Origin of the sequence: Streptococcus sp. 29892 (assembly GCF_032594935.1) — a bacterium.
Taxonomy (GTDB): Bacteria; Bacillota; Bacilli; order Lactobacillales; family Streptococcaceae; genus Streptococcus; species Streptococcus hyiners.
On sequence record NZ_CP118734.1, the window covers coordinates 1,357,090 to 1,472,432 of the forward strand.

At 41.5% G+C, this 115,343-nt stretch carries 107 protein-coding genes and 2 pseudogenes (2 of these 109 only partly in view); 19 read left to right on the forward strand and 90 right to left on the reverse strand.

Annotation, left to right across the window (positions count from 1 at the left end; translation table 11 throughout):
- The 8 genes from recJ to miaA form a co-directional block, all read right to left on the reverse strand.
- Positions 1-590, reverse strand: partial view of a single-stranded-DNA-specific exonuclease RecJ gene (gene recJ, locus PW220_RS06800; RefSeq protein WP_248055049.1) — the start only. The gene continues 1,624 nt to the left of window position 1, outside the view; 590 of the gene's 2,214 nt are visible here — the first part of the coding sequence; its start codon is at positions 588-590; its stop codon lies beyond the left edge, outside the window.
- Positions 591-695: 105 nt separating this feature from the next.
- Positions 696-2,243, reverse strand: a complete 1,548-nt coding sequence (cls, locus tag PW220_RS06805) for a cardiolipin synthase (RefSeq protein ID WP_248055048.1) — start codon at positions 2,241-2,243, stop codon at positions 696-698.
- Between the two features lie 173 nt (positions 2,244-2,416).
- A complete protein-coding gene (locus PW220_RS06810; RefSeq protein WP_248049538.1) occupies positions 2,417-4,591 on the reverse strand; it encodes a copper-translocating P-type ATPase in 2,175 nt (724 codons plus the stop codon).
- 144 nt (positions 4,592-4,735) lie between these two features.
- Complete coding sequence (locus PW220_RS06815; RefSeq protein ID WP_248055047.1) at positions 4,736-5,491, reverse strand: SDR family NAD(P)-dependent oxidoreductase; 756 nt, start codon at positions 5,489-5,491, stop codon at positions 4,736-4,738.
- Positions 5,488-6,417 carry a ribonuclease Z gene (gene rnz, locus PW220_RS06820; protein WP_105110466.1) on the reverse strand — a complete coding sequence of 310 codons (930 nt, stop codon included), beginning with the start codon at positions 6,415-6,417 and terminating at the stop codon, positions 5,488-5,490. Before rnz ends, PW220_RS06815 begins: the two co-directional genes overlap by 4 nt.
- A 10-nt stretch (positions 6,418-6,427) precedes the next feature.
- The gene (locus PW220_RS06825; RefSeq protein ID WP_248049536.1) at positions 6,428-7,057 is read right to left on the reverse strand and encodes a cystathionine beta-lyase; all 630 of its coding nucleotides are present in this window, start codon (positions 7,055-7,057) and stop codon (positions 6,428-6,430) included.
- Complete coding sequence (gene hflX / locus PW220_RS06830) at positions 7,041-8,291, reverse strand: GTPase HflX (protein ID WP_015646651.1); 1,251 nt, start codon at positions 8,289-8,291, stop codon at positions 7,041-7,043. The genes PW220_RS06825 and hflX overlap by 17 nt, the downstream gene beginning before the upstream one ends.
- Positions 8,284-9,168: a tRNA (adenosine(37)-N6)-dimethylallyltransferase MiaA gene (gene miaA, locus PW220_RS06835; RefSeq protein WP_248049535.1), complete on the reverse strand. Its 885-nt coding sequence runs from the start codon at positions 9,166-9,168 to the stop codon at positions 8,284-8,286. Before miaA ends, hflX begins: the two co-directional genes overlap by 8 nt.
- 68 nt (positions 9,169-9,236) lie before the next feature.
- On the opposite strand from miaA, the gene PW220_RS06840 reads away from it, so the two are divergent.
- Complete coding sequence (locus PW220_RS06840; RefSeq protein ID WP_044688996.1) at positions 9,237-9,407, forward strand: DUF3042 family protein; 171 nt, start codon at positions 9,237-9,239, stop codon at positions 9,405-9,407.
- Positions 9,408-9,505: 98 nt separating this feature from the next.
- Here PW220_RS06840 and PW220_RS06845 read toward each other — a convergent pair whose 3' ends face one another.
- From PW220_RS06845 to folE, 7 genes are all read right to left on the reverse strand, one after another.
- Complete coding sequence (locus tag PW220_RS06845) at positions 9,506-10,672, reverse strand: MFS transporter (protein WP_248055046.1); 1,167 nt, start codon at positions 10,670-10,672, stop codon at positions 9,506-9,508.
- Positions 10,673-10,807: 135 nt separating this feature from the next.
- Positions 10,808-15,334, reverse strand: coding sequence for a pneumococcal-type histidine triad protein (locus PW220_RS06850; protein ID WP_248055045.1), 4,527 nt, complete (start codon positions 15,332-15,334; stop codon positions 10,808-10,810).
- Positions 15,335-15,477: 143 nt separating this feature from the next.
- On the reverse strand, positions 15,478-16,788 hold the full coding sequence (locus PW220_RS06855; RefSeq protein ID WP_248055044.1) for a GntP family permease: 1,311 nt from the start codon (positions 16,786-16,788) through the stop codon (positions 15,478-15,480).
- A 23-nt stretch (positions 16,789-16,811) separates the two neighbouring features.
- Positions 16,812-17,312 (reverse strand): 2-amino-4-hydroxy-6-hydroxymethyldihydropteridine diphosphokinase, encoded by a 501-nt coding sequence (gene folK / locus PW220_RS06860; protein ID WP_248055043.1) that lies wholly within the window; start codon positions 17,310-17,312, stop codon positions 16,812-16,814.
- Positions 17,309-17,671, reverse strand: coding sequence for a dihydroneopterin aldolase (gene folB / locus PW220_RS06865; RefSeq protein WP_105118113.1), 363 nt, complete (start codon positions 17,669-17,671; stop codon positions 17,309-17,311). The genes folK and folB overlap by 4 nt, the downstream gene beginning before the upstream one ends.
- Positions 17,664-18,476, reverse strand: coding sequence for a dihydropteroate synthase (gene folP, locus PW220_RS06870; RefSeq protein WP_248055042.1), 813 nt, complete (start codon positions 18,474-18,476; stop codon positions 17,664-17,666). The genes folB and folP overlap by 8 nt, the downstream gene beginning before the upstream one ends.
- A gap of 8 nt (positions 18,477-18,484) precedes the next feature.
- The gene (gene folE / locus PW220_RS06875) at positions 18,485-19,048 is read right to left on the reverse strand and encodes a GTP cyclohydrolase I FolE (RefSeq protein ID WP_014637826.1); all 564 of its coding nucleotides are present in this window, start codon (positions 19,046-19,048) and stop codon (positions 18,485-18,487) included.
- A gap of 167 nt (positions 19,049-19,215) precedes the next feature.
- Here folE and PW220_RS06880 point away from each other — a divergent pair, with 167 nt between their 5' ends.
- Positions 19,216-19,698 (forward strand): NUDIX hydrolase, encoded by a 483-nt coding sequence (locus tag PW220_RS06880; protein ID WP_074391859.1) that lies wholly within the window; start codon positions 19,216-19,218, stop codon positions 19,696-19,698.
- A 48-nt stretch (positions 19,699-19,746) separates the two neighbouring features.
- Here the strand turns inward: PW220_RS06880 and PW220_RS06885 are convergent, their stop codons facing one another.
- Complete coding sequence (locus PW220_RS06885) at positions 19,747-20,424, reverse strand: DUF4956 domain-containing protein (protein WP_248049526.1); 678 nt, start codon at positions 20,422-20,424, stop codon at positions 19,747-19,749.
- Positions 20,411-21,154, reverse strand: a complete 744-nt coding sequence (locus PW220_RS06890; RefSeq protein WP_248049524.1) for a polyphosphate polymerase domain-containing protein — start codon at positions 21,152-21,154, stop codon at positions 20,411-20,413. The genes PW220_RS06885 and PW220_RS06890 overlap by 14 nt, the downstream gene beginning before the upstream one ends.
- A gap of 187 nt (positions 21,155-21,341) precedes the next feature.
- Here PW220_RS06890 and PW220_RS06895 point away from each other — a divergent pair, with 187 nt between their 5' ends.
- Positions 21,342-21,644, forward strand: a complete 303-nt coding sequence (locus PW220_RS06895) for a hypothetical protein (RefSeq protein WP_172029316.1) — start codon at positions 21,342-21,344, stop codon at positions 21,642-21,644.
- 49 nt (positions 21,645-21,693) lie between these two features.
- On the opposite strand, the gene PW220_RS06900 is transcribed toward PW220_RS06895, so the two are convergent.
- Positions 21,694-23,088 (reverse strand): amino acid permease, encoded by a 1,395-nt coding sequence (locus PW220_RS06900; RefSeq protein WP_248049522.1) that lies wholly within the window; start codon positions 23,086-23,088, stop codon positions 21,694-21,696.
- Between the two features lie 150 nt (positions 23,089-23,238).
- The gene (locus tag PW220_RS06905) at positions 23,239-24,897 is read right to left on the reverse strand and encodes a hypothetical protein (RefSeq protein WP_248055041.1); all 1,659 of its coding nucleotides are present in this window, start codon (positions 24,895-24,897) and stop codon (positions 23,239-23,241) included.
- Between the two features lie 159 nt (positions 24,898-25,056).
- On the opposite strand from PW220_RS06905, the gene PW220_RS06910 reads away from it, so the two are divergent.
- Together PW220_RS06910 and PW220_RS06915 are read left to right on the forward strand one after the other, a co-directional pair.
- Entirely contained in the window at positions 25,057-25,884 is an 828-nt protein-coding gene (locus PW220_RS06910; protein ID WP_248055040.1) for an exodeoxyribonuclease III, read from the forward strand.
- A gap of 129 nt (positions 25,885-26,013) precedes the next feature.
- A complete protein-coding gene (locus PW220_RS06915; protein ID WP_248055039.1) occupies positions 26,014-26,910 on the forward strand; it encodes a cation efflux transmembrane domain-containing protein in 897 nt (298 codons plus the stop codon).
- A 187-nt stretch (positions 26,911-27,097) separates the two neighbouring features.
- On the opposite strand, the gene PW220_RS06920 is transcribed toward PW220_RS06915, so the two are convergent.
- From PW220_RS06920 to PW220_RS06950, 7 genes are all read right to left on the reverse strand, one after another.
- Positions 27,098-27,910, reverse strand: a complete 813-nt coding sequence (locus PW220_RS06920) for an ABC transporter permease (RefSeq protein ID WP_248055038.1) — start codon at positions 27,908-27,910, stop codon at positions 27,098-27,100.
- Positions 27,911-27,918: 8 nt separating this feature from the next.
- Entirely contained in the window at positions 27,919-28,854 is a 936-nt protein-coding gene (locus tag PW220_RS06925; RefSeq protein WP_248055037.1) for an ABC transporter permease, read from the reverse strand.
- 76 nt (positions 28,855-28,930) lie between these two features.
- Positions 28,931-29,866: a DUF2817 domain-containing protein gene (locus PW220_RS06930; RefSeq protein ID WP_248055036.1), complete on the reverse strand. Its 936-nt coding sequence runs from the start codon at positions 29,864-29,866 to the stop codon at positions 28,931-28,933.
- Between the two features lie 2 nt (positions 29,867-29,868).
- Positions 29,869-30,612 (reverse strand): ABC transporter ATP-binding protein, encoded by a 744-nt coding sequence (locus PW220_RS06935; protein ID WP_248055035.1) that lies wholly within the window; start codon positions 30,610-30,612, stop codon positions 29,869-29,871.
- A 15-nt stretch (positions 30,613-30,627) separates the two neighbouring features.
- Complete coding sequence (locus PW220_RS06940) at positions 30,628-31,395, reverse strand: ABC transporter ATP-binding protein (protein ID WP_248055034.1); 768 nt, start codon at positions 31,393-31,395, stop codon at positions 30,628-30,630.
- A 3-nt stretch (positions 31,396-31,398) separates the two neighbouring features.
- Positions 31,399-32,928 (reverse strand): ABC transporter substrate-binding protein, encoded by a 1,530-nt coding sequence (locus PW220_RS06945; RefSeq protein WP_248055033.1) that lies wholly within the window; start codon positions 32,926-32,928, stop codon positions 31,399-31,401.
- 193 nt (positions 32,929-33,121) lie between these two features.
- Positions 33,122-33,868 (reverse strand): lysophospholipid acyltransferase family protein, encoded by a 747-nt coding sequence (locus tag PW220_RS06950; protein ID WP_172091143.1) that lies wholly within the window; start codon positions 33,866-33,868, stop codon positions 33,122-33,124.
- 145 nt (positions 33,869-34,013) lie between these two features.
- Here PW220_RS06950 and PW220_RS06955 point away from each other — a divergent pair, with 145 nt between their 5' ends.
- The 5 genes from PW220_RS06955 to PW220_RS06975 all read left to right on the forward strand — a co-directional run bounded on the left by PW220_RS06955 (position 34,014) and on the right by PW220_RS06975 (position 39,349).
- Positions 34,014-35,459, forward strand: coding sequence for a UDP-N-acetylmuramoyl-L-alanyl-D-glutamate--L-lysine ligase (locus PW220_RS06955; protein WP_248055032.1), 1,446 nt, complete (start codon positions 34,014-34,016; stop codon positions 35,457-35,459).
- A 128-nt stretch (positions 35,460-35,587) separates the two neighbouring features.
- Positions 35,588-36,385 carry an ABC transporter ATP-binding protein gene (locus tag PW220_RS06960; protein ID WP_248055031.1) on the forward strand — a complete coding sequence of 266 codons (798 nt, stop codon included), beginning with the start codon at positions 35,588-35,590 and terminating at the stop codon, positions 36,383-36,385.
- A gap of 12 nt (positions 36,386-36,397) precedes the next feature.
- Positions 36,398-37,312, forward strand: a complete 915-nt coding sequence (locus tag PW220_RS06965; protein WP_248055030.1) for an ABC transporter substrate-binding protein — start codon at positions 36,398-36,400, stop codon at positions 37,310-37,312.
- 13 nt (positions 37,313-37,325) lie between these two features.
- Positions 37,326-38,375: a FecCD family ABC transporter permease gene (locus PW220_RS06970; RefSeq protein ID WP_248055029.1), complete on the forward strand. Its 1,050-nt coding sequence runs from the start codon at positions 37,326-37,328 to the stop codon at positions 38,373-38,375.
- Positions 38,372-39,349 (forward strand): FecCD family ABC transporter permease, encoded by a 978-nt coding sequence (locus tag PW220_RS06975; RefSeq protein ID WP_248055028.1) that lies wholly within the window; start codon positions 38,372-38,374, stop codon positions 39,347-39,349. Before PW220_RS06970 ends, PW220_RS06975 begins: the two co-directional genes overlap by 4 nt.
- A gap of 18 nt (positions 39,350-39,367) precedes the next feature.
- On the opposite strand, the gene PW220_RS06980 is transcribed toward PW220_RS06975, so the two are convergent.
- Positions 39,368-39,847, reverse strand: a complete 480-nt coding sequence (locus tag PW220_RS06980; RefSeq protein WP_248055224.1) for a glutathione peroxidase — start codon at positions 39,845-39,847, stop codon at positions 39,368-39,370.
- A 13-nt stretch (positions 39,848-39,860) separates the two neighbouring features.
- Positions 39,861-40,577, reverse strand: a complete 717-nt coding sequence (locus PW220_RS06985) for a pseudouridine synthase (protein ID WP_248055027.1) — start codon at positions 40,575-40,577, stop codon at positions 39,861-39,863.
- A 128-nt stretch (positions 40,578-40,705) separates the two neighbouring features.
- Between PW220_RS06985 and PW220_RS06990 the strand changes: the two genes are divergently transcribed.
- Positions 40,706-41,668 (forward strand): glutathione S-transferase family protein, encoded by a 963-nt coding sequence (locus PW220_RS06990; protein WP_248055026.1) that lies wholly within the window; start codon positions 40,706-40,708, stop codon positions 41,666-41,668.
- Between the two features lie 247 nt (positions 41,669-41,915).
- Here the strand turns inward: PW220_RS06990 and PW220_RS06995 are convergent, their stop codons facing one another.
- Entirely contained in the window at positions 41,916-42,623 is a 708-nt protein-coding gene (locus PW220_RS06995) for a glucosamine-6-phosphate deaminase (RefSeq protein WP_248055025.1), read from the reverse strand.
- A gap of 358 nt (positions 42,624-42,981) precedes the next feature.
- On the opposite strand from PW220_RS06995, the gene queA reads away from it, so the two are divergent.
- Together queA and PW220_RS07005 are read left to right on the forward strand one after the other, a co-directional pair.
- On the forward strand, positions 42,982-44,010 hold the full coding sequence (gene queA / locus PW220_RS07000; RefSeq protein WP_248055024.1) for a tRNA preQ1(34) S-adenosylmethionine ribosyltransferase-isomerase QueA: 1,029 nt from the start codon (positions 42,982-42,984) through the stop codon (positions 44,008-44,010).
- Positions 44,011-44,090: 80 nt separating this feature from the next.
- A complete protein-coding gene (locus PW220_RS07005) occupies positions 44,091-44,564 on the forward strand; it encodes an arginine repressor (RefSeq protein ID WP_105113290.1) in 474 nt (157 codons plus the stop codon).
- 62 nt (positions 44,565-44,626) lie between these two features.
- On the opposite strand, the gene PW220_RS07010 is transcribed toward PW220_RS07005, so the two are convergent.
- From PW220_RS07010 to PW220_RS07070, 13 genes are all read right to left on the reverse strand, one after another.
- Positions 44,627-45,967, reverse strand: a complete 1,341-nt coding sequence (locus tag PW220_RS07010) for a dipeptidase (protein WP_248055023.1) — start codon at positions 45,965-45,967, stop codon at positions 44,627-44,629.
- Positions 45,968-46,083: 116 nt separating this feature from the next.
- On the reverse strand, positions 46,084-47,589 hold the full coding sequence (locus PW220_RS07015; RefSeq protein WP_172049531.1) for a YfcC family protein: 1,506 nt from the start codon (positions 47,587-47,589) through the stop codon (positions 46,084-46,086).
- A 253-nt stretch (positions 47,590-47,842) separates the two neighbouring features.
- Positions 47,843-48,790 (reverse strand): carbamate kinase, encoded by a 948-nt coding sequence (gene arcC / locus PW220_RS07020; protein ID WP_248055022.1) that lies wholly within the window; start codon positions 48,788-48,790, stop codon positions 47,843-47,845.
- A 207-nt stretch (positions 48,791-48,997) separates the two neighbouring features.
- Complete coding sequence (gene argF / locus PW220_RS07025) at positions 48,998-50,011, reverse strand: ornithine carbamoyltransferase (protein WP_105125559.1); 1,014 nt, start codon at positions 50,009-50,011, stop codon at positions 48,998-49,000.
- A gap of 39 nt (positions 50,012-50,050) precedes the next feature.
- A complete protein-coding gene (gene arcA / locus PW220_RS07030; RefSeq protein WP_192873118.1) occupies positions 50,051-51,283 on the reverse strand; it encodes an arginine deiminase in 1,233 nt (410 codons plus the stop codon).
- Positions 51,284-51,537: 254 nt separating this feature from the next.
- Positions 51,538-52,233: a Crp/Fnr family transcriptional regulator gene (locus tag PW220_RS07035; protein ID WP_105118360.1), complete on the reverse strand. Its 696-nt coding sequence runs from the start codon at positions 52,231-52,233 to the stop codon at positions 51,538-51,540.
- Between the two features lie 333 nt (positions 52,234-52,566).
- Positions 52,567-53,478 (reverse strand): DNA-binding protein WhiA, encoded by a 912-nt coding sequence (gene whiA / locus PW220_RS07040; RefSeq protein ID WP_248055021.1) that lies wholly within the window; start codon positions 53,476-53,478, stop codon positions 52,567-52,569.
- On the reverse strand, positions 53,475-54,449 hold the full coding sequence (locus PW220_RS07045) for a YvcK family protein (protein ID WP_105125556.1): 975 nt from the start codon (positions 54,447-54,449) through the stop codon (positions 53,475-53,477). The genes whiA and PW220_RS07045 overlap by 4 nt, the downstream gene beginning before the upstream one ends.
- Entirely contained in the window at positions 54,446-55,333 is an 888-nt protein-coding gene (gene rapZ, locus PW220_RS07050; protein WP_248055020.1) for an RNase adapter RapZ, read from the reverse strand. The genes PW220_RS07045 and rapZ overlap by 4 nt, the downstream gene beginning before the upstream one ends.
- Positions 55,334-55,354: 21 nt before the next feature.
- Positions 55,355-55,732 (reverse strand): RidA family protein, encoded by a 378-nt coding sequence (locus PW220_RS07055; RefSeq protein WP_172049525.1) that lies wholly within the window; start codon positions 55,730-55,732, stop codon positions 55,355-55,357.
- 291 nt (positions 55,733-56,023) lie between these two features.
- The gene (gene asnS / locus PW220_RS07060; RefSeq protein WP_248055019.1) at positions 56,024-57,370 is read right to left on the reverse strand and encodes an asparagine--tRNA ligase; all 1,347 of its coding nucleotides are present in this window, start codon (positions 57,368-57,370) and stop codon (positions 56,024-56,026) included.
- 13 nt (positions 57,371-57,383) lie between these two features.
- The gene (locus tag PW220_RS07065; protein ID WP_248055018.1) at positions 57,384-58,565 is read right to left on the reverse strand and encodes a pyridoxal phosphate-dependent aminotransferase; all 1,182 of its coding nucleotides are present in this window, start codon (positions 58,563-58,565) and stop codon (positions 57,384-57,386) included.
- On the reverse strand, positions 58,562-59,059 hold the full coding sequence (locus PW220_RS07070) for a cell wall elongation regulator TseB-like domain-containing protein (RefSeq protein ID WP_248055017.1): 498 nt from the start codon (positions 59,057-59,059) through the stop codon (positions 58,562-58,564). Before PW220_RS07070 ends, PW220_RS07065 begins: the two co-directional genes overlap by 4 nt.
- Positions 59,060-59,182: 123 nt before the next feature.
- Here PW220_RS07070 and PW220_RS07075 point away from each other — a divergent pair, with 123 nt between their 5' ends.
- Positions 59,183-59,626, forward strand: coding sequence for a MarR family winged helix-turn-helix transcriptional regulator (locus PW220_RS07075; protein ID WP_248055016.1), 444 nt, complete (start codon positions 59,183-59,185; stop codon positions 59,624-59,626).
- A gap of 137 nt (positions 59,627-59,763) precedes the next feature.
- Here PW220_RS07075 and glf (PW220_RS07080) read toward each other — a convergent pair whose 3' ends face one another.
- The 7 genes from glf (PW220_RS07080) to PW220_RS07110 all read right to left on the reverse strand — a co-directional run bounded on the left by glf (PW220_RS07080) (position 59,764) and on the right by PW220_RS07110 (position 67,058).
- Entirely contained in the window at positions 59,764-60,882 is a 1,119-nt protein-coding gene (gene glf / locus PW220_RS07080; RefSeq protein ID WP_248055015.1) for a UDP-galactopyranose mutase, read from the reverse strand.
- Positions 60,883-61,243: 361 nt separating this feature from the next.
- Positions 61,244-61,675 (reverse strand): hypothetical protein, encoded by a 432-nt coding sequence (locus PW220_RS07085; RefSeq protein WP_105207710.1) that lies wholly within the window; start codon positions 61,673-61,675, stop codon positions 61,244-61,246.
- Positions 61,676-62,293 carry a Panacea domain-containing protein gene (locus PW220_RS07090; protein WP_248055014.1) on the reverse strand — a complete coding sequence of 206 codons (618 nt, stop codon included), beginning with the start codon at positions 62,291-62,293 and terminating at the stop codon, positions 61,676-61,678.
- A 1,040-nt stretch (positions 62,294-63,333) separates the two neighbouring features.
- Positions 63,334-64,443, reverse strand: coding sequence for a UDP-galactopyranose mutase (gene glf, locus PW220_RS07095; protein WP_248055013.1), 1,110 nt, complete (start codon positions 64,441-64,443; stop codon positions 63,334-63,336).
- Between the two features lie 18 nt (positions 64,444-64,461).
- The gene (locus PW220_RS07100) at positions 64,462-64,671 is read right to left on the reverse strand and encodes an Rpn/YhgA-type helix-turn-helix domain-containing protein (RefSeq protein WP_248055012.1); all 210 of its coding nucleotides are present in this window, start codon (positions 64,669-64,671) and stop codon (positions 64,462-64,464) included.
- Positions 64,672-64,706: 35 nt separating this feature from the next.
- Positions 64,707-65,114, reverse strand: coding sequence for a PD-(D/E)XK nuclease family transposase (locus tag PW220_RS07105; RefSeq protein WP_316716466.1), 408 nt, complete (start codon positions 65,112-65,114; stop codon positions 64,707-64,709).
- A 450-nt stretch (positions 65,115-65,564) separates the two neighbouring features.
- On the reverse strand, positions 65,565-67,058 hold the full coding sequence (locus tag PW220_RS07110; protein ID WP_248055011.1) for a nucleotide sugar dehydrogenase: 1,494 nt from the start codon (positions 67,056-67,058) through the stop codon (positions 65,565-65,567).
- Between the two features lie 289 nt (positions 67,059-67,347).
- On the opposite strand from PW220_RS07110, the pseudogene PW220_RS07115 reads away from it, so the two are divergent.
- Positions 67,348-67,528 (forward strand): annotated as a pseudogene (locus PW220_RS07115) (ISL3 family transposase); the annotation flags it as partial.
- A 95-nt stretch (positions 67,529-67,623) separates the two neighbouring features.
- Here the strand turns inward: PW220_RS07115 and PW220_RS07120 are convergent.
- The 18 genes from PW220_RS07120 to yaaA all read right to left on the reverse strand — a co-directional run bounded on the left by PW220_RS07120 (position 67,624) and on the right by yaaA (position 88,076).
- Positions 67,624-68,313, reverse strand: coding sequence for a sugar phosphate nucleotidyltransferase (locus tag PW220_RS07120; RefSeq protein WP_248055010.1), 690 nt, complete (start codon positions 68,311-68,313; stop codon positions 67,624-67,626).
- An 11-nt stretch (positions 68,314-68,324) separates the two neighbouring features.
- Positions 68,325-69,245, reverse strand: coding sequence for a DMT family transporter (locus tag PW220_RS07125; protein ID WP_248055009.1), 921 nt, complete (start codon positions 69,243-69,245; stop codon positions 68,325-68,327).
- On the reverse strand, positions 69,238-70,827 hold the full coding sequence (locus tag PW220_RS07130; RefSeq protein WP_248055008.1) for an NTP transferase domain-containing protein: 1,590 nt from the start codon (positions 70,825-70,827) through the stop codon (positions 69,238-69,240). The genes PW220_RS07125 and PW220_RS07130 overlap by 8 nt, the downstream gene beginning before the upstream one ends.
- A 200-nt stretch (positions 70,828-71,027) precedes the next feature.
- A complete protein-coding gene (locus tag PW220_RS07135) occupies positions 71,028-72,119 on the reverse strand; it encodes a glycosyltransferase (RefSeq protein ID WP_248055007.1) in 1,092 nt (363 codons plus the stop codon).
- Between the two features lie 230 nt (positions 72,120-72,349).
- Positions 72,350-73,399 carry a hypothetical protein gene (locus tag PW220_RS07140; protein ID WP_004194951.1) on the reverse strand — a complete coding sequence of 350 codons (1,050 nt, stop codon included), beginning with the start codon at positions 73,397-73,399 and terminating at the stop codon, positions 72,350-72,352.
- A 46-nt stretch (positions 73,400-73,445) separates the two neighbouring features.
- The gene (locus PW220_RS07145; protein ID WP_248055006.1) at positions 73,446-74,861 is read right to left on the reverse strand and encodes a lipopolysaccharide biosynthesis protein; all 1,416 of its coding nucleotides are present in this window, start codon (positions 74,859-74,861) and stop codon (positions 73,446-73,448) included.
- 44 nt (positions 74,862-74,905) lie between these two features.
- The gene (gene wzy / locus PW220_RS07150) at positions 74,906-76,339 is read right to left on the reverse strand and encodes an O-antigen polysaccharide polymerase Wzy (protein ID WP_248055005.1); all 1,434 of its coding nucleotides are present in this window, start codon (positions 76,337-76,339) and stop codon (positions 74,906-74,908) included.
- A 241-nt stretch (positions 76,340-76,580) separates the two neighbouring features.
- Complete coding sequence (locus PW220_RS07155) at positions 76,581-77,732, reverse strand: glycosyltransferase family 4 protein (protein WP_248055004.1); 1,152 nt, start codon at positions 77,730-77,732, stop codon at positions 76,581-76,583.
- A gap of 754 nt (positions 77,733-78,486) precedes the next feature.
- On the reverse strand, positions 78,487-79,299 hold the full coding sequence (locus PW220_RS07160; protein ID WP_248055003.1) for a glycosyltransferase family 2 protein: 813 nt from the start codon (positions 79,297-79,299) through the stop codon (positions 78,487-78,489).
- Positions 79,300-79,501: 202 nt separating this feature from the next.
- Positions 79,502-80,347, reverse strand: coding sequence for an NAD-dependent epimerase/dehydratase family protein (locus PW220_RS07165; protein WP_105118338.1), 846 nt, complete (start codon positions 80,345-80,347; stop codon positions 79,502-79,504).
- Positions 80,344-80,946 (reverse strand): sugar transferase, encoded by a 603-nt coding sequence (locus PW220_RS07170; protein ID WP_248055002.1) that lies wholly within the window; start codon positions 80,944-80,946, stop codon positions 80,344-80,346. The genes PW220_RS07165 and PW220_RS07170 overlap by 4 nt, the downstream gene beginning before the upstream one ends.
- Positions 80,947-81,036: 90 nt before the next feature.
- Positions 81,037-81,489: a Fic family protein gene (locus PW220_RS07175; protein ID WP_248055001.1), complete on the reverse strand. Its 453-nt coding sequence runs from the start codon at positions 81,487-81,489 to the stop codon at positions 81,037-81,039.
- 268 nt (positions 81,490-81,757) lie between these two features.
- Positions 81,758-83,584 (reverse strand): polysaccharide biosynthesis protein, encoded by a 1,827-nt coding sequence (locus PW220_RS07180; RefSeq protein ID WP_248055000.1) that lies wholly within the window; start codon positions 83,582-83,584, stop codon positions 81,758-81,760.
- A 29-nt stretch (positions 83,585-83,613) separates the two neighbouring features.
- Complete coding sequence (gene cps4B / locus PW220_RS07185) at positions 83,614-84,345, reverse strand: capsular polysaccharide biosynthesis protein Cps4B (protein ID WP_248054999.1); 732 nt, start codon at positions 84,343-84,345, stop codon at positions 83,614-83,616.
- Positions 84,346-84,386: 41 nt separating this feature from the next.
- On the reverse strand, positions 84,387-85,082 hold the full coding sequence (locus tag PW220_RS07190) for a tyrosine-protein kinase (protein WP_248054998.1): 696 nt from the start codon (positions 85,080-85,082) through the stop codon (positions 84,387-84,389).
- Positions 85,083-85,091: 9 nt separating this feature from the next.
- Entirely contained in the window at positions 85,092-85,781 is a 690-nt protein-coding gene (locus PW220_RS07195) for a Wzz/FepE/Etk N-terminal domain-containing protein (RefSeq protein WP_248054997.1), read from the reverse strand.
- Between the two features lie 17 nt (positions 85,782-85,798).
- Positions 85,799-87,238, reverse strand: a complete 1,440-nt coding sequence (gene cpsA, locus PW220_RS07200) for an LCP family glycopolymer transferase CpsA (RefSeq protein ID WP_248054996.1) — start codon at positions 87,236-87,238, stop codon at positions 85,799-85,801.
- 109 nt (positions 87,239-87,347) lie between these two features.
- A complete protein-coding gene (gene yaaA / locus PW220_RS07205; RefSeq protein WP_248054995.1) occupies positions 87,348-88,076 on the reverse strand; it encodes a peroxide stress protein YaaA in 729 nt (242 codons plus the stop codon).
- A 119-nt stretch (positions 88,077-88,195) separates the two neighbouring features.
- Between yaaA and PW220_RS07210 the strand changes: the two genes are divergently transcribed.
- Positions 88,196-89,455, forward strand: a complete 1,260-nt coding sequence (locus PW220_RS07210) for an aminotransferase-like domain-containing protein (protein WP_248054994.1) — start codon at positions 88,196-88,198, stop codon at positions 89,453-89,455.
- A gap of 113 nt (positions 89,456-89,568) precedes the next feature.
- Here the strand turns inward: PW220_RS07210 and PW220_RS07215 are convergent, their stop codons facing one another.
- The gene (locus tag PW220_RS07215) at positions 89,569-90,423 is read right to left on the reverse strand and encodes a DegV family protein (RefSeq protein WP_248054993.1); all 855 of its coding nucleotides are present in this window, start codon (positions 90,421-90,423) and stop codon (positions 89,569-89,571) included.
- A gap of 126 nt (positions 90,424-90,549) precedes the next feature.
- Here PW220_RS07215 and PW220_RS07220 point away from each other — a divergent pair, with 126 nt between their 5' ends.
- The gene (locus PW220_RS07220) at positions 90,550-90,954 is read left to right on the forward strand and encodes a TetR/AcrR family transcriptional regulator (RefSeq protein ID WP_248054992.1); all 405 of its coding nucleotides are present in this window, start codon (positions 90,550-90,552) and stop codon (positions 90,952-90,954) included.
- 285 nt (positions 90,955-91,239) lie between these two features.
- On the opposite strand, the gene proC is transcribed toward PW220_RS07220, so the two are convergent.
- The 4 genes from proC to PW220_RS07240 all read right to left on the reverse strand — a co-directional run bounded on the left by proC (position 91,240) and on the right by PW220_RS07240 (position 97,277).
- Entirely contained in the window at positions 91,240-92,025 is a 786-nt protein-coding gene (proC, locus tag PW220_RS07225) for a pyrroline-5-carboxylate reductase (RefSeq protein WP_248054991.1), read from the reverse strand.
- Between the two features lie 9 nt (positions 92,026-92,034).
- Positions 92,035-93,273, reverse strand: a complete 1,239-nt coding sequence (locus PW220_RS07230) for a glutamate-5-semialdehyde dehydrogenase (RefSeq protein WP_248054990.1) — start codon at positions 93,271-93,273, stop codon at positions 92,035-92,037.
- 285 nt (positions 93,274-93,558) lie between these two features.
- Positions 93,559-94,635: a glutamate 5-kinase gene (gene proB / locus PW220_RS07235; RefSeq protein ID WP_248054989.1), complete on the reverse strand. Its 1,077-nt coding sequence runs from the start codon at positions 94,633-94,635 to the stop codon at positions 93,559-93,561.
- A 167-nt stretch (positions 94,636-94,802) separates the two neighbouring features.
- On the reverse strand, positions 94,803-97,277 hold the full coding sequence (locus tag PW220_RS07240; RefSeq protein ID WP_398582925.1) for a bifunctional DnaQ family exonuclease/ATP-dependent helicase: 2,475 nt from the start codon (positions 97,275-97,277) through the stop codon (positions 94,803-94,805).
- 108 nt (positions 97,278-97,385) lie between these two features.
- Between PW220_RS07240 and PW220_RS07245 the strand changes: the two genes are divergently transcribed.
- A complete protein-coding gene (locus tag PW220_RS07245) occupies positions 97,386-98,021 on the forward strand; it encodes an MBL fold metallo-hydrolase (RefSeq protein WP_248054987.1) in 636 nt (211 codons plus the stop codon).
- 44 nt (positions 98,022-98,065) lie between these two features.
- On the opposite strand, the gene PW220_RS07250 is transcribed toward PW220_RS07245, so the two are convergent.
- The 14 genes from PW220_RS07250 to rplK form a co-directional block, all read right to left on the reverse strand.
- Complete coding sequence (locus tag PW220_RS07250) at positions 98,066-100,081, reverse strand: M13 family metallopeptidase (RefSeq protein ID WP_248050746.1); 2,016 nt, start codon at positions 100,079-100,081, stop codon at positions 98,066-98,068.
- Positions 100,082-100,141: 60 nt separating this feature from the next.
- Positions 100,142-101,164, reverse strand: coding sequence for a PhoH family protein (locus tag PW220_RS07255; protein WP_248054986.1), 1,023 nt, complete (start codon positions 101,162-101,164; stop codon positions 100,142-100,144).
- A gap of 393 nt (positions 101,165-101,557) precedes the next feature.
- On the reverse strand, positions 101,558-101,773 hold the full coding sequence (locus PW220_RS07260; RefSeq protein WP_105124615.1) for a YozE family protein: 216 nt from the start codon (positions 101,771-101,773) through the stop codon (positions 101,558-101,560).
- A gap of 5 nt (positions 101,774-101,778) precedes the next feature.
- Positions 101,779-102,237 carry a DUF1801 domain-containing protein gene (locus tag PW220_RS07265; protein ID WP_248054985.1) on the reverse strand — a complete coding sequence of 153 codons (459 nt, stop codon included), beginning with the start codon at positions 102,235-102,237 and terminating at the stop codon, positions 101,779-101,781.
- Positions 102,238-102,246: 9 nt separating this feature from the next.
- Entirely contained in the window at positions 102,247-103,167 is a 921-nt protein-coding gene (locus tag PW220_RS07270; RefSeq protein ID WP_248054984.1) for a 2-dehydropantoate 2-reductase, read from the reverse strand.
- Positions 103,168-103,170: 3 nt separating this feature from the next.
- The gene (locus PW220_RS07275) at positions 103,171-104,025 is read right to left on the reverse strand and encodes a CvfB family protein (protein ID WP_248043734.1); all 855 of its coding nucleotides are present in this window, start codon (positions 104,023-104,025) and stop codon (positions 103,171-103,173) included.
- Positions 104,026-104,294: 269 nt separating this feature from the next.
- Positions 104,295-104,852 (reverse strand): ribosome recycling factor, encoded by a 558-nt coding sequence (frr, locus tag PW220_RS07280; protein WP_044690115.1) that lies wholly within the window; start codon positions 104,850-104,852, stop codon positions 104,295-104,297.
- Between the two features lie 34 nt (positions 104,853-104,886).
- The gene (gene pyrH / locus PW220_RS07285) at positions 104,887-105,621 is read right to left on the reverse strand and encodes a UMP kinase (protein WP_172029101.1); all 735 of its coding nucleotides are present in this window, start codon (positions 105,619-105,621) and stop codon (positions 104,887-104,889) included.
- Between the two features lie 106 nt (positions 105,622-105,727).
- Complete coding sequence (locus PW220_RS07290; RefSeq protein WP_248054983.1) at positions 105,728-107,368, reverse strand: putative polysaccharide biosynthesis protein; 1,641 nt, start codon at positions 107,366-107,368, stop codon at positions 105,728-105,730.
- A gap of 250 nt (positions 107,369-107,618) precedes the next feature.
- The gene (gene yghU, locus PW220_RS07295) at positions 107,619-108,407 is read right to left on the reverse strand and encodes a glutathione-dependent disulfide-bond oxidoreductase (protein WP_248054982.1); all 789 of its coding nucleotides are present in this window, start codon (positions 108,405-108,407) and stop codon (positions 107,619-107,621) included.
- Positions 108,407-108,703 carry a hypothetical protein gene (locus PW220_RS07300; RefSeq protein ID WP_248054981.1) on the reverse strand — a complete coding sequence of 99 codons (297 nt, stop codon included), beginning with the start codon at positions 108,701-108,703 and terminating at the stop codon, positions 108,407-108,409. Before PW220_RS07300 ends, yghU begins: the two co-directional genes overlap by 1 nt.
- 9 nt (positions 108,704-108,712) lie before the next feature.
- Positions 108,713-109,000, reverse strand: a complete 288-nt coding sequence (locus PW220_RS07305; RefSeq protein WP_105114538.1) for a bacteriocin immunity family protein — start codon at positions 108,998-109,000, stop codon at positions 108,713-108,715.
- A 103-nt stretch (positions 109,001-109,103) separates the two neighbouring features.
- A complete protein-coding gene (rplA, locus tag PW220_RS07310; protein WP_105114539.1) occupies positions 109,104-109,793 on the reverse strand; it encodes a 50S ribosomal protein L1 in 690 nt (229 codons plus the stop codon).
- A gap of 94 nt (positions 109,794-109,887) precedes the next feature.
- A complete protein-coding gene (rplK, locus tag PW220_RS07315; protein WP_105118180.1) occupies positions 109,888-110,313 on the reverse strand; it encodes a 50S ribosomal protein L11 in 426 nt (141 codons plus the stop codon).
- A gap of 153 nt (positions 110,314-110,466) precedes the next feature.
- Here rplK and PW220_RS07320 point away from each other — a divergent pair, with 153 nt between their 5' ends.
- Complete coding sequence (locus tag PW220_RS07320) at positions 110,467-110,835, forward strand: DUF3397 domain-containing protein (protein WP_105124608.1); 369 nt, start codon at positions 110,467-110,469, stop codon at positions 110,833-110,835.
- Between the two features lie 40 nt (positions 110,836-110,875).
- Here PW220_RS07320 and gloA2 read toward each other — a convergent pair whose 3' ends face one another.
- From gloA2 to PW220_RS07340, 4 genes and pseudogenes are all read right to left on the reverse strand, one after another.
- On the reverse strand, positions 110,876-111,262 hold the full coding sequence (gene gloA2, locus PW220_RS07325; RefSeq protein WP_172091556.1) for an SMU1112c/YaeR family gloxylase I-like metalloprotein: 387 nt from the start codon (positions 111,260-111,262) through the stop codon (positions 110,876-110,878).
- Entirely contained in the window at positions 111,262-113,607 is a 2,346-nt protein-coding gene (locus tag PW220_RS07330) for a DNA translocase FtsK (RefSeq protein WP_248054980.1), read from the reverse strand. Before PW220_RS07330 ends, gloA2 begins: the two co-directional genes overlap by 1 nt.
- 120 nt (positions 113,608-113,727) lie before the next feature.
- Positions 113,728-115,086: a glycoside hydrolase family 32 protein gene (locus PW220_RS07335; RefSeq protein ID WP_248054979.1), complete on the reverse strand. Its 1,359-nt coding sequence runs from the start codon at positions 115,084-115,086 to the stop codon at positions 113,728-113,730.
- A gap of 18 nt (positions 115,087-115,104) precedes the next feature.
- Positions 115,105-115,343, reverse strand: a pseudogene (locus tag PW220_RS07340) (type 2 periplasmic-binding domain-containing protein) (its annotated part continues 304 nt past the right edge of the window); the annotation flags it as partial.

Consider the following 115,343-nt stretch of genomic DNA (forward strand, 5'->3'; position numbering starts at 1 on the left):
TTGAAGGGATAGTTTCCCTCTGGATGTTCTGGGTGAACAATGGCATAGGCGTTGGGAAGGGTTTCCTGCATGGAATGGTGGTCCGTCACGACAACATCTACACCCATTTCCTGAGCATAGGCAATGGCTTCATGACCCGCTACGCCATTGTCCACCGTCACAATCAGAGAAATGCCCTGTTGCTCGATAAAATACTTGTAAACCGATTGATTGGGACCGTATCCATCTGTAAAGCGGTTTGGAAGATAGACCTGGACTTCTGCCCCCATTTCTTCCAAGGTTTCCTTGAGGATTGATGCCGAGGTCATCCCGTCCGCATCATAATCCCCATAAATCAAGATTTGTTCATAATCTTCAATAGCCCGACGGATCCGCTCTACCGCCTTGTCCATATCGTGAAGTAGGTAAGGGTCATGAAGATCTTCAAGGCTTGGTTGTAAAAAGGCCTGTAACTCTTCAGCCGTTTGAACGCCTCGTTCGTAGAGTAACTTTGCTGCTACGGGATCCAATCCTTCTTTTTTTGCGATTTTGATAAATTGTTCATCAGAAAAACCGGTCAATAATTGCCAGTCATAGTTGGGTTTTATCACGTTTTTCACTCCTTTAAGCTGTCTTACCATTATACCATTTAAAATAAAAAATAGACTGGTAGAAAGTCAACTCTAATCTAGATTTTCTACCTGTCTATTTTGTATTTATAATAATGGAGAGATAATATTCATCAAGGCACCAGCTAAACGCTTATACCAAGGATAAGTATTTTCAAAACCGACTAGGGTAATCCGTTCAGACTGGGCAAAGGAGTCTTCGAAATCCTTTAAAATATCTGCCAGAACTTGCTTGTGATTGTAAACATACAAGCCACACTCAAAGTTGAGATAGAAAGAACGGAAATCCATATTGACCGTTCCAACAGTTGCCTTCTTATCATCCACCAAAACGACTTTTGAATGGACAAAGCCCGGTGTGTATTCATAAATCTCAATGCCCGCTTCTAAATAAGTTCTAAAATCCATCCGAGCGGCCAAATAAGCTGACTGCTTGTCATAGATATGCGGTAAGAGTAATTTAACCCGTACACCACGTTTAGCAGCATAGGTCAGGTTATCAATCATCTCGTCATCCAAGACCAGATATGGAGTCATAATGTAGATATAATCCGTTGCGGACTGGATCATATCCAGATAGACCCGCTTGGCAACCTCATCATTATCGAAGGGATTTTCACCGTAGGCCAGAAAATAACCTTGACCTGTCACTTCTTCCACTTCCGCCTCACGCGCCGCTTTCAAGTATTTCAAATCATCCGTTGGCTTTTTCTCATTGTGGTTCCACATCTGCAAAAACATGAGAGTAAAGTTGGAAACGGCCTCGCCCTTGACCATGATTGCTGCATCTTTCCAGTGACCAAAACGTTCTATCTTGTTAATGTATTCATCTGCAATGTTGACACCGCCTGTAAATGCCACCTTACCATCAATGACCGCAATTTTACGGTGATCACGGTTGTTCTGAACGGTAGAAAGGGCGGGAATAATCTGTGAGAAAACCCTAGTCTGTATGCCAAAACTCCTCAATTTTTTATAGTAAAAATATGGGAGATTGCTGAGTGAATTCATTCCGTCATACATAAATCGGACTTCTACACCTTGAGCAGCCTTTTCCTTGAGAATGTCCAAGATAGACTCCCACATAAAACCTTCATCAACAATGAAGTACTCCATAAAGATGTACTGCTCTGCTTTTTTCAACTCCTCAAGAAGAGCTTCAAACTTGGCCTCGCCTGACGAAAAATAAACCGCATCTGTATTGGTATGAAGTGGATAACCAACATACTCGCTCATGTAGTGGGCCAGTTTCAGCTGCTCTCTGTCTTCTTTAGCCAAGCCATTCATAACCTTATCAGAAGTCTTTCCATACTGTCCCAATAAATTTGCCTGATGTTGAAACGTTTTACGGTAGCGACGGGTTTCAATGTTAGATTGGAGAATATAGTAAAAGAGGGCTCCAAAAACAGGAAATCCGATGACAAAAACAATCCAGGTCAACTTGAAACTGGCGTTCATTGGGCGATTGATGATGGAAATGGCTACAATAATAGAAAAAACTTGTAATGCCGTCAAGATAGCTGGGACATAGACTGCTAGTGAGCCAACCACCCAAACTATCGCAAAGACTGTCAATAATAAAAGGGCAAGAACTATAAAAACCCGACTATAAATAATTTTCCACAATTTTTTCATACTACACTCTCACGATGTTTTTTCCCATTATACCAGATTATAGTCAAATATCCTACTAATTATCGCAGTAGATTTCTCGCAGTTCTTACTTGAAAACAGCACCCCTATCTCCTACATCATAAAACACCGACATAGACCGGTGTTTTACTTATATATATTATCTGTCAAAATTTCTACGGTTTACCGTAACGTAAACCCATAGCATTGATAGCGACAATAACCGTCGATAGACTCATGAGCACGGCCGCCAATAAAGGATCCACCATAATGCCCATGCTTGGATAAAGGATTCCAGCAGCTAAAGGAATGGCAATGATGTTGTATCCTGCCCCAAACCAGAGATTTTGCCTCATTTTGCGGATGGTTGTCTTGGCAATGCTCAACATATCCAAGACTGCTGATGGATTGGATTGAACCAAGACCACGTCTGCAGAGTGGATGGCAACAGAAGTTCCTGCGCCAATGGCAAAGCCTAAATCTGCCGTCGCTAGAGCAGGCGAATCATTGACCCCATCGCCGATGAAAAGAACTGCCCCACGCGCCTGATAGTCCTTGACCAGTTTTGCCTTATCCTCTGGTTTAAGTTCAGCTCGGTAATCCTCTATGCCCAACTGAATGGCTACTTTTTGTGCGGTAGCTGGATTGTCTCCCGTTAACATCACAGGACTAATACCCTGCGCTTTCAAGCCTGCTACAAAATCTTTAGCATCTTCTTTTATCTGGTCGCCCAAGGCTACAAATCCCAAGACCACATGATCAGTCACCAAAAAACTCAAGGTTAGACCCAAATCAAGATAGGGAGCAATCACGTCCTGATCCACTGACAAACCTATTTCCTGCAGACCTCTGTAGGACATAATTTCATAAATCCTTCCATCCAAGACGCCTCGAATCCCACTACCAGGGATATTCTCAACCCGTTCTGCTTGATAGAAAAGTGGACCTGCCGCCTCCACAATCGAAAGGGCAATTGGGTGGGTTGAAAGAACTTCTAATGCTGCCATTTTGGCCAGCGCATCCGCTCCCTCAACCAAATCTTGACTGTGGCGAACTTGAAATTTTCCGTCGGTCAAGGTTCCGGTCTTATCCATCAAGGCAAACCGAATCTGGTTAACCTGTTCAAGAGCTGTTCGGTTCTGAACCAAAAGACCATTTTTTGAAGAAATCGTGGTCAATCGCGCCACAACAAGGGGAATGGCTAGACCAAGGGCATGCGGACAGGCAATGACAAAAACAGAAACTGCCATCATCAAGGCAAAGGCAAGATTAGCCGTCATGGTCCAATAAATAAAGGCCAAAATCCCCACAATTAAAGCTGCATAGAAGAGCCAAGAGGCTACGCGGTCAGCCATATTTTCAAGCTTGGATTTCTGGTTTTGCGCTTGACGGACCATTTCGGTCACCTGCGCCAAAAAGCTGTCCTTACCAAGACTGGTCACTTCCATTTCAAAGGGCATGTTTTGATTGAGCGAACCACCGAATACCCTATCCCCCGCCTCTTTTTTGACAGCTCGAGATTCCCCAGTAATCATGGATTCATCAATATGAGCAACACTCAAAATCTTACCGTCAGCCGGAATTTTTTCATTTTCCTTGACTAGGAGGAAATCCCCAATCTGTAAGTCCTCTACAGCAACATCTGTCCCATCCTTGAGATGGGCTTTTTTCGGAATGAGAGAGGCCAAGTCTTTCAGGGCATCCCCTGCTCCCATAACCGCCTTCATTTCAATAATGTGCCCAATCAGCATAATGACAATCAGCGTAGACAACTCAAACCAAAAGTTCATGCTTTCTTGTCCCAATAGCGCTAAAATTGTTGCATAAACTGAGTAAAGATAGGAAACAATAATCCCCATGGAAATCAAGGTCATCATTGCAGGTTTTTTAGCTCGTAATTCCCCTCTCGCTCCGTTAAAGAAAGGCGTACCTGAGTAGAAGAAGATAATAGAACCTAGTATCAGCTGGACAAGTTCAACACCCGGAAAACGTAAGAGAGTGAAACCTGCAATTGGAGAAATGGCCAGTAGGGGAATCATGACTGCCACTGCCACCTTGAGCTTTGTATTCATATCCCCCATGTGCATCATGTGCCCACCATGCTCCATCATGTCATGGTCATGCCCTTGGTGATGCTGATGAGCATCATGAGTATGATGAGAATGATGACTGACGTCAGAGCTCCCTACATGATGATGGTCGTGATGGACGTGATGGTCAGAATGATGATTGGCGTGAACCCCCTCTTCATGAGGATGCTCCTGCTGATGAGAATGATGGCTGGTCTGACCAACTTCCTCAGAATGCATCATATGTTGGTGTTCCTGCTTATTTTCTTTTGAATGGTTCATAAGATAACTCCTATTTCTGTCTACATTTGTAATCGATTTACAATTATAGTTTACACTTGTAGTCAAAAAATGTCAACCGATTAGATCAAAAAAACCTAGAATGGGAGTGAACCCAACTAGGTTATACAGTTTATCAAAATCTGTTCATTTCAAATTAAAAACAGTACTAGCTAAGTAATCCGACAGGCATGGAAAAAGGGTATAAAGTTTATGAGCGAGAGCTAGTGACCAAGGCAGGTTGACCTCACGTTTCTTGGTTCCCATAGCCGCGACAATTTTCTTGGCAACGTAATCGGGTTGTAAGAGAAAGGCTTTCACACTCTCTTGATAGGATCCATCTGGGTCCGCTTGGTCAAAAAAGCCTGTCGCAATAGGACCTGGATTGACTGTCGTCACCGCAACGCCATACTTAGCTAACTCTAGCCGTATCGTATTTGAAAAACCAATAGCAGCAAACTTGGTTGCTGAATAAACGGATGATTTGGCCGTTGCTACTAGACCAGACATGGAGACAATATTGATGATCTGACCAGACTTTCTAGCCTTCATCCGCTTGCCAACCAGCCGACATAGAGTAATGAGGGCAAAGGTATTGATGTCAAACATAGCTTGGACCTGCTGGCTAGAGAAATTCTCAAAATCATCGTAAATCGCATAGCCAGCATTATTAACCAGAATATCAATCTGCCCATACTGGCTATCTAGCTCCTCAAAGAAAGCCGTCAGAGTCGCCTCGTCACGAATATCCACATCAAACACAGCCTTTTTCTCATGATAGGCGTAGAGTTGTTCGATTTTGTCCACGTCGCGACCCAGCAGAATCAGAAAATCATCTGCCAAGAGGGGAACCATTTCCTGCACCAAACCACCTGATGCGCCTGTTATCAAAATGGTTCTCATAGTTCAATTTCCTCCAAGTCCTTGACCACATGAACTTCTTCAAAAATGGTCTTAGCATCGCGTCGTAGCTGACTAACATCCTTGGCCAAGAAACGCGGACTGATATGATTGAGCAAAAGTCGCTTGGCTCCCGCCTCACGCGCCACTTCTGCCGCCTCCATATTGGTTGAATGTCCATGCCGACGCGCCATCTTTTCATCGCCCTTACCATAGGTCGCCTCATGGACCAAGACATCCGCATTGACCGCAAGTCGCACACTGGTATGGCATTTGCGTGTGTCTCCCAAGATTGTCACAACCTTACCCGGACGTGGTGGCGATAGATAATCACTGGCAATGATTTCACGACCGTCCTCTAGGGTAATATTCTCGCCATTTTTGATTTTTCCAAAGAGGGGACCAAAGGGTACACCGGCCGCACGGAGAGCATCCGCATCCAGCGTTCCCTCCAAATCTTTTTGCATGACGCGGTAGCCGACACATGGCACCGTGTGATCCAGCTTGTCTGCGAATACCGTAAATTTGTCCGTCTCAAGAACCTTGCCAACTGTCTCTACGTCAAACTCATGAAAATGAATGCGGTAAGGCAAGCGGGAACCTGACACTTTCAGACTGGCCAAGACAAAGGAACGAATGCCCGTCGGACCATAAATTTCAATATCCGTCTGCTCCTCACTAGACTGGAAAGAACGGCTGGACAAGAACCCGGGCAAACCAAAAATATGATCGCCATGCAGGTGAGTAATGAAAATCTTAGCCACCTTGCGCGGACGAATGGTTGTTTCAAGGATTTGATTTTGCGTTCCTTCGCCACAATCAAAGAGCCAGACCTCATTGATTTCGTCCAAGAGTTTCAAGGCCAAGCTGGACACGTTTCTTGCCTTGGAGGGCTGACCCGCCCCCGTACCTAAAAATTGAATTTGCATTGTTTACTTTCTAATGTTTTATATATAAAATTGCAGAGCGACCCGACCAGACATAGTAATACTGACCAGAATAACCTTCCGCCACTTCCACCACTTCTTCCTGATTAAGACCTGAAATCTTGACCAAGCCCTCTGCTGTCGCAACTTGGGTCAAAAGGTAGTCTGTTTCAACTTCCTCTAACTTGGCTTCCTCAAAGGGATTGACTTTCATGAAAATCTTGCCCTCCTCCACAAAGACGACATAGTGGGGAAAGACTTGGGCGATTTCAAAGAGCAAACTTCCTGTCACTTCCTCTACACCTTCCGAAAAAACCTGGGCCAGACCGTCAGCCGACACATAGGCAAATCCGAAAGACTTACCAGATAAATTCAGGCGGACAAAGGGCTTGTCTTCAGCAAAGCTGGGTTCTTTTGGAAAAAGGCAGAGCTGCTGAGATAGAGTGAGATAATAGTCCGTCGCCTCTTCTGCCCCTTGTTTCTGGTAGATTTCCGCAAAATAGGCATTGATAACTGAAGGCGGTGGCGTGATAAAATCTAGTTTTTGTTGGTCAGTCATACCAGCTAATTTATTCGCCAGATAGACCTTGTCAAGACTGGTAAAGCCACCGTATTTGATTGCCAAATCAAGATAATCCGTCATAAAATTCTTCCAACTTCCATTTATTGCTGGAAGCGATATAGCCTGATACCACTTCCACATCCTCTTCATAAGTCCGATTTTCAATCAGAGCCAGAGTGGCCAAATCATGCAATTTATAAGATTCAGCAAGTGGCACCCTGACCTCAAATCGTTCAAACATGGTCTTAATCTTGGCCAAGACCATCATCTGTATATGGCCTTTGGCATTTTCATCCTTAGCGGACAGCATGACATGAGGAAACTGACTTGGGGTAAAGCTGTCATCGGTCTTGTCCAGCTTGTTATACAGAGCCAGGCGAGGAATGTCCAGCATATCCAAGTCCTTGAGAATGTCTAAGACCACCTGTTCCTGCTCACTGTGATTGGGGTCAGAGGCGTCGATGACATGGAGCAAGAGGTCCACATTCATGGACTCCTCCAAGGTGGACTTGAAGGCTGAAATCAACTCAGTCGGCAGGTCCTGAATGAAACCAACCGTATCGGTCAAGGTCACGTTGAACTTGTCAGCCAAGTTTATCTGCTTGGTCGTGGCATCAAGTGTGGCAAAGAGTTCGTCGGCCTCGTACTGTCGCTTGTCGGTCATGGCATTCATGATAGTGGATTTACCAGCGTTGGTATAGCCAATCAAGCCAATCTTAAAGACGCCTGATTGCAGGCGGCGTTCACGGACAGTCGCTCGGTTTTTCTCCACCGTTTTGAGTTGGCGTTCAATGTCGTGAATCTGGTTGCGGATGCTCCGTCGGTTGAGCTCCAACTGGCTTTCACCTGGTCCACGAGAGCCGATTCCCCCTGCCTGACGGCTAAGCATAATCCCCTGACCAACCAAACGAGGTAACATATACTTGAGCTGGGCTAGGTGAACCTGCAGTTTTCCTTCGTGACTCCGTGCCCGCATGGCAAAAATATCCAAAATCAACTGCATACGGTCGATGACTTTTACTCCTAAAATCTCTTCCAGATTGACATTCTGGCGAGGTGTCAGTCGATTGTTAACAATGACGGTATCAATTTCGTCAGCTTCGACCATCTGGGCAATTTCTTCTAGTTTCCCTGAGCCGACAAAGGTCTTGCTGTCGTATTTTTCACGTTTTTGAGTGTAGACTCCCTTTACCAGAGCGCCAGCCGTCTTAGCAAGACTTGCCAACTCCTCCATGGACATGTCAAAATTATCTGTCTGCTGTAGTTCCACTCCAACCAGGAGGGCACGTTCTTGTTCTTTCTGGGTTTCAATCATTTAAAAATTCCTCCACGGCGGTGAAAATCTGCGACTTGTAATCTGGCTCGCCTACTGAATAAAAGGGAACCTGCATGCGATTTCTGAACCAAGTCAATTGGCGTTTGGCAAAGCGGCGGCTATTTTGCTTGACCTTATCAACTGCTTCTTCTAGCGAAAGCTCACCTGCAAAATAAGGGAAAAACTCCTTGTAGCCAATTCCCATAGCAGCTTGGGCTTGAGGGTGTTCTTGGTAGAGCCAGCTGACTTCATCTAGTAAGCCCGCCGCCATCATCTTATCCACGCGCTGATTGATGCGGTCGTAAAGGACCTGTCTGTCATCCGTCAGGCAGATGTAAAGTGGCTCATATCCTGACTCTGTATTTTCTAAGTTTTTGCCAAATTTTTTCAACTCTAACCCACGAATGATTCTCCGTCGGCTGTTTCCCTCGATTGTCAAACCTACCTGCTCTGCCATTGTTTCCAAATCCTCGTCAGACAAGCAGTCGAGTTCCGCCCGATAAGCAAGAACTTGCTCCTGGTCAACCAGACCGCCCAGGTGGTAGCCTTCAAGCAAGCTCTGAATGTAAAGCCCTGTCCCACCCACGATAATAGGCAACTTGCCACGACTTTTAATGTCAGCAATCAGGGCCCTGGCTTCTGCTACAAATTCATAAGCCGAATAGCCCTCGGTCACATCTCGGACATCAATCAAATGATGAACCGCAGCAGCCTGCTCTTCAGGACTAGCTTTTGCCGTACCAATATCCAGTTTGCGATAGACTTGCTGGCTATCACCGCTGATAATTTCTCCATTGTAGCGCTGGGCCAAGTCTATGCCAAGGGCAGTTTTTCCTACCGCTGTTGGTCCTATGACCACAATTACTTTAGTTTTCATCTTTTTCCTTGAAAATATTTTGTTTTTTCGCTAAAATCTATTATAACACAAGTAAAGGAGAATTCACTATGGCTAAAGGTTTTGGCAAAGGTTTCTTGACGGGTGTTCTTTCTACGGTTGCTCTCGCGGCAGGTGCTATCTTCACCGTTCATAAAACAATCATCGAACCAGAAGAAAAGAAAGAAGCTTTCATCGAAGAAAATCGCAAAAAAGCTGCACGTCGCCGTGTGGCACACTAAAAAGCTGGTAACTATCCAGCTTTTTTGTTTACCAAAAAATCCCTTAGAAGCTCTGCTATTTCCAAAAGGCAATTAACAAGCTTTCTAAGAGATTTCACTTATAATATAATATCTTCTTTTTCAATCAATACGATAGTCCACATCATGGCTAGGGTCACAAGGGCTAGTGCCATGATAAGAGGGAGCCAGCTATTAAATAGTGGATAACTGTATCCCAATAAACCTGGTCCAAAGGCAGCAATAAGGTAGCCCCCAGTCTGCACCATACCTGATAATTGAGCAGTCGCCTGGCTGTTGCTGGTTTTCAGGGTAAAGCCCAACATCATATAAGGGAAAAGAGCTGCATTCGAGAAACTCAAAATGATGTGCAGGGCTGTCCAGAGTATAAAATGCTTAGGTAGAACAGCCAGCAAAGCAAGACCTAGAAGGGTAGCTGAGGAAGTAGACAACATAATATTGCGGCGCATTTCCTTGGTCTGACGAGAAAGGATAGCTGGGATTATCATGGACATAGGGATGGCAGTCATATTAAAGAAACCTGCCATCAAGCCTGCCTCAGCCTTACTGAAGCCAACTGACTGGGAAATGGTCGGTAACCAGGTAATCTCTGTATAGTAGAGAACAGATTGTAGACCACCAAAGAGTAGGAAGACAAGGGCAGCTTTATTCTTCCAAATAGACCGGGTCTGCTGGCCCTGTTTTTGGTTTTCAAAACGATGATTATTACGAATATTGGGTAACCAGAGCAGAAAGGCTAACAAGACTATAGCTGTTATCAATAGGATAAATGTTTGCCAAGAGCTTGCGGATACGATAGGAACCGCGACCATAGCAGCCACCGTCGCAGCTACTCCCATCAAGGTAATATAGATGGTGGTATAAAAACCAATTTTCTTAGGAAAATTAGCCGTGACCAGACTGGGCAAGAGAACATTGATAAAGGCAATAGTAGCTCCAACAAGCATAGTACCTATGTATAAAGCAGGTAGATTCAGTACCCGCATCCCTGATCCAACAACCATGACCAAGAGGACCATGGCCATGAGTTTCTCCATACCAAATCTAGCAGCTAGGCGAGGAGCTAGGGAAGAACAGAGGGCAAACATAATCAAGGGAATAGAGGTCAAGATACCTAGAGAACTGACCTCTACTCCCAGACCAGCAGCTACATCTGTCAAGATAGCAGGAAGGGCTGTAAAGGGGGCGCGCATGACCACACCCAGCATGACAATACCTGCTACGATAAACGGTGATTGTTTCTTCATTATTTTCTCCCAAATAAAATCGTTCGGATTTCAGTAATTTTGATTATATCACACTTGACAAATGATAGAAAGTTATTTTTATTTTTTCAAGAAAAACCATGGTCAGACCATGGTTTTAACATTTTTTATTAGGTATTATTCATCAAAAGAGTTGAAATCGAAGCTCCCTAGCGGTTTCCAGGTCAAGCCGATGTCTTCACTTTCCTCTTCGGAAGTTGAACCTGTAAATTCACCGAAAATATCAGACAGCCATTCTAGGTCTTCATCGGATAGTTCCACTTCTTCCTCCTCTGGAGTTTCACTAGGCAAAACTTGTTCTTCTACAGCTGTGTCTGTAGGTTCTGAAACTGGTCCACTGGTTGTTTCATCCGTTACTGAAGGAATTTCTTGCACTTCTGTTGGGTTTGTTGAGCTATTTGAAACACTCTCCTCTTCTGCACCTTCGACAGTTATTGGTGCGGTAACTTCTGCCTCAACAAGCTCTGTAGGACTGATTGCTTGTTCAGAGCTTGAGCCAGTTTCTGACGAAGAGTTTTCTTCAACTGCTTGTGATAAACTGGATGGGCTTTCCTCCTTGCTGCCACTTTCATGGTCATGGATTGGACTAGATGAACTTTCCGGTCTATCCTGACTGGTTGGACTGGCTACCCCTACACCTTCTTCAATTGCTGGAACAGGACTTGTCTGCCCCGCTTTTACCAGAACTCCCTCAGGCAAACTTAACGGATTGACAAAGAAATCTCTAGTTCCTTCGACAAACATATTCATTTCTAGACGGTTCATCTGCATGATTCCATAGTCATCTGACATTTCAAGCTGCTGATTGATTTGCCTTTTTACATCATTGGCAACGGCAATACTGCTGGCAATTAAGTCTTCTGCCAAAGAAATTGGACTAGTTGCCAATTCCCTTCGCACAACCAAACCATAGATTTGATTGATGAGGCGAGCCGCTTCCTGACGAGTAGGTGCTTGAAGATAAGGGCTGTCAATATGAGTAAGCAAGTAATCCATGTATTCCATCAAACGAATTTCTGCTCGGTCTTGGAAGTGCTGAATTTCCTTCAAACTATGGGAAATACTTGCTAACTCACGCTCATCCCCCTTCAAGCTTGCCTGGTTAATCCGCTCAACCCAGGCGGTTTGTGAGGTCTGGGTGCCAGTTAGATTTGTTTGTCTAAGCAAAGTCAGTAGCTCTTGATAGGTCTGATTATCCGTCACCTGACTAGGAGAGGTTATTGAAGTTTCATGCTCTGCTTTCTCCACAATTTCAGGGAAGGTCATCTGTCTAGTAAACATCTCACGGATATCTCCCACAAATGCCTCCATGAATGCCCTGTTTTCCTGTAATTTTTCAGAGGCAGGACTGGTTTGGATAGGATAGGTCTGATTAGCTGCCTTGGCCAAATGGAGTGCAACTTTCAAGTCAACCAGTTCCTTGGACAAGTCCAATGGCTTGATGGAACTATTGCCACCCAAGGTCGCCTGGAACAAGCGATCTAAGCTACCTGCCAATCTTTCTTGCAAATCAGCTGGTAAATACGGCTGTTCCAACTGACTGAGCAAGTAATCCATGTATTCCATAGCTGTGATATCAGGGCGGTCCTGGAAATGTTTCAATTCTTGCAAGAGGTGTTCTAGGTTAAGCAAGGCCTGTCTGTCCTTATCCTGACTGGCTTGGTTGAGCTGATTGGTCAAATCATCCTTATTGACAGGTAGGTTGCTGGTATCAAGCAAACGAATCTGTTCAAGTACAGATTGATAGAGTGGGTCTACTTGTTCCTCTGTATTGCTAGTAGTTTCTTTTAAGATATGAACCTTTTCAAATTGCTCCAACATAGCTAGATAGCCCTTGGTCGAATTGGTTACCAGGTCATCTAAATTGCTGGCAAAATCGTCCAAAGCCCGCTCGATACGACGGTATTCCTTGCTACTTGTCCCATACTTTTCAGCTGCCACTTGACGCAAACTTTCAAGCTGACTATCCACACTTGCTCGGTCAAATTCCCCTTCCTGATAGCTACCTGAAATAGCTGGCAATTTATTGGCAAGATATGGCTCAATGCCCTCCACAGCCTGAATATGCAAAACATGGTCATGGCTCCCATGTGGCAGGATGAATTTCTTGTCACGAATGATGAGTTTAGACGGTGCGATACCTGTCCGCTTAGCAACCGCCAAAAGCTCCGCTTCAAAGTCCGTTTCCGGATCACCAGTCACTTCAGGGATAATCAACATGGACCGTAAAATCACATAAGGATGGACATGGGTCGGATCATAAGCATGGCTTGGGTCGTTGAAACTAAAGGTGGTATCAGAAACCCGGATAGCTTCTTTTGGCACACCATAGACCTTGGAAATATATTCAATTTTTCTTTCCAAGTCTTCTTCACTTTCAAAAGGTTTGGTCAGGTCAATATTCTTCAAGAGCACCAAATGGTCATGGTTGCCATGGGGATACATAAAGGCCTGACCTTGTGGCGTATCCAAAAGGGTAATGGAATTGACTGGCAAACCGAGGGCTTGGGCCAGGTAGTTCCGTTTGGCTGTGACCTCATCCGCCACAGTCGCCTCTGCAGGAGTGACAGGGGCTGAATTAGGCGATTCAGCCACCTCTGACAAGGATGGACTGGTTGTGGTTGATGCTTCTGGCTCACTTGTTTCTTGGCTACCAGTAGTTGAACTTGAGGGGCTGGAGCTTGTTGGCTGTTCTGAGTTAGATGAAGTCGTCTCACTAGTAGATGGAGAGCTAGGAGAATGATCACCATGCTCCTCTTCTTCACTTTCAAAAGGTTTTGTCAGGTCAATATTCTTCAAGAGTACCAGATGGTCATGGTCACCATGGGGATACATGAAGACCTGACCTTGTGGGGTATCCAAAAGGGTAATGGAATTGACTGGCAAACCGAGGGCTTGGGCCAGGTAGTTCCGTTTGGCTGTGACCTCATCCACCACAACCTCCGCTGTCGGAGCAACAGCTGCTGAATTAGGCGCTTCAGCCACCTCTGACAAGGATGGGCTGGTTGTGGTTGATGCTTCTGGCTCACTTGTTTCTTGGCTACCAGTAGTTGAACTTGTGGAGCTGGAGCTTGTTGGCTGTTCTGAGCTAGACGAAGTCGTTTCGCTAGCTGATGGCGAGCTTGGAGAATGCTCCTCTTCTTCACTTTCAAAAGGTTTTGTCAGGTCAATATTCTTTAAGAGTACCAAATGGTCATGGTCACCATGGGGATACATAAAGGCCTGACCTTGTGGCGTATCCAAAAGGGTAATGGAATTGACTGGCAAACCGAGGGCTTGGGCCAGGTAGTTCCGTTTGGCTGTGACCTCATCCGCCACAGTCGCCTCTGCAGGAGCAACAGGTGCTGGACTTGCTGCTTGTGATTGGCTGGAGGTACTTGGAACGGCTACTACTTCCGTTTTTTCCACTGGTTTTGTAACCACATCGGTGAGGACTGCTGGAAGTGGTTGAATTGGAGTAGCTTGACTAGATTGATCTTCTAGCAAATAAGCCCACTTAGAAGTTGCCACTTGCTCCCTACGCAAAACGTGGATATGCCCCTGATGTTGAATGAGCAGACCAACCGCATTCTGACCGATAAGCCCACTTCCATCAAAGAGAAAGCCATCGCTGGTCGGATAGTCAATCCCAGCAATCCCTTGACGAGAAACCACAGACGCTGCTTCATTAGCACCTGCAGTAACTACTGGAACTGGTAGGTTAGCTATTGGGGAAACAGGTAAAGTCACCAAGTGATTTTGCATAACCGGTGCTACCGCTTTCGAACTAGCAAACTGGCTAGCACCTGTATGAACAGGATTTCCCACACTTCCACCGACAGTTTGTTTCAAAATATAATGGTAATGATCTCCATGGCGAACTGTATAGCCATTAGCATCCTCAGCTACAATATCAGCAGGGTTGAATTGATAATGGTCCTGATCAGCCTGACTGGATAACTGACTAGATGTACTATTTTCCTGCTTCTTGGTCACATCAGCTCCAGCTGGGATAAGGTACTCCCACTTACTGCCTTTCAAGTCACCATAAAAGATAAAGTGACTGTGACCATTATGCTCAACGATAATGCCCGTATCCGTCTTGCTTGAAATTTGCTTGGCATCGCTCAATAAAAAACCGTCGCTGGTTGGTCTATCAATCCCAGCTACACCTACTAGATTGGTCGATGACTGTTTTTGCTCTTCATGAGCATGGTCATGGTTGTGATCGTGTCCATGGTGGTCATGTTCAGGATTATTTGCCGTTAATTTCCGCGCCTCCTCTAAAGTGACAAGACCATCTCCGGTCTTCTTAGGATAATAATAGACCTTGCCCTTCACTTGAATGATATAACCTGTCCGTACCTTGTACAAGACATCTTTTTCATTGAATTGGTAGTTCTTATCCTCTAACAAGGTTTCCTTCAAAAACTTGGCATCATAGGGAACCGAACCTTTTTCCAGGTGCTGATGGTCACCGTGAATAAGGACATAACCATCCGTTGTTAACTCAGCAACAACATAGACTATTTCCTCTTTCTGAACCTGTTCCTGCTTTACTTTTTCACTAGCAACTTGTTGAGCTTGCTTTTGCTGGCAAGCCAACAAGGTCAAACTACACAAGAGGGTAATGCCTGTCAAGGCAAGATTTCGTTTCTTCTTCACAATACTCTCCTTCTATAGATAACAAGTATTTTACCAGTAAAGTATATAATTTTTAACGCAATTAGTCAACCAGTTAATTGTAATCCGGTTAAGTTTACGCCAAAAGAATAGAACCTTCCAAAGAAAGTTCTTTCTCAATTCTTCTAGTAAAGTAGGCCTACCAAGGCTAAAACAACCATGAGTGCCAAGATATGTCCGACAGTCACCAGTACAAATGAATACTTAAGACCACGCTTCATACTTAGCTTGGACAGATTGTGGAAGGTAATCATGACACCCGATTGTGGTACAACTGTTAGGATAGCTGAAGCCACTACGACCACACGGTGAAGGATTTCCGGGTCAATCCCCATTTCCAAATAGGCAGGCAAGAAATTACTTGTGGCGATACCAACCGCACCTGATGAGGAACCAATAATACCACTGAGCAAGGCTGTTGACACAGACAAGCTAATCAAAGGCGAACCCGGAATTTGTTGGATCCACTCCTGAATAACTGCAAAACCAGCTGACAAGGTCAAGACAGTACCAAATGCCACCGTACTAGATGTGGCAAAGGCCGGAACAATGGAAGCAGTTGCCCCTGAATTCAAAAGTTCCTTCTGATTAGGCAGGTAAGGATAGAATAAGATGGCTGATAAAACAATAGATACCAACAAGCCAATGACCAAAACATTCGGAGTTTTATTCAAAAGGAAGATTGTGGCAATCAGACTAAGCAAGGGCAAGACCGAGAAGAAGAGGTTTGGTCTTTTTGTATCTAAGTCCACAACTACATCGTCAACATGCTCCGTGTAGGTTTCTCCATTTGCCAAGCTCTTCTTGAGACAGTAGCCCATGTAAAACAAGCCAAAGAGCAAGAGAACTGAACTAGCAGCCAAACTGATAAACGGAGCCGCTGTCAAACTTGTTCCCAATACCTTAGTCGGAATCACATTCTGAATAGACGGCGTACCTGGTAAGGTTGTCATGGTATAGGTACTAGCACCCATAAAGACTGGTAGTGGGAAGAGAGCCCAGTTGATATTTAACTCTTTAAAAAGAGGACGTGATAGAGGCAAAAGAGTAAATATTACAACAAAAATGCTGACACCACCATAGGTCAAAATGCTTGTAATGAGAGCCAAAGCTAGCAAGACCTTATAAGGACTATCTTTCCCCACTAATTTTAAAATGCTATTAGCAATGGTCAAGGTAGCCCCACTTGCCTCCATATAACGGGCCAAGATAGAGCCTAGCATAAAAATTGCAAAGTTATTGATTAAAAAACCTGCCAAGCCTGTCATGTAGGACTTCTCCTGTCCCAACATGACCTCTAACACATTCATCTGGTTGGTCAGCAGAATAATCAAACTAGCTACCGGCGCTGCCACAATGACATGTAAATTCTTTGACGTTAAATAAATAATGGCTACAACAGCCAATAAAACTCCTAAAATCGCTAAAATTTCCATAATTCTCCTACTATTTTTCTATATTATTGCATTTTTATCTTCAATTTTTTAATATCTTTTACATCTTTCAAGGGGAGCAATAATTCTGCAACTGTCTTTTGCAAGACAGGATGATAGTAATCGGCCGCAATATCAGTCAGCGGTAAAAGCACAAATGCCCGCTCATGAGCATAGGGATGGGGAACCTGCAAGTTCTCTTCCTCAATCACTTGATCATCCCAAAAAATAATGTCCAAATCAATGGTGCGTTGGCCCCATTTTTCAATCCGTACGCGGTCAAGGTCCTGCTCAATCTCTTGGCAGAAAGTTAAAAATTCCTGGGCAGACAAATCTGTTTCAACCTGGCAGGCAAGGTTGAGGAAATCAGCCTGATCCGTCTTGCCCCAAGCTGGTGTTTCATAAATGTTGGAAACTAAGCCAAGCTGGCAACCTGGATGACTGGCTAATTTGTCTAGGGCTGCCTGTAAATAGGCTTGCCGGTCGCCCATGTTCCCACCGATACTGAGATAGGCTAGATGCTTCATGGTCGTTCACGCTCCAATTCAATTCCGACAGAATCATAGTGTCCAGCGATGGGCGGATTTTCCTTGTAAATGGCCAAGCGAACCTTCTCCACCTTTGGAAATTGGTCAAAAATCTCTTGACAGATGACACCGGCTACCTTTTCGATCAGGCGATAGGGCTTACCTTCCACAACTGCTTTAATGGTTTCAAAGACCATACCATAGTGAACTGTGTCTTCTAAATTGTCAGTTTGGGAAGCTGCTGCCAGGTCAACAAACAAATCACAGTCAACTGTGAAAATTTGACCAAGAACCTGTTCTTCTTTGAAAGCCCCATGGTAACCGTAGAAACGGCATTTATTAAGAGAAATCTTATCCATGTTGACCTCCAGAAGTCAATTGGTCCCAAACCTTAACGACGTCACGGTTGGCAGCGACATTGTGGACACGGACCATTTTGCAGCCTTTTTGAACTGCCCAGGCAGACAAGGCTGCCGTTGCTTGATCGCGGTCAGTCGGCAGGCTATTTCCCCCGAGCAGATAATCTACCACACGCTTACGGGAAATTCCAAAAAGAACAGGATACCCAAGACCAGTAATCTGTTCCAAACCTTGTAAGAGATCAAGGTTATGTTGGACATTCTTTGAAAAGCCAAATCCTGGATCCAACCAAATCTGATCTGCAGCTATACCAGCATCCAAAGCAGCTTGAACTCGTTCAGCTAAAAAGTTTTTGACCTCCACAACAACATCTTCATAGCTTTCTTCTTTTTGGTTGTGCATGAGAATAATTGGTACCTTGTACTCCGCAGCCAGGGCTAGCATTTCCCCATCATAAAGACCCGCCCAGACATCATTTAAAATATCTGCGCCTGTTTCCAAGGCTGCACGTGCTGTGCCTGTTTTATAGGTATCGATGCTGACTAGACAGTCATAGTTTTCTTTGATAGCGCGGATAATGGGCACTACGCGAGCAATTTCATCTTCTTCCGACACAAAGCTTGCACCTAGACGAGTGGACTCACCACCAACATCAATGACGGTCGCACCGTCTGCTAATAATTTTTCAACCTGAACCAGGGCTGCTTCTACTTCATTATAGTTACCACCATCAGAAAAAGAATCTGGCGTCACATTGAGAATTCCCATAATAGTCACTTGATTTGTTAAGTCTTGAATAGACATAGGACCTCCTACTTATTGTGGATCATGGACAAGAGTTCACGGCGCAAGATGGCGTCTTCCTTGTATTTGCCAAGGGCAACAGTCGTCACCGTCTTGCTACCTGGCTTGCGAATACCACGCATACTCATACACATATGTTCTGCTTCTACCATGACAAAAACACCTTCTGGATCCAAAGCATCTTGAAGGGCGTGCGCAACCTGATGGGTCAAGCGTTCTTGTAACTGGGGACGGCGACTTGCAACCTCAACTGCTCGTGCCAGCTTACTCAGACCTGTCACACGACCCTTGCTAGGAATATAGGCTACATGGGCAATGCCATAAAAAGGCACTAAATGGTGTTCGCACATAGAGTGGAAGGGAATGTCCTTGACCAAGACCACTTCCTCATGTCCCTCTGAAAAAACAGCAGTAAATTGGTCTTTTGGATCCTCTTCTAAGCCGTTAAACATTTCTAAATACATTTTAGCGACCCGCTTAGGCGTATCTAAGAGCCCTTCACGATTCGGATCTTCACCTAGTAATTCCAATAATTGATAAATGGTTTGTTCGATTTGTTCTTGTTTTGACATAATACACCTTAAATAGTTTGATGTTCTTATTATACCCTAAATTCCCTTTTCAGAAAAGGGCTTTCAGTATTCTCATACAAAAACTGTCCCCTGTCAGATTAAAGGCTGACATACTCATACAAGGAACTTTATGGTATAATGAAGGAAAATATTTTCAAGGAGCCACCATGACTAAAAAACCTGTTCAACTCGCTACTATTTGCTACATTGATAACGGCAAGGAATTTCTCCTCCTTCATCGAAATAAAAAGGAAAACGATGTCCATCAAGGTAAATGGATTGGGGTGGGTGGCAAATTGGAACCTGGAGAAACACCGCAAGCCTGTGCTATTCGAGAAGTCTTTGAAGAAACAGGTCTGACAGTCACCAAGCATGCCCTCAAAGGTGTCATCACCTTCCCAGACTTTACCCCAAACACAGACTGGTACACCTACGTCTTCAAAATTACCGGCTTTGAAGGAAGTCTGATAGACTGCAACGAGGGCGATTTGGAGTGGGTTCCTTATGACCAAGTTCTGTCCAAGCCCACCTGGGAGGGTGACCGGCATTTTCAGGAATGGCTCTTGGAAAACCGCCCCTTTTTCTCTGCCTGCTTCCGCTATGATGGGGACAAATTGCTGGACTACAGTGTTGATTTTTATGAAGAATAGTTTCTATGAAATGGAAAAAAGCCTTGGAAATCCAGGGCTTCTTTGATTTTATAAATATTTTTTCTTAGGCATTTGCTTGTTCAGAATAACATCTAGGGGTCCAGCGGTTAAGATGGTATCAACCAGTTTTTTGTCCGTCACTGATTTTTCCAGAAGAACTTGGTATTCTAAAACAAGGGCTTCTTTTTTCTGCTTGTATTTGAGGGAAATGAGGTCTGCTTGTTTACAAGAACTACCAAATTGATTTTCAAAAAATTGATCATAGTCAAACTCAATCGGTACAGTCACTAGGAGATGGCGGCGGTTCTGATTAACCTGGGCAAAACCAATGTTTTCAAAAATCAAGATACAGGCTGACAAGACTAGGGTCATAAAAACGGCAAGTCCAAGGAAACCCATACCCGTTGCCAGACCAATGGCCATGGCCAATAGAATGGCTAGCATTTCCTTAGATGAACCTGCGGCAGAACGAAACTTAATCAAACTGAAGGTCCCAGCCACCGCCACACCTGCTCCCAAATTTCCATTGACCAAGGCGATAATAACAGCAATTAGGGCAGGCATCAGGCTGAGGCTAATAACAAATTCCTTAGTATAATTAGATTTGTATTTATAAACAGCTGCATGGAGCACACCCATAGCAAGACTGACACCAAAAATCAGGGACATCTGAGTTAGGGTAATATGGTTATTTGATGTTGAAAAGATACTATTAAACAATTGCATGTAGGGCTACTTCCTCTCTGCGCATTTGATGGGCCAGCTTGTAGGCATTTCCATATTTTGAAAATGATTGCTTCTCCAGCTGGTATTTTTCTAACAAGGCTAACAACCAGTCTGGCAACTGCTCTGGTACCTTGATTTCCATAATGACCTTGTTGGGATCTAGAAGAGCTTCTCCAAATTTCCCTTCTGTTGCTGCAACCTCGTAATGACGATAAAGCAAATTTTTATCAATGGTTAAACGAATTTTCTTGTCCTCAATACCTTTATAGGACACACGGTCATAATAGATATACATCATCGGCTTGATGGCTCCATAACGTTCACGTAACCGTTCCAACTCAGACGTCACCATTTCATCTGTGATGGTCTGATCTATCACACCTTTTTCGATATAGTTGGTTACCGACAAAGGATTAGAAGTCAAGCGATACTTATAGCCGATTTTATTCTCTTTCTTCTTGATTTCTAGAAAGGCCTGGCTACCTGCAGATGGCTGGGCATCGTAGATCCGCATTCGGATTTTTTCACGCCCATTTTTCTTGGCAATGGAGTCTTGAATCATGTCGAAATCTTCATTATCAAAATAGACATTTGTGATAGTCGAAGTCGCAAACTCATCTGAAACCATGTGTTGCTGCAAATCCTTTTCGAGTAGTACAAATGTTTCTTTATCAACGATGTATTTTGTTTCAATGCGTTTAAATTGTTTTTGTACAATTCTAGTTTTCATCTTTTTCCCTCTTTATTTCAAGTGCTTGGCAGTTACCTGCCTCGTTTATAGTCCTTAGTTTAACGGTCAACCTTTAAACGAAACTAAAAATAATGTTAAACAAAACTTAAACAGCAATAGAATTGAAATCCTTTTGTCACACTCCAAACTATGCTACAATAGTCCTAACAATGATAAGGAGAACCCTATGTACGAATTTGTCCTAGAATACGGCTCTTTCCCCGTAAAACTCATCGACGGCTTTGTCAACAATCGCTCAGAAATTCCAGATTTTCTGAAAGAAGATGAAGAGATGATTGCCCGCCTGAACCAGATCAACGAACTCTTCCATCAACTCTTTTTAACCATTGAGTGTAAATTTGACTACGTTGGCAAGCAGTTCCCAGACAAGATTGAACAATTACGAACTCTCTATCATCCTCTTGCAGACGATTTGCAGGCTAAGTACGGAGATAAGATAGAGTTAAAAATCGAACCCTTTATTTTGTAAAGCAAAAGAGATGGCACAGAACCATCTCTTTTTACTATATTTAATTTGCTTATTTGGAATGAACTTCCGAATGTTTATATCCATAGAAAAGATAAATCAAACTTCCTACGATGAGCGCCACTCCAAAGGCAATCCAAGTATCCAAACTGTACTGGAACATAAAGGACAGACAGATGATGATAGAGAGGATTGGCAAAGCTGGTACAAATGGCGTTTTGAATTGATCTTCTTTTGGTAAACCTTCAACCTGACGCAAGCGGATAAGGCCAAGGGCCAGCATAATCAGATAGGCTAGGGTACAAATATTGAGGAAGCTGGCAATACTAGCCAGAGGGAAAATTCCTGCACAGATTGCCGCAAAGATACCCACTAAAATAGTCGCATTTTTAGGAACCTTGCTAGTCGCTGTCAATTGGCTGAGCGATTTAGGCAAGAGCCCATCACGGCTGATGGAGTAAACCATACGAGATAGGGCGTAGGTCATGGAAATACATACCGTAATCAGGGTCAAGATAGCTACGACAGATACATAACTTGCTGCCCAGCCCAAGCCCACTTCACGAAGAGCAAAGGCAACCGCATCCGCTACATTAAGCTTGCTATAGTGCACCATTCCGGTCAAGACCAAGGTCACGACTATGTAAAGAATGGTTACGATAGACAAGGACAATACAATTCCCTTTGGTACATTCTTCTCAGGGCTTTTGACTTCATCAATCGCCAAGGAAATAGACTCAAAACCAAGGAAGGCAAAGAACATCAGAGAAGCCCCTGCCATAATACCAGCCTGACCACCATAGACTGCCCCAAAACCAAATGGAGCAAAATTGGACCAGTTCTCAGGCTTAATGAAGAAGAGCCCAGCAAGGATGAAAAGAGCTAATGCTGAAAATTTCAATACAACTAGAGCCGAGTTAAATCGAAGGGCAGCCTTGGAATTGAGTAGAACCACACCAACCACGAAAATCAGCACCAAGACTGGTAAAAGGTCGATATAGGTTCCTTGAGCTGGATTGAAAGTGCCATTCAAGGCCGTTGGCAGAGCAAGACCAAAATTAGCTAACAAACCTTTCAAATAAGAACCCCAGCCCGATGCCACACTGGACACTGCTGTCAAAAATTCCATAATGGTCAACCAACCTGCAAGCCAGGCAGGAAATTCACCAAATACCGCATAGAGATAGCCGTAGGCCCCACCGTTTGTCGGGATTCGAGAGGCAAATTCAGCGTAAAATAAGGCCGTTAAACCAACAGAAACTGCGGCAATTACAATCGATATAATCAAAGCTGGACCTGCATATTGCGCCGCCGCTAGGCCAGTGACCGTAAAAATTCCCGTTCCCACCATGGAACCAATCCCTAATAAAATCAAATCCACCAAGCCCAAGTGGCGCCGCATATAACTGCTCCGTCCACTTGCTTGTTTTTTTCTAAATAAATTCACAAGTTACTCCTTAAAATAGAATAGCCTATTTGTTCTACAGATGAACAAATACAAGCCTGCCATATTATACCACAAAAACGCGTATTTAGCACCAAAATACAAAGAAAAGAGCAGGTCTGCCCTAAAGTCAATTCCCGCTCTTCTTTCAAATTATTCTTGACTAATGGTCACATTTTTCAGGTAATTGTTCTTATCCAGTTGACCGGTAAAACTATCTCCGACCTTGATAAATGGTAGCTTGTCTGTACTATCCTCAGTTGCCTTGACCTTGTAAATCTGGTCAGCTGATTGGATATAGTAAACCGTTGAACCAGCAATCATCTGGCTTGCCAAGGCTTCAACCTTACCAGAAATCACTTCCACGTCTTCGCTTTCCTCACCAGTACCAGTCGCAGTCAAGCCTGCTAAACTTGAAGCATCTGTCCCCGTTACTTGTGAAATAAGGGTCGCCACGTCATTGTTGACCGTTACTTGTTGGTAATCTTCCGCATCGACCAGGGCATAGGACTTGACCAAACCAGCATCATCTTTGAGAGAAACCAAGTAGTAGGCTGTGTCTGCTAGCTTGACCAGACTTGGTGCTGTCGCCTGATAGCCCTTTTCCTGAACTTCCCCTTCCGCTGATTCTTGGGCTGCAGTTTCAGTCGCCGAAGCTAGTTTGTAGTTTGTGATTTCACGGGTCCGCATATTGACCAGAATAAAACCAAGGTTGGAAGAATCTGCTGTAGCTGAGGTAATTCCTGTATAGAGGTAAATATCAGAGCCGATGGAAATATAGTTATAGCTGTCAGTTGTATGTTTGACACCTGTTTGGCTAAAAATGGTATTCCAGAAACCATTTTGGTAGGTATAGTGGTCGTCGACACGACTGATCACATTGCTAGCAGAGTAGACACGGTCCACCCACTCAGGAATATCTGCCAGACTATACTCCTTACTCTCCCCTGTCACGGCATCCAAAACAATGGCACCTGTCGGGTCGTTAGAAGACAAACCAAATTTTGGCTGATAGGTGGTTGCGATGTAGTAAGGATTGCCCTCATCATCCACTTCAAATGACGGTTTCCCGAATATAGTGGTTGGGTATTGCATACGGAGATGTCGCATGGTGTCATTGAACAAATACTCGGAATCTGAGTAATGCATGGACTTGCTCAGCTTGGCAAGCTCTGCTTTCCCTGTCGTCTGATTGACCTTCACATAGTAGCCAATCCCGTCTTGATGGTTGCTCAGCCATTTCCAAAAAGACTTATACTCCAAGGGCGACACACGGAAAGGTTGCTGACCGATGGTAATTTGACGGTAATCATCCGAAATGCCGAACTGGGAAACCTTGTCGATGGTGCCCAGATAGGTGTCACCGATTTTCTCAGCCGAAGCACGGTCCAAAAGGGCCAACTTGGAAATATCGGTTTCTGGAAAATCCGACTTGAAATCCGCATCCGTTACCGAAATGACCGCCGCATAATCTTTAGCTCGGAAGATAGGAGAGTTGAAAATCCCCAGTCCAACCAAGGCAAGAACCACCAAGAGCCAAAGGCGACCGGTCCAACTAAGAAAGGCAGGCAGTTTAGGATTGATATTGTAGGTTGTCACCTGACGCTGTCTACCCGACACTTTGGTAGCTTGTTGAACAAGTCCTGCTGGATTACTAAAAAGCAAAATCAACCAGGCCAGGGCTGTCGATTGCAAGACGAAAACCCAGAAACTCAAACTAAACACATTGATAGCGGGTAGCTGATACCAGTAATAGACTAGCATTTCGAGAATGAGGGCTAGCCAGGCAAAGCCAATCAATTTTCTTTTCATAACAACCTCCGAAACCAAAGATTTATTTGCTACTATTGTACCATACTTTTAGTACTGTAACACAAAAATTGAAAAAATTTTTTCAAGGTCCCTTGTTCGCCTACAAGTTTGATTTTTGGTATAATGTAAAAACAGTAAGAAACTAGAAAAGGAACCTGTATGAAACTCATTTCTTGGAACATTGATTCCCTCAACGCTGCTCTGACAGCAGAATCCCCACGCGCCCTCCTATCCCGCGCCGTCATTGACACACTGGTCGCTGAAGATGCCGACATTATTGCCATTCAGGAAACCAAGCTCTCTGACAAGGGGCCAACCAAAAAACACTTGGAAATCCTTGAAAGCTACTTCCCTGGCTATGAAAATACCTGGCGTTCATCTGTCGAACCTGCACGTAAGGGCTATGCTGGCACCCTCTTCCTCTATAAAAACCACCTGACACCGACCATTACCTTCCCAGAGATTGGTGCGCCAACCACTATGGACTCTGAAGGGCGCATCATCACACTGGAATTTGATGATTTCTATGTTACCCAGGTTTATACGCCAAACGCTGGCGATGGCTTGAGACGATTGGCCGACCGCCAAATCTGGGACGTCCAGTATGCTGCATACCTATCTCAGCTTGACAGCCAAAAACCAGTCCTAGCCACAGGTGACTACAACGTTGCCCACAAGGAAATTGACCTGGCCAACCCAGCTAGCAACCGCCAGTCACCAGGATTTACAGACGAAGAGCGTGAAGGATTTACAAATCTACTTGCTAAAGGCTTCACAGATACCTTCCGCCACTTACATGGGGATGTCCTCAACGCCTATACTTGGTGGGCTCAACGCAGCCGCACCAGCAAAATCAACAACACAGGCTGGAGAATCGACTACTGGTTGGTCAGCGACCGTATCGCTGATAAAGTAACCAAGTCAGATATGATTGATTCTGGTGCCCGCCAAGACCATACACCAATTGTTATGGAAATTGATATCTAATATTAAGAAGAGCTCTAGCTCTTCTTTTTTCATTTACAGAACAGTTTTGATTGCACATTCATCACGCTTGCCGAAAAGTAAAAAGATTGATATAATAAATATATAATAAACCAGTTAAGGAGGTCATCAATGGATCCAAAGAAAATTGAAGCACATTGCTTGACCGTTTCTGCTATTATCAATGGCTTAAACGGTTTAGCAGGTCTAGCCGTCTATATCATGACTGACCTAAATGCCCTCTTGCTTGATGGCGTTTTTTCCCTCATTGCCTTTATATCTTCCCTGGTCGCATACCATATCTCCAAGCATAGTCATAGGAAAACGGCAACCTTTCCCCAAGGATTACACTTTTTAGAACCACTCTATGCCATTATGAAATCCTTGGCAACCTTACTTCTCCTGATTTTTGCTGTCTTAGAAACTGCAGCAACCGCCTTTGCCTACTTTGTCCATGGCATTGCCCACAAGATGACCACTGGACCTGTTATCCCCTACACCAGTATAATGCTCTTTGTCTGCTTTGGTCTTTTCGCCTACAATCGCTATATGAATAAAAAAATCGGCAATATTTCTACTATCATCGCCGCCGAGGCCAAGGGCAACCTGATTGATGGTCTGATTTCAGCAGCCATTGGAGTAGCCTTTCTATTCTTAGCCTTTATCCCTAACAAGAGCCCCCTAGATTTTCTGCATTATACAGGTGATTTCTTCGTAACCCTTGCTCTTGCCCTAATCTCATTCAAGGAACCTCTCACCCTACTCATTACCTCATTTAAAGAGCTAGCCCATGGTACTGTCCATCTACCTGAAATTCAAGAATGTCTTTATGAGATATTAGAACAATACTTAGAAGAAACTGAGGATGTGGATATTCATATCTATAAACAAGGCATGCAGGTTCGGATAAAGATACACCTTCAAGATGTTGAACACGACATCATGCGACAGCTTGTAGCCAAGAAGCCCCATATCCTTGATACCCTCAAACAGCACCATGAGTACATCACTGTAGAGTATTCCCTCTAGTTATCTAAGCTGGATAATAATAAACACCCGTCTATAACCTATCTAGCAGTTGGAAAAATCCAACTACTTAGAAATGGTGAATAGTGGGTGATTTTTTATGTTTTAACAAAGCAGGACTGAAAAAATAATTATAAAAGACAAATACCTCGAAGATACTTGTCTCAAACATACTGTCTTGATAAGCTTTTTAACCTGAAACCTCATTATTGTAATATTTCTTTAACTCATCCCCAAATTTCGTAAAGAGTAAAATGGTAATCATAAGCATGATACAAGGAAAAATGACAATCCACGGTGCTTCCTGAATATAAATTCTCCCGTCATTGATCATAGTTCCCCATTCTGGACTAGGCACCTGCGCACCTAAACCAATGAAGCTCAGTCCCGAAATCTCCATAATGACAATACCAATATCAAAACTCATGGTTGTCAATATTTGAGGTTTGATCATTGGAATATAATAATTGGTGATGGTTGCCCAAAAACCATTTCCATACATTTTAGCAGATTTAATGTAGGACTCTTCTTTTAGTTGTAGGGTGATGGAACGTGTCAGATAAGCGTACTTGGTCCAAGCCACCATGCACATGGCCAATACAGTCTGCTGGAGCCCAACACCTAAAATCCCAACTATGGCAATAACCAAGACAATGGCAGGAAAGGCTTGGAAAGCTGTAATGATAAGCAAAATAACCTGATCAACCTTACCACCAACTAATCCACTAGAGATACCAATCAAGGAGCCAATAGTTACGATGGTAAACAAGACCAATAGGCCTGAAAAAATACTTTCTCTACCGCCACTCATTACCCGTGCAAAAACAGAGCGACCAAGGGCATCTGTCCCAAACCACTCTGATTGACTTGGTCCTTGCAAGGCATGGCCTAAATCCACCTTGGTAATACTATCTGTAAAAAAATAGGGAAGGACATACATCAGCACTAGCCAAGCAAGAAGAATGAACCCTAAAATCAATAACCTTTTGTTTCCTTTTAGCATATCTCCACCTACTTATTCCCTAAACGAATTTTAGGATTTAGCCAAGCAATCACTACTTGTGATACCAGATTAACCGTTAAAACCCCTACCGTTACAAATAGTACTGTTCCTTGAATTATGGGATAATCCTGATTAGCTACGACTGTCACTAGGAGTTTACCCATCCCCGGCCATGAATACAAATGTTCAATAATGGTCACCCCACTGACCAAGGCCCCCATAGAAAGACTAACTAACGTAATGATAAACGGCACGGTATTTTGTAAGACATCGAAAATAATAATACGCCATTCACTGATGCCTCTTCCCCTAGCACCTTCTACAAAAGGGGTGTGTAGTTCCTCCAGAAAAGCCGTTCGTAGTTGCGGTGTATAAACAGATGACATAGCTAAGGCCAGGGTCACCACCGGTAAAACAATCCCCAAGGAATTAGCAGTTGACTGCACTGGGAACCATTTTAAGTGAACTGAGAAAATTAATATAAGGATAATCCCGAAAACAAAGGTAGGAATGGCATTCAAAATACCTAGCAAGGACATCAAGCACCTATCAAACAAACTATCCTTCTTGTAAGCCATTGCCAAGGCTGTGGGAACAGACATGAACAAGGTAGTCAATAGAATATACATTGACAGGTAGAGGGTATTTGGAAAATAAAACACTAATTGATCCCATACGGGTGCGCCAGTATTGTAGGTCACGCCAAAATCAAAGACCACAATTTTTGACAACCATCTGAAATACTGAGTTAGAAAAGGATCATTTAATCCTAACTTTTCTCTCGTTAAATCCAACAGTTCTTGAGTGACTGGAACACCTTCTTGGTTCAAAATAGCTTCAGCAGGATCTCCTGGAGCCAGATAAGAAAGCAAGAATGAGATAAAACTGACACAAAATAGGATAAGAATAAATTTTAATATTATCTTTGTAATACTCTTTAACATAATTCTCCTTCTGATTCAACAAATACAGGTTGCCAGACAAGTACTCATGCGATCTATTTCATAGTCAATAGATAAGCTAGTATGCAATGGTTATTAACGATTCTCCTATATGTGTGACCAAATTTGACTTCTGATAAAGGACTAGACCTGTTTCCAAGGCAAAAAAATCCTCCAAGACATCTCCGTGTAGGGTATGTAATTGACCAAGAATTTGGCCCTTATTAACCCTATCCCCTGGTCTTACAAAACAGGTCCAACACGCTAGATGACCACTATAAAACGAATAGGATTTCTGATAATAGACTTGGTCGGACTTTGGTGCTTCTTTTCCTTCAAAAATAGATGCTAAAAGAGCTCGTACAGATTCTCTCATTTTATGAACATCTTCAGGCAGGCAGGTTCCGCTATCTCCTTGCTCTAATAAAATACTAGGAATGCCATAATCAATAGCTGCTGCCTGATACAGACCACCAACATCGGATGACGCAAAAATAACTGGACTTCCGCTTACTTTGGCAAGTTCTTTAGATTGGTGAATAACTGATGAATCTCCTAAAATCGAATAATAAACATGAGGAGTCAGAAGCTCTTCCTTATTGCCACCATGCAAATCTATGAGATAGTCAACATTCGGTAACAATCGCTCTCTAAAAAACTGCTTGATATGATAACTCAAGGTCGGCTCTTGATAACTATTTTGAAATATCCGATTGAGGTTAACCATATCCTCTGGTACTAAACTGGTCATTTTTTGATAAAAACCCGTTGGATTAACAGTATGGAGAAGCAATACTGACCCTTTATATTGTTTGAGTTCAATATCCTCCACTAGAGATATACTTGTTTTTATACCAACGTATTCACAACCATGTACGCCTGCTGTAATCAATACCAAAGGGCGGCTCCCTCCTCCTTTTATCAATGTATAAGGGAGTGAAAAATTATCTGCAATGGCAAAATTATCCTTAACACAGGTATTACAAGGAGCCTGTTCAACAAGTTCAATTACCATATCTAACCATTTCCATAAGCTTCTAAGAGTAGCTTGGTATAGCTACTTCGTGGATGTTGGACCATGGCCAAGGTATCCGCCTGCTCAACTACTTGACCATCCTTTAAAACGATAATCTGTTCACAAAACTGACTAACCAAGGCAATGTCATGACCGATAAAAAGAAAAGCGGCATCATGCTTTTCTTTTATTTTCCCTAACAATTTCATGATTTCAGCCTGGATGGTCACATCCAAAGCACTCGTTACTTCGTCACAAATAATCAGAGAAGGATTGACCAATAAGGCTCTAGCAATACTAGCACGCTGACATTCTCCCCCGCTTAATTGATGGGGAAATTGATAGAGATGACTTTCCTTCAGACCAACTTCTGAAATAGAACGCATCAGCACATCTAGTTTGTTCTCACCTGGAAAAAGCTTAAAATTATCAATAGCCTCTTCCAAGCTCTCTTTAATCCTTCTCTTAGGATGAAAAAACTCCTGAGGATTTTGAGGGATATATTGAACAAGCCTGTAAAATTCTTTGTCTGATACTGTCTGAAAAGGTTTGTCAAACAATGTTATACTCCCCTCTTGCAACGTCAATAACCGACAAAGCAATTGAGCAATCGTACTCTTTCCACTTCCACTTTCACCAACCAGCCCTAGTGCTTGACCTGTAAATAACTCAAAGTTAATGTTTTTTATACCTACATCATTTTTATAAAAATAGGTTAAATTCTGACATTGTAAAATACTTTTCATACTCTACATCCATTTCTAGACTGTTCTTAACCTTGGGATGGCAGCTAGTAATTTTCTCGTATAGGCTTCCTTTGGATGGGATAAAACCTCGAAAGTCGTACCAGTTTCAACAATCTTACCATCCTTCATCACAACTAAGCGTTCTGAAATATCCTTTGCAACACTCATGTCATGGGTCACTATCACAAGAGTTATCCCTTCGTTTTTATGCAATTTCTTTAGTAAATGAACAAGTATTTTTTTATTTAGGGCATCTAAGGCACTGGTTGGTTCATCTGCTAAGAGTAGCTTGGGCTTCGCCACCAAGGCAAGTGCAATCCCTATTCGTTGCATCTGACCACCACTAAATTCAAAAGGGTATTTTCTAATAATTTCCTTACTATAGGGTAAATCAACTAAGGAAAAGCACTCCTCTAAGGTTCGTAAGTCGCTACTATATTTACTATAGGTTTTATACAAATCCTGATAATGTGCCCAGATAGTCCGCTTTTCATTAAAACTTGCTTTAGCATTTTGAGTAATCCAAGCAATATCAATACCAATAAAAGGCAGTTCCTGCCTTTTATTGGTTAACTGTATGGTCTGTCCCTCAAACTGAATGTGACCTGCTGTCTGTCTTAAGCTCGTTAATGGAAGGGCTAGAATACTCTTGATTAAAGTTGTTTTTCCGCTCCCACTCTCACCGACAATAGCGATACTTTCTCCACTTGTCACTTTAAGACTGACATTATCCAAAATATCACGACTTGGAGAGGAGATAGTTAAATTGCTAATATCTAGCATATATTATTCCTTCACAATCTGATTTGTCACATGGTAATAATCTGTCGCATGTGATTCAAATCCTTGAAGATTATTATCCATGACAAGCGCTACTTTAAAATGACCAATATAGGTAAAGATATAATCCTCATCAACTAATTTTTGAATTTGTTTGCTTAATTCGTTACGCTTTGCTTGATCAGGCTCGACCTGCAACTGATCGATAAGGCTATCTACTGCTGGATTTGAGTAGTGGGCAATATTTGCAGATCCGTTAGTATAAAAGACACTCTTGTAATAGGCATATGGATCCCCAATTGGGGCTGCAACTACGGTATAAGTGAGGACATCATATATATTCTCAGAGACCGCCGTAGTCGGTTTATCCACAGTGATAATTTCCGAATCAATACCAACTTCCTTCAGTTGTTGTTGGAAAGCTTGAACAGATAATGGCATCTCTGCGAGACGATTATAAGTGACCAAGTCCAATTTTATATTCTGACCATTGGCCTCTCTTAGTCCATCTCCGTTTGTATCTTTGTATCCTGCCTCATCCAACAATTGTACTGCTTTTTCTACATTGTACTCGTGAACACTTGTTCCCAAGGCAAATTCGAAGTTATTTGGAAAAGCAGTATCTGCTACTTTAGCTGCACCTTTGAACAAGGAAGCAGTGTAAGTTTCCTTATCTACCAGAGTATCTAAAGCCTGGCGGAATTGTTTATCCTGACCTTCTGCTTGCTCCAAGTTATAGCTAAATTGAACATATCTGGATCCCTCTACTTCAGAAGTTTTAAAATTGCTACTGTCTGATTTGAAGGTTTCAAGGTTGGCATAAGGCAGACCATATACCGCATCCACTTCACCTGATTTTAGAGCAGCAGCAATAGCTGTTGCATCTGTAAAGTACTTAATCTTTAAATTCTTTGTTTTTGGTGTACCTGCCCAGTAGCCTTCATAGGCTTCCAATTCGGCACCACTCTCTGCAATATATTTGGTTAATTTATAAGGCCCTGTAGCGACCGGTCCTTGTTCTGCTAGCGGCTCTGCACTAACATCAATAATGACCGAATAAGGCTCTGCTAAGAGGTTAGCCATGATGGGTTGTCGTTGCTCTGTTTTTATAATAACCGTTTGACCGTCTGCACTGATAGATGCAATTCCTAAGTCCGCTTTTGCTCGATCACTCTTCGATAGAAGATGCTCCAATGACTGCTTGACCTTTTCACCAGTCATTTTTTCACCATTTTGGAAAGTAATATTATCTTTTAAAGTAATTTTCCACTCCAAATCAGTAATTGATTCAATTTTTTCTGCCAGCCAAGGCTCTACTTGTAAATCGTTGTTCAATTTGAACAAGGTTTCTCCGACACCGTAGCGCACGGTGAACCAGCCATTATAATCTTCAGCTGGATGGATATTAGCTGGAAGTTGAGAATAACCAATGTTGATGGTATCAGTGCTTGTACCTGGACTGGTTTGTGTCGGTACACATGCTCCCAATACTAGAGCAGCCAAACCCATTGCCAACATTTTTTTATAGTTCTTCATGATGAACTCCTTATGTGTAAATATTTATATATTATACTTTTAGTATATCAAAAAAGACGAGAATGTAAAGTGCCTACAAAAGTTTTTGTTGTATTTTTCACAAAAAAACTACTGTTAGAAAAAATATGGTGCTCCAAATAAATTATCACTACAAAAAAATAGAAAAAACCCGCCATCAGCGAGTTTCATCATATTATTTTTTATCCAATTGCGTGCTTGGTTGCCAGAAAAAACTAGCGATATAGCTAAAGACATAGGTTAGACCTAGAACAAGGGCAACCAATAAGAGCACAGGAACACGATAGATATAGGTCAAGATATTTGGCTTTTTCTTGGTCTGGAAAGAAGCTGCATGGTTATCCAATCGCTTGAATTCCGCTTCGATACGGCTGGTCACTTCTGCCGTACCCGCGTCATCCATGCGCTTGATGTCTGAAATATCGATTGGATTTCCGAAGGCTACGTCAATTCGTTCACCAGCTAAAAGTCCTTTGATAGTCATTGGTCCCACATAGGTTGCTGGCATGAGTTTGACCTTGGCTGACTTTGCGATGACTGCTACTCCACCTTTTAGTTCAGAGGAATGACGGCTACCAGAAGGGAACATGACAAGTGAGCGGTCACTTTTTTTCAACATATTGACAGGATACTTGATGGCTGCCATGCCAGGATTTTCACGGTCAATGGGAAAGGCACCACACTTGCTAATCCACCAACCAAAGCCACGATCCTTGAAGAGTTCTTTTTTAGCCATAAAGATAAACTGCTTGGGTGCAGCCGCATAGCCCAGAAAAACAGGATCCCAGAAGGTCTTATGTGGGGCGATGAGGATATAATTTTCTTCCTTTGGCAAAATATTTTCTCTATCATGATAATGGATATTACCATTGATAGCCCAAAGTAAAAAAGTTAATAGCGTTCGTAGATAAGAATAAAACATAGACTTCTCCTTTTCAATCTCCCCTATTATAGCATAAATTTACTTTAGAAAGAAATATCACATTCATTCAACTTTGCTATCAAAATGCCTACTAATTACATAGCCCATACTTGTCAAATATCTTCGATAGGTTTACAATAGTAACATGATTACAATTGAACGTGTATTAGAAATCTTAAAGGCGGATGCTAACTTCCGTCAAATTAGTCATCAAGAACAGACTGATAGCTCTTGGACGGATGTCCAGTTTGACGCCCTCAGTTATGACAGCCGTAAGGTTGGTCCAACGACCCTCTTTTTTGCCAAAGGCTTGGCTTTTAAGAAGGAATTTCTGGAAAAGGCTATTGAGGCTGGACTGGCTTTTTATGTGTCTGAAATCGACTACGAAGTCAGCATTCCTGCTATCATCGTCCACGACATCAAGCAAGCTATGAGCCTGATTGCCATGGAATTTCATGGTCATCCCCAGAAACAGCTCAAACTCCTGGCTTTCACCGGTACCAAAGGTAAGACAACGGCGGCTTATTTTGCTTTTAACATTCTTAAACAGAGCAAGAAACCTGCCATGCTTTCGACCATGAACACCACGCTGGACGGCAAGAACTTCTTCAAGTCCACCTTGACCACGCCTGAAAGTCTGGACCTCTTTGCCATGATGGCGGAGGCGGTCCAAAACGGCATGACCCACTTGATTATGGAGGTGTCTAGCCAGGCCTATCTGGTCAAGCGGGTTTACGGGCTGACCTTTGATGTCGGCGTCTTTCTCAACATCAGCCCCGACCACATCGGCCCCATTGAGCACCCAACTTTTGAGGACTATTTCTACCACAAGCGACTTTTGATGGACAATAGCAGAGCGGTGATTGTCAATGCTGGAATGGACCATTTTGAGGTGGTAAAAGACCAAGTCAACTCTAAAGACCATGACTTCTATGGCCCGTCTTCTGAAAACCAGATTAGTCAGTCAGCAGGTTTTGACTTCACAGCGACCGGCAAATTAGCTGGCCATTACGACATCCAGCTGATCGGTGGCTTCAACCAAGAAAATGCCATTGCAGCTGGACTGGCCTGTCTCCGCTTGGGAGCAAGTCTGGAGGACATTCACACAGGAATTGCCCAAACCAATGTCCCTGGCCGCATGGAAGTCCTGACCCAGCCAAATGGTGCCAAGGTCTTCGTAGATTACGCCCATAACGGCGATAGTGTGAAAAAGCTAATTGATGTCGTCTTGGAACATCAGACAGGCAAGGTTATTCTGATCTTAGGGGCTCCTGGTAACAAGGGAGAAAGTCGCCGCAAGGACTTCGGTCTTTTGCTCAATGACTATCCGCAGATTGAAGTTATCTTGACAGCTGATGATCCCAACCGTGAAGATCCCGCAGCAATTGCCCAGCAAATCCGTGCCCACATGACCCGTCCAAGCGACTTTATCTTGGACCGAGAAGAAGCTATTCGCACAGCTATGAGTCAGACAAACTCCGCAAAGGATGCCGTCATCATTGCAGGCAAGGGAGCCGATGCCTATCAAATCGTCAACGATAAAAAAGCCGCCTATGACGGCGACTTGGAAGTGGCAAAACGTTATCTCTAATGGAGTATCCTTGTCCTTAGGACAGGGATTTTTATAACCATTCTTATTAAATTAAAATTGTCAGAAAACTCTTTGTTTCCCCCGATAACTATGATATAATAGACATCAATGTGAGTAAAGGAGGACTTATGGTCACCATCTCAGCCAAGGATTTAGAACTTTCTTATGGACAAAAAACTGTTCTATCCGAGCTGTCCATTGAAATTCCGAGTGGAAAGATAAGTGGTATTATCGGTCCCAATGGGTGCGGAAAATCCACGCTATTAAAGGCTCTCAGCCGTATTCTACCTGCGGATAAGGGAGCCGTCTATTTAGATGGGAAAGACTTGCAGCAAATTCCGACAAAGGAAATTGCCAAACAGTTGTCCCTACTCCCACAGGTACAGGAAAGTTTGGGTGGCATTCGGGTCTATGACCTAGTGTCCTATGGACGCTTTCCCCATCAAAATGCCTTTGGTAGATTAACAGAACTCGATAGAGAAAAAATTGACTGGGCTTTGAAAGTGACGCAAACCATGGAATTTGCTCAAGTATCTGTCCAATCCCTATCAGGCGGGCAGCGGCAACGGGTTTGGATAGCCATGGCCTTGGCACAAGATACGGATACCATCTTTTTAGATGAGCCAACCACCTATCTGGATATGCAGCACCAACTAGAAGTCTTGCAGTTACTGAGGAAACTCAATCAAGAAAACGGCAAAACCATTGTCATGGTCCTGCATGACATCAACCACGCTGCCCGCTTCTCTGATTGCCTCATTGCCATGAAAGATGGACAGGTCCTTCATAAAGGAAGCGTAGATGAGGTTATCACAGTTGAGCATCTGCGACAAATCTTTGACATTGAAGCAGAAATCCTGCCAGCCAGCCACTATGGTTACCCCATTTTAGCCACCTACACTCGCACAAAACATTCTACAAAATAATAAGGAGTTTTTATGAAAAAGTTTCTACTTTCTCTCAGTCTTATTTTGTCAGTCCTTGTCTTGACTGCCTGCTCTGCTATTTCCCAAAAGGATAGCCAAACAACTCTTTCAAGCATGCCCACTATCGAGGGAGTTGCCTACTATGGCGACATTCCTGCTCAGCCTAAAAAGGTGGTCAGCCTCAACTTTGCCAACACTGGTTATCTCTTGCAGTTGGGCTTTGATGTGGTCGGTGCGACTTCCTACGACTTGGAAAATCCAGCCTTTGCTGAACAGCTTAAAGGTGCTACTGCGGTTACCAGTGAAGATTTGGAAGCCATCGCTGCGCTGGAACCAGACCTTATCGTGACTGGCTCGACAGATGAAAAAATCGAACAGCTTGCTGAGATTGCTCCAACCATTTCCCTTGAATATGGCAAGCATAGCTATGCTGAAACCTTGATAGTCTTTGGTCAAATTTTTGGACAAGAAGCCGCTGTTGAAGAATGGCAAACCGCTTGGAAGGAGAATGTTGCAAATGCTGCCAAGGAAATAAAAGCTAAGACAGGCGACAATGCGACATTTACCATCATGGGCTATCTTGGTCAAGACCTCTACCTCTTCGGTAATAACTGGGGACGTGGTGGAGAGATTATTTACCAAGAACTAGCTTATACCGCTCCTCAAAAAGTCAAGGACAAAGTCTTTGGTCCAGGTTTCCTTGCTGTGTCACAGGAAGTTTTGCCAGACTACGCAGGGGACTACATTATCTTGGCTGTTGAAGACGAAAGTGTTGCCGCAGGTCTATTGAACAGCGATTTGTGGAAGAACCTTCCAGCTGTTCAAAACAATCGTGTCATCAAGGTAGATAGCAAGGCCTTCTACTTCAACGACCCGATTTCACTTGAGTATCAACTGAACATTCTCAAGGAAGCCATCACAAAATAAGGATTGATTCTCTATGTTTTTGAAACACTCGGAGAGAAAAAATGGGGAAGGGGTTACAGCTAGCTTCAAGGTTAGCCTATCGCCTTCCCCTCTTTTTTTCCTCCTGCTCTTTCTTCTCTTGCTGGGTTCTTACTGGGGATTTCGTTTGGGAGCTATTTCTTACTCTCATGACCAAATCCTCTCCGTCTTAAAAAATCCCTTGCGTCAGTCAGAACTTCAAGATGTTCTGATTGATTTGCGCCTACCTCGGATTTTGGCAGCGGGGCTGGTTGGGGCAAGTCTTGCGACCTCTGGAACTATCATGCAGGCCGTGACACGTAATCGCTTGGCAGACCCTGGGCTACTGGGAATTCCTGCTGGAGCTGGGCTCTTTCTGATTTTGAAAATGGTCTTCTGGCCCCACTCTTCTGAACTCTTCAGCATTCTTTCCTGCTTACTGGGAGCTGCTTGCTCGGCTAGCTTGGTTATCCTTCTCAGCCAAGAAAAAAAGCATTCTAAAGGTCCACTCCAACTTATTTTAGCAGGTATCATGGTCACTGCTCTCACGCAAGCCTTGGGACAGGGGCTTGCCCTCTTATACGACTTGTCCAACCACATTGTTGGTCTTGAAGCAGGTAGCCTGACCAACATTAGCTGGAATAGTTTGTACTGGTTAGCCCCTCTTATTTTACTGGGACTACTGTTGGCGCAAGTATTTGCCCATTCTTTGACCATTCTGAGTTTGGATGATACAGTGGCTACTGCCTTGGGACAAGACACTCATAAGATGACCAGCTTCTTCCTAGCCATCGTTGTTCTCTTGTCAGCTTCTTCTGTCGCTTTAATTGGTTCCCTATCCTTTATCGGACTTATTATCCCTAACCTCTTGACTTCCATGCTTCCAAAAGATTATCGTTATATCTTACCCTTTTCATCCTTGGCTGGAGCTGGTTTTCTAGTCTGGCTGGATTTGATTAGCCGAACCCTCCATCCACCTTATGAAACTCCCTTGAGCAGTTTGATTAGCTTTGTCGGACTTCCAATCTTTCTCTGGCTCATTCGAAAGGGGGAATTTCAGGCATGAAGAAAAAGGACATTCTGCTCTTACTTTTACTCCTTCTGACCATCCTATCCTTGCTCTCCCTTATCATTGGTTACAGCAAACTTGGGCTGAAAGATTTATTCGCAACCTTAAGCGGACAAGCAAACACAGCGACCCAGTTGATTTTTTGGAAAATCCGCCTGCCACGTCTTTTGGTTTCCATTCTATCTGGTGGGGCTCTGGCTGTCAGTGGGCATCTCTTTCAGACCCTGACTCGTAATGCCTTGGCAGATTCTGGCATTCTGGGTGTCAATGCGGGAGCAGGACTCTTGCTGACGCTTGCACTCACTTGGAATATATCCTTCCCGCTTTCACAGCCAGTTCTGGCTCTTACAGGGGGATTTCTAGCAACTGGCTTGGTCTATTTGCTGGCTTATAAAAAGGGCCGAGGGATAGAACCGACGCGACTGGTCCTAACTGGTGTTGGTCTGGCTAGCCTGTTTTCCAGCAGTATGATTAGCCTCATGGTCCGATTTGACCGCTACAAGTTGGAAAACATTATCGGTTGGTTAACGGGGAGATATGTCGGAGATGACTGGCAAACCATCAGCCTAGTAGGTCCTGCCCTGCTTGTCCTCTGCTTGCTGAGCTTCATCCGTTTCTCAAGGCTAAATATTCTGCAATTAGAACCCAGCCTGGGAACTGGGTTAGGGCTAGATCGGCAGAAAGAAAGCCTGATGGTCATTTTCTTAGCAACAAGCCTAGCCAGCCTTAGTTCTCTACTGGTTGGCAATACTGCCTTTGTCGGCCTTCTTGCTGGTCATTTGGCCAAACAAATAGTTGGTAAACAACATCAAGTCAGCCTACCCACTGCCTTTCTGATTGGAAGCATCCTAATGGTCCTGGCTGACATGCTTGCCCGTTGCTTCTTGGTTGGTACAGGTATTCCAACTGGTTTGGTGCTTACCATGATTGGCGCTCCATATTTTCTATTCTTATTAAAACAAGAAGGCTAGATTTCTCCAGCCTTCTTCTTACTTTTCCAAGAAATGCTCAATGTCCTCTTTCAGTTTTAATGGACTAGTCGTTGGTAAATAGCGTTTGACCACGCGCCCCTGTCTATCGACCAAAAACTTGGTAAAATTCCATTCAATGCGACCTCCTAATACGGTCGATTTTTCTCTCTTGAGATAGCGATAAAGCGGACTAGCTCCTGCACCATTTACAGTTACTTTAGCAAATCGTGGGAAACTTGTTCCATAGTTCAAACTACAGGTCTGATTGATTTCTTCAGCAGAACCAGGTGCCTGATTTAAAAATTGATTGCAAGGAAAATCCAGTACCACAAAACCTTTGTCTTTATAGCTATCATAGAGCTCCTGCAATTCCTTGTATTGAGGAGCTAATCCACAGCCTGTTGCCGTATTGACAATCAATAGAACCTGACCCTGAAAATCCCGCATGGACTGGTCTGTCCCATCTTGTTTTTGTACTGTAAAATCATAAATGCTCATCATTTCCCCTCCTCTAGTCAAAATAAGTGAGTAGATGGTCCATTTCATTGGGACTAAGTTGTCTGTATGCACCTCGTTCCAAATCCCCCAGCTCAAAACCTCCAAAGGAAATCCGCTTGAGATAGGTGACCTTGACACCATAGGCTAAAAACATCTTCTTGACCTGATGAAACTTGCCTTCTGCCAACTTGATGGTCGCTCTGCTATGATCCAAAGAAGCCTCCAAAACAGTCAAATCTGCGGGCTGGCAACGGGTGCCGTCCAAAAAGGTAACACCTGATGCAAAGAATGTCGGGGCATCCTGACCCAAGGGGCCGTTGACCTCCACATAGTAGATCTTGTCCACATGGTGACTGGGATGGAGCATGCGGTAGCCGAGTGGACCATTGTTGGTAATGAGGACTAGGCCCTCGGTATCCCTGTCCAGGCGACCGACAGGGTAAAGCCCGTCTGCCCTATCCTCTGGTGAAATCAGGTCGATGACAGTCTGGTGGTCCTTATCAGACACGGCAGAAACGACACCAGCAGGCTTATGGAGCAGATAATAACGACTAGCTTCCAGCTCAACCCTCTTGCCAGCTACCATGATATCTTGCAGGCCTGGGTCCACAATCTGACTGAGGCTTTGAGCAGCTTGCCCGTTAATCTTGATGTGTTGGGCCTTAAATAATTTCTTTACTTGCTTGCGGGAGCCAATTTTTGCCTTCTCTAAACACTTATCCAATCTCATAGCACTATTCTAGCATAAAACATCTGACTTGACTTTGTTTTAAAATCTTTTATAATACTAATTAGTGATATAAAGAAAGAACTCAACTAATTATCGGGTGATTTCCTAGTAAAGAAAAGGAGAACGTTATGGGACTTTTACAAGATGGCAAATGGGTAGACCAATGGTATGACACCAAGTCAACAGGCGGTAAGTTTGTCCGTACTGTCACACAATTTCGTAACTGGATTACACCAGACGGTCAGGCTGGTCCAACAGGCAAAGGTGGTTTCAAGGCAGAATCTGGTCGTTACCGTCTCTACATTTCTCTGGCTTGTCCTTGGGCCAGTCGGACCTTGATCATGCGAAAACTGAAAGGCTTGGAAGACCACATCTCGCTTTCTATCGTCCATCCACTCATGTTAGAAAATGGTTGGACCTTCGCAGACGGTCCTGGTGTGATCAAGGACCCAATTTTTAACAGCGACTATCTCTATCAAGTTTACTTGAAAGCAGATGCTAATTACACTGGTCGAGTAACGGTTCCTGTTCTCTGGGACAAAGAAACCAATACCATTGTCAGCAATGAATCTGCTGAAATCATGCGCATGTTCAACACTGCTTTCAATGACATTACTGGAAATTACGATGACTACTATCCAGAACACCTACAAGCTGAGATTGATGCCATGAATGATTTTGTCTATCCCAACATCAACAATGGTGTCTACAAGGCTGGTTTTTCAACCAACCAGAAAGTTTATGAAAAAGAAGTCAAGAACCTTTTTACAGCCTTGGATAAATTGGAAGAGCATTTGGCAGATAAGAATTATCTGGTGGGCAATCAGTTGACAGAAGCTGATATTCGTCTCTTTACTACCTTGGTGCGGTTTGACCCTGTTTACTTTGGGCATTTTAAGTGCAATATCAAGGCCTTGGTTGACTATCCAAACCTGTGGAACTACACCAAGCGACTTTTCAACCATGCTGGCATTGCAGAAACGGTGGACTTCGACCATATCAAACAACACTACTATGGTAGCCACAAGACCATTAACCCAACGGGCATCGTTCCTGTGGGACCTGACTTGGACTGGACACTTGAAAACTAAAGACAGGTGTGTCATACTTGAAGTGCTTAAAAATTCGAGAAACCAAGCATAAGAAAAACATCCGTGGTTTGCCGCCATGGCTGTTTTTTTGTGCTTGTTCAAGGCACTCAGGCTATTGTTTGTATTTGTCGCATTTGTCCGCTTATGGGATTAGCCATTCCGAAATCCCGTTTGCTCATATGCATACTAGCAAGTTGGAAGAAAATAAGAAAACCGACTACCTAAAAAGGTGGCCGGTTTTTAACTCTTATTTTGTCAATTTACTTGCCGCGGCTTCGTCAATGATGAGTACAACATCATCGTGGTTTTGAAGGACACTTGCTGGAACTTCCTCCGTCACTGGCCCTTCCACCGTCGCCTTAATGGCGTCAGCTTTTTCCTGACCATAGGCCATAAGAACAATAGTTTTGGCAGACAGGATGTTGGCAATCCCCATGGAGATGGCTTGTTTTGGCACATCTTCTGGATTGTCAAAGAAGCGGGCATTGGCTTCGATGGTTGATGGCGCCAAATCCACAACGCGGGCAACACCGTCAAAGGAAGCCCCCGGCTCATTAAAGCCGATATGACCATTGCGGCCGATACCTAAAATTTGGAAATCAACAGGATGGTCTTCCAAGATGGCATTGTAGCGCACCAACTCTTCATCAAGATCAGCAGCCAAACCGTTTGGCAAATGGTTTTCCTTGAATGGTTTTGCATTAAAAAGATGCTCTTTCATGAAATAGACATAGGATTGGTCACTGTCTTCGCCCAAACCAACATACTCATCCAGGTTCACAGATGTCACCTCAGAAAAATCCAAATCACTTTCACGAACCTGCTTGTAAAATTCGATCGGACTGGAACCTGTAGCCAAACCCAGAACCTGCGCGCCATCTGCTAATTTCTGCTTGAGAATATCAAAGGCAATAGCTGCCCCTTCCACTTGATTCTTAACGATATGAACTTTCATTCTTATTCCTCCTTTTTGGTATAGACCAATTTTATAAACCTATTATATGGTATAGACCAATTTTTGTCAAGCTTATCACATTATATTTTTCAATAAAAATTAGTATAATAAATTAGAAAATTATTTCTCATTCCTTTTCGTTCGTCAAGACTTAGGGATGCAACTATGGTATAATAAAGGTATGACAAATGTACTTATATACCTATTCTTTCTCGGTATTCTGAATTGCCTGGCAGGCTATCTCATCACCAATTCGAGAACATTAAAAATGATCTTTTTCTCAATTGGTCTGCCCTTGTTATTGCTTCCATTTGGCCTGCTCATCTATTTTTTAATACTAATTTAAACAGGAGAACACATGAATACCGCAGATTTTGATTTTGAATTACCTGAAGAACTGATTGCCCAAGTCCCACTTGAGAAGCGTGACAGCTCTCGCCTACTCATCCTCGACCACCAAAAGAAAACCATGGTCGACAGCCACTTCGACCACATCATTGACCAGCTAAACCCTGGTGATGCTCTGGTCATGAACAACACGCGCGTGCTCCCTGCTCGCCTCTACGGATACAAGCCAGAAACCAATGGCCATGTTGAGCTATTACTTTTGAAAAATACCCAAGGTGACCAGTGGGAAGTGCTTGCTAAACCAGCCAAACGCCTGAAAGTCGGTACCACGGTTGCCTTTGGTGATGGCAGATTGACAGCCACTATCATTGAAGAATTAGAACACGGTGGACGAATTGTTGAGTTCACCTATGATGGTATTTTCCTTGAAGTTTTGGAAAGCTTAGGCGAAATGCCCCTTCCGCCTTACATTCATGAGAAATTGGAAGACCGCGAACGCTATCAAACTGTCTATGCCAAAGAAAATGGCTCTGCCGCAGCCCCAACTGCTGGACTGCATTTCACCCAAGAACTACTAGAAAAAATTGAAGCCAAGGGTGTCAAGCTAGTCTATTTGACCCTTCATGTTGGTCTAGGTACCTTCCGACCAGTTTCCGTTGACAATCTTGACCAACATGAAATGCACTCCGAATTCTATAACCTATCCGCCGATGCAGCTCAAACGCTCAATCAGGTCAAAGACCAGGGCGGTCGGATTGTTGCAGTTGGTACCACATCCATTCGCACCTTGGAAACCATCGGAAATAAATTCGATGGTCGCCTAGAAGCTGATTCTGGCTGGACCAATATTTTTATCAAACCAGGTTACCAATTCCGCATCATCGATGCCTTTTCAACCAACTTCCATCTACCAAAATCAACCTTGGTTATGTTGGTATCTGCCTTTGCAGGTCGAGAATTCGTCTTAGATGCCTATAAACACGCTGTTGAAGAAGGCTACCGCTTCTTCAGTTTTGGAGATGCTATGTTTATTCAATAGCGACACTTTCCTTGTCACCGAAAATCAAGTCTAGGCTTTCTAGGCGATTTTCCGTGACTGCCATCTTGTAGGAGGTTCCTATGAACAAGATTGAAAGTCGGCACCAACTGATTTTGTCCTTGGTGATGGAGAAGAAAATCCATACCCAACAAGAATTGCAAGAACTCCTAAATCTAAACGGCGTATCCGTTACCCAGTCCACCCTCTCCCGCGACATTAAGATGCTCAATTTGGTTAAGGTCAATGAGGATGATTCTTCTCATTATGTCATCAACCCCATCGCTCCAAGTCGCTGGGAAAAACGGCTGCGGCTCTATATGGAAGATGCCTTGGTCATGCTCAAACCTGTTCAGCACCAGGTCATTTTGAAAGCATTACCTGGTCTGGCCAATTCCTTCGGCTCTATTTTGGATGCCATGGAAATCCCTGAAATCATTGCAACAGTTTGCGGTGATGATGTCTGCTTGATTATCTGCGAGGATAATGAAAGTGCCCTCTCTTGTTTTGAATACCTCAAGCAATACGCTCCACCTTTCTTCTTTAGCAAGGCATAATAGTAGCTCGCGCTTACAAGGACTTAAAAAGTTCTCAGCTCCGAAAGCTGAGAACTTTTTTGTTATTCCGCTGCTAAACGATAGATTGCTTCCGCGTAGATGTCCATTGTCTTGTACAAATCTTCCAATGGCATGCGTTCATTTTCCTGGTGCTCTGTCTGCTCTGTATCAGGGAAACAAGCTCCAAAAGCCACACAGTTTGGCATGGTACGAGCGAAGGTTGCTCCACCTGATGAGATTGGCTGGCTGTCCATATCACCAGTTTTATCCTGATAAACTGACATGAGGGTCGATACCAACTGGCTATCCAGTGGAACATACAGTGCTGCCAAGTAGTCATATTCTTCATAGGTCAGACCACATTCCTGAGCCTTGGCTTGTAAGGTTTCCACTAATTTTTCCTTGTCAGCTGTAACTGGTATGCGAATGTCCAAACGAATTTCTGATCTCTTGGCATTGATGGTCAGACCTGCAATATTGAAACTCAAGGTACCTGACGGCTCATCGGTTACATCGCCAAACAGCTTGAAACCAGTGGCATCTTCTCCGATAGCATTGACAATAAAGTTTAAAGTCGGATGGTCTTCAAATTTGTCCAAAGCCTTGGCCAAACGCACGATGGCATTGACACCCTCTGCCGCATCCTTAGCATGACGAGAAATACCGAGAACGGTCACCTGGTCATCATTGCTTTCATAATCAAAGCCCAGCTGGTCCAACTCTGCCATGACCCCAGCTAATAAGTGGCCTGAATAGCTAGCCTTGGCAGGAACCACATTATAGGCGGTACCAGCTTCGATACTCAAACAAGGATGACCCGGTCCATGTAATTTTGCCTGGAGCAAGCCTTTTTCCGCATAGGTCAAAGGGAAGGAGGAATCTGGTGCAAAGCCCATAGTTGCCACTTCTTCTAGTTGATTGTAGCGATTCATGCACCGCCAAAGCGTTTCTTCATCTGTACCAAAAATAAAGCGAATGCGTTTGGTAAAGGAAATACCTGCATCCATTAAAGCCTTGACAGCAAAGAGGGCTGCCATAGATGGTCCCTTATCGTCTTGAACACCTCGACCAATCAGGAAGCCATCTTTTACGACTGCTTCAAAAGGCGGTGTGTTCCATTGCTTGAGGTCACCAGCAGGTACGACATCCAAATGACAGAGAACAGCCAGCAAGTCTTGCCCCTGACCAATTTCTGCATAGCCGTAATAGCCTGCAGGGTCTAAATAGGTTTTAAAGCCCATTTTCTCCGTCATGGCTAGGGTATGTTCCAGTACATCCTGAATAGCTTGACCAAACGGTGTCTCAGCCTGATGTTCATGTAGGACAGACGGAAAAGCCACCAAATCTTTTATAGCCTGGACACACTCTTCCTGATGATTGGTTTGAATAAAACTTGTATTCATTGTTACTCCTTTCAACAGATTAAACTATTGTTCTTAATAATTCCATTCTATCACAAAAGGAAAAACTGAGCCAGATTTCATCTGCTTCAAAGATAGAACCTGACCCAGATTTTCGATTAGAAGAATGTCGCAATGACAAGGATAGCGATTGAGGCAAGGACAATAGCTGCAATCAATTTACCAACAAACTTGTACCAAGTACCGATTTCCACACGACCAAGAGCCAAGGCACCCATTACGATACCTGAAGTAGGAGCTACCAAGTTCAGTACACCAGAAGCTGCTTGGAAGGCTGTGATAATCAAATGAGCTGGTACATTGACAAATTCGCCTAGAGGTGCCATGATACCCATTGATGCACCTGCAAGACCAGATGTGGATGGAATCAAGAAGGACATTGGCAAGTAGAAGAGATAGGTCAAGATAATGAAGACCTGTGAAGAGAGACCTTGTAAACCAACTTCGCCCCAATGTAGAATGGTCGCAGTAATCATACCATCATTCATAATCACTTGAATACCACGCGCCACTGCACAGATAAGGGCAACGCTGAGCAAGTCCGCAGCACCATTCATAAAGGCCTTGACAAGACGCGATTCATCCATGCCATAGACCACACCGACCAAGACACCTGCTACTGCAAAGAGCATAGCTCCTTCAGGGAAGTACCACCAACCAAATGGATAGGTTGAGCTACCAATGACTTGACCGATACCTGGCAAACCAAGTAACCAAGTATTGAAATCAGCAAAGACAGAGACACCCAAGTCTTCCCAAGGAATAAAGCTACAAATCATGACAACGAAGGTCAAGACAAATACCCAAAGAACACGTTTCTGAGCAGGGGTTAAGACAGCATTAACTTCTTCATTTGATGTATTGACATTGAAGTGGGCCATATCTGCTTCACGTTGTTTGTAAACCAGAGATTTAGTTGGGTCCTTTTGCACTTTTTCAGCATAGTTAGCAACGAACCAAACGCCCAAGCCCAAAATGACGATAAAGAAGATAATCCGCCAAATCATACCATCTGCCAAAGACACACCTGCCGCATCAGAAGCAACACCTGTCGCAAATGGGTTTACAGTAGAAGCCAAACAGCCGATTTGAGAACCAAGTAAGATAATAGCCACACCAGTGATACTATCAAAACCAACCGCCATCATAACTGGAACTAGCAGTGGGAAGAAGGCCATGGTTTCCTCACCCATACCATAGGTGGAGCCACCCAAGGCAAATAAAGGCATGAGAATGTAAATCAACATTTTTTCACGGCCTTTGAAACGTTTCACAATAGAGGCAATCCCCACATCAAGCGCACCCGTTTCATTGACCACACCCAAGAAGGAACCAACCATCAGGATGAAGAAGGCAACGTCGATAGCTTTGCTGGTATCACCGTGACCCAACATAGCCCGAACAGGTGCCATCAAAATATCCCAAATCCCCTGCGGATTTTGTGCTACTGCCTGATAGGTGCCTGTGATAAATTTCCCAGCTTCGTCTTTCTCATACTGACCAGCTGGAATAATCCATGTCATAACTGCCATAAAGGCAATAATGAGCATCAAAATAGAATATGACGAAGGCATTTTAAAGCCTTTTTTCACTTTTTCGCTCATCGCAAAAACCTCCTATAATATTTTTAAGGTAATCTTGTATCCGAAATATCCTTATCAAATATCCACCTATCTTCAAGAGATTGCCATCTCTTTCAGACTATCATCTGAAATCATTGCTTATAGATAGATACTTGATAGGTTAGATGGAGAAGAGGGGAGTATATTGTAATAATCCAATCTATTTATTTGAAAGTGAGAAAATTCATTTCTGGAACATCTTCCCTACTCCCCAAATCCATCAATAAAAGAACTCTTACTCTTTCACAATAATCGTACCGCTGTCTGATTCAATCAAGGATTCTAAGTTTTCAAGCGAGGTAATGACAGCTTTTGATTGTGGTTTCTTGTTTACAAAAGCAATGGCTGCTTCCACTTTCGGAAGCATGGAACCAGGTGCGAATTGGTTTTGTTTGATGTATTCTTCCAATTCAGCCACGGTAACAGTTTCTAATTTTTCTTGGTCCGGTTTGTTGTAGTTAACAAAGACATAGTCTACGCCTGTCAAGACAATAAATAGGTCTGCATCAACCAATTCTGCCAAACATTGGGAAGCAAAGTCCTTATCGATAACTGCTTCCACGCCGGTAAGAGTACCGTCTGCTTCTTGGACTACTGGAATACCTCCACCACCAGCAGCTACGACAACTTCACCTGCATTGAGAAGGGTACGAATGGTACCTATTTCCTTAATACCTACTGGTTTTGGCGAAGCCACGACTTTACGCCAGCCACGACCAGCATCTTCTTTAAAGGTTGCGCCAGTCTTTTCAGCTTCTGCTTTGGCTTCTTCCTCTGTGTAGAATGGTCCGATAGGTTTGGTCAAATTCTCAAAGGCTGGGTCATTCTTATCAACAATAACCTGGGTAACGACGGAAGCTACATCCTTTTCAATGCCTTCCTTGATCAATTCATTTTCCAAGGCATTTTGTAACCAGAAACCAATGGAGCCCTCTGTCATAGCGACCAAGCTATCCAGTGGAAAAGCTGGGTTCTTTTCTGAATCAGCTGCCAGGTTTTGGAGCAAGAGGTTTCCGACTTGAGGACCATTACCATGCGTGATGATCAAGTCGTCACCATTTTTGATTAGTTTAACAAGGTGCTTGGCAGTTTGTACCAAGGCTTCCTTTTGGGCTTTAGCCGATGGGTCGGAAGATAAAATAGCATTGCCACCCAAGGCTACTACAATTTTACGATTGGTCATATCTTATGTTTTCGCCTCTCTTTCATATTCTAGAAATCGCTTTCATTTTTTATCTAAGAAAAGGGGCTGGGTTACAGCCCCAGGAGGTGCGATGACTAGAGAATATACTCAATGAAAATCAAAATCAGACTAGGCGACGAAGATGAAGATAGAACTGAAGTTCATCAAATCGAGGCAACAACGTATGAGTTTGATTTTCGAAGAGTATTACACACGTGGAACAAATGGATCCCCCAAGGTCGCCGCCATCACTGCTTTAATAGTGTGCATACGGTTTTCAGCCTGGTCGAAGTGACGTGCATATTTGCTACGGAAGACTTCATCAGTTACTTCCATTTCTTCTACGCCGAATTTTTCAGCAACATCTTTACCATAAACAGTATTTGTATCATGGAAGGCAGGTAAGCAGTGTAGGAAGATAAGATTGTCGTTTTCTGCTTTTTTCACTAATTCCATATTCACTTGGTATGGTTTCAAGAGGGCGACGCGTTCAGCAAATTTAGCTTCTTCACCCATGGATACCCAAACGTCTGTATAGAGAACATCTGCGCCTTTAACTGCCTCGTCAGCATTGTCAGTGATAAGAACACGCGCTCCACTTTCTTTGGCAAAGCCTTCTGCCAATGCCACAACAGTTTCATCTGGGAAGAGTTCTTTTGGTGAGAAGATATGGACGTTAACACCAAGAATGGCACCTGTCACCAAGAGAGAGTTGGCAACGTTGTTACGACCATCACCACAGTAAACCAAAGTCAATCCTTCCAACTTGCCAAAGTTTTCTTTGACAGTCAAGTAGTCAGCCAACATTTGAGTTGGGTGCCATGCATCTGTCAAACCATTCCATACTGGCACACCTGAGAATTCTGCCAATTCTTCCACCATCTTTTGGCTGAAACCACGGAATTCAATACCGTCGAACATACGTCCCAAAACCTTAGCAGTATCTTCTGTCGATTCCTTCTTACCAAGTTGGATGTCATTTGCACCAAGGTATTCTGGATGCGCTCCAAGGTCAATGGATGCTACTGTGAAGGCAGCACGAGTGCGTGTTGATGTTTTTTCAAACAAGAGGGCAATATTTTTACCTTCTAAATAACGGTGTGGAATATTGCGTTTTTTCAAATCTTTCAAATGAGCTGAGAAATCAATCAACCATTCCAATTCTGCGCGTGTGAAATCTTTCTCTGCAAGGAAGTGTCTGCCTTTAAAAATGTTTGTCATTGTTTCTTCTCCTATCAGTTTATTCTATTTCATACCGTTTTATAGGTCTTCCCGTTCAAATGGCATGGACATACAACGTGGTCCACCACGACCGCGAACCAACTCACTACCGCTGACCTTAATCAAACGAAGACCCTTGGATTCCAAAATAGCATTGGTAATGGTATTGCGTTTGTAAACAACAACGACACCTGGTGCAATGGTCAAGGTATTGGAACCATCATTCCATTGCTCACGACCTGCTGCAACGATATTATCACCACCACAACGAATGAGTTCTACTTTTTCAAGACCCAAATTACTTGCCAAAACTTCTGCCAGATCACCATGTTCTTCTTCGATATGGAGAGTTTCATTTTCATAAGTCACAGAGAAGACACGGAGGGTTCCTTCGATTTCAGGGTGAATGGTAAATTTATCGTAGTCCACCATGGTAAAGACAGTGTCCAAATGCATAAACTTCCGACTATTCGCAAACTCAAAAGCCAAGACTTTCTTGAAACCAACGCCCCGTTCAAAGATATTAACTAAGAGTTTTTCGATAGAGGCAGCATCTGTCCGTTGAGAAATACCCACCGCCAACAAATCTTTGGAAAGAATTAACTCATCTCCACCTTCGATACGGGTGGTTTCATCACGGTTATAGACCAGTGGAACCTTTCCAGCATAGTCTGGGTGATAGGTGAAGATATACTTACCGTAGAGGGTTTCACGATTACGGGTTTCAGCATACATATGGTTGAGTGATACCGCATTACCAACGGTCGCAAATGGATCCCGTGTGAAGTAAAGGTTCGGCATTGGATCAATGGCAAATGGGTAGGATGATTCGACTAAGTCTGTCAACCCTTTTTCATCAGCTGGAACCGGTGGCAGTTCTGCCTTTTGAACACCAGCCATGGTTTTTTCTACTAACTCCTTGTTATCCTCAATAGCTAGCAAGAGCTTACGAATAGCTTTCTTAGTAGCTCGCCCACGGATATTTGCTTCATCAAGATACTCATCGATAAATTGCTCACGAATTTCAGGTGTTACCAGTGATTCAGCGACCAATTGCTCCAGATAGAGCACCTCAACTCCTTCGTCACGAAGGGCTTGAGCAAAGGCATCGTGTTCCCTCTGAGCATCTTCTAGGAAGGGAATATCATCAAATAATAAACGCTCCAAGTGGTCAGGCATCAAGTTTTCAATTTCTTTACCCGGCCTATGTAGCATAACTTTTTTCAGTTTACCAATTTCTGAAAACACATGGATTGGATGATGTGACATGATCTGTCCTCCTAATATTTTTTTCTTTGATTGGAAATGTTAGTGGACCGTACGCTTTCCACCCTTTCCTTGACAACTACAGTCTATCAAATATCAGAAAGAAAAACTTGAAAACGTTCACATCTTTTTGAGAAATTCATCACATTTTTCACAGGATTTTTGGGTAAATATTAATAATATCACTTTAATTACGCATATTTCTATCTATCTATATCATTATGTGAATTTTTATTTTTTGTAAAAAAAGAACGAAAACTTCAATAAGTTTCCGTTAAATTGGCTAGAAAATATTCAATGTCTAGATAGGTCAGAATTTTTCGCCTATAGATAATCTTTTTATCCTGCTTTAATTGCTTGAGAACATGGCTAACTGTTTCCCTTGTCGTTGCGGCCAGGCGGGCAATTTCTTGGATATGTATATCAAAGGGCAGACTTACCAACTGTTCCCGTTGACACATATCCCAATAAAGAAGGGCCAGAGCCTGCACAACTCGCTCCGAAGCCTTGGACCGCATACTATTACGCAGGCGCAGTTCCTGAAAGGCTAGAATTTTCGATAATTTTTGACAAATATAGACCAGCTGACAAGGATTTGTCTTGGACATACTCTCAAATAAAGCCATAGGGATGATCAAACACTCCAAGTCTGTCATGGCAATAGCCGTATAGTGATAGGGCTTATCTTGAAACATATCCCCAAAAGGAAATGCTCCACCCTGTCGGATATAGTCCAGATAGGTAAAACTATCTGTTTCATCATACTGCTCAATTCTGGCATAGCCCTTCTGCAAGACAAATAAATAATCCCTGGGATCTTGGGCATAGAAAAATATCTGCCCTTTGGGAACCTTTCGAAAGCGGATATGCTTGGCCAGCTGGTCAAAGCTATCTCGGGTAAGGTTTTCAAAGGTTGGATGTTTCCTAAGATAGCTATACTGCTCACGGCTGATCATTTTCAAGCTCCTTTATCAATCATTCTCCTACGATTATAACATATATTAACTTATAAGACGAATGATTATGGGCAAATCTACAACAGAAAAACCAGCTCATACTCAATGAAAATCAAAATCAGACTAGCTCCAAAGGTTTGGGGAACCTTTGGAGGTTGGAGATAGGCGAACGTAGTTCGTTTCTACCTATTATACAGATAGAACCCTGTTACTATTTTAATTTCAAGGTAACAGGCTGAAAGGCTCCACTGGAGCCTTTCACTCATCAAATCAAGTCAACAACGTCTGCTTTTGATTTTCGAAGAGTATCAAAAGAACTGGTATATCTAAACTTTATAAATCATCCGCAATCTTATTGATTTTTCTCAAACGGTGATTAACCCCACTCTTAGTGATGGGTACTGTCAAACTATCAGCCAACTGCTGAATCGAATAATCAGGATGTTGGATACGGAGTTGGGCAATCTCTTGCAGGTCACCCGATAGCTGATCCAAACCAATGCTATCCATAATCTTGATGATATTGTTGATGGTCTTCATGCTGGCATTGACCGTCTTAGCAATATTAGCCGTTTCTGCATTATTGGCACGGTTGAGGTCATTACGTGCTTCACGCAGGAGCTTAATATCTTCAAAGGCTGTCTTGGCCTCTTCTGCCCCGATGACCAGCAGAAAATCCATAATATCCTCTGCCCGTTGCAGATAGGTAATGGTTCCTTTACTCCGCTCAATAACCTTGGCATCCAAGAGAAATTTTTGTAACAGATTAGCTAAGTCATGGGCATGGTCACTGTAAACAGAGGCAATTTCCAACTGATACCGTCCCTTTTCAGGATCCTTGACGGAACCTGCTGCCAAGAAAGCCCCACGCAAATAGGCTTGGCACCAGCTATCATTTTCAAGAACAAGAGGCGAAATCCCTGTTTCCAATCCAAAAAAACTATCTGCCAAATGCAAATCATTTAAGATGTCATTGACCCCCTCCTCAATGACTACTGCATAAACACGGTTCTTTTTGAGATTAGGTTTTTGATGGTGACGGATTTCTGCTTTTACCTGATAAAAATGCAGGAACAATTCGTAGATATGTCTGGCAATCTTGGCATTTTCCGTCGAGATGGACAGGGTCAGACCTGTTGAAGCCAGCCCCAGACTGCCAGACAGTTTGATAATGGCTGACAGTTCACTCTTATTTTGACTGGCTTGTATCAAAAGTTCTTCTTTGACTTTTATGGTAAAACTCATGACCGCACCTGCAAAATCTTGAGCAACTCTTCTACCACCAAATCACCATCATGAAAAGCTCCGCCATTTTCCAAACGTAAGAAATTAGATGAAATCACACGGCGAGCTTGTTCTTGCAAACCAGCAAAATCGTGCTTAACCTGGACCAAATATTCATCAAACTGGTGGGTATTCATGTAGTCTTGCGGAACGGGTTCACTATTAACCAAAACAGTATCAATGAACTTTTCGCCCAGATGACCATTCAAGACGGTCACATGGTCGGCATCTGAGAAAAACTCGGTTTCACCACGCTGGGTCATAATATTGCAGACATAGGTCACTTCAGCCTTGGTTTCCTTCAGAGCTTTCCCAAGATCTGAAATCATGAGATTGGGCAGAATGGAAGTAAAGAGTGAACCAGGTCCCAAGACCACCATGTCACTCTCCATAATGGCCTCGACCACCTGACGACTAGCCTTAGGCTCATCATCATTGTAGGAATTGGTCACATAGACATGGCCAATCATGCCCTTATGTTTGGCAATCTTGCTCTCACCTGACACCTCAGTACCATCTGTAAATACAGCATGGAGAGTTAAGGCTTGTTCACTAGAAGGGTAAATCCGACCAGTCGTATGGAAAAATCGAGTTAGCAGCCGCATAGCATTATAGGTCGAGCCCTGCATCTCCGAAATTCCAGCGATAATCAGATTACCTAGGGGGTGTCCAGCCAAAGGACCGTCCGAATCCGCAAAGCGATACTGGAAAATCTGCTCATACAATTTAGGCATATCCGACATAGCCAGAAGAACATTGCGCAAATCTCCTGGAGGTGTCACCTGCAGAGCTTGACGAATTTCACCTGACGAACCACCATCATCAGCCACGGTCACAATGGCCGTAATATCGACATCCTTATCCCGCAAACTCTTTAAAATGACCGGAATTCCCGTTCCGCCACCAATCACTGTAATCTTTGGTTTTCTCATGAGCGGTTGACCGTTTCCTTCCTTCTGTCCTTGTCGCGATGGCTACGATTGACAATCCAGTTTTTCTCCAAATCATCAGCCAAGCGTTTGGCAAAAGCAACGCTTCTATGTTGACCGCCCGTGCAACCAACAGCAATGGTCAGAACAGACTTGCCTTCCTTCTGGTAACCTGGCAGAATTGGCTCAATCAAGCCGATAAGGTGGCTGTAAAATTCTTCAGATTCCTGGTGGTCCATGACATAATCAAAGACAGGAGCATCCAGACCAGTCAGATTTCGTAATTCTTTCTGGTAATATGGATTTGGCAAGAAACGCACATCAAAGACCAAGTCTGCATCCAGAGGCAGACCATATTTGAAACCAAAAGACATGACTTCCACACGGAAGGATGGTTGATTGTCTTGACTAGCAAACTGCTCTGAGATAGCCTTACGGAGATTACGAGGTGTCAGCTCAGTCGTGTCAATGACATTCTGGCTCATATTTTTCAAGGGGGCCAAGAGTTCACGCTCTAGCTGAATCCCGTCCAAAACCCGGCCATCTGCTGCCAACGGATGTGAACGACGAGTTTCCTTATATCGTGCTACCAATTCGCTATCTGTTGCATCCAAAAATAAGACCTTGAAATCTAAATCTTCTGCGGCCTCTATCTCGTCTAAGACTTCTCGGATTTCCGAAAAGAAAGACCGGCTCCGCATATCTACCACCAAGGCAATTTTATTGTTGTCTTGGCTGTGGCGAATCAATTCTAAAAATTTTGGCAAGAGGGTCGGTGGCATATTGTCAATGGTAAAATAGCCCAAGTCCTCAAAAGACTGAATGGCTACTGTCTTACCAGCTCCCGACATCCCTGTCACAATAACTAAGTGGAGTTTGTCTGCCATGACATTCCCTCCTTTTCTTTCTTAATCAATTACCGCAATGACTTCAATTTCAACCTTAACATCACGTGGCAAGCGCGCCACTTCTACCGCTGAGCGAGCTGGGAAATCTGATGAAAAGGCTGTTTTATAAACTTCGTTAAAAGCCACGAAGTCATTCATATCCTTGAGGAAGCAAGTTGTTTTCACCACATGGTCAAAATCTGTACCAGCTGCTTCTAAAATGGCAGCAATATTTTTCAAGACCTGCTCTGTCTGTTCTTGAATGGTTACTCCCACAACTTCACCCGTTTCTGGTGACAAGGGAACCTGACCAGAAGCAAAGAGGAAATTTCCTACAACCTTACCTTGTACGTATGGTCCGATAGCTGCGGGTGCCTTATCTGTGTGAATGGTTTTCATCTGTCAATCTCCTTTATTCTTTCTAAGTCTATTATAGCATACTAGAGAGCGAAAATGAGCATGTCATCACCTCCTAGCAAAGCAAAATCTACACAACTTAGCAAACAAGCACATTGACACAAGAAAACAGACCACATTTGTAGTCTGTCAGTAAATATTTATTTCGCAGTCTTTCAGTTTACTTTTAGTACTAGCTCTAACAGTCTAGGAATAGACTGTTAGAGGTCGGAAATAGAGCGAACGAAGTTCGTACCCAAAACTGCAGACTGCTTGTTCAGTCAAAAGACTGTATTACGGATGCAAGCGGTGCAACATTCTCGGGAACGGAATGGCTTCACGGATGTGTTTTGTACCAGCTACAAAGGTCACCATACGCTCGATACCGATACCGAAACCACCGTGTGGCACTGAACCATACTTACGTAGGTCAAGGTAGAATTCGTATTCTGACTTGTCCATGCCGAGCTCGTCCATTTTAGCTACCAAGGCATCATAGTTGTCCTCACGCATCGAACCACCGATGATTTCACCGTAACCTTCTGGCGCCAAGAGATCCGCACAAAGCACGCGCTCTGGATTGCCAGGAACCGGCTTCATGTAGAAGGCCTTGAAGCTTGCTGGATAGTTGACAACGAAAGTCGGTACACCAAAGTAGTTTGAAATCCAAGTTTCATGCGGTGAGCCAAAGTCATCACCATGCTCAATGTGTTCGTAGTCCGTATCTTCATCAGCCTCATGCTCTTGAAGAAGGGTAATGGCATCGTCATAGGCCACACGTTTGAATGGTTCTGCAATGTAGCGTTTAAGGGCATCCACATCACGCTCAAGCGTTTCCAAGGCTTGTGGAGCACGGTCGATGACACCTTGAATCAAGGCTTTGACATAGGCTTCTTGCAAGTCAAGTGACTCGTCATGACTCAAGAATGAATACTCCGCATCCATCATCCAGAACTCCGTCAAGTGACGGCGAGTTTTTGATTTTTCCGCACGGAAAACAGGTCCAAAGTCAAAAACACGACCAAGTGCCATAGCACCTGCTTCAAGGTACAGCTGACCAGATTGGCTGAGATAAGCTGGTTGACCAAAGTAGTCTGTTTCGAACAATTCTGTTGAATCTTCTGCCGCATTTCCTGACAGGATTGGGCTATCAAACTTGATAAAGCCATTCTTTTCAAAGAATTCATAAGTCGAATAGATAATGGCGTTACGGATTTGCTGGATAGCAACCTGTTTACGCGAACGCAACCAGAGGTGACGATTGTCCATAAGGAAGTCCGTACCGTGTTCCTTTGGTGTGATAGGGTAATCTTGTGACTCACCGATGACCTCGAGGTCTGTCACATCCAACTCGTAGCCAAACTTAGAACGCTCATCTTCCTTGACAATCCCTGTCACATAAACCGAGGTTTCTTGGCTGAGGCGTTTTGCCACATCAAACTTTTCTGTACCAGCTTCCTCACCGAATTTTTCAATGAAGTTTGGTTTGAAAGCAACTGCTTGGAAGAAGGCTGTTCCGTCACGCAACTGCAAGAAAGCCAACTTGCCCTTACCTGACTTGTTGGCAACCCAGGCGCCAATGGTCACTTCTTGACCAACATAATCTTTTACTTGGTTAATGGTAATCAATTTTCTAGACATTATTTTTCCTCTTTTACTTTTTCATAAATGTGTGTAGTCGAGCCACCGCTTCTTTTAGTGTATCCATATCCGTCGCATAGCTGAGGCGAATATTTTCAGGAGCTCCAAAACCTGCACCTGTCACCAAGGCCACGCCGACTTCTTCCAAGATAGCAGTGGTAAATTCGGTCACATCTGTGTAGCCCTTCATTTCCATTGCTTTTTTGACATTTGGGAAGAGATAGAAGGCACCTTCTGGCTTGATGACTTCAAAACCTGGCACTTCTGCTAGTAATGGATAGATGGTGTTAAGTCGCTCTTCAAAGGCCTGACGCATGGTTTCTACCGTATCTTGCGGACCTGTAAAGGCTTCAATTGCCGCATACTGAGCAGCGGTTGTTAAGTTTGACGTCGTTTGTCCGACAATCTTACTCATGGCCGCAATAATCTCAGGATTACCAACCGCAAAACCAACCCGCCAACCTGTCATGGCATAAGCTTTTGCCACACCATTGACCACAATAGTCTGCTGGCGAATGCTTTCTGAAATACTTGAAATCGGTGTAAAGCTGTTTCCATTGTATACCAAACGACCGTAAATATCGTCTGCCAAGATAAGAATATCGTGCTCTACAGCCCAGTTGCCAATAGCTTCCAATTCCTCACGACTGTATATCATACCAGTCGGATTAGACGGGCTGTTGAGCAAGAGGACCTTGGTCTTGTCAGTCCGAGCAGCTTCCAGCTGATCAACTGTTACCTTAAAATTATGTTCTTCTGTGGCAGTGACAAAGACTGGCACGCCTTCGTTCATCTTAATCTGGTCAGCATAGGAAACCCAGTAAGGTGTTGGAATCAGAACCTCATCACCAGGATTGATAACCGCCGCAAAGAAGGCGTAGAGAACAAACTTGGCACCTGTGGCAAGGACCACCTGATTACGCTCAATGGAGTAGCCGTAGAACTTCTCAAAATAAGTATTGACCGCGTCCTTCAATTCTGGCAGACCTGAAGCCACTGTGTAAAAGCTGGCCTCGCCATTTTCAATAGAACGAACAGCCGCTTCTTGAATATTCTTCGGTGTGACAAAGTCTGGCTCACCCAAGGTCAGCTCTAAAATATCACGACCTTCTGCCTTCAAAGCTTTTGCACGCGCACCAGCTGCCAGCGTGACACTTTCTTCCATCTCTAAGACACGTTTTGATAGCTTGTTCATAAACCCTCCTTCTTGACAAAACTTCCTGTTTCAAACTCTACTAGATAATAGGCTGTTCCTGATTTGACTTCCCAAATTGGTTTATCATCTCGGATACCAAGAAGAACACGCTCTACCTGACCTGCACCATTTTCCTTGGCAATAGCTTGCGCTTCTTCTTGCGAAATTCCCTGCGCTAAAGGATAGACATACACAGTGCTAGAAGCCTCTGGAATCAAAACTGCAACGTCTTCACCCTGACTGGTAGTACCAAATACACTAAAATAGGTTTCCGTACCATTGTAGATAGAAAAATCCTTGACAGTTTGCAAGTCTGCATATTCTGTAGCTACTGCAACTGCTTGACTACGCGCCTTGTTGAAGGGGGCTGCAGCCATATCCCAAATAGTAAAAATTGAAAAAGTTACAACACTGAGGAGGATAAAAGAGCCCAACACCAACTGCCCAGTCTTAGAAGCCATCCACTCCAAAAGTTGAAATATCTTTTTTTCCATAGTAGTCCTATTATACTACAAGTCACAAGAGATTTCCATTCTTTCAGCAAGTGAATAAGAATTTTACAGACATAATTTGCCATTTGACTTGCATATTGGACTAATTATTGCTAAAATATTCTCATGAAAACTGTTGAACAATCTTTAAATGAAAACAAGAATGCACTCCATAGCCTTGTCGTCTTTCGCAGAGCTGCCAATACCATCACAAAATCCGAATTAGAAACCATCAAAAAATACGGACTGACCGTCTGTCAATTCGGAGTCATGGAAGCCCTCTACAACAAGGGCAACCTCCGTATCCAAGACTTGATTGATAAATTACTCAGTACATCTGGAAATATGACCGTCGTCATCAAAAATATGATACGAGATGGCTATGTCTATAAAACCAGTGACACAAGCGACCGTCGCGCCTCCCTGATTGCCTTGACAGACAAAGGACGACAAACCATCGAAGCTATCCTGCCAGAACACTACAATCATGTCGGACATATTTTCTCTGTATTAAGCCCAGAAGAACAAGAACAGCTGGCAAACATTTTGAAAAAATTTAAGAAAGAATGACAAATCCCAAAGCCTACACTTTGGGATTTTGATATATTTTGCTCGACACAAAACCTGATTAGAACTTGAAAATAGACAATATATGGCCATAAACTTTGCTATACAAGAAATTTGACCTACCTATGACACCATTCTAACTATCCCAAAGGTCCTACTTCTTTTCTGACACACTGCAAGGCAGCTCCAATTACCTGGTGCATATCGTAGTAACGATAGTGACCTAGACGACCACCGAAAATGACATTCTCTTGTTGCTCGGCTAGACGCTTATAGGCAGTATATAGTTTGTTATTACGGTCATTATTGACTGGATAGTATGGCTCATCTCCACGTTTCCAAGTCTTCGAATACTCGTGTGTAATAATGGTTTTTTCTTGTGTACCAAATTCGAAATGCTTGTGTTCGATAATACGAGTAAACGGTGTTTCACTATCAGTGTAGTTAACAACAGCATTACCTTGGTAATTTTCCATATCCAAGACCTCAGTTTCAAAACGAAGACTACGATATTCTAATTCACCAAGCTCATAATCAAAGAACTCATCAATCATTCCTGTAAAGACAACCTTTGGATAGTTTGCCAAGTACTCTTCCTTATTAGCAAAGAAATCAACATTTGTCTCTACATCAATATTCTCATGGTCCAATATTTTTTCAACAATCTGCGTGTAACCACCGATTGGAATACCTTGGTATGTATCATTGAAATAGTTGTTGTCATAAGTCAAACGCACTGGCAAGCGACGGATGATAAAGGCTGGCAACTCCGTACATGGTTTTTCCCATTGCTTTTCTGTGTAAGACTTGATCAATTTTTCATAGATGTCTGTACCAACAAGGGAGATCGCTTGCTCTTCCAAGTTCTCAGGCGTTTTTCCTCCCAAAACAGCGCGTTGCTCAGCAATTTTAGCCTCAGCTTCAGCAGGAGTCACCACACCCCAGAGCTTGTTAAAGGTATTCATGTTGAATGGAAGGTTATAGATTTCACCCTTGTAGTTGGCGACTGGTGTGTTGGTGTAGCGGTTGAATTCCGCAAATTGATTGACATAGTCCCAGATTTCCTTTTCAGATGTATGGAAGATATGGGCACCATATTCATGGACCTGGATGCCTTCTACCTCTTTTGTGTAGATATTTCCGGCGATGTGATCACGTTTTTCAATCACTTTCACCTTTTTGCCTTTTTTAGCTGCTTCATGGGCAAATACGGCACCAAACAAACCAGCACCGACTACTAGATAATCATATTGTTGCATATAAATTTTTTCTCCTAAACAATCTCTATGTTCACTTGCACATAACATTTAAAAAATAGCATAATAAAAACATTTCTGAAATCTTTCTAGTTGCCCTAATTAAATCATTATACCATATGAAAAATCGTTAGAAAAATAGAGGATGTTCCACATTTGCTTGAATATATCGGCGTTCAACTCATTATTTTTGAAGAAAATCTAAAGAAGGTGAATACCAATTGATAATATTTAGTTGGTTCCATGGTAATCACCCAAAAACGAAATATATAGAAATAGGTTCCAGAGTCAATTTGACTAAAGAACCTATTTTTGAAATCCTTTTAATATTAGTATAAATACTCTATTTTAAATGGCGAAACTATCAACGTGATATCTTTTTATTCCAACTAATAAAATCAATTAATGAGATTGAATAACTTGTGTGCTTACCAGCTGTTTTTAAAAAATTCACTTTGTTGATAATTTTTGTATATAATTCTGGAGTCAAAGATCGATGATTCAATCGCTCAATATCAACTGTTGCGTCCAGGGTTACAATATATCCTTTACTACAATCTACAAAAGATGGAACTTTAAATCCATTATCCGTTTGAACGCTTCCACTAATTAATGCAATTTCTTCATTTGTAGATCCATCCTCAGAAAAGACTCTTTTTTCTTTTCCGAGAACACTGGAAATTGAATAAAATTCGATGTGTGATTGCGAAACATATTTTCCTACAAACATCTGATGTGGTACTAAATTATGGCTAGGATCATTTGGAAAACGAACTCGCGCAATAAAGATATCCATTTATGAAAACACCATCTCCCCATCTATTAATTCTACAAAGATCGGATATTCATTTTGACTAATCATTTTAATTTCATTAAGAGACTCTTCAGAAGTTAAATCTATAACAGAGTCATAATAAAAATAAACATTGCCATGTATAACTTCTTTATGGAGATTTTCAAAATCAATATCCTTATAGATAGAATAGATATTAGTCAAATATCCTATTACTGACGGATCTATTTTTTTCAAATCTAAATGTTCATTTTTAGAAGCATTAAGCCAAATATTGTGTTTATGCGTTTCGGCAATCAAGTCGTTCGAAGTTTTGTTTCCATACACAAAATTAGTAACTTGAATAATCTTTTTAATATCTGGAGAAAATTCATCAAAATTACAGTCAGTTCTATAACATAAGTCATTGTATCTAAATTCTTTATATACTTCTCGAACTACTGGACCATTATCCCATCTTTCAAAATAGTCATCAATTAAATCATCATTAAAAAGTGAAAAGTACATCAGACTTGCAAAATATAATAACTTATTTACTTTTAAATTGTTATCAAAATTTCCAACTCTAAGGCTTGGATTAATTGACAAAAAACATTTAGCCAAATTGAGTGTATTTACCATTTTTTAGTCTCCTTTATTCCGTATTCTTCAGCTACTAGGAGTAAAATACAAAAACACAAGTAGCTCATCTGTCACCTGTGCTTTTATAAATTTTTTCAGTTCAGCCATCAAATATTATATAACCAACCTAAATATACCTTATTGATTCAGTTTTGTCAATTTTTTTAACAGGAAATACTCATAAATTAACTAATATTAAAAGGTACATTTTTTCCTCAGAAATATTACCTAGTATTGAACAAAAGTTTGGTTAGCTTGTATAGTCTTTAAATATGATTACATATGGGCTGTATATTTCTACTCTTACAAAACTATCAAATTTCATAAATAAACTTCAATAAAAAATGCAACATTGACAATTCAAATATTTATGAATACTTTTCATTCAAAATTTAGTTAGATTGTCGATCATTAGACAATATAACATTTTTAAACAATTCACATGATTTTTCCGTTAATACTGTTAATACAAATGTCAAATATGGAATTATCAAAGATTTATCAATCAGAGTCTGCGAAATATATAGTAGTAATGCATAGAATAGAAAAAGTACAATCCCCATCCATGATTTTTGCCTTTCAGACTTAACTGTTTGCCAAATTATCTCCAAAAAAACTCTTATTCCTGAAAGTATTACAATTGTAAATAATAACTCTGCAAAAATATTATACTGAACATGGAACGATTTTATTATAATTATCAGTATTGATGAAGTTGATAACAAAATAATAAACGGAAACGATTTGTAAACTTTTTGATTAAACAACAATTTAAAAATTTGTTTAAAATCAGACATAGACTAATTCCTCCAAAAATATAAAAAATAATTTTAAATCTATTTATTATTATGCCACAATTGAAGATGATATTAGAACTTGTGAAGCATTTTTTGAAGAAAAGTCAACAATTATTAAAATTCTAAGCACAGACTATTTTAATTTTAAATTTCAAAATCCAATCCCATTGATTTCTAAGTAAACAAGAATAATATTTTGCTTTGTAATATTTCAGTTTCAAAGATAGTGTACTCAGCTAATATTTATCTCACTTCATTTCTGACACACTGCAAGGCAGCACCGATAACTTGGTGCATATCATAATAGCGATAATGACCCAAACGTCCACCAAAAATGACATTTTCTTGCTGCTCTGCTAGGTGCTTGTAGGCAGTATAGAGCTTATTATTACGGTCATTGTTAACTGGATAGTAAGGCTCATCTCCACGTTTCCAAGTCTTCGAATACTCGCGTGTAATAATGGTTTTTTCTTGTGTACCAAACTCGAAATGTTTGTGTTCGATGATACGAGTAAAGGGTGTTTCACTATCTGTGTAGTTAACAACTGCATTACCTTGGTAGTTTTCGATATCCAAGACTTCTGTTTCAAAACGAAGGCTACGATATTCCAACTCACCAAGCTCATAATCAAAGAACTCATCAATCATACCCGTAAAGACAACCTTTGGATAGTTTGCCAAGTATTCTTCCTTATTAGCAAAGAAATCAACCTTTATCTCCACATCGATATTTTCATGTGCCAACATTTTTTCAACAATCTGCGTGTAACCACCGATTGGAATACCTTGATAAGTATCGTTGAAATAGTTGTTGTCATAAGTCAAACGCACTGGCAAGCGACGGATGATAAAGGCTGGTAATTCTGTACACGGTTTTTCCCATTGCTTTTCTGTGTAGGACTTGATCAATTTCTCATAGATGTCTGTACCAACTAGGGAGATCGCTTGCTCTTCCAAGTTCTCAGGTGTTTTTCCACCTAAAACAGCACGTTGCTCTGCAATCTTCGCTTCTGCTTCAGCAGGAGTGACCACGCCCCAAAGCTTGTTAAAAGTATTCATGTTAAATGGTAGGTTGTAGATTTCACCCTTATAGTTGGCAACTGGTGTGTTCGTGTAGCGGTTGAACTCCGCAAATTGGTTAACATAGTCCCAGATTTCCTTTTCAGAAGTATGGAAGATGTGCGCGCCGTACTCATGAACCTGAATGCCTTCTACTTCTTTGGTGTAGATATTACCAGCGATGTGATCACGCTTCTCGATAACCTTAACTTTTTTCCCTTTTTTGGCTGCTTCATGGGCAAATACTGCACCGAACAAGCCCGCACCTACAACTAGATAGTCGTAATGTTTCATATATTTTGTATTTTTCTCCTAAACCTGGTGATTTTGTGAAAGTTGTTCAATTTGTGCAGAAGATAGACCGGTTAATTTTTCAATCATTTCATTCGAAAAACCTTCACGTAACATTTGATAAGCGACATCAAGCCGACCTTCTTCCTTACCTCGCCGTCTGCCACGTATGTAGGAGCTTTCCAATTCTCCAAAGTGGTTGGAAGCATTACGTAACCATTGATCTACCATTTCGACTTCCTCCTCTGTCCATGTATTTCTATCCCTCAGATGTTCTGCCTTTTATGTGATGTAGCTTGACTAAATGCTCGGTTAGCGAAAAATTCTATCCATTGGCGTTGACTTTTCTCTAGCTGACCCTTTCGGAATTTTTTCCGTTCAATAATGACCATTTCAAATGGTTTTCTTAATTCTTCATATTCGCTAAATGGCAATTCCAAGACTTGACCCCTATCTTTTTCAGTTAATACAAAACTGTGAATCGGCTGGTCATCATCAAAATACTTACTAGCAACTAAGGCAATCGAATAAATCGGTGAAATTTTGTCATACATATCATGTGTCTGCGTGACTTTCTCACGAACATTGGGCAAGTCCTTGACCAGATGTTGACAGGAATAGGTCCATAAGCGCTTGATAAAACTATTTTGATAGGCAACCTGTATCTCAATGATGACTTGTTCCCATCATCCATACGAGCCAGAATATCCACCGTAGTGCTAAAGTGGCTAGTCCTTTCCTTTTTCACATCCGCAATGGTTCCATTCAAAATCTGAATAGACTTGGGACGAAAACCTAGAAATCTATTAATAAAATCAATGGTAATCTCATGGTCATTAAAAATCTTTTTTGCAATAACATCAGCCATGGGACTGACTGCCTAACGGCGTTTTGTCATCTACAGTCCTCCGAATAAAGTAATCGAGAAATACTCCTTATCTATTTATTCGGAAAAGTTTCTAGTTATATTATAGCACGGTAGCCAAATTTTTCAAGTCACTTTCCTATTACAGCAACTACTAAAAAGCGTCCCAAAGCCATCTTGACTATGGAACGTTTTCTACTTTACCTGAAGAAAGAATGAAAATTCGTCCTATCCACATGCAAGTTCAAATACCCTATATTTAATCCCTCCTAAAAATATCCCGCGTATAGACCTTGTCAAGAACATCATCCAAACTCAAGTCGTATCGGTTGGCGACAATAGCTTGACTCATTTCTTTAAATTTCTTAAGATTGTTGACGACTTTGGAGCCAAAAAATGTCGTCCCGTTCTCTAGGGTCGGCTCATAAATGATCACTCTTGCTCCCTTAGCCTTCAAGCGCTTCATAACTCCCTGGATAGAACTTTGACGGAAGTTATCAGAATTACTCTTCATGGTCAGACGATAAATTCCTATCGTGATATCCTTTTCTTGCTGTTGCGAATAGGAATCATGTTCTGAGTAAGCATAGTAGCCAGCCATCTTCAGTACCTGGTCAGCAATAAAATCTTTTCTAGTTCGATTGGCCTCGACAATAGCAGACATCATATTTTGAGGTACCTTATCATAATTGGCCAACAACTGCTTAGTATCTTTTGGTAAACAGTAGCCACCGTAGCCAAAGGAAGGGTTATTGTAATGTTCACCAATTCGAGGATCCAGACCAACACCTCTAATAATGGATAAGGTATCAAGTCCCTTTAACTCCGCATAGGTATCCAATTCATTGAAGTAAGAAACACGCAATGCCAAATAAGTATTAGCGAACAACTTAACTGCCTCTGCTTCTGTTGACCCCATATGAAGGATCTCAATATCTTCCTTCAAGGCACCTTCCTGTAGTAAGGCCGCAAACTTTTCTGCAGCCGCAATAACAGTTTCACTATCATTTTTCTCATAAGAAACAATGATTCGTGAAGGATAGAGATTGTCATAAAGAGCTTTGGATTCTCTTAAAAATTCCGGACTGAAAATGATATTTGGAGTACCAAATTTCTGACGAATTGCTTGGGTATATCCAACAGGAATAGTTGACTTGATGACCATCAAGGCGTCAGGATTTACTTTCAAGACAGTCTCGATCACCTTTTCAACATGGCCTGTATCAAAATAATTTTTCTCACTATCGTAGTTGGTCGGTGCAGCAATCACAACAATTTCTGCATCTTTATAGGCTGTTTCTGCATCTAGTGTTGCTACCAAATTCAGATCCTTCTCTGCTAAATACTTTTCAATATAATCGTCCTGAATAGGGGATTTTCTAGCATTGATCAAATCAACCTTTTCAGGAATCACATCCACAGCCACAACCTGATGATGCTGAGCCAAGAGAACAGCATTGGATAAACCAACATAGCCTGTACCTGCGACAGCAATTTTTGTCTTTGAAACTTTGGTCACTGAAGAGTTTTTACTACTCGAAAAGAATAAAGAAGCCAGGTCAAAATCCAAGACTTGAGCCAATCTTTCAAGCTGAGGAATGGATGGAATATAATCCCCCTTCTCAATCCTACTGATCATGGCACGATTGATACCGGTCGCGTCCGCTAGTTCCTGTTGGGAATAGCCATACTGTTTTCTATTTTCGAAGACTATTGATTTTAACTTTTCAATTGAAAATATACTGTTGCTCATCCTAACCCCTCATCAAAAAAATGATATACAGAGTATACCATTTGTTGTTTATTGTTGCAACAAATTAATCAATACTAAAGAACAAATATTTTCGTAACAGCTAACGTTGCAAATTAGTAAATTACCTATCAAATCACTTAAAATTTTTAATATTCAACAATTTTACATTAGAATCAGGAGGTAAGAAAGTATCTCACAATACTTTTACAATTTGATTCCCAATGATTGAAAAACCAAATTTCCTATAAAATGATTCCGTGATTCTTCATCTATTGGGAAATTAGAATTTGACCAAACTAAGAGATCGAACACTCTAGAGTTGCCATATTCCAACACCAAACAGGAGGCGACCAATACTCATAGAAAAGTAATAAAACGAAAAGCATTTGATTTTAGAAACTTTGATAAGAACATAGTTTTGCCTGGACATAAAGAAGGAGAAAACGAAATTCGGAGCCCACTACATTTGACAAAGAGTCAATAATTCAACACACAAATTAAAGTATACTTTTGACAGTTGAGTGTAATACCACCTTTGTAACCTTCTCACAATAAAAACGAAAAGCTATTTCTTCAGATTCAAAAATTCATTTATTTTCTCTAAATCCTCTAGATTATCAATTTCAAATACATCATCAGAACTTATTTCTTTTTTATAAACTTTTAATTTCTCTAGATTTTCTTTAACTAGATCATCCCAGTATAAAGTTCTGAAATTTTTTGATGTTATTGCCTCTTCAAAAAGATTATTCAAAACTTGACCAGATTCTTCATCCCAGTAGGAAACTCCAGAAAGAATTGTACCTTCACCACTATCAATAATAATTTCTTTAACCATACCATCTGCATCACATTGTAGCAACCATTCATCTTTAAATCCTCGTTTATAAGCTGAAAAATATGTAGAAACTGTCACCTTAGCATCTAAGAAGTTGGTGTGTAGATAATTATCCGCATCAATTACATAGGCGTCACTCAAAAATTCTCTCACAAGATACATAGTGTAAAAGTTATTATAAATATCATACTTATCGTTGTGAATTAACTTAACTCCATATTTCTTTTCTAAAAAGCCAAACTTTTCTGCCAAGTATCCTGTAACAACAATAATTTCTGAAATACCGATTTCGTTCAAAAATAAAATTTGTCGCTCTATTAATGTCTGCTCTCCAACTTTAATCAAAGATTTAGGGGTTGTTAATGTCAAGGGTCTCAGTCTAGTCCCCATTCCTGCTGCTAAAATAATCGCTCGCATAGATTCACCTCTTAGTTTTTTATAACAAATAATGTCCCAATAATGATGAGTACGCTACTAATGACTAACTTTATATCTAATTGTCCTCCAAAAAGAAATAGTGAAAAAATGACTGTCCAAATCGAGTACGTCACATTTAAGCCTGTCGCTTTTACAGGACCAATAGTATCAATAGCTGAATAATAAGATAGATAGGAAAGGGTACCAATAAGTGCTAGACCGATAGTAAAAAGAATCGATTGTGAAGCAATAATGGTTGATAGACTGTAGATAACATCACCTTCTGCAACCATAAATAACAGATAGACTACACTTGAAACCCACTGCCTAATCAATAAAGCTTGTTTCGGCGAAATATCATCCTTCATACCGTAAGCGGTAATAACACTTTCCGAAGCCCAACCCAATACACATAACCCTGCTGCCAAGAAGCCAATGAAATCTCCTCCTGCATTAGAACTCCCACTATAACCAAGAAAAATTACAGCTACCATCGTCAAAGAAAGTCCAAACCACCCCCGTTTGGTCAAATAATCTTTTAACAAAATCGCCCCCAATAAGGCTGCGATAGCAGGATACAGGGCAGATATTGTTGCAGTTAGCCCCGTCCCTAACTTTTCTACCGCATACAGATAAGCTCTCATCCCCAAAGGACCTGCAAACAATGCCGCTATCATTACAAAATAAGCACTTCTACTTTTTAGTTTTTGAATTGTCATTTTGAGCTGACCTCTGACAGCTAGGTCAGAAGTTAAAAAAGTTGCTGAAAAAAAATCATGAAAAAATGCTAACAGTAAAGTAGAGGACAACATCTTATCATCTCCAGAAATGAAGGGGCTCATCAATAAAATCAATCCATTCAAAGATGTATCTAAGCCCCAAAACATCCCAGACAACAGACCTTGTATTGTCCCTTTTACACGATTATTCATATATCCCCCGTTTTCTAAGTTCGGTAATCAGCCAAGAACTATATTCTCTTGCAAAGTCATATTGTTTCTTAGCATAATCTCCAAAGTCCACACCTAGCATATGCTTATACTCACACCAATTGCTCCACAACAAGCCACAGGATGCAATATAGCAGTAAATTTTCAAGCGAATCTCTTCTGAACAATTATAGTCAAAATAGATATCAATCAACCGATCAATCTCTTGCTGATTGTACAAAGAATAGATACAGAACATAGCAATATCAACATGAGGATCCTGCATACCTGCATACTCCCAGTCGATTAAACGAATTTCTTCCTGATCTTCTTTGGAATAAATCAAAAAATTGTCTGGAATTGCATCAATGTGTGTCAAAACCTTCTTCTCGATATGCTTTTCAATAAATTCAGAGAGATTAAAAACCTGTTTCTTTACCTGATCGTAGTCATCATATGTAGATTTATTACCATTACGCAATGACTCATAAAAATCTATTTGAGCAAATATATCAAACTCATGTTCAACTTTTAACTCTAAGCTATGAAAATCCCGTAATTTAGACATACATATTTTCAAGTCAGATAAATCATTTGGATCACAGCTCCTAGCACTATCCACAAATCTAGTAATTTTATAACCATTAACTGGATTCAGATATATGATTTCATCACATATTTCTTTTCCATTCAATCTTCCATAGACCATTGCTTCTTGTTGGCGATCGATAAGCAAGTCAGTTCCCTCACCTGGTATACGCATAATATACTTCTCACCTTTACAAGAAAATAGAAAAGATCGGTTGGTCATCCCTTTTTTCAAAGCAGTTATTCCACTGATATCTTTTGTTTCCACCTGCAAAGTTTGACAGATAATATCAACAACCTCTGACTGTAGATGTTCTGAATGACTATCTAACTCTCTTAAATCCTCAAAAGTATTGATTTGCCTAATACTATCCAAGGGGACAATTTTGGGGCGAATCCACAATGACTGACTGTCATAAAGCGCTTCTTCCCAAAATGCTGTTTTCGCCAACTCACTATCTGCTATTGCATGCAGTGATTGTCTAAGTTTTACCCCATCTTTATGATCAATATAAGCAATACCAGTCATAGCACCCCAGTATTCCTTCTTACGGCTTTCCCAATCCTCATAGATCATATAGTAAGAGTCCGTTTCATCCGATAGAAACGGATTTGTTCTACACCAAATATCGCTAGGTAGAATAAAAGTATTAGAAATTTTCTCTGAGACCAAGAAAAGAGAGTACAAATTATTACTCTCACAATAATCTGCATTTTCTACCAAAATGATATCATACTTCTCCTTTAAGTAGGTTAACTCATCCTTCATATAGCCTACAACAACTGTTATAGACTCCACCCCAGCTTCTCGTAATTGTCTGATGAGGCGTTCAATAACCCTTTCACCATTGATGGACAATAAGGCTTTTGGTCTATCAATATTTATCGGAATCATTCGTAGACCGAACCCTGCAGCAAGGATAATGGCAGAACGCGGCACCTGTCCTTCTGGTTTATTATCGATTGTCAAATCATCTATACACTTCTCTTTAATCAATATTTCGACCTCCTACTCTACAGCCCTATCACCATAATCCAATGCCCCTGTCATAAGGTGTATCAATATTCAACAACTTATATCTGCTATTTTTATGTTATAAGTTTTTAATTAAAAACTATAAAATAGATTATGAACTCCTGACCAAAATTTTATCAATAACGACCGCCAAATAAAAGAAGGGCTCTAAGCATCCATCTTTACCCATTTTTCGATATTTCCAAGACAGCAAGTAACCTAGAAATTCTCTCAGAAGCAGAAAATTTATGTTTTGTATGCACTAGCCTCTCTTTCCATTCTTCAACCTGATTTTGATGTTCAATGACGTACTTCATGCCCTCATATAGGTCGTCGTCACTCAATCCAACTAACATGCCACTTTTTGCAGCATCAATAATCTCTTTTCCGCCACTCACGGAGGTCGTCAAGACAGGAATCCCTAACATTATAGCCTCTGAACAAGCGGTGCTAAAACCTTCTGCATATGAGGAACATACAAATAAATCTGCTTTTGATGTAAATTTATGTGGGTTTTTCTGCGCTCCTATAAATACTACCACCTTCTCCAGTCCATGCTCTTGCGAATATTTCACTAATTCACCATGTTGTGGTCCATCTCCAATAAGCCATAGTTTAAATGTGTAACCTTCATTCATTAAACGTTCTACAATCTTCAACAATCGTAAGTAACCCTTTTCCTCAGAATGTCTTCCAACAGAGACAAAAAGTAATTCCTTCGGAATTGCCAAGTCTATTTTTTCTTCTCCAAGTTTACACACCACATTATTATCGATAGGATTGTAGCAATACTCCACAGGCACTGCACATTGCAATTCCTTAAAGAGTCTATCTGCATTTTGCTTTGATACACAAACTACTCTATCGGCTTTTTTATAATATTCTTTAAGATGTAGTCCCTCATCATAACCATGCATCCATACATAGTGTTTTGACTTCACACTACTTGATGATACAACCGCACATGTAGCCAAACCATATTGAAAGCCAATCTCTATTTGATACCTATCACGCCCGAAAATCCAATCATGTAATAGAAATGCGGGAGCTAGATTTAAAATTGTCGACAAGCCTCTAAAGTAAAAACCCAAAATCGGTTTTACTTTAACCTTTTTGTTTATATCTTTTAAAATACTCTTGTCAAAATTAAAAATAGGTCTCAGTGTTACTTCAACCATTCTAGTATCAGCTAAATAGTTTGCCATTGCAATAGCTGATTGAGCCACACCGTCTGAATAAGTCAAATGATTAAATGAAAAACAGATTGTTTTCATATTTATTACGTATTCCTTCTAACTTTATGGAAGGGACATTAAAAGTTATATCCCTTATTTAAATTTAGGGCACCTCTATAAACTCCCAAAATTGCGAATTTGGAGTTACGAAAACCTTGTTAAATCAACATTTTAAATTTTAGAAAATTAGTTTTTAGAGATTCCCTTTATTCTATGCAAAACCAGAAATGGCTTCTTCTAGATCTTTTAAAGACATTTAGCCATAGCTATCAGAATATTTTCCCATCTTCTTGTTTTACTCCTGGAACGGCATCACTGTTCACTTCATCAAAGGGATATAAATATTCAGCTAACCTTTCTTCAATAACTTTAATCTCTACTTCAATGTTATGTTTTTTCCAAATCTGAGTATTATTAACTGATTGTTGTGGATTAAATTTTTTGAATTGCATACTGTGTAGTGAATTATCCAGACCAGTTAGCATCTCAATCTTCGCAACTGTTTCATCATATTTATAAATCATATCTTCAAAACGCAATTTAATGACCTGATTAGTATTATAACTTTCTACTTTCCCACTTTTACGCGTGTATAGAAACCAGTCGCAGAAAGTATTTACATCATCCGTTGGACAAATATTCTCTTTCCAGTAGAAGCGGTTACTTGTGTAAACATCTCTTGGATCGCGGTCTACAATAAAAACGGTGATATCATCAGAAAAGTAACGAAGAATTCGATTGAGATTCTGAGATGGAACCAACTGATCAACCTCTAGGAATGGCAGTCCTTCTGGATTAGCCGCCTGCATTAACGAAGCAACATAGTTCTGAACAGATTCAATGAACTTTTCCTGCGAAGGGTGCGAACAAAATATTCGTTCTCGGGATAGAATACTCTTTTTCCCATTTGTTAATTTTCGTAATATCTTATCCCATTGAATCAATATATAATACAGTACTTTTCCTTTGTCATATACATCATAGAACCACCAGCCAGGATATGAAAAATCAATTATAGAATCAATGAACTTTCTAGTCAACTTCATGTATTGATTGTTGAAAAAAGGCTCGTACCTTGCATTGAAAAAGGTACCGGCATTGAATTCCGATAATCTCTTAAAGCGCTTTAGAGCATGACCTGCATTGTGCCTGTCATGGCATTCACATAAATAATGTTCTAAATCAGAAACACCATCAATATCATATAAAAAGCGAAACTCATAATTCGTCAAATCCTTCACACAGGAGTACTCCGCAACCAAGTCTGTCAATGCACTTGAGCCGCTACCATAAAAACTTGCGCAAGTTATTATTTTCATTCTACTATATCCTAACTAAAGCATAATTAAAATCTACAAATAAACATTATTTACGAGCTAATTGCCTTCTTACTGTATTGAATAGCGATAGTAACTCTATTCTTGTATTGTTAAATATCATCAAAACTCCAAAATAGACTATAATACAGGTAAGAACCCCAACAATGTTAAAGAAAATATTTTTTTCAATTATATTTTGAAAAAGTAGTCCTAAACATCCCATTATACTTGCTGCACCAACATATACATTTAATTCTTTTGGATAATCTTTGAGCCTAAAATTTGCAACTTTTGACGCTATCCAATAATGCGTAACTGTCAACTGCCATCTTATTACAAAAGAAACATAGGTTATAACCATAAAACTACTATGCTCAAAATATAACAAACCCGTTGCAAGTAGCAGAGCTTGCAATATATTAGATAAAAATACATAGCCTGGTTTCCCCTTGGAAAGAATTGCATAGGCTCCTATATCCGCAAATATGACGCTCTCGCACATGACAAATCCCCATAAGCCGACAAAGAGTGAGGCTTCCTCCCATTGTGGTCCAAGTAGTGTTAGCGTAATAAACTTACGAAAAATAAAGATACCTACCCCTAAAGGAATAGTAAATAAACCAATAGACTTTTGAAAATTATTTACTGTTCGGTTAAAAGAGTCCGAGTCATTTTGTACTTTAGATAGTGTCGCAAATAACACATTCATAGTTGAAGCAGTAATAATCGAAATGATTTGATTTACAGTCGTAATTGAAATCTTATACAAACCTAGATAATACGAGCCTAATGATTGGCTAATAATAAAAACTGCAACATTCGAAACTAACCATGATGAAAGAGTCTCCAACATTGACCCTCCGCAAAACATAAACATGCTCTTCAGTTGCTCATAATCATAGTGAAGTTTTATGCGTTGCGTGGACCATATTATTAGAATAACGGTAATCACTAACTCCCCCACCAGGTTTCCAATGACCAACGACCAGTAAGATTGGGTGTATAGTGCTAAAGGTATCGTCACAAGTACAGGGATGAGCTTGGCAATAACTCTAATAATCCCGAGCTTTTTATAGTGAAAATTCTTTCTATATACTGCATATTGAATACTAGAATAGGACATCAGAGGCAATACTAAGGAATAGACTCTAATCACCGTCTCATAACCAGATACACCACTGAGGTTAGCAAGTGTTTCTGCATTTAGAAATATTAAAAGATAAAAAAATATCGAGACACCCAGATTTGTCCAAAAGGCTACACTGATATACTCATCTTGTTCTGAGGAAGAAACAAATTGATGCTGTACAATATATTTTTGGAAACCCGCATCTGTAAACATCTCAGCAAACGTAGTAATCATCATAATTGACGCGACAAGGCCAAATATTTCTGGTGTTAGAAGTCTCGCCAGAATCATATTGGTGATTGGCGAAATAAACTTAACAATAATTTCTGTCACTAACGACCACTTAACTGCCGATGTAACTTGATTTGACTCTACACTCACTTTCTTAATTCCACCTTACTACCTGTTTTACCTAAAAATGCAGTTCTGCGACATGTGGTTTGTATATATATTCTAATAAAAATCAAAGAATAAGATATTGCCTTCCAAATATAGTATGAATCTCTACGTGGTAATGTAAACCATAAAAACAACAAGATACTTATCCTGTACAGTTCCCATGGGCTAGTATGTTCTTTCAAATTTTTGACTCGTAAAAACGAAAAAATTATAAGACAAACGATAAAAATAGCAATTAAACCAAACCAACCAAAATTGATATAGGCCTCTGCGTTAAGGGAAAAACCTAAACCGAATGAATATTGCCAAAAATATTGAGAGTGCCAAGTTTCAAATATCCTAGATTGCTGATTTATTACATTTACAATACCTGTAATATCTAAAAAAGAAGGTATCGAACCGCCAATAGCAGACAAAATATATCCTTGCCCCCATAAAAAAGCTTCTTGCCCTGGAACAATATACATCATCGTAAATAGTGGAAAAACACTAATTCCTAACTCAGATAAAAAGCCTACCAAGAAGTTTCCGCCTGATAAGGCAAATAGGATATCTTCTCCTGTTCTATATGCATATACTACTCGGATAAAGATAATCAGCAATAGACCAATGAAGCTAATCTTAGATATATCTTTCCAATTATATTTAATATTCCCACTATTTTTGTTGTATGAAACAAGAGCTAAGATAAGCAATCCTGAAATACCTGTTGTCCTATCGCCACAAAGAGCAGTGAGAACTAACCAGATAAATACACCGAAGCGTGCTACTTGTGAACTCTTATCGCTTCTGAAGATAATTGTTAAGAGGGAAAATGGCATGAACATAAACTCTAAAAAGGTTACTAGCGTTGGAATGTTCTCTTCAAAAGCCCTAACAGCATAATACCCCCCTTCTAAACTTGTAAGAAATTTCATTGCAACAAGAGGTAGAGCTAAAATTGAAGTTCCCAAAAAACCCAACCATGCTACCCTACCAACTTCTAGAGGATTGTACTGATCAATAACATAGTGTTTCTCTTTTTGTAGTATGGAAACACAAATAATCCCAGCATAGCCTGCCACTACATTGCTAAGGGACGAAAAAATAGACACATCTTTCAAAAAAATTTTTAACGTACTAATATAGAAATCATAGAATGGGATATCTAGAGCTACCAGAAGTAATTGTCCATTTTGAAAAACATAAAATGCCATTAAAAACAGAGTGATAGGATTTATAACTCCCCCATTTAATTTGTTTATATAGACGATTTCAAGAATAAAAATTATTAAACTACTGAGAATGCTAAATTTTATTGTAAAATCTTCCTCAAAAGAGGAGCTTGTAAAAAATAGGAAAAATGCATATAACATGACGACTATAGCTCCAAATGCCACAGTCATAAAGTTTTTTTTAGAAATAACTAACATTCTAATACTCTTTCTGTTGATTAATTTTCTATTGAATCCTGTCACTAGAAAATTTATTGAAATTTACAAAGTCTACATACGGTTCCCTAACTTAGGAAATAACGATTTGAGATTAGTAACATTGTTTGTTGTTAACTTTACTTTACACCTACTGAATATATCACCTGTCCTGATTCTCCAACAAGGGATTCTATAATTTTTCACGAAAACTCAAATGGTTCACTATAAAGTAGCAACCTGCCTAAAAGGAGTTGCTGTAAATTTCCTTCATTTTTACTTCAACTCGCTCTAAAGAATATTTTTCACTAGATATAAGTGAACATTGAGAAAATTGCTTATATAAAACTGCATCGTCAAGGATTCTTGTTATAGCTACAATAAACTCATCTACTGCTGAGTTTTCTACAGTATACCCATTTTTTCCATCCTCTACTAAATCTCTATTTCCACGACAATTCGATACTATTAAAGGTAGTCCAGTTGCCATTGCTTCAAGTAAATTTACAGGAAGGCCTTCACGTTTAGAACTAGATAGGGCAATATCAGAAACTCTCATCAAATCAGGAATATCTTTTCTATAACCTAACAGAAGCACTGATTCTTCTAAACCTTTATCCTTTATGAGTTGGCGATAAGTATTCAATAATACTCCTTTACCAACCAGCAATAGAACAATATCCTTTCTTGTTTTTGAAAGTTGTTCCATCATTTCAATTAAAATAGATTGATTTTTATTGGCATTCAATTCTCCGACAAAAATTAGGTACTTTTTATTCTGGTCTAAACCCAGTACTAACTTTAGTTGAGCCTTTGTATTATCTGATATTGGTGAGAACTTCTCTAAATTTACTCCTACACCATTCACCAAGTGCAACCCCTTCATTTTGAAACGCTTCTTAGCAATAGCATAGTCCTCTTCATTGATAGTAATAATAGTATCTGTAAAGTAAGATAATATTTTTTCTACAGGGTAAAAAAGAAGCCACCCTACTCTACTTCCGCCTTTATAAAAATGAAAACCATGAGCGGTATACATATTATTGTCCACTTTGTGACAGTAACCTAAGATACGCCCTATTAGCCCTCCGATTGGGGTATGACTATGAACTAAATCATAGGTATTATCAGACATCACTCTATTCAACATTCTAAATGCGAGCCAATTACCAGGGTGAAACGGATTTCTTTGAAAGGGAATATCATATACGTTGACTTTATTTGCCTCTAAAAATTGTTTTAATTCTTGTACACTCTCAATAGAAATTGTACCTGAATGAGAAAAATTGGCTGCTACATCAACCTCAAAACCAAGTAACTGTAATATTTTTATATTGGAAATATTAAATTGTCCAATCATTGAAGCAACAGAGGCTACAATAAGAGCTTTTTTCATACTAAATACTTCTTTCTTTAATCGGATGACTTTTTTTAAAATTATCTATCTGATAATTAAAATCATACATGTGTTGAGACGAGAAACAGACCCAATCAATCCTATCGGATAACTTAAGTTTTGACACCTACTAACAATTTAGATCTTATTCAATACATATCCATACTAACACTCATTTTTCTAAAACGGAAAAAAATTATCTCCCAAAGGTACACAGGAATATCACTAAATCAATACTGCGTTCTAAAATATACTTAACTACTTAATTTACTTCTATAGTTATTAAAGAAACTTATTCTCGCACTCCCTACAAAATGAAACAATAGTTCGGGTTAACTCCGAATCCATTTTGATTATTTAGTAAGTGTCGGCAGGCCTTCAACACTAAATTTCGGTACATGAAGGTTACAGCATCACAAACCATTAATTCTACCGTTATCCCTTTAAAAGATTTATTATAGCATTGTAAATAGAGACGCGGTATTACAACGAGAAATATTTAAAATCGCAAATAGAACTTAATATCTGAGTCAACAGTAGTAGATTTTTTCGCTTGCATTATAACCAATCTTAGCCACTTCTGATATGTTTTCTCTTAAAAGAGAATATTCGGGTATTTCTTATACTCTTGGGAACCAAACACTTATTAAGATATTCGTTTCTAATTTCATAGTTACTTTGAGTTTACGCCATACATTTTTTATAGAAATAAACCAGCAATAGGAACAAGTATGTTTTTTATGGTACACATTTATTATTTTTTCATTGATACAAGTACCCTTCTTAAATATTTTAATTCATCAAAAATAGTGATTGCAATATAAAAGGGTAAACTTATTTTTTTCTGCTTTAATAATTCCATGAAATTCAATCTGTTCCCTTCTTGCATACCTTTTAAGTTACCTGATAGACCTCGCTCCCCAAAACCTCGCTTTCCACGATCATAGTGAACATTCTGTTCGGGTAAATAATAATATCCATATGCATGACAAATTCTTAAAAAGTATTGTCTATCCTCAGAATAATGGCGTTTCTCATCATATCCACCAATTTCATCAAAGATTGATTTTTTAAAAAGCACTGTTGAAGTCTGTGGAAACATCTTGATACAAATTTCTTGAATATTTGCTCTATGAAGTCTATCTATCTTGCGTCCAAGAATAGTTAATGGAAAGGTGGTATGATTACCACCAATGAAATCAATACTATCATTTACTAAAATTTCATCAATTTGCCTTTCAATTTTATTCGCAAACCACTCGTCATCAGAATCTAGCAAAGCAATCCAAGTTCCTAAAGCATTTAACATTCCTACATTTCTTGCTCTAGAAACTCCTGCATTTTCTTGATTTATTAGGCGAATGTTAAGATATGGATATTTTTTTGCATAATGTTCAACCTCGAATGCTGTCGAATCTGTAGAACCATCGTTAACTACAATAATTTCGTTAATATACTCCAAACAAGTTTGTAGCCTAACTGATTCTAAAGCTCTTACTATAACATTCTCAGAATTGTAGGCTGGAATAACCACTGAGATAGATGATGTTTCTATATTTTTTCCCAAAACTCTGTCTCCTTATTGTATCTTTTTAATCAGTTCTGTGAGAATACCCGATATCATTCAATAATCTTTATAAACAGTACTTAAACCAAATTTATACTACTACAGTTAAAGTTTCTGCGTGATGCAAAACATTAAATGCAATAAAACAATTTACTTACAACTTGAGTCCGTTTAATTCTTTTATCCTTTAATTTTTGTTCTATCATAATTCTGTATTTTTTATTGATTCCTCAAAATCGATTACCTGATATTCAAAGTCATAACGACTCATCTCTTTTTCATAAACAAGATTTCCAAATACTTTCTTCACTGTATCAAAATGGAACAATAACTTTATGACTGGATTAAATATTTTTGTAAAATATATTTTCTTTCCATGTACTTCAGCTATTACTTTAACCAATTCAGAAGTATTGACATATTCTGAATTTTGTGGACAAAACAGCCCACGCAACTCTAACTCTATAACTTTCCTGATAAATTCACAGAGGTTATCAATATGCAACATACTTCTAGAATTTAAAATTTTTGGAAAAATTGGTGTTAACTGAGTTAACTTTGATAAATTCGAATAATTTCCCTTAGAAGCTTTCCCATAAACTATAGGTGGTCTCACAATAACCAATTTAAACTGGCAGTCACGTAACTTGAGTAATTCCTCCTCAGCCTGGTACTTAGATTGACCATATTTCGTCGTTGGAATTGCCAGGGTTGAACTTGCTATTTTACCAGTATTGAGACCATACACACTCATGGTACTCAAGAAAATAAATTGAGAAACTCCTGCTTTTTTTGCTTTTTTTGCAATCAAAACTGGTAAATCAGTATTTACTTTCTTATACTCCTCATATGAAATTTTTTTCTCACGCTTGTGTACAATTGCGGCAACATGAAAAATAGAGTCATAGCCTGAAAAATCAAACTCTTCCCAATTGGGATCTAATAAATCAAGGGTATCAATTTCAAAATTACTATCCTTATTTTTCACGTATTCTTCAAACGAAGTTCCAATATATGAGTTTGCTCCTGTTATCAATACTCTTTTCATGACTTCCCTTTCTGCCCCGTTCCGCCTTCGACGACACCTTCACTTTTGGCTACGCTAATAAACGTTCCAAAAAAACACTTAATATCAAGCAGTAGCCCCATATTCTCAACATAGTAACCATCTAATTTTGACTTTTCATCAATCTCTAACTCATCACGGCCATTAATTTGAGCCCAACCAGTCAGACCTGGACGAATGTCATTTGCTCTATATTTATCTCGCTCCTCAATCAAATCGTATTGATTCCATAGGGCTGGACGTGGACCAACAATAGCCATATCTCCTTTAAAAATATTGAATAGCTGTGGAAGTTCATCAAGGCTTGTCTTTCTCAAAAAACCACCAACTTTGGTAATCATAGCCGTCGGATCCTGCAAAAGATGGGTTGGCATATCGCTTGGAGCATCTACATACATAGAGCGGAATTTATAAATCATGAAATATGTCTTATTCTTTCCAACTCTTTTTTGCTTAAATAGTACTGGTCCCTTTGAATCCAGCTTGATTGCAATCGCAATAATGACTAAAATTGGGCTGAAAACAAGGATAGCCACTCCTGATAGCACAATGTCAAAAACTCGTTTTAAAATTGGATACATTTCCCTCTCCTAATACTCAATCCTAAAATAATCTAAATACTGCTTAAACCTGTCGTGTGCAGTCAGACAAATATCTAATAAAAATCCATCCTACTCTCCCCATTCAGAAAGCCCCCGATAATAGAAGTATTTCATATCATCACCAATGATGAAGGGCACATGCCCATGTTTGAGGCACTCTTTAAACATAATCAACCGACCAACTCGACCATTACCATCTTGAAAGGGATGGATACGTTCGAATCGAACATGAAAGTCCAGTATATCCTCAAAGGAAGTAGGGGATAGAGCATGATAATTTCTAAGTAATTCTTGCATGCCTGACTCCACATACTCGGGTAGAGTCGTTTCACGTCCGCCGACTTCATTTGGGTACGACTTATAGTCTCCGACTTGAAACCATGACTTCCGAGAATCAGAGGTGCCTCTCTTTAAGATAGCATGAATCTCCTTTATCCAAGTTTCATTCAAATTATCTTGAAAGCTATCTAATAAAAAATCGACAGCCGTAAAATGATTGGTCGTTTCGATAATATCATCCACCTTTATGGTTGGATTGTCTTCAAAACCAATCGTATTGGTCTCATAGATATACCGTGTCTGGTCATGCGTCAGCTGACTACTTATATATAATTGGAATTGAAAGCCAGCTCTATTTGATTCTTATGATATAGACCACTTTTCAAACCTTAATTCTTTTCATCTAATAATCTATGACCTAACATATCTTACCTTAGGAAAGTATTCCAACCTTCCTAGAATCTAAATATTATTTAAACTCTAGGAAAGTAAAAATAACTTTTACTTTCTTCTATTCTTGCTTAGCAAATTCAAGCAAGACGTTTCTTAATTCAATCTTATCTTTTGATAATAGACTATCAATAAAAGTTTGAACTACCTCATCTGCTTTATTGGTTACACGACCTACGAAAATCTTTTCATGAATCTGTTCGCTAACACGTTCTTCAGTGGATAGTAACTCTTCATAGAGTTTTTCTCCAGGACGAATCCCAGATTCCACAATTCCAATTTCATCTTCAGTATGACCGCTTAATAAGATAACTTTTCTAGCTAGTTCTATGATATGTACTGGTTCACCCATGTCTAAGACAAAAATTTCACCACCTTTAGCCAAGTGTCCTGCTTGGATAACCAAACGACTGGCTTCTGGTATTGTCATGAAATAACGAGTCATTCTAAAATCAGTAACGGTAACAGGACCGCCTTTTTTGATTTGTTCCTTAAACAGAGGCACAACACTTCCGCGACTACCTAAAACATTTCCGAACCGTACTGCAGCAAATTGTGTTTGTCCAGGTTCATTCAGGCTAGTAACAATCATTTCTGCTACCCGCTTAGTCGCCCCCATAACATTTGGTGGATTGACTGCCTTATCGGTCGAAACCATTACAAATTTTTCAACCCTAGCTGCTTTGGCTGCCTCAGCCACATTCTTTGTCCCAAAAATATTATTCTTTACTGCTTCATGTGGGTTATATTCCATCAATGGAACATGCTTATGGGCTGCAGCATGATAAACAAGATCCGGTTTATATTCAGCCATGATTTCAAATAATAAATCTCTATCTTGAATATCCGCTATAAGAGGGATGAGTTCGAGCTTGTCTTGGCATTTTCCAGATAACTCACGATGAATGAGATAAATAGAATTTTCTCCATGTCCCAGCAAAAGCAATCTCTTTGGTGAAAACTTGACAATCTGACGACACAATTCTGATCCGATAGAGCCTCCAGCTCCTGTAACAAGAATCGTTTTCCCCTCAAAGTAGTGATTCAGTTCTTCTTGGTCCAACTCAACTTCTGGACGGCCTAGAAGGTCTGCTACATCAATTTCCTGGAAAGCACTGACGGACATATTACCTGCCAGTATATCCTCAATACTTGGCATATTATTGACTTTTACACCTATGCTATTGCAGATCTCAACAATTTTTTCTCTTTCCTTACCATTTAAAGACGGAATAGCTATTGTTACTTGATCAACAGCTAATTCTTTTACTAATCGAGGTATGTCATTTCGATTTCCTAAAACCTTGACATTGCGAATAAAGGTCCCAAGTTTATTTGGATCTCGATCAACAATACCCACGATTTCAAAGTTCAACTTTCTATCTTTAACGGTATTGATAAAGATATTTCCACCGTCTCCTGCACCCACAACAAGAATTCGCAAAGGGCTATCCGCCTTATGAAGCGCGTTTTTCTTCGTGTCATGCATCACCTTCCAAATGATACGTGGAGTGATCAGCATGACAAATGATAGAACGATTGACACCAAAATAAATCGATAGCTAAAGGTTTGCCAGATGATTATTGAAAGTATCAAAAAAATAACGTGGGCTGAAAATAAACTCAGGCCAATTTTAATAAAACTTTGATAACCAGTGTATCTTGTTATTAGTGAAAATACTTTTAATCTAACGGATATTATTAGATAGAAGATAAGAATAAATAAAACCGCTAAGTAAAATCTATCGTCCGAAATATCTACAATAATATCTAAAAATAATCTACTTAAGATCATGGATAGGATGATTAAGCAGCTATCCATAAACATTAGTATTAATCTTTTACTGTTTCTCTCCAAAAGTTTGTCAGTAACAGTTCCTAAATCCATTTTCTTCTCCACAATCTAGCACAAACAGCCTACAAGACCTGATTTTTTAATAATATTAGCGGATTTTTCTTAAACAAGGCTTTTGCTTTATCTTGGCCATATTCTTCGGCAATCAGCTGATAAGCATCCTTCATAAATGGTGGACGTGTTGTAGTATTGTGCATATCACTTGCAACGCAGTGAACAAGGTCTCTTTCTAAGAAGTACTGAACACGTTTCTTAAACTCTTTAGACTTATCACCAATTAATCCTGGTTTCAAAACATGGCTACTATTAACTTGCATGTAACATCCTTTGTCGATCAGCTCCTCTACACGCTCAGCCTTGTAAGCCAGAGCATCGTAGCGTTCAATATGGGCGAGTAAGGGTGTTACTCCTAATAACATCACCTCATGAACGGCCTCTTGAATGTCCTTCCAAGGAGTTCTCATACTAAATTCTAGTAAGACGTAGCGTGAACCATTGATAGTTGGTAGTTTTTTCTTTTCTAACTTTTCTAAAACATCACGGCTATAGTAGATTTCAGCCCCATAACACAGCCGAACCTCTGGGTAAGCTGCTTTTACAGCCTCTTTCAGTTCAAGAAAATTAGCCATGATCACCTTTTCAGGTGTTTCAAACATGCCTTTGCGTCTATGGGAGGTTGCTACGATAAAGCGCGCTCCTTGACGGTGAGCATGGCCAATCAAAGCCAGGCTCTCCTCTATACTCTTTGGACCATCATCCACACCAAAGATTATATGCGAATGAATATCAATCATCTCTCAAGTCCCTCTCTTATTGATGATATATCTTTACTACCTTAGGCTTTCTTTCCATAATTACCATAGTTTCCGTAATTACCATAATCACCATATTTTTCGGTTGTCACATCATATTTGTTCAAAATGACACCAAGGAATGATGTCCCAGTTTGCTCCAACTGATCTCTTACTTTCTTAACAGATGAACGTTTGACATTTCCAGCCTCAACGACTACCGCCATAGCATCACAGCGTTGGGCAATAATAGCCGCGTCGATAACCATTCCTAAAGGTGGACAGTCTACGATAACGTAGTCGTAATAGCGACGGAGGGTCGCAACCAAGTTTTCAAAATGCTTACTCTGCAAGAGGGCAGTAGGGTTTGGAGAAATTTTTCCAGACTCAATAACAGTCAAATTTTGGATATCAGTATCACACAAGCCCTGTGATAAATCTGTCGTTCCAGCCAGATAGTCTGTCAAGCCTGTAATTTTTGTTGTTGGCTTGAAGAAACCAGACATAACTGAATTTCGAATATCTGCGTCAAGAAGAACCGTTTTATAACCTGAGCGAGCATAGGCAATTGCTAAGCTAGCAGCCGTCGTACTTTTTCCTTCATTGGATTGTACTGAAGTAATACCAACTACCTTGATGTCTGAACCGCTTAATTGGATATTGGTTCGAATGGCATTGAAATATTCTTCTGTTTTTTTAACAAGTTCTTTTTTCGTACGCGCAATTTCTAAAGTTGCCATATTGTTCTCCTATTTCAATTTCTTAGAATCTGGTACCACACCCAGGAGTGGCATACCTAATACTTCTTCAACATCTTGTGGTCTCTTCACACGATCATCTAAAATTTCTACGACAAGGACCAGGGCAATGGCAAGAAAGGCACCTGCTACCAAGCCAATCGCAATATTTCTCTCAGTAAGTGGCGTTGAGGGCTCTTCTGCTGGTACAGCTTCTTCCAAAGTTGTGACATCATTAACCTTGGTAACATCTATAATCTTCTGCGCTGCAACAGCCCGCAAACTATTAGCAATACGCGACGCTTTATTCGGATCAGCATCTCGAACAGTAATCGAAACAATACGAGTATCAACTGGGATAGAAACAGTTACTTTTTCTTTTAAATCTTCTGAAAGATTCAAATCAGATGACACAAGCGCTAAAACATCTTGCGAAAGAATAATTTCTTTATAGTCTTTTACCAGATAGGTACCTGCTTGGAGGTCTTGGTTGGTTAATCCAACACCAGCCTCCACATTTTGACTAACTACATAGATTCGTGTTGTGGAATCATATTGAGGAGTAACCAAAAATGCACTATAGACGAAGGCAGCTCCTGCCCCAATCATTGCGGTTAGGAAGATGAGGATTTTCTTTCTCCAAATTGTTTTTAACAAAAACAGCACATCAATTTCAATTGCATTTACTTCTTGATTATTCATAACTTCTCCTATTGTTATTATTGTCCATCCAAAACAGTTTGAATAGCTGATTTTACTTGGTTCAAACTATCTTGGTTAATTTCCATCATGTATAGTTGAGAACCTGGCATAGCATAGGATGGTAAATCCATGCGCCCCGAACCAGTCAAGGCTTGAGACTCGACTGTAAACTGTGTCCCAGATTCCAATTGTCTATTGACCAAATCCATAATCGTTTCTAGGCTTAGGTCTGTCTGAATAGAACCTTCCAAACCTTTCAGAATAGCCTGATAGTTACCTAAATTCTCTGGCGAACTAAGTTTCTTGATCAAAGCAGCGATAACCTTCTCCTGGTTCTTACCGCGATCGTTATCTCCATTGGCTAAAGAATAGCGTTCACGAACAAAAATTAAGGCGCGCTCGGCATCCAAATGAACCGTTCCTAGAGGAAAGTGATGTCCACCACTTGTAAATTCTTGTTCATTTTGGATATCTACCCCACCAACCAAGTCTATCAGTTGGAGGAAGGAGGTGAAGTTTAGTCGAATATAGTTGCTAATATCAATGCCATAGAGATTTTCTAAGGTGTGGACAGAAGCATTTACCCCGTAAATTCCTGCATGAGTCAACTTATCATACTGGTTTTGCCCGCCATCAGCTATGGCCACGTAAGAGTCCCTAGGGGTTGTTGTTAGAAGAATCTTATGTGTCGCACGATTGACGGTCATGATAATATTGACATCTGAACGCGATACAGAGGTTATTGGCCCATAAGTATCTATACCACTAATGTAGATATTGAAGCTATCGCCACTAGCTTGTTTTACCGCTGTTTCAACTGGTTTAGACATTTTGAAACTGTAGATTTTCTTCACTTTGGAAGAAAAATCTGGGTCTTCACTCTCCAAAATATTGGTGAAAACTCCGTTTAATACCATGGCTTGGCTTTCACCATTTATCATAGATTGATAAGCCGTCAGATAGGAACTTGTTGGACTGGTTGTCAGCTGAACTGACTTGCTAGTAGATACATCATTTAGGAGACTGGCAATATTTTCTTGATCATACTCTGATGGAGCCAGTAAACTAGATACCTGACTAACATCTGTAATATCGCTGTTAGCTGGCACCAGAATGCTCATTTCATATTCTGAAAATGAGGCGCTGGAATTCAATTTGCTAGAAAAATCAACAAGCTCTCGCAACCCATATGTTCCTGCAGCCGTAACAATAGCAGATACGATCAAAAAAACGGTCGTGAAAACATGGAGTTGTTTTCGCCAAATTAGCCAGGCCGTCACCAAAGCCAAACCGATTAAGACACTTGCTACAATATGGTTCAGATATCGAAAGTTCAACATATTGTATTTATAGATAGTTAATAAAAGGATAATGAGGACACTGACATACAAAGCCCATAAGGCCCAGTTAATCCAATTAAAATTGAATGTTTCCCTCTTCCTGCTTCTATTCTTCATAATAGTCCTTCCTTATGCTTATAACCCTTCTATTATATCATATAAAAGCTTTATTCATATAGCAGAATCTGCTCTTGAAATCGCTATTATTCAATTTTCTTAAAAAACATTAGCCATTTCTTAAGAAAACCAGTAAATTTTTCTTGGATTCGATAGGATAAAACTGAAAACCATCGACATCAAATCTTTTTATATCTTCAATATCTTGAATGGCATGTTTAGCCAGCCATGAAAGCATCCGACCACGCCCTTTTTTAGAAATGGTTGAATGGACTTTTAGCTGACCATTTTTCTCTTCCTTGAAAATAACCTTGACCAATTTTTCCTGCACTTTTGGTGAAAAGACTTGTTCAAATTCTGACGAAGCAAGTGAGAGCAGGACATCCTCATCAATCACCTCTGCATCATAATGGGAACGCCAGTATTGTTTTAAAGATTGTTTACCAATCTTTAAATTTCCCTGAAAGTCAAGACGATGGGGTGAAATGAGTTCAAATGGAGAAATGAGACCATATAAGGCTGTTGCCACCCGTACATGCTTCTTGTGATAGTTCTCCTCTTCTGCTGTCAGGTCCCTTCTAGTCATGTAACGATACATAAGACCATCATATAGTTGCCAGGCCGGGTAAGACTTGGCTTGACTTTGCCTAATCCTCTGCCATCGATCCAGTTCTAACTGGGCCTTGTCCTCGGATAATTTATATAAACTAGCCAGCTCCTCTAGGCTATATTGACCAATAGCCTCTAGGACCGATATGCTGGTATCAGACAGGGTTTGAAAGGCTTGATTATCCAGATTGGTATTTAGTTCTTTGGCGTTAGGAATAATGATTTTCATTCCCTCATTATACCATATAACTACTTGACTTCTCAAAGTAAATCATCTGGCTCGACCTTGTTTTTCCAAAAAAATTACCTTATACTAGTCTTAATTATTTCTGTAGGGGGACAGTTACAATGGATAAGTACCAGCGAATTATTCAAGATATCTTGGAGGGGATTGAAAACAATCAGTTTAAACGTGGTGAAAAACTGCCCTCTATTCGACAACTCAGTCAGAACTACCAGTGCAGTAAGGACACTGTTCAGAAGGCCATGTTGGAACTAAAATACCAAAACAAGATTTACGCAGTAGAAAAGAGCGGCTACTATATATTGGAAGACAAAGATTCTAAAAACCAAATGGTTGAACTAGACCCTGCGGATTTTCAGGAGCTGCCTTATGAGGATTTTCGAGTGTGCCTACATGAAAGTCTGATTGGGCGGGAGAACTATCTGTTTAACTACTACCATCAGCAAGAAGGGCTTGCTGAGTTAATCTCCTCTGTCCAACAACTCTTGATTAACTATCATGTCTACACAAAAAAAGACCAACTGGTTATTACAGCTGGTAGTCAACAGGCCCTCTATATCTTGACCCAGATGGATTTCGGATCTGAGAAAACTGAAATATTGCTAGAAAATCCAACTTATTCCAGGATGGTTGAGTTGATGCAACACCAAGCTATTCCCTATCAGACAATTGAACGGGATTTTGATGGTATTGACCTGGTCAAGCTGGAAAAAATCTTTCAAACTGGAAAAATTAAATTCTTCTACACCATTCCCCGTCTGCACAATCCTCTGGGAAGTACCTACGATACAGCAAGTAAGACTGCCATTCTGAAGCTAGCTAAGAAATACGGGGTCTATATTATCGAAGATGATTATCTGGCGGACTTTGATTCTAGTAAAAGCTTGCCCCTCCACTATCTAGACACCGATAATATGGTCATCTATATCAAATCCTTTACCCCTACACTCTTTCCAGCCCTTCGGATTGGTGCTATCAGTCTGCCCCAGCAGTTGAAGCCTGCTTTTATTAAACATAAGAGTTTGATTGATTACGATACCAACCTCATCATGCAGAAGGCACTTTCCCTCTATATCGACAATGGAATGTTTGCCCGCAATACCCAAAATCTCCATCAGGTTCATCATGCCCAGTGGTTAGATATACAGACCAACATGGACGAAACTAAACTAAATATTCCCTATCGCATTTCCAAAGGAAGCGTGACCTTCCAGCTGAAAAAAAGTCAGGTCAGTCCATTTATAGAGAAACAACTTGAAGGAGCCGCCTTCTTTTCTGGAGAGGACCACGATTTTCTACAAATCCAGTACACTAGTGAGTTTAAGACAAGATTGGAAACATTCTTAGAGAAAATGACAATGTGAGGACAACATTTGAAATAGATCCCCTACTAGCTATACCGTATTGCGAAACAAAGGTCCTCAAACCTATAGCTTGAGGACCTTTCTTGTACCTAAGTCATTTTCAAAATGAACTCTTATTTTGAATTTATTTCATAGCCCATCAAAAGACCGCCTTCTTCTGCATAAAAAGAGCAAAGGCCTGATGTCGGTACCTCTTCGATGATTGCACTAGCAAATTCAGCCTTGACCAAGTCTGAAAACTGTTGGAAGAACTTAGCATTGTTACGGTGAGCCATGACAATACGACCGCCCTTATAGCCAGCCTTCTTCATCTCATCAAAGGCAGCTGTGACAGATTTCTTATGACCACGCGCTTTCTGGAGCAATTCTAGCTTCCCTTCGCTACTTGCTTCCCCAACCATACGGATATTGAGAAGGCCAACGACTGTTCCAAGCAATTTGCTGAGACGACCATTTTTCACCAAATTATCAACCTTGGCAAGGACAAAGAGCAATTTACTATTTTCTTGGTAGGCGGTGATGGCTTGTACAAGCTCATCAAATTCCAAACCAGCCGAAATCAGTCGATTGATTTCATCAACAATGAGATCCATTTCTCCGCCAGCTGAAAGGCTATCAATGAGATGGATATTGACTTCAGGATGTTCCTCGACAAACATATCACGCGCCACACGAGCAGCATTGAAACTACCTGACAAACCACCTGTCAAGGTTATAACAACAACATTTTCCGCTCCCTCAAATGCTGTCTGATAGGCCTGTGGACTTGGACAGGCAGAACTAGCTGCTTCAGAAGAGGCGTACATCACCTCCATCATCTTGTCAATGTCCAAGTCAGCCTGGTCAACAAAGGTGTCTGCACCAATCTGAATGGTCAAGGGCACACTGACAAATTCTGTATCAGGGGCAAGGTTATTTAACTGACGATAGTCACAGCCTGAATCTGCAACGATTTTCCATTTTTTCATGTTCTACTCATTTCTAGTATTACTTTTTTATTTGACAATAGCAGACTATTTCCTTACAATTATATCATTAAACTAGTCCTTCTGAAAGCATTTTCTTTCAGATGTAACAGTCAGGAAAGGAAAGCTATGGCAGAACGTAAGATTTCACCAACTTCTTTAAAAAATCTCTATCAATCCAATAAAGAAACCAATCAACTGACCAAAGAATCCATCGAAACAGCTCTGCTATTTCTCCTAGAAAAAAAGGACATCAAGCAGATATCAGTATCCGAGTTGGTCAGAAAGGCTGGCGTATCACGCAATGCCTTCTACCGCAATTACAAGTCCAAAGAAGAGATTTTAGAAACCTACTACGAGCGGACTTCTAGCAACCTTAAGAAGAAATGGCAAGACTTGCAGGACAAGGTTCAAAAGGAGGGCGTCAAGCAGAGTTTTGCAGAGTTTGTCCAGGAGCAAAAACGCAAGGCAGAGCAAAGCAAAACCTTTTCCAATGTCAGTCAATGGATCAAAGAAAAAACAAAACGGGATTAAAAAGTCCTGTTTTTTTGTGCTTTCTCACCAAAAAAACTTGACCAAAATAGCCAAGTTTTTAAGGAGATTATGAAAATATTTAGGATTGACTATAGTATATCGTAACCGCCAACCGTTTCCATCGGTCTTATCGTCATTTAGTTTTTCTTTTATTACGTCGTTAACTCGCTTTGCCGTACTTCAGTACAGCCTACAGCTCGTTGCCTAGTACTAAAAGTAAACTAAAAGACTATAAGACTATAAGACTGAAAAATACGTTGCAACCAAAAATTTTCTATATCAAATCTATTTTTTACCCAATTTTCTCGTCTTTTTGAGGGCGGCGGCGACTGCCTTGATAATGGCGTAACGGAAGCCTTCTTTTTCAAGAGCTACCACGCCTGCGATAGTCGAGCCTCCTGGCGAGGTCACTTCCTGTCGGAGCTGGGCTGGGTGCTTGTCGCTGTTCAAGACCATCTGGGCAGTTCCTGCCAGAGTTTGAGCCGCCAAAACTTTAGCATCTTGGGCCGTCAGCCCATTTTGCACACCGGCATCCGTCAAAGCCTCAATCATCTGATAGACAAAGGCTGGTCCGCAGCCTGCGATAGCCGTCGCTGCGTCGATCAGGCTCTCTGGCACCTGCTGGACCTTGCCTGATTTTTCTAGGATTTGTTCCAATAGCGGAGCGAGATTTTGATTGACCAAGCTGTAGGTCGTCATGCCTTGGCCGATAGCGACCGGTGTATTGGGCATGATGCGAATGAGGTGGTCTGCCGATACATATTCTGCCAGGCTGTCAAGGGTCACACCCGCTGCCATAGAAATCCAGATAGCTGAGGAATTCTGGCTGATCTGGTCCTGTAAGCCTGACAAGACTGACTGAATCAGGTGAGGCTTGACCCCAAGGAAAATGACCTCGGCCTGCTCTGCTATTTCCCCATTAGAAAAAAGCTGACCGCCCAGCTGAGTTTGTAGAGCCTGGGCTTTTGCTGGGTTATGATTGCTGAGGAGGAGCTGGGTATCTGGCTGCTGACTGACTGCATAAGCCAATGCCGCTCCCATGTTGCCCAGTCCGATAAATCCAATCTTCATCTTGACCTCCTAACGAATGTGGCCGTCGCCTGTGATGATGTACTTGTAGGTGGTCATCTCACGCAAGCCCATAGGACCACGGGCATGCATCTTCTGAGTGGAGATGCCCAACTCGCAGCCCAGACCGAACTCTCCACCGTCTGTGAAGCGGGTCGAGGCATTGACATAGACTGCCGCCGAGTCTACGTAGAGCGTAAAGAGGTCTGCCGTCTGGCTGTTTTCCGTCACAATGGCCTCGCTGTGCCCTGTTGAATGCTGAGCGATGTGGCTGATAGCTTCTTCCACACTTGAAACGACTTTAACAGCCAAGATAAAGTCCAGAAATTCCGTGTCAAAATCTTGGTCGCCTGCTGGTGTGGATTGGTTGAGGAGAGCCTGAGCCTTCTCGTCAGCCCGCAATTCTACCTGACCAGAAAGAGCTTCTTCCAAACGAGGTAGGAATTGGCTGGCAATTGCTTCATGAACCAGTAAAACCTCTGCCGAATTGCAGACAGATGGACGACTAGTCTTGGCATTGACCACAATCTGCAAGGCCTTGTCCAAGTCTGCATCCTTATCTACATAGACATGGCAGATGCCTGTGCCTGTTTCTATAACTGGCACTGTCGCATTTTCCACAACAGCTTGAATGAGCCCTGCACCACCGCGAGGCACCAAGAGGTCAATCTTGCCTTTTGCCGTCATCAACTCTGTCGCAGAGGTTCGGCTGGTATCTTGGACTAGTTCGATGACCTTAGGTGATAGGCCAACTTCTTCCAAACCAGCTTTGAGGGCTGTGACAATAGCTTGAGCTGAATGAAAGGCTTCCTTTCCTCCACGCAAGATAACCGCATTACCACTCTTGATGGCCAAGGCTGCGGCGTCTGAAGTCACATTGGGACGGCTTTCGTAAATCATCCCCACCAAGCCAAAAGGAATAGACTTCTTACTAATCTTCAACCCGTCTGTCCGAGTGGATTCTTCCAAGACCAGCCCGACAGGATCTGGCAAGTCAATCAAGGCACGAATACCGTCTGCCATGGCTTCAATCCGCTCTATTGTCAGGAGTAATCTGTCCTGCATGACTTGGCTAATCTTGCCTTGGGCATTTTCCATGTCGACGGCATTACCTGCTAGGATTTCCTCAGTTTGGGCAACCAACTGGTCTGCCATGGCTGATAGGGCCTGGTTTTTTTGTTCGGTTGTCGCTAGATTGATAGAGGCCTTATGGACCAATAAACTGTCTAATAATGCTTGTGTTGTTGTCATATTTTTCTCCTATTTAGTCTTTCAGTTTGCTTTTAGTACTTGCTCCAACATTCTAGGAATAGACTGTTGGAGGTCAGAAATAAAGCGAATGATGTTCGCACCAAAAGCTGCAGGCTGCTTGTACAGTCGAGTGACTGTACAAGGTTGGAGATTGCACTTGCTAAGCAAGTTACTTCTACCAAGTACGGCAAAGCGAGTTCAAACAATCCGGTGGAGTGTTTGAAGTTGGAAATAAAGAAACGAAGTTTCCTCATGCGTCTAAGTAATAAAAGATAAACTGAACGACTATAAGCTAACCCAATCGTTGCGGTGAATAAACACACCTTCCGCTCTGCCATTTGCCAACTGGTCCTGCAAGTCCCGGGACGAGAGTTTAACCCGCCCTTTACCAATCAAACGGTGGTCTGCTTGACTGTAAACTTCCACGACCTGTCCTACTTCAAAGTCGCCTTCTAGGGCTTTGACACCAGCAGCTAACAAACTGCGTCCTTGGTGCAACATGGCATCAACCGCACCAGCATCCACCTCAACTGCTGCATCTGTCCGAGCATAGAAAGCCATCCACTGCTTGCGTTGGTTCATGGCGTGGTCATCAGCTAAAAAGAGGGTGCCACGATTGGCTTGGGTGACGGCTTGTAAAAGGGCCGTATCCTCCTTGGACGAGCAGATAAAGACAGGTACGCCCGATTTGGTCGCAATCTGCGCCGCCTGTAATTTGGTAGTCATGCCGCCCGTTCCGTTGGACGTTCCTGCTCCTGCTGCCATGGCAAATAAGTCTTCCGTAATTTCCTTAATCTCTGGCAAATGTTTGGCGTTGGGATCGCTGTTAGGATTGGCCGTGTAAAGTCCGTCCACATCCGTCAAGAGCACCAAGAGGTCTGCTTTCAAGAGAGAAGCCACTTGGGCAGATAAAGTATCATTGTCCCCCACCTTAATCTCCTCAATAGCAATGGTGTCATTTTCATTGATAATAGGAATAGCACGCTGTTTGAGCAAGACCTGCAAGGCCTGAGAGGCATTCTGATAGCGTCTGGCATCCGCAAAATCATCCTGGGTCAACAAAATCTGAGCTGACACAATCCCGTCTTTCATCAGGTTCTGTGTATATTCCTCAATCAGCAAGCCCTGACCAACGGCCGCAGAAGCCTGTTTCTCCGCAATCTTGGTCGGTCGTTTGTCAAATCCCAATCTCCGAAAACCAGCAGCAATGGACCCCGAAGTCACCAACACAATCTGGTAACCCTTCTGATGCAACTGAGCTAGCTGATTGGTAATCCGAGCAATCTTAATGCGGTCCAAACTGCCATTTTCTTGGGTCAGAGAGCTGGTTCCTACCTTAAATACAATCGTTTTTTCTGTCATAATCTCTTCTCACAAAAACTAATATTTGGAAAATTATACCATATTTTAATCATAAATAAAATCACTGGTATGTAGTATGGAGCAAAGGAAATCATTCCTAATGAAGAGGAGCTTGACAAAATGTAATATTTTCAAACACTAAAAGAAAAGGAAGCCTTGTTGCTCCCTTATACTTCTTCAAAAAAATCCTGAACGAGCCCTTCTATTTCCTTCTCATTCATGCTTAAAACTTGATACTCTTTCTCAAAGAAGGAAAGAACTTGTTGTCCATATCGCTTGGTATGAATGCGAGGATCCAATACTAAGACCACAGAATCTTGTTTGTCATGCCGATTGGTACGTCCGATGGCCTGTTTTAATTTGATCATCATCATGGGCAGGCTGTAATCGTAAAATGGATTCTTGCCTTCTTCACGCAGATGGTGATTGATTTTCTGGACAAAACGGTCCTTGGGATTGTCGAATGGCAGTCTTGTAATGACCTGGATCAATTGGTCCTGGCTGGCAAAGTCAACTCCCTCCCAGAATACACCTGTGCCCAGTAAAATCTGACATTCACCCCGTTCAAATTTGCGTTTTAGGGTCATTTCCTGTCCATGCTTATGTTGGGCTAGGTGAGGAATGTTATTGTCTTCTAGTAAATCCGACACTTGTAAAAGCAGGGAAATAGAGGTGAATAAGACCAAAATCGGTCTGCCCAGCTCTGCTATTTTCCCTAAGGAATGCACCAAATAGGCAGCGTGCTCTTCCTTGGAACCAGCCAGGATATCAGGGAGATTGGTCGGAAAGAGTAGCTGTTGGTTGGTCACTGCTTGTGTAGGGAGCAAGTCCATGGTGACCCGCTCAAAGCCCAGTAGATTGGCCAGACTGACCTTCTTGCTGATGGTCAAGGTGGCGCTGATACAGAAAATCTTGGTGTCTGGCAGGTAAGTAGCCACATTCAAGAGGCTGTCCTTGGAACCCCGCAAATAAGCAATCCGCTTGTCCTCAAGATACTTTTCTTCCAGCCAAAAACTGTCATAATAGTCTAGGAGTTGAGCCAGGTCCTGCAAGTCAATGTCCTGTAATTCAGCTAAATTCTGCTTGAGTTGACCTAAGTCTTCTTTTGCTATTTCCCTTTGACCATACTGGCGAAAACGATTCAAGAGGTGGTTGAGCTCAAATTGACAGGACTCATAGAGACGTTGGTCTAGAACCTTATCCGCCCTATCTTTTTTACTCTGCAATATTTGTAATAGAGCTGTAAGTTCCTGAGAGTCCATCGCCAGATTTTCGGCAGCCAAGAGGAATTTCTGAGCCTCATCAATGACCACCAAACGATTGTCCATCAGAGGATCTTGATCCTTGAGGTGACTGAGGAAATAGGCATGATTGGTAATGAGAACCCTGCTGGATAGGGCTTGCTGATTCAAACCTTGCCAAAAATCCCAACCCCAGAAAAGACTGGTAGGCTCCAAGTTTCCGTCATGAGCAATCTCGTCAAAGTAGGCTTGGTAGCGTTGTTTCTGCTTGAGCTCGTCCAAATCACCTGTTGTAGTTTCTGTCAGCCAGACAAGGACCTGCATCTTAAATTGATTGACCAAGCGGTTATCATCTTGACGCTGCAAGGTTTTCCAAAAACTATCCAATTTGATAAAATGCTTGGGCGACTTGAGGGAAGCCATGGAAATATGGAAAATCTCTCTCAGCTTACTCCCCTCTTTTTCCATAATCTGCTCTTGAAGAAGCTTGGTCGGCACCGTCACCAAGAGAGGCTTTTCTGACCTGGCAAGCAAGGGCAGCAGATAACCGTAGGTCTTGCCCAAGCCTGCCTGAGCCTGTATAAAATGCACTTGTTCCACATCAGCCAATCGTTTTTCAACCACTTGAGCAAAGGCCGTTTGTTTTTTACGTTCGTGTAGACCTAGAAGGGCAATATTGGTCGCAAAATCTTCTGACAGATGATAGGCTGGCTGGGCTTTGACTGGCTTTCTCAAAACCAAGCCGTGAACACTTTCTAAACTGGTCGAAATCGTTTCTTCTAGGTATGGCACCAGTTCATCAATGACCAGACGGGATTCAAAGAGCAGATTATCCGCCAAATCAAGAATTTTATCAACAACAGTTCGAGGCAAACTCTTGATTTTCTCTTGAATTTTGATAAGAAGTCGAGCCGTTGCCAGTGCATCTGAAATAGCCGTGTGTGCCTGGTCCAACCCCAAGTCCAAATGCTCTGCTAGATTGCCCAGACTGTATTTATCAAATGTCGGGAAAAATAATTGTGCCAATTCCACCGTATCCACGCGCGGTGTCAGCAGTTCATAGCCTTCGAAGAAAAGAGCTTCTGCCAAGAGATTGGCATCAAATTTGACATTATGGGCTACAAAAATGGCATCTCCAATCATGTCATAAATTCTTCCAGCTACCTGACCAAAATCAGGAGCCTGTTCCAACTGCTGGTCTGTGATGCCCGTCAGATTTTTAATATGGTCATCAAGTAGCTCGTAGGGATTGATGTCCGTCGCATAGCTGTCAATAATTTCTCCGTTTTCAACCAGAACAATCCCGATTTGAATAATTTTTGCATCGGCACCTGTACCTGTTGCTTCCAAATCGACAACGGCATACCGATTGCTTGTTCGCGTATCTTTCATACTGTTCATTATAGCACAATCGACCGTCAGGAAAAAGCCTCAAACAAAATCCATGAAGTCACTGGATTTTTTTGTTAGACTACTTATATAAAAACCGTTTCTGTGAGGAGAAATATGATGATTATCCACAAATCTGTCAACCCTGTTGCCTTTCAAAATACCTACTATATTGAAAATGATAGCCACCTGCTTGTCGTTGACCCAGGAAGCGACTGGGCTAAAATCCAAGCCACTATTGAAAAAATTGGTAAACCAATTGCGGCCATTCTCTTGACCCACACCCATTACGATCATATTATGAGTTTGGACATCCTGCGTGAGACCTACAATTTCCCGCCTGTCTATGTGGCTGAAAGCGAGGCTAGCTGGCTCTACACACCAGAGATGAATCTATCAGGTCTACCTCGTCATGATGATATGGAAAATGTGGTCTGCCGACCTGCTGAAAACATCTTCCAATACCAAGAAGACTATCAGTTTGACGGTTTCCATTTCAAGGTTGTGCCAACACCGGGCCACTCCATCGGTGGTGTATCCTTTATCTTTCCAGAAGCGGAAGCCGTTGTCACTGGAGATGCTCTATTCCGTGAAACGATTGGACGCACAGACCTACCAACCAGCAACTTTGATGACTTGATTGCGGGTATCCGAGAACACATCTTCACCCTGCCAAACCACTACACCGTCCATCCTGGACATGGTCAAAATACCAGCGTTGGACACGAAAAAAACTTCAATCCATTTTTTAGATGACAAGAAAACCTGCCTAGTTCAGATTAAACCAGGCAGGTTTTAATTTACCACATAACCAGTCTCTCTTCGGGTGCCCTATACATTGGGTCACCTTCTTGAATATGGTAGACTTTATAAAAATCATCCATTTGCTGTAATTGGAGATTGACCCGAAATTCCTCAGGAGAATGTGTGTCTACCTGAAGTTGATAACGGCCATAATCAACCGCAACCATTTCTCGACGGCTACGGGCATAGTGCTCAAAAAATTCTTTTAGATTAGCTGACGGTTCTTCTTCTTTGAGCGTAGCCAAGGCAATCTGTATTCCTCCCAAATCCGCAAGATTTTCAGACAAGGTTAAATGACCATCTACTCTACCACCATAAACTTCCAGACCATCAAACAAGTCTACTAGGGCTTGATTTTTTTCTTCAAACGCTAGTCTATCTCGCTCTGTCCACCAGTCTTTTAGACTACCAGTCTCATCAAAATTTGCTCCTGTGGCATCAAAGGCATGAACAAACTCATGAGCGATAATTTTGCCAATCCCACCATAATTCTCGGCTACAGATTGATTTTTGTCATAATAGGGAGCTTGTAAAATAGCCGCCGGAATATAAATAGCATTCTGACTAGGAGCGTAGGCGGCTGTTACTTCACTTGCCGATACATTGCTAGCCCAAGTTTGTCTATCTATTGGCTGACTATAACGCTCGAAAACTCCTGTTCTAGCTTGAATCGTAATAGCCAAAACATTTTCAATATAAGACAAGTCTTCACGCACCTTTAATGACTTGGTCCAGTCGCTCAACTCCCTTGGATAACCGATATGATAAGTGATATTTTCTAATTTTTTAATTGCGGCTTGCTTGGTGGTTTGACTGAGCCAATCATTGGCTAGAATCCTTTCCTGATAGGTACTAGAGATTGCCTCAGCCATTTCCTGAATGGCAAGTAAGTCCGTTTCATCGGCATAGTTATGACCATAATAAACACCCAAGCTTTCCTTGAAAATTCCAGTCACATCCAGATAAGTCATGTAATCATTTGGATAGGAGGCTGAAACTCCTTGGACTTCTGCATGAAATCTCCCTGCTGTCTGCATGATTTCCCCAGTCAAATAGGGAGCTAACTTCATTGCTTGGCTAACCAAAGCCCATGATCGATATTCTGAGAAATTTTCTTCCTTGATAAATTGGGATAATTGTTCAAAATAGCTTGGATTAGAAACATAAACTTCCTCCGGTTCCAAGCCCACCAGTCCTACTAATTGTTCTCCAATCGATAAAGCTGGAGAGTAGTTTTTGACCTCTGAGAATGATCTAAGTTCTTCTGCGTTCACAGGCCCCCAATCACTATGCACATTCTCACTAGCTGGTAGAGTGTCAACGAGTCGATTGTCAAAAGCAATGGCACCTTCAACCAAAGCAGTAGCCTCCCCGTCTGAGTAGCCACATTTTTCCAAAATATGTCTCGCAGATATACGGTAAGAATCCATGAGTTTCTCACGAACAGTCCTGTCTTCATAGTAGGACTTATCAGGTAGAATCGTCTGAGGTGGTAGCAAAATTAGCATTCTTTCAGATGTGTTTCGTGGATTGGCAATCACATCAAGACCATAGGGCAATGGATAGTCCTTACGAATCCAATCTTGGCTAAGCGATTTCAGCTCGGAAAACGAAGCAATTCCCATCATTTCATCCAGTATCATTCTAGCTACTCTGACACCATCTTCTTCCCTTTTGGTAAAATCAAGACCTTGCTGATACAACTTGATAAATTCTACTAAATCCTCCGACTGAGGCTCTAGCTGACCAGCTACCATTTTGTCAAAATCCGATTTTAATTGCTCATCTACTTCCATTTGCAATCTTGTAAACTCATTGTAGAATGGTGTGCCACTTGATAACCAGCCACCATTTAACCAGTCCCTATTTATAGCTTGATAAAAATTAGTTTGGATAGTCGGTTCTGCTTTTTCAACTTGTGTTTGGTCATCTCCTATTTTCTGACCACCGCAGGCAGCTAAGAGACAGACAAAACCAAGCAAAACCAATCTAAGTAGACCTTGTTTTATCACGCGTCACTCCTTCACTTGTTTTCCACAAACTATTTCGACAGGAAAAGATGCAGAAAATAATTACTCCTCCGCATCTTTCTCTTTCCTCAACTCCCCAATCGTCTCAAAACTTGCCCGACCATCCGCAGCCAGCACCTCCTGCTCGTAAGCGTTAATAATCTGGGCAACGACTGGATGGCGGACCACATCCTTGGCTGAAAAATGCACGAAATCAATCTGCGGAATTTTGCTCAATTTCTCCGTCGCATCAATCAAGCCCGACTTAACCTTGCGCGGCAGGTCAATCTGACTAATATCCCCATTGACAATCATCTTGGAATTAAAGCCCAGACGGGTCAGGAACATCTTCATCTGCATAATGGTAGTATTTTGCGCCTCATCCAAGATGACAAAGGCGTCTTCCAGCGTCCTACCGCGCATATAGGCCAGCGGTGCAATCTCGATAATCTCGCGCTCCATTAGGCGCGTGGTCTGCTCCTTGCCCAAAATCTGGTAGAGGGCATCATAGACAGGACGCAAATAGGGGTCTACTTTTTCTTTTAAGTCCCCTGGCAAAAAACCTAAACTTTCGCCTGCTTCTACCGCAGGACGGGTCAGGACAATCCGCTTGACCTGGCCCCGCTTGAGGGCTGTTACAGCTAGAGTAACCGCCAAAAAGGTCTTCCCTGTACCAGCTGGTCCAATTCCAAACACGATGTCATGACGCTTTACGCTGTCCACGTAGAGTTTTTGACCAAGGGTCTTTACGCGAATGGGTTTGCCGTAGTTGTCCTTGATAATCTCTTCTTCGTAGAGGGCAACGAATTTCTCAATCTCGTCATTTTTGACCATGGAAATAGCCGTGACCACATCTGGCGTATTAATGACCAAGCCCCGATTGACCAAGACAAGAAGGGACTGGATAACAAGACGGGCCTGTTCTACATGGTCTTCTTGCCCAATCACTTGGACTTTTTCTGTTCGTGCATGGATCACCACGCCCAATTCCTGTTCCATCAATCGCAAATGACGCTCATTAGAACCAAAAAGACTAAACAAATCATCTGGGTGTTTTAGGTGAATATCAATTGAATGTTCTTGCAAGAAACTTCTCCTTTGGTAGCTTTTCTATTATTATACCAAAATTTTCCAACAACTGAATTTTCGATGTAAAAGAAAAACAGTGAATATGGCGATATTCACTGTTTGAGAAAGACCAAACTTAAAATTTCTATCTGGGGTGTAGAATAATAAAGAAAGGAAGGAAAGTTTGGTTTCCAGTTATTTAGCTGCCTCTTTTGTATATAAGTAACGACATTATCCTCTACAAAATATTAGCAGCTATACCAGGACGACGTTCATCCTGAATATTTATTTTACCCCCCCCCCCCCGAAAAATGCAAGTATATGGCTTGAAAAAATATTCTTGTTCATCTTTAAGCTGTTTATCAAAAAGAGCAGTTGCACTTTTACAACTACTCTCACATATTCACATCATCAATGTCCCAAATACTCTTCCCAAATGGCATCAAAGTCTGACATGGAAAAAGCAAAGCTAGCAGATTCTTCCAAAAAACGACTGACCTCATCAAAATTATCTGATTGCTTAGGAAAATCAACTTCCTCAAAAGCATAATCTGCTAAAATTGCAACAGGCTCATTGCTCTTAGGATTGCGTTGGGTCATCAACCAAGAATAAAAACTTCTTCTCACAACTCTTACTTTCTAATATGATTTTCTTCGTAGAGGGTAATATAACGCTCCATAGACATCTTACTCACCAATTGGCCAATCAATTCAAAAGGAATATTCTTTGGATTTTTCATGCGAACGCAGGACTTACCCATATCCAATTTGGTCAGAACCTGTTCCTGATACTTTTCTACAAACCAGTCATTCAATTCCTTATCCATATAAATTCCCATATGATAGAGGGCAATATGAGCCTTTTGTGAGGCCAAGGCCAAGAAAGGTAATGGTTCTCCAGGTGTACAATGATAACCATTTGGATAGGCTGACAGAGGGACGTAATAATTGATCATTCCACCCAGCACACCAACCTCAAAACCAGCAGGCAAATGCTCAACAATCACCTGATGAAGCCTTTCAACTGCCTCTCTGCGATTGTCTGGCAGGGCGGCCATGTATTCTTCTATCGTTTCCACTTCAATCAACATGATAAGCTCCTATCTCAACCCAAGCATGGCTTCCTTGGCATGAACCATCTCTGTAATCATTTGGCAATAAGGAGTTGGAATACCTGCACGTTTGCCTTTAAAAACAACAGCGCCATTCAGGTAATCAATTTCAGTCTTACGACCATTTTGCACCAAATCCTGATGCATAGATGGATAGTGATTAGATGCTTTTTTAGAAGCATCAATGATATACTTCCAAATAGCCTCTTCATCAATTCCATCGGTTTCTGATTTGGCAACGGCGATGAATTCCTTGAAAATTCCTTGCACCAAATTTAGCCCCCCCTCTGTTCCAAAGAGTTCTCCAATGGTGCAATTCAAGATTGTACAAGTCGGATTCATGGTGCCATTGACACAGGCCTTTTGCCAAATGGCATTGATGACGTGGTCATCATAAGTTGCATTTAAACCAGCCTCATTAAACATAGCAATCATATCAGCAACTGACTGACCATCACCAACCATATTCTGCACAGAGATAGAACCAGGACCTTGCAAATGCGCGTGCCCCGGCCCCTTAAGACCAGCCAACCAAATCGTTACACCGACCATAATACTCTCATCAGGCACATAACGGCGCATGGTGGTCGCATGTCCAAGTCCATTCAAGAGGCTAAGAACCTTAGTCTTTTCACCAATGATCCCCTTAATATCCTGCAACATTTTTGGCAGCTGGTCCGCCTTGGTTAAGAGGATGATCAAGTCAGCAACTTCCGTCGCCTCAGTCGGCTTCATAATAGGGAGCTGGACGACATCATCAAAATCTCCCGTCACCTTCAGACCATTTTCACGAATCGATTCGATATGAGCATCCCAATTATCCAACAAAATCACTTCATGCTTTGTCTTTGATAACTGATAGCCAAAACGACAACCCATGGCACCACTACCAGCGATATATACTCTCATTGATTACACCAACTCCGTTCCAAACTCGTCTTGTTTGACCTTCCCAGCTTTCATCAAACCACCCAGGGCTTTTTTGAATTGTCCCTTGGAAATACCGAAGGTAGCCTTGATGTCTTCTGGAGCAGACTTGTCGTTCAAGGTCATAAAGCCCCCACTGCTCTCCAGATAAGTCAAAATCATCTGAGCATCATTTTCCAACATCTCAAATGAACGCGGTTTAAGTGATAAATTCAAGGTCCGGTCAACTGCCCGATAACCAATCACCCGTGCCTCCAAAACCTGCCCCAAGCGTGGCTCAGCAAACCGTTCACTAGGATGGATAAATCCAAGCATATTGTTATCAGGTAGATAGACAAAGGTCCCTGTCATCTTCAGACGGTAAACGATGGCACGCAGGGTTTGGTTCTGCATATTATCATAAGCAGGACCCGCCATCTTTTGGAAATCTTCTTGAAAAGCTGGTAGGGCCCAAATACGGTCTTTCTTATCCACATCCAACTTAACATAGAGTTGATCACCTTTTTTAGGCCACAACTCCTTGATTTCAGGCAAAATATCCAAGGAAACAACCACCTGCTTGTCTGGTAAACCAGTGTCCACAAAAACACCCAAGTCTTTACGAACGTCAGTCACTGTTCCCCAGCCAAAGCTAGTCCGGCTTGCTCCCACTTCTTTAGTGGTTAAACGCAGCTTTTGTTTCATATCTGTATAAGCGAAACCCTTGACAGATTGCCCTAGTTGGAACTCTCCTTCATCTTTTGAAAGAGCAAAGGTCAGCCCTTCTTTCTGGATAAAGTAAAATTGGTCATTTTGGTCGGTCACAAGACCAACCACATAGTGTGCTAATAAATCATTCATGATTTTCTTCTTTCTGATTAAAAATGGGAGTGGGAAAGAACTCAACTAGTCAAAAAAGAGTTCGTGTTCCCACCCCCGCACAGTTGATTAGGTCAGATTTCGAGTGTGAAACACGAACAAATCTGCCAATCAACCACTGCGCTGAGATGTTGACACGAACTCTGAGAAGTGGCTTTAGACTTTTTGCCCAGCCCCATTAGATGTTTATTGTATCATCACTTCCGTTAGACATGTTAGCAATGACATTTACTTGCATTTAAGGAAATCGATTAAACTTCCAACAATTCTTTTTCCTTGTCGGCAGTCATCTTATCGATAGTCTTGATGGCATCGTCAGTGACTTTTTGAATGTCTTTCTCAAGTGTTTTCAAATCGTCTTCCGTGATTTCTTTAGCTTTTTCAGCTTTCTTAGCCTCGTCCATAGCATCACGACGGATGTTTCGGATAGCCACTTTAGAGTTTTCACCCACTTTTTTCACATCTTTTGCCAAGTTCTTACGCGTTTCCTCTGTCAAGGCAGGAATAACCAAACGAATAACAGTACCATCAGACTGTGGTGTCAAACCAAGGTCAGATGCGTTCAAGGCACGCTCAATATCCTTCAAGATAGACTTGTCAAATGGTGTAATCAAGAGAACACGCGCTTCTGGAACGGTAATACCAGCCAATTGGTTCAAGGGTGTTGGAGCACCGTAGTATTCTACTGAAATGCGGTCCAACAAGCTAGCATTAGCACGACCAGCACGGATATGGCTGAACTCACGAGCCAAACTCTGATGCGATTGGTTCATGCGTTCTTGGGCTTTTGCAATAATTTCTTTTGACATAAGACTTCCTTCTTTATATTTTATATTTTATGTTTTATTTTTCTTCTGTAGAATTAGAAACCGTTGTACCGATTTGTTCACCAAATACAACACGCTTGATATTGCCTGGCTCGTTCATGTTAAAGACTACCAAATCAATATCGTTGTCCATTGACAGCGTAGAAGCTGTTGCATCCATGATTTTCAAGCCACGGCTGATGACTTCACGGTGGGTTAATTCATTAAATTTAACCGCATTTGCATCTTTCTTAGGATCGGCATTGTAGACACCATCCACACCGTTTTTAGCCATCAAGATTGCATCTGCTTCAATCTCTGCTGCACGAAGAGCGGCAGTTGTATCTGTTGAGAAGTATGGTGAACCGATACCTGCACCGAAGATGACAATCCGACCTTTTTCAAGGTGACGTAAGGCACGACCACGAATATATGGCTCAGCCACAGACTGCATAGCAATTGCTGTCTGCACACGCGTATCCACACCAAGTTGTTTAAGGGAATCAGCCATTACAAGAGCATTCATAACCGTACCAAGCATACCAGTATAGTCTGCCTGCACACGATCCATACCAGCCTCAGCAGCAGGTTCACCACGCCAAAGGTTACCACCACCAATAACAAGGGCAATTTGAACACCTGATTCTGCTACTTCTTGAATTTCCTTAGCCATTGCTTGAACCGTTTGGATGTCAATACCGACACCACGTTCACCGGCCAAGGCCTCGCCAGATAGTTTGATTAGAATACGTTGGTATTTAGGTTTCATCATCTCTCTCCTCTTTTTTATCCCTACTATTCTACCACAAAATCAAAATTTTTTATAGAAAAATCTCCACGAAAAAAGGAAAATCCATTCCAGATTTTCCTAGAGTTTATTAAGCCAATTTTAGTTTGCGACGGAGCAAGTCTGCCCGGCTGCCAATCAAACGATCCAGCTGTCGTGTCTTCAAGGTCAAAATGACAAAAACGAATACGCCCACCCCTCCCGAAAGGAGCAAATGAACAAAGCTCGATAGATAACCAGTAGCTGGTAATAAGTGATTGAGAAGCAATTCATGTAACCAAACAATGCCACCCATAACCAAGGAAATCCAGCTGATTGTCACAATGTCTTTCACAATCAAACCTTCATCCACACCTAAGACAGCATCAATACGCTTATAGAATAAATAGAGCATGACGGTAAGACTGACCAGGGTTGAAAGGAAGGGGCCGTAAACTTGGAACATATAAATCATCGGCAACTGCAAGACCACTTTTATCAGCATCCCAATCGCAAAATAGATAACTGCTCGACGATTTTCAAAAATCGCTTGAATGACAACGCTGATAACAGAATATAGGCCAAGAGGTAAAATCATGACCAGGTTCCAAATGAAGAGCTGAATTTCAATATCCTGCGATTGACCGTAGAAGACTGAGTAGAGTGGTCTAGCCAATAAGACCGTTCCAACAATGGCTGGAATGGTAAAAATAAAGAGTAACTGCAAGTTATCCGCCACCAAATTGGAAGCTGCCTTCAAATCTTTTTTTACAAACTTCTCAGTAATGAGTGGAATAGCTACACTGCCCAGACTGATAGAAATCCCGATAATCATCATGGTAATCTTATTGGGATTGGCAGACATAAAGGAATAGAGTTCCAAGAGTTCCGAATTGGTCAGGCTGGTGATCTTTTCCATGACATTGATAAAGGTAACTTGGTCAATAAATTGCAGCAACTGGATGGTCAAACTCAAAATAATAATCGGAATAGCATCCTTGACTGTTTCTTTGATGAGTTGACCTGTATTGACCGATATGTTCTGCTTCTTGGCATGGAGTAATTTTCCCAGATAGCCCTGTTTCCAGAGAGTATAAACCAGAATTCCTACACTTGCCAGCATACCTACAAAGGCAGCAAAGGTGGACTGTACTACTGCGTCTAGATAGTTCCCATTGCCCAGCTTCATGATAATAAAGGTAGCTGCTAAAATCCAAATAACACGAACCAACTGTTCCGCCAATTGACTGATCGCATAAGGCTTCATATCGTGCCGCCCCTGGAAAAAACCTCGTAAGATACTCATAGCTGGAAAGATGAATAAGGGAGGAACCAGACTATACATGACTGGAATGAGTTTTTCTTTGGAACCTGACGCTTCAGCTAGCCAAGGAGAACTGATAAACATGGCTCCGGCAAAGACCGCACCAAAGACCAACATGAGCTTAAAGAATTCCCGAACCAGATAGAGTGACACCTCTTCTTTCCCTAATACATTGTACTTGGCAACCTGTTTAGCAATGGCGGTCGGCAAACCAGCCGTAGAAATCAAGAGGAAGTTGGCATAAATTTGATAGCCCATACTAAATAAGGCATTGGCCTCCGCCCGATGTTCTCCCAGCCAGATATACCAAGGTATCACATAGGCAACACCCAGCAAACGACTGAGAAAATTCCCAGCCGTTAGCCAGGCCATGCCTCGCACCATGGTTTCTTGCTCACGGGATTGGCCCGTTTTTGTTTGTTCAGACATGATAAAACTTCTTTCTTTTAAGATAACTCCTCTATTATAAACTTTTATCAAACCATTGTAAAATATGAGCAAGCAAAAGACCCACCTCAAAAGATGGGCTGCTGCTTAGAACCTGTATTCACAAGTAAAGTCCTTTTAGATAAGAGCTCGTTTTTCACTAATCAATGCAGCTTTTTAGGGAATACTAACAAAGGCTGAATAAGTGAAAAACTAGCCTTAGATGGAAGTGCTGAACTGTGGATACAGGTTTTTAATCTTCTATAGAAGTATATGTTACTGCCAGGCCTCTCTGAACAGCTGGACGCTCTGCAATTTTTTCCACCCAGGCATTTAAATGGCTATAAGAGGCGACATCCAGAAATGCTGCCGAACCAGGATAGAGTTGACCTTGCGCCAACCGTCCATACCAGGACCAGATGGCTATATCTGCGATAGTGTAGTCATTTCCAGCAATGTATTCCCTGGTCGCCAATAATTGATCCAACAAATCCAACTGCCGCTTGGTTTCCATGGCGTAGCGGTTAATAGGATATTCCTGCGCTGTCGGAGCGTAATGGAAGAAATGCCCAAAACCACCTCCAACAAAGGGAGCGGCGCCAGTTTGCCAGAAGAGCCAGTTAAGAACTTCTGTACGTTTCGACCATTCTTTTGGCAAGAAGGCACTAAACTTTTCTGCTAAGTAAAATAAAATATTGGCGGATTCAAAAACACGAACTGGTTCTTTCTCAGAGTAGTCCACCATAGCTGGAATTTTTGAGTTTGGATTTATCCCAACAAAGTCAGATCCAAACTGGTCCCCTTGACCGATATTGATGAGAAAGAGGTCATAGCCAGCTTCTGAAATCCCCAGTTCCCTCAGTTCTTCCAGCATAATGGCAACCTTAATGCCATTAGGTGTTCCCAAGGAATAAACTTGGAAAGGCTGATCTCCTTTTGGCAAAGCCTGTTCAAATCGACTACCTGCAGTCGGGCGGTTGCCTGAACGATTGTCATTCTCATCTTCCCACTTCCAAACCAGTGGTTTTGTGTATTCTGTCATTATTTTTCCTCCAAATCATCTATTCCTAGTACATAACGCCTATAGGTCACTTGTAAGTCTTGGATATAACGTCCCAATTCTACCAATTCCTTCGGTGCTCTCCAGGTCAAGCCCGTCAATTCAGCATTGACAAATACCGATAACTGATCCGCCAACAAGTAGAGATTGTCTGACTGGTCAAGTTTCTGGGCAAATTCAACAATTTTCTCACGCAAAACAGGTGAAATAGCTTCTGGCGCCAACTGATAAAGGGCTGATAAATGGTAGTAAAATTCTTCACGATTGGCTTTTTTCATAAGTTCCTCCTACAAGCTATCCAAACGGGCCATATACAAACTATGGCTGATCTGCAATTCCTGGATATAAGTAGCTAAATCAAGCAGCTCTTTTGGTGCTTTTCCAGCCTGCTCAAGCAATTCCCTATTCACATACACGGAAAGCTGATCCGCCAACAAGTAGAGATTGTCTGACTGGTCAAGTTTCTGAGCAAATTCAACAATTTTCTCACGCAAAACAGGGGAAATAGTTTCTGGTGACAACTGATAAAGGGCTGATAAATGGGAGTAAAATTCTTCACGATTGGCTTTTTTCATAAGAAACTCCTATATCCTTGTTTTCTGATATCAGTATAAGGTATTTTCATAAGTATGTCAAGATAGCCAAAAAAAGATTGCCCGAAGACAATCTTTCTATTGATTAAAGTGAGTTTGGATCTACTTTAATACCAACACCTTGTGTTGTTGTGATTGAAACTGAAGTCATGTAAGTACCTTTAGCTGTAGCTGGTTTTGCTTTAACCATTACTTCGTTGAAAGCTTTGAAGTTTTCAACAAGTTTGTCAGCGTCAAATGATACTTTACCGATAAGAGCTTGTACGATACCTGCTTTGTCTGCACGGTAAGTGATTTTACCACCTTTAGACTCTTCAACTGCTTTAGCAACATCCATTGTTACTGTACCAGTTTTAGGGTTTGGCATCAAGTTACGTGGACCAAGTACACGACCAAGACGTCCAACAACTGCCATCATATCTGGAGTTGCGATAACAACGTCGAAGTCCAACCAACCACCGTTGATTTTAGCAACCAAATCATCTTCACCAACAAAGTCTGCACCAGCAGCTTTTGCTTCTTCTGCTTTCGCACCACGCGCGAAAACAAGAACGCGAGCAGTTTTACCAGTACCGTTTGGCAATACCATTGCACCACGGATTTGTTGGTCTGCTTTACGAACGTCGATGTTCAAGTTGTAAGCAACTTCAACTGACGCATCAAATTTAGCGAAGTTAGTTTCTTTTGCAAGTGCAACAGCTTCTTCTACGCTGTAAAGTTTTGTGCTGTCGATTTTCTCAAGAGCAGCACGTAAGTTTTTGCTTTTTTTAGCCATTTTTATTCTCCTTGTAATGTGGTCATATCGATTTTCATCTCCCACGTCACCTATCGAAGCGATGAGGATATGCGGGTCTTGGGTTTGCTACTGATTAGTCAGTAACAGTGAAGCCCATAGAACGAGCAGTACCTTCGATCATACGCATTGCAGCTTCCAAGCTAGCAGCGTTCAAATCTGGCATTTTTGTTTCAGCAATTTCTTGTACTTGTGCACGAGTTACTGAAGCAACTTTCGTTTTGTTAGGTGTACCTGAACCTTTTTCAACACCTGCAGCTTTTTTCAAAAGAACAGCAGCTGGTGGTGTCTTACAGATGAAATCAAATGATTTATCTTCATATACAGAGATTACAACTGGAATGATCATACCAGCTTGGTCAGCTGTACGAGCGTTAAATTCCTTAGTGAATCCCATGATGTTGATACCTGCTTGACCAAGTGCTGGTCCGACTGGTGGAGCTGGAGTAGCTTTACCAGCAGGGATCTGAAGTTTTACAAGTTTTTCGACTTTCTTAGCCATCTTAAAAATCCTCCTATTGTGGTTTTGGCGGTAATTACAGATTTTTACCTCCCACAAATATGTGTTTTACACATACCTTTTCATTATACATGATTTTAAAAGAAATGCAAGCTTTATGTTTACTTTTCTTCACATTTTTTATAGAATGAAAGTATGTTTGAATCAATCCTCTTTATAAAAATCATTGCAGTTCTTTTCATCTTTCTGACCTTGGCAATTTCCATTATTGCCGTCAAGTTTTTTAAGCTGCACAAATACGGGCGAAACTTTGCTGATATTGCCTTTCCACTTTATGGCCTGGAGTTTTATCTTATCTCGGACAGGATTTACTATAGCAGTCTACTCCCACACCTGCTCCTAGCCCTTTCCCTGCTATCCATGGGATTGTGCGCCTTCTTCCTCTTCAAGAAAAAAGAGTTCTCCTATAAACGCTTTTTCAAAGTATTTTGGAGAGCTAGCTTTATCCTGACCTTCTTTATGTATTTAGCTCTAGTCATTGCTGTATTGACACTCAAATCCTAGAACAAAGCCCCCTGTAACTCACTGTTACAAGGGGCTCTTTTTATTCATGAATTTCTAATGGTAGGCCATCTGGATCAAAGAAGAAGGCCATCTTCTTCCCATCGAAATCATCTGTGCGAAGGGCTTCGTGTCGAATGCCCAAACGGTCAAATTCTTCCAGACAAGCCTCCACATCTGCCACTTTAAATGCTAGATGGCGAAGCCCAGTGTGTTCTGGATTGGGCATGGCTGGACGAATAGGTGCATCCGGCTTGATAAAAATTTCCAAGACCATATTTCCTTTTTTGACATTGAAGAGAATGTCATTTTTTTCTGGACGGATGTGTTCATCCAACTGCTCAAAGCCTAATTTTTCAACATAGAACTCTCGTGTTCGTTCATAATGGCTGCCGATGATGGCAATATGGTGGACTGCATCAAACTTCATTACTGTGTTTCCAATACCTTTCTGGGTTTGGTGCCTTCTGCTGGACCAATAACTCCTGCGGCTTCCAATTCTTCCATCAATCTGGTTGCTCGGTTAAAGCCGACAGACAAGCGTCGTTGGATCATAGAGGCACTAGCTTTCTGTGTTTCCACTACCAAGGCCCTCGCTTCATTGAAGAGTGGATCCCCACCCTCATCACCAAAACCAGATTCTCCGTCACCGTCTGCAACTTCTCCAGGGTCAAAGGTTTCATCATATTCAGCCTCTGCTTGTTCCTTGACAAAGTTAACAATTCGCTCAACATCGTCGTCGGAAATAAAGGAACCTTGTAATCGAACGGGTGCTGACTCCCCAATTGGATGAAAGAGCATGTCTCCACGACCCAAGAGTTTCTCCGCTCCATTTTCTCCTAAAATGGTCCGCGAATCCGTTCCAGAAGCGACCGCAAAGGCAACTCGAGATGGAACATTAGCCTTAATCAAACCAGAGATAACATCTACCGACGGACGCTGGGTGGCCAGAATCATGTGAATACCTGCTGCACGCGCCTTTTGCCCCAAACGAATAATGGCATCTTCCACTTCCTTGCTGGCCACCATCATCAAGTCTGCCAACTCATCGACAATGACGACAATGAGGGGAAGTGGGATATGTTTTTCTTCTGAACGACTATTAAACTCTTCTACCTTGGTATTGTAGCCTTCCAAATTGCGCACACCGATATGACTAAAGAGCTCGTAGCGTTTTTCCATTTCGTCCACGACTTTTTGCAGGGCCCGAGCTGCCTTGCGCGGATTGGTCACTACTGGAATAAGCAAATGGGGAATATCGTTATAGACGGACAATTCAACCATCTTGGGATCAATCATCATAAATTTGACCTGGTCTGGTCCTGCCTTCATCAAAATAGAAGAGATGATACCGTTAACTGCAACGGATTTCCCTGAACCAGTTGAACCAGCGACCAAGAGATGGGGCATTTTGGTCAAATCAAAAGAACGGACCGAGCCATTGACTGCCTTACCCAGTGGAATTTCTAAGAGCTTACTAGCATCCGTCTTGGATTGTTCCCAAAGTTCTCGGAAAGGAACCATGGCCACTTCTGAGTTTGGCACTTCAATACCGACCAAGGATTTACCAGGAATAGGTGCTTCAATCCGGACATCCTTAGCAGCCAATGCCAAGGCTAAGTCATCAGCCAGATTGGAAATCCGATTGACCCGCACACCTACAGCCGGTTTTAGCTCATACCGTGTCACAGATGGACCGATCTCCGCACGCTCAACCACTACCTTTATACCAAAGCTGGCAAAAGTGTCTTCTAAAACCTTAATATTTTGCCGGACAATCTTTTTCTCATTTCCTTGTCCTTTGGACTTGACAGGTGCAAATAGGTCAATGGACGGCAGTTTGTAAACCAAATTCTTCTTGGGTTTGAAATCAATCTGAATATCTTGACCATCATCTTCAGCAATAGGCTGGCTCTGAGGGGAAATTTCTTCCTCATCCTCCACCAGCATAACCGGAAATTCATCTTCTACCTGATGGTCATAGCCAGAGATAATAGGAACTTGGAAAGTTTGTTCTTCCAGGATTTCACCAGTTTCCAAGTCAATCCGTCTATCATCTAACTCAATGGTCTGAGTATTTTCCGTTTCCTCTAACTGAAGTCGCTCTTCCTCAAGGCGAGCCAATTCTAGCTGACGTTTTTCTTCTCGTTCAACCCGCTTGACCTCACGAAGCTCTGCCCGTTTTGCCTGACCCTCAGCCAACTTATCCTTAGCCAGTGATAAGCCATCCGCCACATCATAGACAGACCATGGACCTAACTTAAAAATCCCAAAGGCCAAGAACAAGAAACCGATGAAGAAGGCACCAGCATTGGCAAAGAGGACGGACACCGGCCAATAAAAGATACTGCCCAGCAAGCCACCTCCAACAAAGTTGGTCACCTGAAACTTAGATAAATCGCTCAAGATAAGTTTGAAGGTCTGGTTGAATAGGTCTCTTCCTTGATATCCCAAATCCAAATATGCCTGAAATTCGATTAGAAGTCCGATAAGAAGAAAACAAAATCCCGATACAGTCCCTTTGCGACTGCGAATACGTGCCGGCGCAAAGAGGAAAATAAGGGCACCTACCAAGACTAGGTAGGTCACACTTCCAAACAGTAAGCGCAGTAAATTATAACTCGTTACCCCAAATGCTCCCAAGCGAATAGCAGCGAAGAGGGCAACTAGAATACCTGCCACTCGTATTGTGACATTTTTGACCTTATCTTGCTGGGCCTGTTCTGCCTTGGTCGGCCTACGGGTCGCCTTTCCTTTTTTACTTGTTTTTGCCATAAAATCCTCAACTTTCTCAATCTCTTTATTTTATCATAATTGAGAATATTTTTCATATCAGAAAAAGCCCTGCATTCACAGGACTTCTCTTGGAGTAAAAAATAATTTAGGGAGCAAATATTATAAAGTGTTCAGACATGTCTGCCCTTCAACATAGAAGGTCGAGGTCAAGCTTTCTTGACCATCGTTGACAAGGATTTCCACACAGTTGCTGTCAACCAAGACCAGTAGGTCTGTCGCTTGGACAGTAACTGCTCGGCGAACCGTTGGCCACTCTTCTTCACCAGCTTGCTGGATTTTGAGGTGGCTACGGTCAATGTAGACTTCTTGGCTTTCCTTATCGTAACCAAATTGCAGGTAATCTTGGTCGCTTCCAAGTTTTACTTCCAAACTATCTTCCAGTTTAAGAGAGAGCTTGCTTGGACCTTGGATACTTTGTCCAATTTCAATATCCTTGAAGACTTCCAAGACACTTGTTGGCAGAACTTGGTACAATCCGTTTTCAGTTTTCTTGAGAATGCGTGGAAGGGTCATCTGACCGTACCACTTATGGTCTAGGTCATTGGTCACCAACTTGCGACCCCAGGTGTGCATCCAGGCTACCATGATCCGTTCGCCTTCTGGACCTTCAGTCGTTTGAGCTGCATAGAAATCATGACCGTGGTCAATTTCCTTAAAGGAATCTGCCACAAAGACTTTCTTATCCCAGTCCACATGACCTGTCACAAAGATATTGGAGTTGAGATTGACAAAATCATTTCCGTCTTTTTGGTAACGCATGGGAGAGATAATCAGATACTCTTGACCGTCCACTTCAAAGTAGTCAGGACATTCCCAGACAAAGCCTTGGTTGGCCTCACCTTTCAAGAAGATAGACTCAAATGTCCAATCCGTCAGGTTGGGAGAGCTGAGTAAGACGATACAGCCGACATTGTCCTTGTGCTTGGTTGCGACAACAGAGTAGTAGTGACCATCTTTCTCAAAAATCTTCGGATCGCGGAAGTCATTGGCAATGACTTCTTCTGGCAGTCCTTCTGCTGTTGCGACTGGATTCTGCTCGATTTTTTCAAAGTGAATACCGTCAGTCGAGAAGGCCATGTTCTGAACTTGACTAACTGTCCCGTCTTCATTGTTGATATGACCGGTATACATGAGCCAGAGAACATCATCTTTGACAATGGCAGAGCCCGAGAAACAGCCATCTTTATCGTAAGCTTTATCAGGAGCTAGGGCAACTGGAAGCTGTTCCCAGTTGACCAAGTCCTTACTTTTTGCATGACCCCAGTGCATCGGTCCCCAAACACTCTCGTAAGGGTTGAATTGGTAGAACAAATGGTATTCTCCACGGAAGTAGATAAATCCATTGGGGTCGTTTATCCAGCCTGTTTCTGGTGTTAAATGGGCTTGCGGTTTGAAAATCGGATTGACCTTTCCTTTTTCTGTCTGAATAATTTGATTGGCTTTATCAACTGTTTTCACAGGCAACCTCCTTTTAAATTACTGATTTGCTTTGTATTGATCGTAGTATTTTTGCTTGATAGCCAACCAATCAGAAAGACCATAGCTTTCCAATTCTTTCAAATAGCTATCCCATTCCGCATCGACACCACCGTTGACAATCCATTCTGCACGTTTGCGGTAGATGAAGTCGTTCATGTCTGCTTCAACTTGGGCAATCTTATCCAAATCTTCTTGTTCCATGAAGACACGAGGGTAGATATCATCGTTGGTCACAT

What these genes read in the sequence shown, in the direction of transcription:
- cls (WP_248055048.1), bottom strand. Translation starts at nt 2,243, where the DNA reads ATGAAAAAATTGTGGAAAATTATTTATAGTCGGGTTTTTATAGTTCTT.
- PW220_RS06810 (WP_248049538.1), bottom strand. Translation starts at nt 4,591, where the DNA reads ATGAACCATTCAAAAGAAAATAAGCAGGAACACCAACATATGATGCAT.
- PW220_RS06815 (WP_248055047.1), bottom strand. Translation starts at nt 5,491, where the DNA reads ATGAGAACCATTTTGATAACAGGCGCATCAGGTGGTTTGGTGCAGGAA.
- rnz (WP_105110466.1), bottom strand. Translation starts at nt 6,417, where the DNA reads ATGCAAATTCAATTTTTAGGTACGGGGGCGGGTCAGCCCTCCAAGGCA.
- PW220_RS06825 (WP_248049536.1), bottom strand. Translation starts at nt 7,057, where the DNA reads ATGACGGATTATCTTGATTTGGCAATCAAATACGGTGGCTTTACCAGT.
- hflX (WP_015646651.1), bottom strand. Translation starts at nt 8,291, where the DNA reads ATGATTGAAACCCAGAAAGAACAAGAACGTGCCCTCCTGGTTGGAGTG.
- miaA (WP_248049535.1), bottom strand. Translation starts at nt 9,168, where the DNA reads ATGAAAACTAAAGTAATTGTGGTCATAGGACCAACAGCGGTAGGAAAA.
- PW220_RS06840 (WP_044688996.1), top strand. Translation starts at nt 9,237, where the DNA reads ATGGCTAAAGGTTTTGGCAAAGGTTTCTTGACGGGTGTTCTTTCTACG.
- PW220_RS06845 (WP_248055046.1), bottom strand. Translation starts at nt 10,672, where the DNA reads ATGAAGAAACAATCACCGTTTATCGTAGCAGGTATTGTCATGCTGGGT.
- PW220_RS06855 (WP_248055044.1), bottom strand. Translation starts at nt 16,788, where the DNA reads ATGGAAATTTTAGCGATTTTAGGAGTTTTATTGGCTGTTGTAGCCATT.
- folK (WP_248055043.1), bottom strand. Translation starts at nt 17,312, where the DNA reads ATGAAGCATCTAGCCTATCTCAGTATCGGTGGGAACATGGGCGACCGG.
- folB (WP_105118113.1), bottom strand. Translation starts at nt 17,671, where the DNA reads ATGGATAAGATTTCTCTTAATAAATGCCGTTTCTACGGTTACCATGGG.
- folP (WP_248055042.1), bottom strand. Translation starts at nt 18,476, where the DNA reads ATGTCTATTCAAGACTTAACAAATCAAGTGACTATTATGGGAATTCTC.
- folE (WP_014637826.1), bottom strand. Translation starts at nt 19,048, where the DNA reads ATGTCAAAACAAGAACAAATCGAACAAACCATTTATCAATTATTGGAA.
- PW220_RS06880 (WP_074391859.1), top strand. Translation starts at nt 19,216, where the DNA reads ATGACTAAAAAACCTGTTCAACTCGCTACTATTTGCTACATTGATAAC.
- PW220_RS06885 (WP_248049526.1), bottom strand. Translation starts at nt 20,424, where the DNA reads ATGCAATTGTTTAATAGTATCTTTTCAACATCAAATAACCATATTACC.
- PW220_RS06890 (WP_248049524.1), bottom strand. Translation starts at nt 21,154, where the DNA reads ATGAAAACTAGAATTGTACAAAAACAATTTAAACGCATTGAAACAAAA.
- PW220_RS06895 (WP_172029316.1), top strand. Translation starts at nt 21,342, where the DNA reads ATGTACGAATTTGTCCTAGAATACGGCTCTTTCCCCGTAAAACTCATC.
- PW220_RS06905 (WP_248055041.1), bottom strand. Translation starts at nt 24,897, where the DNA reads ATGAAAAGAAAATTGATTGGCTTTGCCTGGCTAGCCCTCATTCTCGAA.
- PW220_RS06910 (WP_248055040.1), top strand. Translation starts at nt 25,057, where the DNA reads ATGAAACTCATTTCTTGGAACATTGATTCCCTCAACGCTGCTCTGACA.
- PW220_RS06915 (WP_248055039.1), top strand. Translation starts at nt 26,014, where the DNA reads ATGGATCCAAAGAAAATTGAAGCACATTGCTTGACCGTTTCTGCTATT.
- PW220_RS06920 (WP_248055038.1), bottom strand. Translation starts at nt 27,910, where the DNA reads ATGCTAAAAGGAAACAAAAGGTTATTGATTTTAGGGTTCATTCTTCTT.
- PW220_RS06925 (WP_248055037.1), bottom strand. Translation starts at nt 28,854, where the DNA reads ATGTTAAAGAGTATTACAAAGATAATATTAAAATTTATTCTTATCCTA.
- PW220_RS06930 (WP_248055036.1), bottom strand. Translation starts at nt 29,866, where the DNA reads ATGGTAATTGAACTTGTTGAACAGGCTCCTTGTAATACCTGTGTTAAG.
- PW220_RS06935 (WP_248055035.1), bottom strand. Translation starts at nt 30,612, where the DNA reads ATGAAAAGTATTTTACAATGTCAGAATTTAACCTATTTTTATAAAAAT.
- PW220_RS06940 (WP_248055034.1), bottom strand. Translation starts at nt 31,395, where the DNA reads ATGCTAGATATTAGCAATTTAACTATCTCCTCTCCAAGTCGTGATATT.
- PW220_RS06945 (WP_248055033.1), bottom strand. Translation starts at nt 32,928, where the DNA reads ATGAAGAACTATAAAAAAATGTTGGCAATGGGTTTGGCTGCTCTAGTA.
- PW220_RS06950 (WP_172091143.1), bottom strand. Translation starts at nt 33,868, where the DNA reads ATGTTTTATTCTTATCTACGAACGCTATTAACTTTTTTACTTTGGGCT.
- PW220_RS06955 (WP_248055032.1), top strand. Translation starts at nt 34,014, where the DNA reads ATGATTACAATTGAACGTGTATTAGAAATCTTAAAGGCGGATGCTAAC.
- PW220_RS06960 (WP_248055031.1), top strand. Translation starts at nt 35,588, where the DNA reads ATGGTCACCATCTCAGCCAAGGATTTAGAACTTTCTTATGGACAAAAA.
- PW220_RS06965 (WP_248055030.1), top strand. Translation starts at nt 36,398, where the DNA reads ATGAAAAAGTTTCTACTTTCTCTCAGTCTTATTTTGTCAGTCCTTGTC.
- PW220_RS06970 (WP_248055029.1), top strand. Translation starts at nt 37,326, where the DNA reads ATGTTTTTGAAACACTCGGAGAGAAAAAATGGGGAAGGGGTTACAGCT.
- PW220_RS06975 (WP_248055028.1), top strand. Translation starts at nt 38,372, where the DNA reads ATGAAGAAAAAGGACATTCTGCTCTTACTTTTACTCCTTCTGACCATC.
- PW220_RS06980 (WP_248055224.1), bottom strand. Translation starts at nt 39,847, where the DNA reads ATGAGCATTTATGATTTTACAGTACAAAAACAAGATGGGACAGACCAG.
- PW220_RS06985 (WP_248055027.1), bottom strand. Translation starts at nt 40,577, where the DNA reads ATGAGATTGGATAAGTGTTTAGAGAAGGCAAAAATTGGCTCCCGCAAG.
- PW220_RS06990 (WP_248055026.1), top strand. Translation starts at nt 40,706, where the DNA reads ATGGGACTTTTACAAGATGGCAAATGGGTAGACCAATGGTATGACACC.
- PW220_RS06995 (WP_248055025.1), bottom strand. Translation starts at nt 42,623, where the DNA reads ATGAAAGTTCATATCGTTAAGAATCAAGTGGAAGGGGCAGCTATTGCC.
- queA (WP_248055024.1), top strand. Translation starts at nt 42,982, where the DNA reads ATGAATACCGCAGATTTTGATTTTGAATTACCTGAAGAACTGATTGCC.
- PW220_RS07005 (WP_105113290.1), top strand. Translation starts at nt 44,091, where the DNA reads ATGAACAAGATTGAAAGTCGGCACCAACTGATTTTGTCCTTGGTGATG.
- PW220_RS07010 (WP_248055023.1), bottom strand. Translation starts at nt 45,967, where the DNA reads ATGAATACAAGTTTTATTCAAACCAATCATCAGGAAGAGTGTGTCCAG.
- PW220_RS07015 (WP_172049531.1), bottom strand. Translation starts at nt 47,589, where the DNA reads ATGAGCGAAAAAGTGAAAAAAGGCTTTAAAATGCCTTCGTCATATTCT.
- arcC (WP_248055022.1), bottom strand. Translation starts at nt 48,790, where the DNA reads ATGACCAATCGTAAAATTGTAGTAGCCTTGGGTGGCAATGCTATTTTA.
- argF (WP_105125559.1), bottom strand. Translation starts at nt 50,011, where the DNA reads ATGACAAACATTTTTAAAGGCAGACACTTCCTTGCAGAGAAAGATTTC.
- PW220_RS07035 (WP_105118360.1), bottom strand. Translation starts at nt 52,233, where the DNA reads ATGATCAGCCGTGAGCAGTATAGCTATCTTAGGAAACATCCAACCTTT.
- whiA (WP_248055021.1), bottom strand. Translation starts at nt 53,478, where the DNA reads ATGAGTTTTACCATAAAAGTCAAAGAAGAACTTTTGATACAAGCCAGT.
- PW220_RS07045 (WP_105125556.1), bottom strand. Translation starts at nt 54,449, where the DNA reads ATGAGAAAACCAAAGATTACAGTGATTGGTGGCGGAACGGGAATTCCG.
- rapZ (WP_248055020.1), bottom strand. Translation starts at nt 55,333, where the DNA reads ATGGCAGACAAACTCCACTTAGTTATTGTGACAGGGATGTCGGGAGCT.
- PW220_RS07055 (WP_172049525.1), bottom strand. Translation starts at nt 55,732, where the DNA reads ATGAAAACCATTCACACAGATAAGGCACCCGCAGCTATCGGACCATAC.
- asnS (WP_248055019.1), bottom strand. Translation starts at nt 57,370, where the DNA reads ATGTCTAGAAAATTGATTACCATTAACCAAGTAAAAGATTATGTTGGT.
- PW220_RS07065 (WP_248055018.1), bottom strand. Translation starts at nt 58,565, where the DNA reads ATGAACAAGCTATCAAAACGTGTCTTAGAGATGGAAGAAAGTGTCACG.
- PW220_RS07070 (WP_248055017.1), bottom strand. Translation starts at nt 59,059, where the DNA reads ATGGAAAAAAAGATATTTCAACTTTTGGAGTGGATGGCTTCTAAGACT.
- PW220_RS07075 (WP_248055016.1), top strand. Translation starts at nt 59,183, where the DNA reads ATGAAAACTGTTGAACAATCTTTAAATGAAAACAAGAATGCACTCCAT.
- glf (WP_248055015.1), bottom strand. Translation starts at nt 60,882, where the DNA reads ATGCAACAATATGATTATCTAGTAGTCGGTGCTGGTTTGTTTGGTGCC.
- PW220_RS07085 (WP_105207710.1), bottom strand. Translation starts at nt 61,675, where the DNA reads ATGGATATCTTTATTGCGCGAGTTCGTTTTCCAAATGATCCTAGCCAT.
- PW220_RS07090 (WP_248055014.1), bottom strand. Translation starts at nt 62,293, where the DNA reads ATGGTAAATACACTCAATTTGGCTAAATGTTTTTTGTCAATTAATCCA.
- glf (WP_248055013.1), bottom strand. Translation starts at nt 64,443, where the DNA reads ATGAAACATTACGACTATCTAGTTGTAGGTGCGGGCTTGTTCGGTGCA.
- PW220_RS07100 (WP_248055012.1), bottom strand. Translation starts at nt 64,671, where the DNA reads ATGGTAGATCAATGGTTACGTAATGCTTCCAACCACTTTGGAGAATTG.
- PW220_RS07110 (WP_248055011.1), bottom strand. Translation starts at nt 67,058, where the DNA reads ATGAGCAACAGTATATTTTCAATTGAAAAGTTAAAATCAATAGTCTTC.
- PW220_RS07120 (WP_248055010.1), bottom strand. Translation starts at nt 68,313, where the DNA reads ATGCGAGCGATTATTTTAGCAGCAGGAATGGGGACTAGACTGAGACCC.
- PW220_RS07125 (WP_248055009.1), bottom strand. Translation starts at nt 69,245, where the DNA reads ATGAATAATCGTGTAAAAGGGACAATACAAGGTCTGTTGTCTGGGATG.
- PW220_RS07135 (WP_248055007.1), bottom strand. Translation starts at nt 72,119, where the DNA reads ATGAAAACAATCTGTTTTTCATTTAATCATTTGACTTATTCAGACGGT.
- PW220_RS07140 (WP_004194951.1), bottom strand. Translation starts at nt 73,399, where the DNA reads ATGAAAATAATAACTTGCGCAAGTTTTTATGGTAGCGGCTCAAGTGCA.
- wzy (WP_248055005.1), bottom strand. Translation starts at nt 76,339, where the DNA reads ATGTTAGTTATTTCTAAAAAAAACTTTATGACTGTGGCATTTGGAGCT.
- PW220_RS07155 (WP_248055004.1), bottom strand. Translation starts at nt 77,732, where the DNA reads ATGAAAAAAGCTCTTATTGTAGCCTCTGTTGCTTCAATGATTGGACAA.
- PW220_RS07165 (WP_105118338.1), bottom strand. Translation starts at nt 80,347, where the DNA reads ATGAAAAGAGTATTGATAACAGGAGCAAACTCATATATTGGAACTTCG.
- PW220_RS07170 (WP_248055002.1), bottom strand. Translation starts at nt 80,946, where the DNA reads ATGTATCCAATTTTAAAACGAGTTTTTGACATTGTGCTATCAGGAGTG.
- PW220_RS07180 (WP_248055000.1), bottom strand. Translation starts at nt 83,584, where the DNA reads ATGGATTTAGGAACTGTTACTGACAAACTTTTGGAGAGAAACAGTAAA.
- cps4B (WP_248054999.1), bottom strand. Translation starts at nt 84,345, where the DNA reads ATGATTGATATTCATTCGCATATAATCTTTGGTGTGGATGATGGTCCA.
- PW220_RS07190 (WP_248054998.1), bottom strand. Translation starts at nt 85,082, where the DNA reads ATGGCAACTTTAGAAATTGCGCGTACGAAAAAAGAACTTGTTAAAAAA.
- PW220_RS07195 (WP_248054997.1), bottom strand. Translation starts at nt 85,781, where the DNA reads ATGAATAATCAAGAAGTAAATGCAATTGAAATTGATGTGCTGTTTTTG.
- cpsA (WP_248054996.1), bottom strand. Translation starts at nt 87,238, where the DNA reads ATGAAGAATAGAAGCAGGAAGAGGGAAACATTCAATTTTAATTGGATT.
- yaaA (WP_248054995.1), bottom strand. Translation starts at nt 88,076, where the DNA reads ATGAAAATCATTATTCCTAACGCCAAAGAACTAAATACCAATCTGGAT.
- PW220_RS07210 (WP_248054994.1), top strand. Translation starts at nt 88,196, where the DNA reads ATGGATAAGTACCAGCGAATTATTCAAGATATCTTGGAGGGGATTGAA.
- PW220_RS07215 (WP_248054993.1), bottom strand. Translation starts at nt 90,423, where the DNA reads ATGAAAAAATGGAAAATCGTTGCAGATTCAGGCTGTGACTATCGTCAG.
- PW220_RS07220 (WP_248054992.1), top strand. Translation starts at nt 90,550, where the DNA reads ATGGCAGAACGTAAGATTTCACCAACTTCTTTAAAAAATCTCTATCAA.
- proC (WP_248054991.1), bottom strand. Translation starts at nt 92,025, where the DNA reads ATGAAGATTGGATTTATCGGACTGGGCAACATGGGAGCGGCATTGGCT.
- PW220_RS07230 (WP_248054990.1), bottom strand. Translation starts at nt 93,273, where the DNA reads ATGACAACAACACAAGCATTATTAGACAGTTTATTGGTCCATAAGGCC.
- proB (WP_248054989.1), bottom strand. Translation starts at nt 94,635, where the DNA reads ATGACAGAAAAAACGATTGTATTTAAGGTAGGAACCAGCTCTCTGACC.
- PW220_RS07240 (WP_398582925.1), bottom strand. Translation starts at nt 97,277, where the DNA reads ATGAACAGTATGAAAGATACGCGAACAAGCAATCGGTATGCCGTTGTC.
- PW220_RS07245 (WP_248054987.1), top strand. Translation starts at nt 97,386, where the DNA reads ATGATTATCCACAAATCTGTCAACCCTGTTGCCTTTCAAAATACCTAC.
- PW220_RS07265 (WP_248054985.1), bottom strand. Translation starts at nt 102,237, where the DNA reads ATGTTGATTGAAGTGGAAACGATAGAAGAATACATGGCCGCCCTGCCA.
- PW220_RS07270 (WP_248054984.1), bottom strand. Translation starts at nt 103,167, where the DNA reads ATGAGAGTATATATCGCTGGTAGTGGTGCCATGGGTTGTCGTTTTGGC.
- PW220_RS07275 (WP_248043734.1), bottom strand. Translation starts at nt 104,025, where the DNA reads ATGAATGATTTATTAGCACACTATGTGGTTGGTCTTGTGACCGACCAA.
- frr (WP_044690115.1), bottom strand. Translation starts at nt 104,852, where the DNA reads ATGTCAAAAGAAATTATTGCAAAAGCCCAAGAACGCATGAACCAATCG.
- pyrH (WP_172029101.1), bottom strand. Translation starts at nt 105,621, where the DNA reads ATGATGAAACCTAAATACCAACGTATTCTAATCAAACTATCTGGCGAG.
- PW220_RS07290 (WP_248054983.1), bottom strand. Translation starts at nt 107,368, where the DNA reads ATGTCTGAACAAACAAAAACGGGCCAATCCCGTGAGCAAGAAACCATG.
- yghU (WP_248054982.1), bottom strand. Translation starts at nt 108,407, where the DNA reads ATGACAGAATACACAAAACCACTGGTTTGGAAGTGGGAAGATGAGAAT.
- PW220_RS07300 (WP_248054981.1), bottom strand. Translation starts at nt 108,703, where the DNA reads ATGAAAAAAGCCAATCGTGAAGAATTTTACTACCATTTATCAGCCCTT.
- PW220_RS07305 (WP_105114538.1), bottom strand. Translation starts at nt 109,000, where the DNA reads ATGAAAAAAGCCAATCGTGAAGAATTTTACTCCCATTTATCAGCCCTT.
- rplA (WP_105114539.1), bottom strand. Translation starts at nt 109,793, where the DNA reads ATGGCTAAAAAAAGCAAAAACTTACGTGCTGCTCTTGAGAAAATCGAC.
- rplK (WP_105118180.1), bottom strand. Translation starts at nt 110,313, where the DNA reads ATGGCTAAGAAAGTCGAAAAACTTGTAAAACTTCAGATCCCTGCTGGT.
- PW220_RS07320 (WP_105124608.1), top strand. Translation starts at nt 110,467, where the DNA reads ATGTTTGAATCAATCCTCTTTATAAAAATCATTGCAGTTCTTTTCATC.
- gloA2 (WP_172091556.1), bottom strand. Translation starts at nt 111,262, where the DNA reads ATGAAGTTTGATGCAGTCCACCATATTGCCATCATCGGCAGCCATTAT.
- PW220_RS07330 (WP_248054980.1), bottom strand. Translation starts at nt 113,607, where the DNA reads ATGGCAAAAACAAGTAAAAAAGGAAAGGCGACCCGTAGGCCGACCAAG.